Genomic DNA, 112,088 nt, shown 5'->3' on the forward strand with positions numbered 1-112,088 from the left:
ACATTGCTGCCGGGCGTGGCGATGAACAGCCGCAGCCCTCGCTTGCGCCACATGTGGCGCGCCACCGGCAGCAGTTCAAAGCGCACGCCATCGCCGTACCACAGTTCGAAGTCAGCTCCTGGCGCTCTGGCTCGGCGTTGCAGAAGCGCCAGCCTGCGCTGCGCTGCTTTTTTTCCCCCCCTCCTGCTGGAGATTGCGTGTGGTCAGCTTCGCCTTGCGCCACACGAAGCCTTGGGCCTTGAGTAACCCACGCACCCAGCGGGGGCTGATGTCGGTGCCCGTGCACTGCCGCAGGTACTCGGCCAACCGGGGTGCCGTCCACCTGGAGAAGGCATACCCCAGCTGGCGCGGGTCCGTCTGCACCGTCTCCTCCAGCAGTCGCTCATAGGCTTGGCCCACCCGGGAGGGCCTGCCTGAACGAGGCGCGTCCCTCAAACTCGCCAGCCCTCGCTGCCGCCAGCGGCTCCGGCATTGATGCACCGTTCGCTCTGCCAGCCCCAGGGTGTGGCCGATGTGAGCGGCACTGTGCCCTGCGGCACTCAGCAGCACGACCAGGGCACGCATTTGCTCGCGTCCTGGTCCGTGCTTCGCCACTTGCTGGAGGGCCTGCCGCTGACGGAGCGTCAGCCGAAGGTACCTCGCCTCTGCCTCCACTGCCCGCTCCCTTCAGTCACTTCGACTTCAGGGACGCGGTTTACCCCCTGCACGAACTTTCTTCCGATGGCTTAGCAGAATCGCGCCCTTACCTCGTAATCGCCCGGAATGATTCGGAGTCGTTATCCCCCCGCGTCCCGTGTGGTCCCGTTCTGTCCCATCCCATTCCGCAGGCTCCTGCGACATACGTGCAACATGAGCGGAGGCCGGATCCCACGCCCATGGGGGCACATGCGGCCCCTCCGTCCCGCGACTTCGGCAACAACCAGAAGGCGAGCACCTCGGACCCTTGCACGGCCTTTGCTCCAGTCCGCCCGAGCCCGTTTCGTGCGAGGGAGCAACCTACGGCCATGCAGTCACCTTGCTAGCCAGGGCTGCAACGGTCGCAGCAGCCCTGCCCGGTTCAGCAGTTCGTGGACGCGAGCGGCCAGCGCGACGTGCCCCGAGTTGGAAGCGGTGAACCGCTCGGGAGTCAGAATGACGAGGGTACCCTTGTCCTCCACCGGCTCGATGCGCACGGGGGCAGGCAGTGGAGGCACCGTGCCGCGCAGCCGTGAGAAGTACACCACCCAACTCACCGAGGTGCCTGCGGGGATGACCTTGTCTGAAAGCAGTTCTTCGTATTGGTGAGAGGTGACCACTCCCCACTCTGGGTCCCAGGCCAGGGCCATGGCGCGCAACACCTCGGTCATGACGGGAGCGGTCAGCACTCGCTCACCGACGGGGCCTTCAGCGTAAGGGTTGAGTACGCAGGAGGACGGAAGCCGCAGCGAGGATGAACCGCACCTTCCATCAACGGTGGAGGTCTCCTGAATGTTGTCGCCAGTCCACAGCCCGTAAGAGAAACGGTCACCGAAATGATTCTCCTTCCGTGCGAACAGCTTCTGGAAGCTCGCTGCGTTTGGCGTGAAGTGGAGTTTGCGAGCCTCCTCGAAGGAGTCTGCCGTCTCATACCAACGGGTCCACGCCGGGTCGCAGTGCCCGAGAAGGTGGAAGAAGTGCTCCGTGCGGCGTGCGCAAGCCTCGGCGGATTCATGCCGGGCGAGCCAATAGGAGCCAGCGTAATACGTTTCTACCATCGGATGGCTACTCCTTAAGGGAGAGGGGTCGGGGAACATGAACGACCTCAATATCGAGGCGCTCTGCCTTGAACATTTTCCTGAGTGCACCCGCGAGCTTCTCTTCAGCGACGATCCACCGGATGGGCGTTCCATTGGCGGCTTCTACCTGGCGTGTCGCCTGCTCGAGCATCTGGAGTCTCCCTTTAAAAATTCCGAAGAAGTTCAGATTCTTATCGACCCACTGCGCGTACCCAGTGCTCTTGGTTTCGAGCAGAACTCCCTCATCGAAGCCGTCGAACTTCACATACGTGTCACCCAGCTTGACGCGGTAGACGTAGTCTCCGGGGGCTCCTGTTACCTGCGCCTGATAGCGGCGTGAGTGTTCGGGCATGGCCTCGTTCGCCTTGCCCCATTCCCCCGGGCCACCGGAACTGGGCGGCGCAGCCTTCGCGCCCGCCTTGCCGCCTGAGCTGTCGCGCGCCGCCATGGCGACTGCGTTGGGGGTCAGTGCGATGGTGACGCCCTCGGCAGTGATGGCCACCGAGTCCACTTGAGCCAGCGCTGGGGCAGTGAAGCGAATGTTCATCTGCGTCTCAGCCACCACCGCCACCTGCCCGGCTCCCGGCAGCTTCGGCAGCGTCGTTGCCATGCCTGCCGCTGTGTTCCCCATCGCCACTGTGGCCAGCATCACGAAGGCTCGCGCCGCCTTCTCCCCCATCGTGTCCCCGAACTTCTCTCCGGAGGCGTAGATGCTGTCGAAGGTGGTGGCTTTATCCACTTCCTTCATCAGCACCAGCCACCCATCAATCAGCTTCCACACCGTGTCCCAGCCCAGGTAGGCCATGGCCCCCAGCGTCAGCAGCGCCGCCACGCCCTTACTCACCGGCTCGGGCAGCGCGAGCAAAATGGCGTACATGGTCAGCCCACCGACAACCGTGGCCATCACTGCCTGGGGGCTCACCATCCGGGCGAGCTCTTCCTTCATGGCGCCCAGCACCTTGCTCTGGGCAATGGCCATGGCCAACGCATACTTGGCGTCTCCATCCAGAAAGGGCTTGTCCACCAGAAGGAGCAAGCAGTCGCCGCCTCCCCACGTCTGCTCGCACCACTGCAGGTATTGGCGCTTCAGTTCCTCGTCCTCGGGTAGCAGGCGCAGGTTGCGGTAGCTGCCCGGTTCCGAGGCCATGAGCCGCTGGCTGCGGCCCTCGTACCAGAGCCATCCGCTGCGCTCGGGCACTCCGAATAGCCTCCCGGCGTACTCCAGGGGCCGCTTCACGGAGGGCACGGAGGGAGCATGTTGCGCGACGGCCTTCTTGAACTCCTCTTCGCTCACCTCCTCTGGCTCCACGTCGCGGCGCGGAGTGTAGACGAGGGGTTCGCCCTGGCCTGTGTTTAGGCGGACAACGGCCCTCGTGGAGGCGCTGCACCCTGAGAGGAACACGATCAGCAGCAGGAGCGTCGAGCGCGGCATGAGGAACCTCCTGGCCAAGGGCCCCGCACGCCGGGAGCACCACTCGAAACTACAGGAGTACCATGACAGGCCCGTCAATCACGGCGGCTCGCGGACACCTTTACGTCCGTGACGGCCCTCTGCTCTGGCGTGCGACATACGCGCGACACAGATGGAGCCAGCATCCAACCATCCGTCACTAGAGAGTAGAGAAGTGGAGGCGGCGGGTTTCGAACCCGCGAACAAGGCGGAAGCAAACCTCTCCGCAGGCCGTGACGTGCCAAGCCAATGGCCAGATTCCTCAGTTTCCCCAGGAGTCAGTGGATGGCCGCGCGCAGGCCCACGGCGGCCACCACCTGGGCCTCGCCGGCCAGGAGTGTTTCGAGCCGCGCTTTAACGGAGGCCTCGTCGCCGGAGGCCGTCACGGCCAGGCGGTAGAAGAGGGACTGGTGCCCGTCCTCGGACTGCGCCAGCTCCCCGTAGAAGCGGCGCAGGGCGGGGTCCTCCAGGCCTTCTGCGAGCAGGGACAGGCGCTCGCAGGAGCGCGCCTCGATGATGGCGGCCACCAGCAGCCGGTCCACCCGGCGCTCCGGGGACGGGGTGCGGATGAGCTTCTGGAGCCCCTGGGCATAGGGGTCTCCGCCATCGCGGTTGAGGGTGAGCCCCCGGGCGGCCATCAGGTCGAGCACCCGGGCCAGGTGGGCGCTCTCCTCGCGCGCCAGGCGGGCCATCTGCGCGGGCAGGCCCGGCAGGTCCGGGTAGGCCTGGAGCAGCGACAGGGCGTTGGCGGCGGCCTTCTTCTCGCAGTGGGCGTGGTCGACGAGCACCGCGTTGAAGTGCTTGAGCGCCAGCGGCAGCCAGCGCGGGTCCGTGGGCGAGTGCAGGAAGACAGGGCCCTCTCCAGAGAGGGGGCGGCGGGTGGGGGTCGGGCGGGACATGACTATTCCAGGAGAACGATGCGCTGGACGCGGCCGGACAGGTAGCCGACCTTGCGCGCGATGCGGGCCAGGCTCTCGTGCTTGTCGTCCAGGCGCAGGATGAGCCGGGGCAGCGAGGACAGCAGGTGACGGGAGATCTGCCCCAGGCACAGGGTGGCGTGGCCCTTGTTGCGCTCGTGGGGCACCGTGTACAGCCCCTCCAGCTCCGCGCCGTGCTGGGAGCGGCTGCCAATGTCCACCTTGAAGACCAGGGCGCCCTGTTCCTCCAGCACATAGGTGCGCCGGCCCCGGACCCGCTGGGTGACGCGCGCCTCGTAGCCGCTGGGGTCCTCGGCGAGCGGATCCCGCTCCAGGGTCTCCCGCACGGCGCCGAGCGCCAGCGGCATCAGCCGGGGGATGTCCTCCTCCCGGGCCAGCCGCAGCGTGGGGTTGGTGAAGGGCCCCAGGTCGTCGGCGGAGACGCTGAAGAGGCGCTGGGTGCGCGTCAGCCGCGTCTTGCCCGCGCCGCCCAGGTGCTTCACCAGCTCGTCCACCGAGGACTTCTCGCCCAGCGAGGCCTGGAGGCGCACCTGGGAGGGGAGCGCCTTGGCGATGTCGCAGATGAAGGTGCACTCGTTCGCCGAGGGCACCACCAGGCCGCCCTCGCCGCCCACGAAGAGCGCGGCGGTGAGGGTCTTGCTGGCGTCGAAGCGGCCGTAGAAGGCGAAGGGGGCCCGCCCCGCCCGGGGGACGATACCGAACTCCTCGAAGAGACCCAGCAGGTAGACGTTGTGCGGCGGGTCCTTCACCAGGAGCGAGCGCAGGGCGTCCGTGTGCTGGGGGCCGAGCTGTTCAATCGAGAGGGACATGGAGAGGGTGTCGGCCTCCGCCGGCCTGGGCCCACCTTATGGGAAAGGGGCCCTCAACGGCCAGCCTCCGGCGCGGGCTCGAAGCGGAACGGGTAAGCCACGGTCACCTTGCCCCCCCTCCGAGGGGGGGGAAATTGGACGTCCAGCAGCGAATCCACGAAGCAGGCCTGGAGCATGGGGTCCTGCAGGGTGGTCTCCACCACCTCGCCGCCCTGGAAGCGGCCCACCGCTCTATCCCCCGCCAGGGTGAACTTCAGCGTCACCGACTGGGGGCCGCGGTAGCGCCCCTGGGTGTCCTCGAAGCACTGGCGCATCAGGGGCACCACCTGCTGGATGGCGCCGCGAAGTTCCTCCCGGTCCACGGCGCCCTCCGAGGCCAGGATCTGGGGCTCTGCCTCCGGGATGCTGACGGGGAGGGCTTGGGGGGAGGGGGTCTGCTGGGCGGGGAGGGCCACTGCGGGGGGAGGAGGCCGGTCCGGTGGCGCGCGCGGGGGAGGGCTCGCCGAGGGGGGGGGCGCTGGAGCGGGCGAGGGGGCGCGGGAGACGGGAGGCGGGGAGGCGGGCCGCGTGAGCCAGAGCCCCACGGCACACAGGGCCACGAAGGGGAGGATGACCGCGAGAAAGAGACGGCCCGGCATGGCCGCACTATGCCACCGGGCCGGTGGAGGGCCCCGGGTCTTCCGGGGGCCTGCCGGGGGGCCTGCTTACTCCTCCTTCAGGGGCTCGCGCGCCGCGTTGCGCCCGGCGATGAAGCCAAACGTCATGGCGGGGCCGAGGGTGCCCCCCGCGCCCCAGTAGGCCTGGCCACTGGGCGAAGCGATGCAATTGCCTGCCCCGTAGAGCCCCGGGATGGCCGAGCCATCGGTGCGCAGGACCCGGGCATCCGGCCCGATGGCCGGTCCCCCACAGGTGTCCAGCGTCGCGGCGCCCAGCAGCGCGGCGTAATACGGCCCGGTCCGGGACATGGGGTACAGGGTGCGGTTGCCCGTGGTGCTGCGGGAGGGGCCTTGCCAGGCCTGCTCCAGGGCCGTCGCGCCCCGGTGGAAGTCCAGGTCCACGCCGGTGGCGGCGAAGGTGTTGAAGCGCTGGAGGGTCTCCTCCAGCCGGGAGACGAAGTCCGGCGCCAGCTTCAGGGAGGGGGGAATGGTGGCGCTCAGGAAGGGCCGCCCCCGGAGCCGCTCCAGGCGCTCCTCGATGCGCTGGGCCAGCTGCGCGAGCGTCTGGGCCTGAACGACGAGCGGGGACTCCTGTCCGGGCAGGGGGACGACGCCGCGCCAGGGCCAGAAGGTGGGCTCCTGGGCGACGCCCTGGTCCCAGATCATGAACTGCACCAGGTGGGGGTAGTCCTTGCCGCTCCAGTGGAAGTGGGTCTGGGCCCGCTCGTGGTAGGGGGCCTTCTCGTTGGCCACGCGCACGCCCTGCTTGTTCACCACGACGGTGCTGTCCCCATAGGGGAAGAAGACGTGGGCATCGTTCCGGGTCACCTCGCCGCCCCGGGCCGCCGCGTCCTCGATGGCCACCTGGTAGAAGAAGCCGTTGGCGAGGTTGTCGAGCCGCGCCCCCAGCCGCGAGGCGATGTCGATGAAGGCGCCCCGGCTGGTGGGAACGCTGCCGCTGCCAAAGAGGGGGCCTCGCAGGAAGACGCGGGCCTTCTGGGAATCATGGGCGAAGCCGCCCGAGGCGAACACCACGGCCTTCCGGGCGCGCACGGTCTTCCGGGTGCCTTCGTACTCGGCCTCCACGCCCATCACTTCGCCCCGGGCGTTGGTGAGCACCCCGGTCACCCGGTGCCTCGTGAGCACGGGCACGTCCTTGCTCCGGAGGTGGGCCAGCATCCCGTCCGCCAGGAAGACGCCGGGCCACTGCATGGACCCAGGGGGCGCGCGGGCGGTCAGCACGCGTCCGTAGGGCGCCCGGTTCTCGGGCAGCTCCGAGTGGTAGTCCGGATCCGAGAGGGGCTGGGGCGAGAAGCCGTAGGAGCCGAGGATGACCGGCTGGAGGGCCCCGAGCTGGGTGAGCCGGTCGATGGCGGGTGCCGCGTTGTCATAGAAGGCCGCGAGCAGCTCGTACTGGAGCGGGGGCAGGCCCAGGAAAGGGGCCTCCGGCGTGTAGAGCGTGGGGTAGGCCGTGCGGGCCATGAGCTGGAGCGCGCCGTCGCGCGGGTCCGCCAGCCCCTGGGCCCGCATGAGCGCGTTGTTGGGAATCCAGAAGGCGCCACCGGAGCGCCGGGTGGTTCCTCCGGGAGTCTCCGCCGCCTCCAGCAGGAGGGCGGAGGCGCCCTGGTCCACCACGGCCGCGGCGGCCGACAGCGCGGCCCCGCCCGAGCCCACGATGACCACGTCCGCTTGAAGATCCCACGTTGGCATGTTCCTGTTTCCCTTGTCCCGGAGCGTCTCTCTCTGGCCCGGCGGGACATTGTAGAAGCCCAGCGGCCCAGGAGCAGGAGGGGTGATGTCAGGCGCACCAGGCGACGAGCAGCCAGGCTCCGCAGGCCCGGAGACAACCCGGGAGGAGCTGCTCGAGTTCATCACCCAGCTGGCGACCAACGAGCCGCACGTTCGCTGCCGGGTGGGGCAGGGCGCCCTGGCGCCCGTGGCGGAAGCGCTCAATGGGCTGGCGGCCTTGCTGGAGGCCCGCCGGTTGGCCTCGGTGGAGAAGTTCGGCATCGGGGCGCTGGTCGAGCAGTCCCAGAACATGATGATGACCGCCGACACGGAAGAGCGGCTGCGCTTCGTCAACTTCACCATCCCGGGGCTGACCTACGAGCAGGTGGTGGGCCGCAGCGTCTATGACTTCGTGCTGCCCGCGGACCAGGAGCGGGTCCGCGCCGTCATCCGCAAGGTGCTGGCGACGGGAGAGCCCGACACGTACGACATCCAGTCCTACGCCGAGACGGGCCCCCAGTGGTACGTGGTGCGGGTCGGGCCCATCCGGGACGGTGGCCGCATCGTGGGCTGCACGATGATCACCACGGATGTCTCCAACCTCAAGCGGGCCCAGCAGAAGCTGGAGCAGTCCAACCGCGAGCTGGAGCAATCCAACCAGGAACTGGAAGGCTTCGCCTCCATCGCGTCGCATGACCTGCAAGAGCCGCTGCGGAAGATTCAATCCTTCGGCGAGCGCTTGGAGACCCTGGCGGGAGCGTCCCTGCCGCCCGAGGGCCGGGATTACCTGGCGCGCATGCGCAACGCCGCGTCCCGGATGCGCGGGTTGATCAACGACCTGCTGGCCTTCGCGCGGGTGACCTCCCAGGCCCAGCCCTTCGTGCGGGTGGACCTGTCGCGGATCGCCAGCGAGGTGCTGGGAGATCTTGAGGTGGCCATCGAGCAGTCGGGCGCGGCCGTCACCGTGGACCCGCTTCCCACCCTGGATGCCGACCCCACGCAGATGCGGCAACTGCTCCAGAACCTGCTGGGCAATGCGCTCAAGTTCCGCCAGGAGGGGACCTCCCCTCGCATCGCGCTCCGGAGCGCGGTGGACGCGGCCACGGGGCAGTGCGAGCTGCGGGTGGAGGACAACGGCATCGGCTTCGACGAGAAGTACCTCGACCGCATCTTCAACGTCTTCCAGCGCCTGCACGGACAGGGCAAGTACCCTGGCACCGGCATGGGGCTGGCGATCTGCCGCAAGATCGCGGGACGGCACGGGGGCTCCCTCTCCGCGCGGAGCGCCCCGGGCCAGGGGGCGACCTTCATCGTCACCTTGCCCCTCCAGCACATCCCCTCGTGACGGTTGCCCCCCGGGGGCTGGAGCCTTCCACCCAGCCCCCGGGAGTGTCCGCTACGGATAGACTTCCCGGGGGCCCATGGGAGCGATCGTGTGGGTGCCTGCGTAGATGCGCTGTTGCTTGCTCACGCCCAGCGTGGCGCCCAGCACCGATGAGACGAGCCCCAGCAGGAGCACGGCGAAGAGGCCCCAGAAGACGCGGCCCGTGGTGTCGGCGGCCTTGAGCGCCCCCTGTTGCACCTGCTGGCCCACCTGGCTCATCTTGCCCTGGGCCTGGTTCCACTGTGCTTCGATGCGGCTGGCGATATCCTGGGCATCCGCCTGGGACATCGATGTCTGCTGGGCGATGGAGCTCACCAGCATTTCCCGGTCCAGCCGGCCCTGGCGGAGCGACGTGTTGAGCACGTCGCGCGTCGCCGCCTGGAGCTGGTTGGCGGTGATGGCAGGCTTGCCCTCCTGCTGAAGCTTCTGGTTGATGGGCGTCAGCGCGTCATTCATGTCGAGCCCCAGCGAGCTGGCCAGGTTGCCAGCCTCATTGCCCTGCGAGACCGCTCCGGCCACCGCGGCTCCCGTGGCCCCCACCGCGGCCTTGCCCACGTTGAGCACCGTTCCCATCAGCGAGGAGATGAGCATCCCCATCACGATGATGCCCGCCAGTGTCGTGAGGCCCCACAGCACCGCGCCATGCAGGGCGCCACCGGCCTTGTCCATGATGCCCGAGGTGCGGGCCGCCACCATGCCTCCCACGAAGAGCGCGATGAGGGGGGCGATCAGCGACCAGATGCCAGTGCCGATGCCCGCCGAGCGCACGCTGCCCGGGTTCCCGGGATCCACCGAGGACAGGCCCAGGGCCAGCCCCAGCGCATAGAGGAGGATCCAGACGCCCAATGCGACGAAGGTGCCGCCCAGGATGGCTCCCCAGCTCAGCTTGAACGGAGCGGTGGGGACCATTTCCATCCGCGACTTCTCCACGATTTCTGCCATGTCAGCCTCGCGTTTGAAGAAAGACACCCATTGCAGGTGAGACACTTCAACTGGAGGCAAAGCTGTTCATCTGACGGGGACGTGAGAATGTATTGGCCACCGCATGGCCCCTCGAATGCCGCTGCGGCCGCTCACGGCAAGCCGAGTGCCTCGATGATCGTCTGCTCCCGTGTCATGACCGGCGTGCGCGGCAAGCGCTCGGGGTGGAAGCAGTGCACCAGCTCGTCCAGCCCCACGGGGCTCCCATCCCCCAGGCCACTCCATGCGGCGAGCAGGCCAAGAACCCGCTCGGCGGCCAGCCCTCGCTTGCGCAGCTCCGCGAGGGCGAAGGCCCCTTCGCGCTTGGCGAGCCGCTTGCCGTCTTCGCCCAGCACCAGCGGGACATGAAAAAACCCCGGCGCGGTGAGCCCCAGCGCCGCGTAGAGCTGGAGCTGCCGGGGAGTGGAGCTGAGCAGGTCCTCTCCGCGCAGCACGTGGGTGATGCCGGTGGCCGCATCGTCCACCACCACCGCGAGCTGGTAGCTGGCCACCCCATCGTTGCGGCGCACCACGAAGTCCCCGATGACCGTGGCCACGTCCTGGGTGTACGGCCCCTGCAGCCCATCCTCGAAGCGCACCTCGCCGGGCTGGGCCCGGAACCGGTACGCGGGGGGACGGGTCCGCGCACGTTCGGCCCGCTCGGCCGGGCTCAGCCGGGCGCAGGTGCCCGGGTAGCGGGGGCCCTCGTCGCTCAAGCCGTGGGGGGCGCTGGCCGCCCGGGAAATCTCCGCCCGCGTGCAGAAGCAGGGGTAGACGCGCTCCTCCCGCTCCAGCCGCTCCAGCGCCGCCCGGTACACCTCATCGCGTGCGCTCTGGAAGAGTGGAGGCTCGTCCCAGCCGAGCCCCAGCCACTCCAGGTCCTGCTTCATCTCATCGACGTACTCGGGGCGGCACCGGGCCCGGTCGAGGTCCTCCACGCGCAGCAGGAAGCGGCCCCCGGCGGCGCGGGCCTGGAGCCAGCCCAGCAGGGCGCTCCGGGCGTTGCCCAGGTGGAGCCGCCCCGTGGGACTGGGCGCGAACCGGCCTCGGAAGCTCATGGGCGGATGAGGGGCTTGCGAGGGGTGAGGGGCGCGCGGCTGGGGGCGGGCGCCGTGGGGGCTGCCGGGGCCGTGGGCGGCTCCACCACTGGGTAGGGGACCTGGAGCATCCGCGTGTCAGGGGCCTCCTGCGCCGCGGGGGCGGTGGGCAGGCGGACGGGCTCCCCGGAGGCGGCGCCCTGCGCGGCGAGGGCGCCCGTGAGGCCTCTCAGGCGGGGGCCTGCGTCCAGCAGCTCCGCATCCAGCGTGACCCGCGGCAACCGGCGTGGGGCGCGGGTGTCCGGCGCGAGCACGAAGCTGTCGAGCACGAGGTGCTCCTCCGTGCGCGACACGGTGCCAAACACGAGCAGGTCCACGCCCAGGCCTCGCCCAAGCTCCGCCGCCGCCTCCACCGCGGCGGTGTCCAGGCGGTTGCCCGCGAGCGCCGCGGCCAGCACCGCGCTGGGCCCTTCTCCCGGAGGACGGATGGCGACGGAGGCCTCCTGGCCGCTGGACACCTCGACGAGCCCTCCGGCCACTTCTCCCGAGGGCAGCTCCGCACGCCACAGGTGCAGGCCCGGGGGAACACCGGTGACGCGGACGGGGGCGGTCTCCAGGCGCTTTCCATCCAGCGTCACCGTGATACCGGTGGGCGCGGAGGTGAACCGGAGCGAACCCCGGGGCTGCCCCCGCAGGGCCGTCTGCACGCGGCTCACCGTGTGCGCGAACAATGGAGAAGTGGCCGCCAGCGGCAGCGCCCGGCCCGGCGCGAGGGCCAGGGCGGACGTCACGGCGCGCGTGGCCTCCTCGTCCTGGCCCTGGGCATAGCGGATCGCGGCCCGCAGGGCGTACGCATCCGCCAGCTCGTGTCCGTGGGGCAGGGAGGCCGCCAGGGCGGCGTAGCCCTCCAGGGCCTTGTTCAGCGCGGTGTCCGCACCGGCGAAGTCGCGCTGCTGCCGCCGGGCCTCCGCCTCCTTCACCTGCGCCCGGGCCTGGGCGAGCCGGTCCGGAGGCGGCTCCTCCGGGGGCGGGGTGACGAGGGTCAGCCCACCGGTGCCCCGGAGCTCGGACATCAGCCGTTCCGTGAGCCGGGGGCCCCCGCGGGATGCCATGTCCCCGGACAGCGCCTGGAGGGGCACCACGGCCACACGCCGGGCACTCCCCTGAGCGCCCGCGGTGGCGCCGAGGAGCAGAAGCAGGGAGAGCACGAGCCTCATCATGGTATGCGCACACTAGCCTGCCACGCGGTCCGCTTCCGAGAATCCCGATGCGCTTCGTCCACTGCTCCGACGTCCATGTCACCGGTGATTATTTCGCCCTTCCCCTGCGGCGGCTCGGGTGGAGACGGTGGCTGGCGCTGGCGGAGCTGACGGTGGGAGGCCGCGCCCGCGCCTACCGCCGCGCCCCGGAGACGCTCGCCCGCATCGCCCAGGAGGCGCGTGAGCACTCCGCGGATCATTTCATCCTCTCGGGGGACCTCACCGCGTATGCGCTCGACAGCGAGTTCCAGGGCGCCCGCAAGGCCATTGGCGCGTGGGCCGAGGACCGGCGGCGCTGCACCGTCATCCCCGGCAACCACGACGTCTTCACGCCCGGAAGCCACCGGAGCCGCCGCTTCGAGCGCCACTTCGGCCACCTGCTGGAGAGTGACTTGCCCGAGCACTGCCGCGAGGGCGCCTTCCCCTTCGTCCGCCTGGTCGGAGAGGAGGCCGCGGTGGTGGGGTTGCTCTCGGCCCGGGTTCCGGCCGTGCCGGGCATGGCGCAGGGCCGGGTGGGGCCCGCGCAGCTCGAGGGGCTCGCGGCGGTGGTGAAGGATCCCCGGCTGGCGGGCCGGGCCCTGCTCGTGGTGGTCCACCACGCCCCGCTGACGCCGCGGGGACGGGCCGACCATTGGTTTCATGGGCTGCGGGACGCGGAGGCGCTGTTCCGTCTACTGCCGGGGCCCCGGTACGCCATCCTGCACGGGCACATTCATCATCGCTATCACCACGAGGCCACCGCTGGACGGCCGCACCTCTTCGGCGCGGGCTCTTCCACGCTCGCGGGCCGCGAGGGGTACTGGGTCATCGACGTGGCCGGGGGACAGGTGCGGGGCGGGCGGATGCACACGCCGGGCACCCCCCCCGCCACTTACGCCTGAAGGTGGGCCCCGGTGTAGCGGCGCACGAAGTGAATCCAGCGGCGCTCGTCCACCTCCACCTGCCACTCGGAGTTGGGCGTCAGCGGCATGCGCGTGCGCAGGAAGGTCTCCAGGTGGTCGGCCGCCTTCACGGGCGTCAGCCCCGGCGCGCGGAATGCGACGCGCAGGGAGACATCCAGCGTGGCCGACACATCCACGCAGGCGCAGATGCGCAGGGGGCCCACCCGGCGCTGGTAGAGCGCGTTCTGGACGGCCCGCGCGGAGGGGTCCTCCGCCTGCCGTTCGAGGGGTAGCCAGTTGTCTGGTGCCAGGACGAAGCCGAGCAGATCGCCGCTCGCTTCTTCCACCGTCAAGTTCTCATGGATGGCCAGCATCGCCCCACCTCCTCCGCTGTTGCCACGCGAAGAATGTGCCCACGTGCCAAGTCCATGCAAGAGGTCAGAAAGCACTTTGATCGGGGCTGTCGAACAAAGTCCCTGGCGGGAAGGAGGGGGTGCGCCCTGCTTCCGCTACCACTGAACACCACCCTGGTTCTCAGGGGATGTGGGCGCGCGTAAGAGGTGCGTCACCCCGGCATGTTACGGCGAGGCCGCTCCACCGCCGCCTTGAGCTGGCCGCATCCCGCGTCGATGTCGATGCCCCGCCGCTGACGCACCGTGCTGGGCAGTCCATAGGAGGTGAGCACGTCCTGGAAGGCCCGCACGGCCTCGGGCGCGCTGGGCGCGCCGCCGAAGCCCACCGTGGGGTTGAGCGGGATGACGTTGACGTGGGCCTCCATGCCCTTCAGGAGCTGGCCCAGGGTGTGGGCCTGCTCGGGCGTGTCGTTCTTGCCGGCGATGAGCGTCCACTCGAAGAAGATGCGGCGCCCGCGCCTGGCGCTGTAGTAGCGGCACGCCTCCATCAGTTCGTCGAGCGGCCAACGCTTGCCCACCGGCACCAGCGCGGCGCGCTCCGCGTCGGTGGCGCCATGGAGGCTGACGGCGAGCTGGACCGGCCGCTCCTCGTCCGCGAGCCGGCGGATGCCCGGTACCACGCCCACGGTGCTCAGGGTGATGAAGCGCGGGCCGATGGCCAGCCCCTTGGGGTCCACGAGGATGTCCACCGCCTCCATCGTGGCGTCGTAGTTGTGCAGCGGCTCGCCCATGCCCATGAGGACGATGTTGCGCAGGGACTCGCCCGTCTGCCGCAGGAGGCCCACGGCGTGGAGCACCTGCGCGACGATTTCCCCGGGGCTCAGGTGGCGCGCCAGCCCCATCTGGCCGGTGGCGCAGAAGACGCACCCCATGGCGCACCCGGCCTGGGTGCTGATGCACACGGTGGCGCGCCCCTTGAACCGCATCAACACGGTTTCGATCGTCTGCCCGTCATGCTGGCGCAAGAGCAGCTTGTGCGTGAAGCCGTCGCGGCTGAAGGCCTCGTGGTGCACGGTGGGGGCGCGCAGGCAGGCGCGTTCCTTGAGACAGGCCACCAGCTCCGGGCGCAACAGTCCGTCGAGCTCCTCCAGCGACTTCACCTGCCGCCGGTAGAGGGCTTCCCACAGCGCGTCCCGGTGGAAGGCGCTGTAGCCCCACTGGGCCAACTGCTGGCCCAGGGCGGCCCGCGGCAAGTCATGGAGGGCAAGAAGGGGGCTGGAGGCGGCGGCGGACATGGCGCCGCCGAGCGATACCACACCGGCGGGGAAGAAGGGCATGGGGGCAGACGAGCGGCCGGACCCCGGCCGTCCCCAAGGCAGGCGGCCGAGGGAAGCGTGAGAGGGGCAGGCTGCTAGGAAGGGAGGGCATGGCCATGTCTCAAGAATGGGTTTGGCCATCGAACGCGAGGAGTTCAGCCCCGAGGACCACCAGCGCTTCGCCCGCCGGCTTTCCGAGTGTCTGGAGGCGCTGCGCCTGGTGCTGCGCCGCCCGGGCTTCGGCGAGGGGCCCCGCACCGTGGGCGCCGAGCTGGAGATGTTCCTGGTGGATGCGGCGGGCTTTCCATTGTCCGTGAACCAGCAGGTGCTGGACAGCACGGAAGACCCCCGGGTGACGCTGGAGATCAACCGCTACAACCTCGAGTGCAACCTGCGGCCCACGGCCCTGGTGGGGCGGCCCTTCACGGCGCTGCGCGCGGAGTTCGAGGATGTGCTCGCCGAGGTGCGCCGGGCGGCCGCCACCCAGGGCGCGCGCGTGGCGGTGATGGGCATCCTGCCCACCCTGCGGGAGGCGGACTTCGGCGGCTCGGCGCTGACGGACCAGCCCCGCTACCGCGCCCTGTCGGCGGTCCTGCGCCGCCGCAAGGAGGCGCCCTTCAAGGTCTCCATCTCGGGGGAAGAGTCCCTGACGCTCACCTGGGATGACGTGACGCTGCAGGGGGCGAACACCTCGCTGCAATTCCACCTGAGGGTGACGCCCGCGGAGTTCGCGCGCATGTACAATGCGGCGCAACTGGTGACGGGGCCCGTGCTGGCGGTGTCCGCGAACTCGCCCCACTTCCTGGGCCGCAAGCTGTGGGACGAGACGCGGGTGGCGCTCTTCCGGCAGGCGCTGGATGATCGCGGGGAGCCCCAAGACCGCGAGTTCGCCTCGCATGCCCGGGTGACGTTCGGCCACGGCTGGGCGCGAGAGGGCCTCTTCGAGCTGTTCGCGGAGTCGGTGGCGCTGCATGCGCCCCTGCTGCCCGTGCTGGGGCCCCAATCCCCGCTGGAGAGCGTGGCGCGGGGCCAGGTTCCAGGGCTGGATGAGCTGCGGCTGCACCATGGGACCGTGTGGAGCTGGAACCGCGCCATCTACGATCCGCACGACGGAGGGCACCTGCGCATCGAGTTCCGTGCCTTGCCCGCAGGGCCCTCGGTGGTGGACATGGTGGCCAACGGCGCGCTGCTGCTGGGGCTGACCCTGGGGCTTGCCGGTGAGATGGAGCGCCTCCTGCCCGCGATGCCCTTCACCCACGCGCGAGGCAACTTCCTCCGGGCGGCGAAGCAGGGCATGGACGCGGTGATGCTGTGGCCCACGGACAAGATGCCCTCGCCCCAGCCGGTTCCGGTGGTGGAGCTGGTGCGGCAGCTGCTGCCGGTGGCCCGGAAGGGCCTGGTGGAGGCGGGCGTGGAGGAGGCGGAGGCGGACGCGATGCTCGCCCTCATCAACGCCCGCCTGGAGGCGCGCATCACCGGGGCAGGCTGGCAGCGCCAGACGCTGGCCCGGCTGGAAGCGCAGATGCCCCGCGCGGATGCGCTGGCGGCGATGCTGGAGCGCTACCTCCAGCACGCCGCCTCGGGCCGCCCCATCCACGAGTGGCCCCTGGACTGAGGCCCGGTCAGTGGCAGCCCGCGCCGTCATCGGGCGGCGGGGGCGGGGGCAGGGACCGGCTGCCTGCCGGCTCATCCACGTCGAGCTGGAAGGACAACCCCGTCTCCTGGGCGTAGACCCTGTTGCCTTGGCGGCGCTCCACGGGGGGCACCTCGCCGGAGGCAGTGAGGACCCCTACCTTCACATGGCTGGAGGTGGCATTGACTTTCTGTGCCAGGAGCAGGAGCCAGGTGGCGGCCGGGGTGGCGTCTTCCAACTGGAGCGAGTGGGACTCGAGGTCCTTGCCCGTCTTGTCGAAGAGACGGAAGGTGACCTGGCTCTGGGCGGGCAGATCCCCCCGCGCAAGCACCTGCCCCAGCTCCCTCCAGCGGGTGGTGGTGGCCGCCGCCGGGGCCTCCGGGAAGCTCACGTCGCTGCACGAGTAGAAGGCCTCGGTGCTGTCGGAGCGCTGCCAGATGGCGTAGATGACATGCGCGCCGTGCTTGCCCTGGGGAAAGGGACAGCGCATGTGGTAGCGGTGGTCCACATCCGTGAGGCCCGTCGCGGTACAGAACGGCGTGTCCTCCAGGTCTGACCACTTCAGCGGCTGGGACGGATCATACCCCTCGCGCGTGACGAACAGCTGCATCGTCTTCGTGGCGTGCAGGGCCGTGGCGTGAAACACGAACTCGAAGTTGCCCTCCGCGTCCGGCAGCAGGAGCGTGCTGTCCCAGTCCGTGCGCGTCAGGTCCAGTCCCCGGTGGCTGGAGTTGCCACCGCTGCACAGCTGCCCATCGGGGATGAACTTGCGGTGATTGTCATTGGCCTTGGTCTGCCGGATGGCGTTCCACTCGTAGAGCTGCGGCTTGCCGCTGTGGGCAATCAAGGCCTTGCACGCGGTGGAGGTGGGAAACTCGGGGTTTCCCTTGTAGCAATTGTAGACGCGGCTGATGGGGACCTCCATCGAGCCGTGCGCAAGCGCCTGGGACGCCAGCAGGGAACCCAGCAACAGAAAGAGAGGCTTCAGCGGATTCTTGAGAGAGATTGTCATTTGGAGTGCGGTCTGTGTGTACGGCTACCGTCACTCCAGGGTTCTCACCGGGAGGTCCCCCCGCAATCAGACCGCCGGCCCTTGCGGCCCAGGGCGCTGGCAAGGTCCCGCGGTCCGATGCGCGCCGGCTCCCGTCCGTCTGGGCGGGCGGCCCCGGGGGGCCGCCTCTTTCCAACGGGGCCCCGGGGACGGCTAGAGCTGGCCGCTGTCCGCGATGGTGATGGTGCCGCGGGTCTGGCCCCCGGAGGAGCCGAGCGATTCGATCTTCTTCACCACGTCCATGCCCTCGACGACCTCGCCGAAGACGACGTGCTTGCCGTCGAGCCACGAGGTGACGACGGTGGTGATGAAGAACTGCGAGCCATTGGTGTTGGGGCCGGCGTTGGCCATGGAGAGCAGGCCCGGGCGCGTGTGGCGGTTGGTGAAGTTCTCGTCCGCGAACTTCTCACCGTAGATGGACTCGCCGCCGGTGCCGTTGCCCTTGGTGAAGTCGCCACCCTGGAGCATGAAATTGGGGATGACGCGGTGGAAGGACGAGCCCTTGAAGTGCAGCGGCTTGCCCTGCTTCCCGACGCCCTTCTCACCGGTGCACAGCGCCCGGAAGTTCTCGGCCGTCTTGGGGGTGGTGGTGGTGTCGAGCGAGAAGACGATGCGGCCCGCGGGGGCGCCGTCGATGGTGATGTCGAAGAAGACTTTGGTGGTGTTCGCCATGGGATCCTCCGGGATGCGGAAAGTGTCTGCGCGGACTGAGGTTCACGCGGACGGGCCCGGGATATCAGAGCCCGTCCCGGCGGGTCGAAAAAGGTGACGCTCAAGCGTACACCTCTCAATAATGCGATAATGCGGCCCACCGGGGGAAAGCCGTAGGGCTTGGCCCTCGTCACACCCAGGAGACGACATGAAGACACTGGTGATGCGTGCATTCTTCCTCGTGGCCGCCGTGATGGCCGTGGGACCGCTGGGGGCTGCTCAGGCCGCGGAGGAGACGCGCGAGCCCTCCACGAACCTCTGTCTGGCCGCGCCCGCTGGCCTGCCGGGGGCCCGGCAGGCCCAGGACTCCGGGGCCGCGCTGGGCTACTGCACGGTGGACTGTTCGCGCTGTGCGACGAGCCAGGAGTGCCGGAGCCGGGGCGCGGGCTCGTGCACGCCCATCAGTGCCTGCCGCGCTCCGTCCCAGGAGTAAGCCAGGGCCGGGAAGGGCCCTGGGCAGCCCCGGGGCCCTTCAGGGCGCGTAGCTGCGGGAGGGCAGCCGCGCGCGCACGAGCAGCGTCATCCCGGACAGCAGCAGCCAGGGCGCCACGTGGCCCAGCGCCAGGTGCGCGGCGCTGCCATCCGCGCAGTGCAGGTGTAGGACGAAGAGCCCCACGCCCGCGGCGGACAGCCCGGCCGCGAGGGCGCGCAGCGGCTGGAAGACCGACCGGCAGAGCAGCACGAGGGCCGCCACCAGGGGCGGGACGGTCAGCACCACCTCTGTCACCATGCACCCCAGCACCCCGGAGGCGAAGCCGCGCATCTCCGCGTAGCCCGAGCCCCCCAGCACCTGGAAGAGCGCCACCGCCGCGGCCCCCGCGCTGAGCAGCCCCCCCGCCGGGACGCGGCGGGCCGGCGCCACCGCGAGGAACGCCCCCCCGCCCACCAGCACGAGGATGAGCAGCCCCAGCCCCACGAGGGTGGCCGGGGAGGCAGCGTTGTTCACCAGCCCCTGGCGGCCCAGGAAGAACAGGCTCCCCGCCATGACGGCGGTGAAGACCGCCAGCAGCACCAGCAGCTCGCGCCACCACGGGGTGGCCTTGGGCTGGGCGGCCAGCTCCTGGAGGGCGGCCTGGGGGCTCACGGGGGCCGGGGGAGGGGCCGGGGGCGTCCGGGACAGGGGCTCGAGCGCCCCGAAGCCTTCGAGCAGGGCGCGGCAGTCCTCGCACGTGGCGGCATGCGCGGCCAGCTCGGGGGGGAGGGGCCCGCCCAGGGCATCCATCACGCGCGCGCACTCGGGCCTCATTCCTTCATCTCCTGTCGCTGGCGGGCCAGCAGCTCCCGGAGCCGGGCATACCCCCGGTGGGCGCGCACCTTCACCGCGGTCTCCGTCAACCCCAGGGCCTCGGCGATCTCCGCGAAGCTCATTCCCTCGAAGCGGTGCATGACAATGGGGATGCGCTGGCCTTCCGGGAGTTGTTCCAGGGCGCGCTGCACGGTGCGCTCCAGGCCCATGTCGCGTACGGCAGCCGTGTCATCGGCGGCATGGAGGGGCAGCTCCCCCTGCGCGGTGAGCTCCTCGGGCCGCTGGTTGCGCCGCTGCTGGTCCCGGGCCGCGTTGGTGGCGATGGCATACAGCCAGGGCTTCAGGCGGGCGCCTGGCAGGAAGCGTCCCCGGGCGCGCACCAGGGACAGAAAGGTGAGCTGGACCAGGTCCTCGGCCACGGTCCGGTTGCCCGTGAGCCGGGTGAGGTAGCCTTGGACGGGCCGGGCGTAGCGCTGGAAGATGGCGTTGAAGGCCGTGGCATCGCCCTGGCAGAACCGGGCCATCAGCACCTCATCGGATGCTTCGCCGCCCGGCGCGTCCGTCCAGGAGGTCTCCAGGCGGGGGAGGGCGGTCTGGGGTTTGAACGGTGCCAAGGACGCCGACAGTCTAGCCGATTCGGGCTTGCGTGCCTTTCAAGCCTCGGCTAACTCCTGGACCAGGTGCCGAGGGGCGCCTGGACCCGAAAAAGACGACGTCACCCTCGTTGTGCCCGCAGTCCGGTGTGTTCGCGATGAACTCCTTCCAGGGCCCCCAATCGGGTGAGGGCCGCCAACGAGGGACCCGTCATGGGAATTCATCCGCGCGCAGCCGCCCCTTTGTCCCTGCGCGAGTGCAAGGTCCGGGCTTCGCTCCTGCTCAAGGATCTGCTCGCCGCTGGAACCGTCCGCCCGGCCCGGGCCGCTGAGCGGCTCCGGGTGCTCCCGGCCTTCGCCTCGCTGACGCCCGCGGAGGTGCTCACCCGCAGGGAGGCCGTGCGCCGCAAGCATGCGCTGGCCGTCATCGCCCACGAGCAAGGCCACGCCTCCTGGGTGGAGTTGAAGCAGGCCCTGGGCGAGGAGGAGGCTCCCTCGCTCGACACCGAGGCCTTCTTCCGCAAGAACCGGGGGGCCTTCCTCAACCGGTGGTTCCGCACCTACCCGGAGGCGCTCGCCTCGCTCCAGGCGCAGGGGGGCTACCTCTTTCCGTTCCGCGAGCAGTTCTTCCTCTGTGAGGCGGAGTTCCTTCGCGCCCTGGGCATGGACCCCGCGGAGCCCGACTGGGCACGGATGGGGTTCAACTGGGTGGAGCCGAAGGAGCCCTCCGCCCAGCAGCGGCTCCTGCAGAAGCTCGCCGCGCTCGGTTACGTGGGCTGAGCGGTTCCCTTTCTCTTCCCCTCACCTGAAAGACACGCATGTCCTCGAATGATTCCCCCCCGCAGCAGGGTGGCAGGTCGCGGCGTTCCGAGCTGAAGCAGGCCTACAAGGAGAAGCCTCCTCCCATGGGGGTGTTCGCGGTGCGAAACCTCGCCAGTGGGAAGGTGCTGGTGGGCTCGAGCCTCAACCTGCCCGGGGCCCTGAACCGCATCCGCTTCGAGCTGGCCACGGGCATCCACCGCCTGTACCCCGCCCTGCAGGAGGACTGGGCCCGTCATGGCGCGGACCACTTCTCCTTCGAGACGCTCGATGTGCTGGCGCCCCCGGAGGAGCCGGGCGTGGATCCCAAGGAGGAGCTGCGGGTGCTGGAGGCGCTCTGGCTGGAGCGCCTCCGGCCCTACGGGGAGGCGGGCTACAACGCCCCTCCCGGCTGAGGCGGAGCGCTTACCGCTTGGCGCGCTCGTACTGCTGGGGCCACTTCACGTCCGCGCCCAGCTCCTTGGCGGCGTGCAGGGGCCAGTACGGGTCGCGCAGCAGCTGGCGCGCGAGGATGACGAGATCCGCCTGGCCGGAGCGCAGGATGTGCTCGGCCTGGTACGAGGAGTGGATGAGCCCCACGGCGCCGGTGGCGATGCCGGCCTCGCGGCGGACGCGCTCGGCCAGCGAGGTTTGATACCCCGGGCCCACGGGAATCTTCGCGTGGCCCACCACGCCGCCGGACGAGCAGTCCATCAGGTCCACGCCGTCCTCCTTGAGCAGCCGCGACAGGGCCACGGAGTCCTCCACCGTCCAGCCGCCCTCTACCCAGTCCGTGGCGGAGATGCGGACGATGAGGGGCAGCTCCTCGGGCCACTTGGCCCGCACCGCGCGCACGGCCTCCCGGACGATGCGGATGCGGTTCTCGAAGCTGCCGCCGTATTCGTCGGTGCGCTGGTTGGCCAGCGGCGAGAGGAACTCGTGGAACAGGTAGCCGTGCGCCGCGTGCACCTCCAGCAGGCGGAAGCCCGCGGTGTGCGCGCGCACCGCCGTGTCCGCGAAGGCGCGGATGACCTTCTCGATGCCCGCCTTGTCGAGCGCCTCGGGCACCGGATAGGTGGGGGAGAAGGCCTCCGTCGTGGGGCCCACGGGCGTCCAGCCCCCGGCCTCGGGGCGCACCGCGCCGTCGCCGTTCCAGGGCGCCGCGGTGGAGGCCTTGCGGCCCGCGTGCGCGATCTGGATGCCGGGCACCGCGCCCTGCTCGGAGATGAAGCGCGTGAGACGCGCGAGCGGCGCGATGTGCTCGTCCTTCCACAGGCCCAGGTCCTGCGGCGAGATGCGGCCCTCGGGCACGACGGCGGTGGCCTCCACGATGATCAGCCCCGCGCCGCCCACGGCGCGGCTGCCGAGGTGCACGAACTGCCAGTCATTGGAGAAGCCGTCCTCGTACGAGTACTGGCACATGGGGGAGACGGCGATGCGGTTGCGCAAGGTGACGCTGCGCAGGGACAGGGGCGAGAAGAGGAGGCTGCTCATGCGCATCCCATAAACGCATTGCGCCAGGGATGCACGGATTCTCGCACCCCGGGCCCGGTCAGCCGGGGCTGGAGAACTTCATCAGGACCAACCCCGTCACGATCAGGCAGGCCGCCACGGCCCGCATCACCGTCAGATGCTCTCCCAGGAGCACCACGCCGACGATGAACGAGCCCACCGCGCCGATGCCCGTCCAGATGGTATAGGCGGTTCCGAGCGGCAGGCTGCGCATCGCGAGCGACAGCAGGCCGAAGCTTCCGGCCATGACGCCGAGGGTGATGACCGAGGGCCACAAGCGGGTGAACCCCTGCGACTGTTTCATCGCATAGGCCCAGACGATCTCGAGAACGCCCGCGACGAGGAGATAAAGCCAAGCCATATCCAGCCCTCCCAGCATGACGCCGGGCCGTCCCGGACTTAGACCCAATGAGGGGGAGGACGTGGCCTCTCGGACCGCAATGTATTGAGCACCCGGTGTCACGGCAAGCGGGTTTTGCCAGCCTGCCTGGCGAAGCGGTGCTTATGGCTCGTCCGAGGTGGCCTCACACGCCGCGCGGCCCTGTATGAAGAATGCCTTCATGTCTGTCTTTCGGGAACACCCGGTCAGAGAGAAATTATCCGTTCTGGCTGTGTGCTCATGCCGTGACAATCGGGAAAAATTCCTGGCTGTTTGATTCCCTCTCTTCGGCTGGATGTGTTCGATACACTTGGCTGAGCCGTGTCTCACGCAAGCAGGGTGCTGTTTCTCCACACAGGCCTGGAGTTCATTCCATGATGGGTTTGTCTGCTTCCGGCGCTCGCCTCCGTGCGCTGCGCTCCCTGCTGATGATGCTGTGTGTGGGCGTCTGTGGCGCCGCCTGTGAGCCTCCGGCGGAGCCTCGGTCCGCTCCCCTCGCCGCCCGCGCGGACGGGCTGGTGGCGGGGAATGCGAACCTGCAGGTCTTGCTGCTCGATTCGGCGGATCCGATCGCCGAGGGCGCGAACTACCAGTACAAGGCCGAGGTTTTGAACCTGGGGCCCAACGTGGCCGAGCAGGTGTCCGTCACGGTGACCCTGGACACCCGGGCGTCCTTCCAGTCGTTCGATGCCCCGGGATGGGGCTGCACCCCCTCGGGAGGGGTGCACGTGTGGACCTGCACGGTGGCGACGCTCGCCGTGAACGTCTCGCAGAGCCTCACGTTCTCCATGCAGGCCCCGCTTCAGGACGACGTGCTGCTGACCGCGAGCGCCTCGATTACTTCGGCGGGAACCGACCCGGTTCCCGGCAACAACTCCGCATCGCAGGAGACGGTCGTGGGGGAGAACGACGCTCCGGTGAACATCGTTCCACCGCTCCAGACGATTCTCCAGAACACGGAGCGGGTCTTCTCGTCCGCGAACGACAATCGCGTCGCGACCTCGGATCCGGACATCTTCGGAAGGAACATGCGGGTCTTGTTGCAGGTGGCCGATGGCGCCTCTTGCGGCACACTGACGCTCAGCCAGAAGACGGGCCTCGCGTTCATCACCGGAGATGGAACCGCGGATGTGGCCATGTTGTTCACGGGGACGCTGACGAACGTGAATGCCGCGTTGGAGGGACTGAAGTTCACGACGAACCCTGCCTACTCCGGCTCCGCGTCCATCATCTTCTCCGTGCTGGACTTGGGGGGCAGCGGCCTGGGCGGGAACAAGAGTGACAGCGATGCGATCCTCATCAATGTCACGGCGGTGAACCACCCGCCGGTGGCCCAGGACGACAGCTTCTCGGTGCTCAAGGACAGCGGCGCCACGGAGTTGGACGTGCTGGCCAACGACACCACGGCGCCGGACGTGGGCGAGACGCTCTCCATCACGGCGGTCACCCAGCCGGCCGATGGCGCGGTGACCTTCACCGCCACGCGGGTGAGCTTCACGCCGGCGGCTGGCTTCGTGGGCCCCACGACGTTCACCTATACGGTGTCCGATGGGCGCGGGGGCACCGATACGGCCACGGTGACGGTGGCGGTGTCCGAGACGAACAACCCGCCGGTGGCCAATGATGACGCCTTCACGGTGGTGCAGGACAGCGGTGCCACGGAGATGGACGTGCTGGCCAACGACACAGGGGCGCCAGACGTGGGCGAGACGCTCTCCATCACGGCGGTCACCCAGCCCTCGAACGGCTCGGTGACCTTTACCGCCACGCGCGTGCGCTTCACGCCGGCGGCTGGCTTCGTGGGCACCACGGCGTTCACCTATACGGTGTCCGATGGACGTGGGGGCACCGACACGGCCACCGTCACGGTCACCGTCGCTGAGGCCAATCACCCGCCCGTGGCCAACGATGACGCCTTCACGGTGGCGCAGAACAGTGGTGCCACGGAACTGGACGTGCTGGCCAACGACACCACGGCGCCGGATACGGGCGAGACGCTGAGCATCACGGCGGCCACCCAGCCTGCGAATGGCGCGGTGACCTTCACCGCCACGCGCGTGAGCTTCACGCCGGCGGCTGGCTTCGCGGGCCCCACGACATTCACCTATACGGTGGCCGATGGGCGCGGGGGCACCGACACGGCCACCGTCACGGTCACCGTCACCGAAGTGAATTCCCCGCCCGTGGCCAATGACGACAGCTTCTCGGTGCTCAAGGACAGCGGTGCCACGGAGCTGGACGTGCTGGCCAATGACACCACGGCGCCGGACACGGGGGAGACGCTCTCCATCACGGCAGTCACCCAGCCTGCGAACGGCTCGGTGAGCTTCACCGCCACGCGCGCGAGGTTCACGCCGGCTGCTGGCTTCGTGGGCACCACGACGTTCACCTATACGGTGTCCGATGGACGCGGGGGGACCGACACGGCCACCGTGACGGTCACCGTGTCCGAAACGAACAACCCGCCGGTGGCCAATGATGATGCCTTCACGGTGTCCAAGGACAGCGGCGCCACGGAGCTGGACGTGCTGGCCAACGACACCACGGCGCCGGACGCGGGCGAGACGCTCTCCATCACGGCGGTCACCCAGCCTGCGAACGGCGCGGTGACCTTCACCGGCACGCGCGTGCGCTTCACGCCGGCCGCTGGCTTCGTGGGCCCCACGACGTTCACCTATACGGTGTCCGACGGAAAGGGGGGGACCGATACGGCCACCGTGACGGTGACGGTGTCCGAGACGAACAACCCTCCGGTGGCCAATGATGATGCCTTCACGGTGTCCAAGGACAGCGGCGCCACGGAGCTGGACGTGCTGGCCAACGACACCACGGCGCCGGACGCGGGCGAGACGCTCTCCATCACGGCGGTCACTCAGCCCGCGAACGGCGCGGTGACCTTTACCGCCACACGGGTGAGCTTCACGCCGGCCGCTGGCTTCGTGGGCACCACGACGTTCACCTATACGGTGTCCGATGGAAAGGGCGGCCTGGACACGGCCACCGTGACGGTGACGGTGTCCGAGACCAACCAGCCGCCCGTGGCCCGGGATGACGCCTTCACGGTGAAGGAGAACAGCGGCGCCACGGAGCTGGACGTGCTGGCCAATGACACGACGGCCCCGGACGTGGGCGAGACGCTCCGCATCATCGCGACGTCTCAGCCCGCCAACGGCTCGGTCCTCTTCACGGACACGCGGGTGAGCTTCGTGCCGGTGCCGGACTTCGTGGGCACCACGTCATTCACCTATACGGTGTCGGACGGGCGCGGCGGCACCAGCACGGCCACGGTGACCCTCACGGTGACCGAGGAGGACGAGGACGGAGAGGGAGACGGGGGCGCTGAGACCGGAGGCGGCTGCGACTGCAACTCGACGGGAGGCATGGGTTTCATGTCCTTGCTCCTGTTGGCCGGCCTGCCGCTGCTGCTCCGCCGTCGGCAGGAGGGGCAGGCCTGACCGGGGCTGCCGGGCCCTGGCCTCTCACCGGGAGGCCAGGGCATCTCCCAGCGCCGCCGCGTTGCGGATGCAGTCATTGAGCCCCACGCCTTTGTAGGCGTTGCCTGCCAGGTGCAGGCCCGGCAGCCGCGCCAGCGCCGTGTCGATGGCCGCCATCCGTTCAAGGTGTCCCACGGTGTACTGCGGGATGCCTCGCGGCCAGCGGATGACCTCCGTGAAGTCCGGGCTCGCCGCCACCCCGGCCAGCGCGCGCAGCTCCTCCCGGGCCACCTGCGCGAGGGCCTCCTCGTCCAGCCCCACCAGGTCCGGCCGGCGCGCGCCGCCCACCATGCACGTGTAGAGGACGCGCCCTCCCTCCGCGCGGAACGGGAACACCGTGGAGGCGTGGATGGCGCCCAGCAGCCGGCGCTGCTCCAGCGCCGGCACGAGGAAGCCGAAGCCATCCGGCGCGGGCGTCCGTCCGGGCGCGAAGCCCAGGTGCACCACGGCGATGGGCGCGTAGACAATGCCCTTCACCCGCTCGGCGAGCGGCGCATCCAGGGGCTGGAGCAGCTCCGCCGAGACCGGCGCCGGGGCGGTCAACACCACCTGGGAGGCCTCCAGCTCCGCCCGGGCTCCCCCCTCGCGCACCGAGACGCGCCAGCCCTCCGCGGTGCGGGTGAGCCCTTCCACCGCCGCGCCGGTGCGGGCCGCGGGCCCGAGCGCCTGGGCCAGGGCGTCCACCAGCGTGCCCAACCCGCCCTCGAACGTGCACATGGCCCCCTTCAGCTTCGGGCCCTCGGAGGCGGCCTGGCGCTTCGCGCGCTGGGTTCGCACCTGCCCGAGGATGAGGCTGCGGTGCTCGCGCTCCAGTTGCTTCAACACCGGGAAGGCCGCCTCCGCGCTCAGTGCCTCCATGTCCCCCGCGTAGGTGCCCGTCTGCATCGCGTCGATCAGCACCGAGGCCGCCCGCGTCCCCACGTGCCGGCGCCCAAAATCTCCGAGGGATTCATCCCGGCCCGCAGGCCCCCGGCCCGTGAAGAGCTCCGCGAGCACGCGCAGCCGCGCGCTCAGCGGCAGGAGATCCGACTTCAGGAACGCCGGGGGCGAGGCGGGCACGGGCCGCAAGGCGCCGCGTGAGTACACGTAGCGCGACTTCGCCGCCGGATCCGCCATGCGGATCCGCTCCTCCACCCCCAGGCTCGCGGCCAGCTCGCGGGTGGCCGGTTCCCTGTCAAGGAAGCTGTTGGGTCCTGCCTCCGTGGAGAACCCCTCACGGTGTCTGGTCTGGATGACGCCCCCCAGCCGGGGAGCGGCTTCCAGCACGACCGCATCCTTTCCACGTGAGCGGAGGCGATGCGCCAGCGCGAGCCCGGTGATGCCTCCTCCGACGACTGCAATGACGGCCATAACCGTTACTCCTGGGTCTGCGTGCCTTCCTACCTTCAAGGCCGGCCCGTGGGTCAAGCATCACATGTGTTGTGCCTACAGCGTGCGACGCGCGTTAATGCTCCCCATGCGCTACGCCATCTCCGGTGCCAGCCGTGGCATCGGTCTCGAATTCGTCCGGCAACTTCTCGAACGTGGCGACACCGTGGAGGCCGGCGTGCGTGCGCCGGCGGAGGCCAGGTTGCTCGCCCCGTTGGTATACAGCGTGGGGCCCCGGTTGCGGATCCACGAGCTCGATATCACCAACCAAGCCAGCGTGAAGGCGTTCGCCGCGGCCGTGAGTGATGGGCCGCTGGATGTGCTCATCAACAACGCGGGCGTCAGCGGCAAGTGGTGCTCGTTCATGGAGATGGACTACGAGGACATGACCAAGGTCATGGAGACCAACTCCGTGGGCCCCATGCGCCTGTCCGCCGCGCTGATGCCCGCGGTGCTCAAGGGCCCCACGCGGAAAATCATCCACCTGACGACGCGCATGGCCTCGCTCACCGAGAACACCCGTGGGGGCGTCTACGGCTTCGAGGGCGGCGCGTACGCCTACCGCATGTCCAAGGCCGCGCTGAACGTCTGCATGCGCACCATGGCGGTGGACTTCCGGGACCAGGGGCTCATCACCGCCGCCCTCAACCCGGGCTGGGTGCGCACGGAGATGGGCGGCAAGTTGGCCCCCATGCGCCCCGAGGATGCCGTGCGGGGCATGCTGCGCGTCATCGATGACATCACCAAGGAACAGAGCGGCATGTTCCTCGACTTCCAGGGCCGCGAGGTGCCCTGGTAGGCCCGGGGCCGCTCAGGGGTAGAGCATGCGGGTGCGCCAGGTGCCGCCGTCGCGCTCGTAGACGAGCCGCTCGTGCAGGCGGCTCGGGCGGGCGTGCCAGAACTCGATGCGGTCAGGCACCACGCGCAGGCCCGCCCAGTGGGCCGGCCGGGGCACCTGGCCCCCCTCGTACTGGTGCGTCACCGTCTCCACGCGCTCCTCCAGCAGCTCCCGGGACGGCAGGGGCTGGCTCTGGAGGCTGGCCCAGGCGCCCACCTGGCTGCCCCGGGCGCGGCTCTGGAAGTAGGCGTCGGATTCGGCCTCGGAGACGCGCTCCACGCGCCCCTCGATGCGGATCTGCCGCTCCAGCGGGGCCCAGTAGAAGACGAGCGCCGCGAAGGGCTGCCCGAGCAGCTCCTGGCCCTTGCGGCTCGTCAGGTTGGTGAAGAAGACGAAGCCCCGGGCATCGAACTCCTTGAGGAGCACCACGCGCGCGGAGGGGCGGCCGTCCGCACCCACCGAGGCGACGATCATCGCGTTCGGATCCACGGGAATGGCCTTCTTCGCCTGCTCGAACAGGGCGGCGAAGCGTTCGATGGGGTCCTGGGGCAGTTCCATGACGCGCACCCTAACAATCCCGTCCGCCGAGTGAAGGCCAGCGACACACACGTTTGATGGTTGACTCACGGGCGCTACACGGCATGGTGTCAATTCATGAGAATCCTGTTCATCGCCTCGGAAGTCACCCCGTTCTCCAAGACGGGTGGCCTGGGCGACGTGGCGGGGGCGCTGCCCGCGGCGCTTGCCGCACTGGGTCATGACGTCAAGGTGGTCAGCCCCCGCTACTCGGAAGTGACGGACGCCCGGCTCACCCCCACCGGGCACGCGCTGTCGCTGCGCTTTCCCTTTGGCACCCAGGGCGGGCCCATCCTGTCCGTGCGGCTCTCGGAGCGCCACGAGCTGCTGTTCCTGGAGAACGAGCACTTCTTCGGCCGCGCCGGCATCTACCGGGGGCCCTCCGGGGACTTCGATGACAACCACCGGCGCTTCGCCTACCTGAGCATCGGCGCGCTCCAGGCGGCCCAGCGGCTCCAGTTCGTCCCGGACATCATCCACCTCAACGACTGGCAGACGGGGCTGGCGGCGGTGGCGCTGAAGCGCGGCTTCCAGTCCACGCCGCTGTCGCGCGCCCGCACGGTGTTCACCATCCACAACCTGGCCTACCAGGGGCTGTTCGGCAAAGGGGTGATGGAGGATCTGGGGCTGCCCTGGGACTTGTTCACCGCCGAGGGCGGGATGGAGTTCCATGATCAGGTGAACCTGCTCAAGGCGGGCATCGTCTACTCGGACGCGGTGACGACGGTGTCGCCCACCTACGCCAAGGAGATCCAAACGCCCGAGGCGGGGTGCGAGCTGGATGGGCTGCTGCGCCGCTACCAGGGGCGGCTCCAGGGCATCGTCAACGGCATCGACGTGGAGGAGTGGAACCCGGAGACCGACCCGATGTTGCCGGCGCGCTACAGCCTGAAGAGCATGGGCGGCAAGGCCGAGTGCAAGCGGGAGCTGCTGCGGCGCTCGGGGCTGCCCGATGGGGACGCGCCCGTGTTCGGCATCGTCAGCCGGCTGGCGTGGCAGAAGGGCGTGGACCTGCTGCTGGAGGTGCTGCCCACGGCGCTCCAGGCGGACATCCGCTTCGTGGCCATTGGCAGCGGCGAGGCGCAGTACGAGTCGGCCTTCCAGGCGCTCCGGGACCGCTTCCCCGGGCAGGTGTCCGTCTACATGGGGTTCGATCAGGGGCTGTCGCACCTGGTGGAGGCCGGCGCGGACTTCTTCGTGATGCCCAGCCGGTACGAGCCGTGCGGCCTGAACCAGATGTACTCGCTGCGCTACGGCACGGTGCCCATCGTCCGGGCCACGGGCGGGCTGGTGGACACGGTGGAGGGCGGCGTCGAGGGCAACGGCGTGCTCTTCGAGGCGTTCCACCCCTCGGCCTTGCTGGGGGCCTTCCGCCGGGGGCTGGCGCTGTATGCGGATCCGCCCCGGCTGGAGGCCTTCCGCCGCCGGGGCATGGAGAAGGACTTTTCCTGGAAGAACTCCGCCCGGAAGTACGAGGGGCTCTTTGCCTCCCTGCTGAAGGAATAGTGGGGCGGGTGCCGGAAAGCGAAGTAGGCTGCGCGCGTGGCGGAAGCGGACCTTGGAGGATACGAAGTCGTCGGCCGGTTGGCCGTCGGGGGCATGGCCGAGGTGTACCAGGCCCGGGCGCTCGTCACGACGCAGCGTTCTCCTGGGGAGCCCGAAGAGGTGGTGCTCAAGCGGCTCCACCCCTCGTTCCGCAATGACGCCTCCTATGTGAAGGCCTTCGTCGACGAGGCGAAGCTCACCGTCCGCCTGCGCCACCCGAACATCGTGCGCACCTTCCGCCTGTTCAAGGCGGGGCCGGACTACCTGATGGTGCAGGAGCTGGTGAGCGGCCGCACCCTGAGCTTCATGCAGGGGCTGCTCATCAAGGTGGGCACCGCCATGCCCCCGGAGACGGCCTGCTACATCGCCTGGTGCGTGCTCAAGGCGCTGGACTACATCCACCGCGCGAAGGTGGGCGAGGGCGGCGCCACCATCGTCCACCGCGACGTGAACCCCACCAACATCCTCCTGGGGGTGACGGGGGACGTGAAGCTCACCGACTTCGGGGTGGCCGAGGTGGAGGGGATGATGGGCGGGGAGGCCGGCGCGCTGCGCGGCACGCTGGCGTACATGAGCCCGGAGCAGGTGCTGGGGCTGGCGGTGGATGCGCGCAGCGACTTGTACTCGGTGGGCGTCATCCTCTGGGAGCTGCTCGCCAACCGGAGGCTGTTCGCCGGAGAGGGGGGCGAGGCGGAGCTGATGCACCGGGTGCGGGATGCGCGCGTGCCGCTGCTGTCCTCGCTGGGCGTGGAGCTGCCGGACTACGCCGTCCAGGTGGTGCGCAAGGCGCTGTTCGCCGACAAGTCCCGCCGCTTCCAGACGGCCGCGGAGTTCATCAAGGCGCTCGAGGTGCTGGCCCAGCGGTCGGGCTGGCCCCTCACGGTGGATGCGCTGCGGCCCCTGCTGGGCGGGTGATGGGCGTGCGCGGGGCACTGCTGGCCTTGCTGCTGCTCGCCGGGTGCCGGGGCGTCTCCCTGAGCCCGGTGGCCTTCGACGAGGCGGCCCACGTGGAGGCCCTGGCGCTGAGCTTCCAGCCGGATGGCTCGGGGCTGCTCACCTTCCGGCTGGCGGTGCACAGCCCCACCTCGGAGTCCCCCCTGCTCACGGCGGTGGACTTCGAGCTGATGGTGGAGGGGCAGCGGCTGGCCACGGGGCTCCAGGGGGTGGAGGTGCCGCTGGAAGGCGGCGGGCCCGCGCGGACGGTGGAGGTGCGCTTTCCGCTCGTCAGCGGGGAGGCGCCGGGCTCGCCCAGCCCCGTGGCCCGCCAGGTTCAGCTCCGCGGCGGCGTGTCCCTGCGCTACGGGGGGCGCACCGTGCGCCGGGCCCCCTTCCGCGCCGAGCGCCTCCTGCCCCTGCCGTGGGTGCCGCTCGCGGCCCCGTCCCGGGAGTAGGGGGCTCACGCCTTGGCCGAAGGGGCCGCCGTCCCGGACCGCAGGTCGCCCGGCCCGTCTCCGGGGCCGTCTCCAGTGCCTTCCCTGTCCTTGCCGTCCCGGTCCTGCGAGTCCTTGTCCTTGGCGGCCGGGGTGCCCTTGAGCCGCACTAACCGGACGCGGTCGACGCGGGCGCCTTCCTTCGAGGCCACGGTGAACTGCCAGCCGCCGTAGGTGAAGCGCTCGCCCACGTCCGGCAGGTGCCCCGCCAGCGACGAGAGGAAGCCGCCCAGCGTGTCGAAGTCCCCCTCGGGCAGCTCGAAGCCGAACGCCTTGGTGAAGGACTCCACCTCCAGCGCCGCGTCCACCAGGAAGCTGCCGTCGGCCTGCTTCTCCACCAGCTTCTCCTCCACCTCGAACTCGTCGCCGATGTCGCCGACGATTTCGCGGAGGATGTCCTCCAGCGTCACCACGCCCATGAAGCCGCCGTACTCATCCACCACCATCGCCATGTGGATGCGCCGCTTCTGCATGTCCCGCAGCAAGTCGCCAATGGGCTTCATCCACGGCACGAAGTGCGCCGGGCGGATGACGTCTGGCAGGACGATGAGCTCCGGGTGCTGGAGCAGGGGAATCAAGTCCCGCGCGTGGAGGATGCCGACGATGCGGTCCACGTCGTCCCGGTAGACGGGGATGCGCGAGTGGTTCTCCTCCGCCAGCAGGCGCAGCACCTCGGTGGGCGGCGTGGACAGCTCCACCGTCACCACCTCCGTGCGCGACACCATCACGTCCCGGCAGCGCTTGTCGGACAGCTCGAAGATGGAGCGGATGAGCTGCGGGGCGCTCTTGTCCACCTCGTTGTTGGCCGCCTGGGCCGCCAGCAGCTTCTCCAGCTCCTCGAGCGGCGGCGGCGGGGCCTCGAAGCGCAGCGTGCGGCCGAAGGTGCGCACCACCAGGTTGAGCAGCGCCATCACCAGGCGCATGGGCGGGTAGAAGAAGAACACCAGCACGGAGACGAGCCCCGACAGCCGCAGCGCCCAGCGCTCCGCGCCGCCGTTGGCCAGCCCCCGCATCGTCACGTCCAGCAGCGTGGCCACCACGCCCACGAACAGCGCCCCGGCGGCCACCGTGGCCAGCGGCAGCCAGGCCTCGTCGCCCAGGCGGTTGAAGTCCAGCAGCCGCGGGGGCACGAAGGCGCCAATGGCCGCGGCCAGGAAGCCGCTGAGCACCATGCCCAGCCGCAGCGCGGTGGCGGTGGCCTCGCGCTCCGTCTTGTGCCGCAGCACCCGCTTGCCCGCGTTGCCCTGCGTCTCGGCGAGTTCCTGGGCGCGCAGGTCAGAGGTTCCGTAGAGCGCGGATTCGGCGGCGGCCACCAGCGACCGCAGAAAACAGAGGGCCAGGCAGGCGGCCCAGAGAGCCCAGGTTGGCATGGAGCGCCCTTCTTATCCTGTGATAGGGGGCCATACCACCTTGCCGGAGGCCCGATGTCCGCACCTGCGCCCTTTGCCGCCCGCCTCAGGGCAGGGTGGCTCGCCGCCCTCCTGTGCCTGCCGGTGCCCGCCCTGGCCTGGCCGGTGGACATGCGGTTTTCCCTGGAAAGCGGAGGAGACCGCTTCCACAAGCTCTCGGCCGTGGACTGGGTGGAGGTGGAGGACCCCGCCATCGCCACCGCCGAGGTGCTGTCCGGCAGCAACGAGCTGCTGCTGACGGGCAAGCGCCCCGGCCGCACGCTGCTGTTGCTCTACGCAGAGGGGAAGTTCGCCGTCTGGCAGCTCACGGTCTCCGAGCCCGGGGCGCGCCCGGCGGGCCCCGCCTCGCCGGAGCTGCTGGCCGCCGCGCGCAAGGCGTGCCCGGGGCTGGAGGCGAAGGAGGCCCCGGAGCGCCTCCTCACCGTCACCGTGAAGGATGCCGCGTGCCGCACGGCGCTCCTCCCGTTGTTCCAGGGCGACACGTGGTTGGCGCGCGAGCTGGAGCTCACCTTCGAGCTGCCGGTGCTCCAGGCGCAGCTGGCGGCCATGGGGCCCCGGCTGAAGGCGCTGGGGCTGGAGGCGCGCTACAGCGGCGCGGGGCTGGTGCTTCAGGGCACGGCCTCTGCCGAGGCCCACCGGCGCGCGCTCTGGGAGCTGTTCCGGCAGTCCGTGGGCCGCGTGGCCCTGGAGGACCGGGTGAAAGTGGAGCCCCCCGAAGCGCCTCCCGAGGGGCAGGACGCGGGGACGCCCGATGCGGGCCCCCGCGCCCGGTGAGCCCTACGTCCACGGGCCGCGGCGGGTGGGCACCTTGAGCGCCTCGGCGAGCGCCCCGAGGAAGCGCTTGCGCGGCCAAGGCTCGGCGCCGAAGCGGGCCAGGTGCTCGGTCTCCACCTGACAGTCGATGAAGTGGAAGCCCCACGCCTTCAGGCGCTCCACGGAGGCGGCGAAGGCCACCTTCGAGGCATCCGGCGCATGGGCGAACATGCTCTCGCCGAAGAAGGCCGCCCCCAGGGACACGCCGTACAGGCCGCCCTTCAGCTCCCCGTCCGCCCAGGCCTCCACGGAGTGCGCGAAGCCCAGCTGGTGCAGGGCGACGTAGGCCTCCCTCATCGCATCGGTGATCCACGTGCCGTTCTGGCCGGGCCGGGGCGCCTCGGAGCAGGCGGCGATGACGTCCTCGAAGGCCGTGTCCCAGCGCACCTCGTAGGTGCCCGCCTTCATCGTCTTGCGCAGGCTGCGCCCCACGTGGAGCTTGTCCGGCTCCAGCACGAAGCGGGGGTTGGGCGAGTGCCAGAGCAAGGGCTGGCCCTCGCTGTACCAGGGGAAGATGCCCTGGGAGTACGCGGTCAGCAGGCGCTCGGGGCTCAGGTCCCCGCCCACCGCCAGGAGGCCCGAGGCATCGGCGCGGTCGGGCGGGGGAAAGCTCTGCGGATCTTCCGGATCAAGCAGGTAGATGGGCACGGCGGGACGGTCAGCGGGAGGTGTTGATCTTCACGCTGCCCTCCAGGGCGTAGGGCACCTGGAGGTGAGGGCCCTTCAGCTCGCCCTGCATCCGGTAGGGCAGGGTGCCCGTGGCGATGAGCTTCTTCACCTCGGGCCCGAAGGACTCCTTCGTCACCGAGGCCTCCACCGGGTACACGCCCGTGGCGGACGGATCCACCGTGTCGCCCTTGGCCAGCGTGCCCTCGCCCAGCGATTTGCCGGCCACCTGGAGGCTGTAGGTGAGCGCGTCCACCCGCAGGGGGAAGGGGTTGGGGTTCTTCACGCCCACCCGGACGATGAGGTTCACCTCCTCGTCCGAGTAGCGCGCCCCATCCAGGCTCTCGATGACGAGGGTGGGCAGCCGCGGCACGCGCACCGCGCGCGAGGCGGCGAAGGGCACCGTCTCCACGGCCTCGCCCGAGCGCACCGTCAGCGTGCCCCGCAGGGCGAGGAGCAGCGTGCCGCCCCGCTCGCTCAGCGCCCGGAGGTCCTCCGGGCCCTTCACGTAGGAGGCCTGCTCCCGGAAGGAGAAGGCGGTGGGCTGGCCGGGCACCAGGCGCGCGTTGAGCGCCGCCGAGCCCGTCTTCACCACCACCCCGTCGGAGACGAGCTCGTAGTCGGCCTTCTCCAGCACGGCCTCGCCGGGCGTGGTGAGCTGGCCGGCGTACTGCACCGTGGCGTCGGTGAGCGTCTGCGCGGGCACGGTGGTTTCCTGGGCGGCGAGGGCCGCGGGGCCCGCGGGCCGGGGGGGCGCGGAGGCACAGCCGAGCCAGAGGCAGGCCAGAAGGAGGGGAGCACGGGGAACGGGCAGGCAGGAGGAGGGCTTCACAGGATGACATTGTGGGCCAGCCCCCCGGCCCCGCCCAGGGCTTTTCCGCTAGAGTGTCCACCACTCGTGGTCACCCGCCGCCCCAACTTCAACAAAGCGCTCCGAGCCCTCATCCGGGACATCGCCACCCGCATGCCGGAGTTCCACCATGTGAAGGCCCAGCGCATCGTGCTGGTGGCGGGCGAGGCGCGCCGGGCCTCTCGCGGCACGGTGAAGCCCCTGTGCTTCCGGGGCGGCAAGAGCGTGGACCGGGGCGGCCGGCGCAAGCCCATCGTGCGCATCAAGGGCCGGCGCATGCTCTACTGCATCACCCTGCGCCCGCTGTTCTTCCGGGGCTCCACCGCCCAGGCGCGCATCGAGACCATCATGCACGAGCTCTTCCACTGCTCGCGCCGCTTCGATGGCACGCTGCACGCCGGCCGGCGGCACGACGTGCTGGGCAAGGACTTCGCCCGGCGCCTGCGGCCGCTCGTGCGCCGCTACCTGAAGGGGTGCTCCCGGGAGCTCAAGGCCGCGTTCGCCCACAACGGCGAGGTGCGCGTGCTCCAGTGGCTGGAGCGCCCGGGGCCCGCCTACATCCCGGGCTACTCGCGCGTGCGCAAGGTGTACACCGAGGATCAGCTCTACTACGGCATCGCCCGCATGGTGACGCCCAAGCCCCGCGTGGCGCGCGCGGCCCCGGCCAGCCCCAAGGGGTACTGAGCCCCCGGGGCGCGCGGCCTCAGCGGCACGAGTAGAGGTACGAGCCGGGCGTGCTCCAGCGGCCGTCCGGGTGGAGCGTGCGCACCGTGAAGCCGCTGTCCGGGTAGGCCCCGTTCCAGCAGTCCCGGGCGCGCACGTCGTTCTGCACCGCGGAGGTCAGCTCCCAGTTGCCGCGCCGGCGCTGCTTCTCGTAGGTGGCCACCCGGTCGATGGCGTAGCGCCCCTCGGGGTCCGCGGCCAGGGTGTCCCGGCGCTGCTCGAGGAAGCCCTTGAGCCACGCGTCCTCGCTGGTGCCCTGGAGCCCCACCGCGGGCGAGGCCTGGCCCGAGAGGCCCAGCGAGGCGTGGGTGCGCTGGAGCATTCCGCGCACGCCCTCCTCGCCGTGCTGGAGGAAGGCGTCATACAGCGCCGCCTTCGACAGCGCCGTGGCGAGGCCCCACGTCTGGGCCTCGCGCATCGCGGCCTCGTAGGCCTGGGCGCTGGAGGCGGCGTGGGGGAACACGCCGGGCTCTGGGGTGTTGTGCTCCCAGATGCGCGAGAGCGCCTCCACGAGCGCCTTCTGGGAGGCGCTCAGGCCCTCCTTCCCGTCCACCGCGCCGGCGCAGCGGGCCGCGCGAACCTGCACCTGGCTGGCGGTGAACGAGGAGGAGGAATCCGTGAAGTAGGAGAAGGTGTAGGAGGCATCCACGCCGATCGTCAGGTGCGGGGCGCTGGTGTACTTGCAGGTGCCGCGGTCCTGGAGGCGCGTCCACCCGGGGGGGCCGTCGCCGCACGTCACCCCGTCCGGCACGCTGAAGGAGAGCTGCGGGCTCTGGATGTCGCTGGAGCCGGTGTTCTTGAAGGTGATGGAGCCCCAGGACTCCGAGCCCATGTGGGTGCTGGTGGTCAGCGCGTACGCGCAGGCCTCGAGCTCCCCCGCGCCCGCCTCCGGGCCCTCGCCCGCCGGGTCCATGCCCGCCCCGCAGGCGATGAGGGTGGTGGTCATCCCCAGCCGCGCCAGGCGGCGGCCCACGGTCCAGAGCGTCTCGTGCCGGCGGGTGTCCATGTTCCAAGGTCCTCCAGAGGGGCCCCCGGGGTGGGGGCAGCTTCAAGAAGAGGTATAAAATTAAATCTTCACTGAATCAAGGCAATTCCTCCCTTCCCCGCCATGACTGTAATGCGAGGTAGGTGTCATCCGTGTAGAGTGCGCGCGCGTGTCCGTTCCGACTTCTTCTGTGTCCGTCTCTCCCCGGCTTGGGTTGTGGCATTGGATGGCCTTCCTGGTGGGGGTGGTGCCGCTGGCGGTCTACGCCTTCTCGCCGCGAGCGGGCGATCTGCCGCTGTACTTCCGGACGGCCCACGCCTTCCTGCAAGGGGCGGTGCCGAACCAGGACTTCCGCTTCGAGTACCCGCCCTACGCGCTGCTGTGGTTCGTGCCGGCGGCGTGGCTGGGCCCCACGCTGCCCTCCTTCATCCCGCTGTTCGGGCTGCAGCTGGCGCTCTTCGACGCCTTCATCAAGTGGCTGCTGCTGTCCGAGGGCGTCAAACGCTGGGGCCACGGGTGGCGCTCGTATGTGCCCTGTGGCGTGTACGCGGTGGCCAGCTGGGTGCAGAGCATCCACTACCTGAAGCGGTACGATCTCATCCCCGCCGCCTTCGTGCTGGTGGCGCTGGTGGCGCTGGCGCGGCGGCGCGAGGGGCTGGCCGGGTGGGCGCTCTCGGTGGGGGTGGTGACGAAGCTCTACCCGGTGGTGCTGGTGCCGCTGGCGCTGGCGGTGTGCTGGCGCCGGGGCACCTGGCGGCGGCTGGTGGTGGGGCTGCTCGCCGGGGGGCTGCCGCTGGTGCCGCTGAGCGCCTTCTGGCCGTGGTGGAACTTCGCCTCGTTCCATGTGGAGCGGGGGCTCCAGGTGGAGTCCCTGGGGGCCTCGCTGCTGTGGGCCGCGCACCGGCTGGGCTTCGCCCCGGGGGTGGCGTGGGTCCATGCCCCGGCGGCCTACGAGCTGCACGGGGCCGCCGCCGAAGCGGTGAAAGTGGTCTCCCGGTGGGTCTGGGTGGCCGGCTCGCTGGCCGCCGCGGCGGTGGGGCTCGCGGCGGTGCGCCGGCGCCTCCCCGAGCGCACGGAGGACTGGGCGCGGCTGGCCCTGGGGCCGCTCATCGCCTTCGTGGCGCTCAACCCCGTGCTCAGCCCGCAGTACCTCGTCTGGCTGGTGGGCGCTGCGGGGCTCGCGCTGCTGTCCGGCTCGCGGTGGGCTCCGGCGACGCTCTTCGTGACGGTGCTGCTCACCCGGGCCCTCTTCTCGGGCAACGGCAACTACGGCAAGGGGCTCACCGGGCCGTACACGGTGCTGCTGCTCACGCGCAACGGCCTGCTGGTGGCCGTGGGCATCGCGCTGGTGTGGGAGGTGTGGCGGACGCGGGAGGCCCGGCCCGAGGGGGCGCTCAGCCGTTAGGGGGCAGGGCCCGCTGCTGGGCGATCCACTCCCGGGCTTCCTGCTCGGTCTCCACGAAGACCGTGCTCACGGTCGTGCGGCTCATGAGCACGTAGGCCCGGTTGAGCATGTTGAAGAGCGTTCGCATGGAGAAGCTGGCGCCGAAGAACACCATGGCCTTGTACGGCACGTGGGTGGGGGCATGGCCCAGCCGCTTGCGTGTCTCCGGCGACAAGCCCGTGCCCAGGCGGAGGTCTCCCAGCAGGTAGAGGAGGCCGTGGCGGGCATGGAGCTCCTCCACGAAGTCATGCATCCCCTGCTGATCCTTCGGCTCGATGTCGCCCCGGAAGACGAACCTCACGACGTCCGGTGCCTCGAACGCGATCGTATGCTGGCCGAATTGCCGTTCCATGAAGGGCTCCTTGCGCGTCACCGGGGGGCGGGCGCCGTGCCCAGGCGCTTGCGCAGGTAGAGGAAGCACGCGCGCAGGCCTTCCTTGAGGCTGCCGAGTGTCTGGACGTCCCGCAGGTCCACGCCAATCTGCACCAGCGTCTGGGCAATCATCGGGCTGATGCCCGTCACCACACAGTGGGCACCGAGCAGCCGCGCGGCCTTCACCATCTTGATGAAGTGGTTGGCCGTCATGGTGTCCACCACCTCCACTCCGGTGATGTCGATGATGACGCAGCGGGCCTTGTCCTGGACGATGCGGTGCAGCAGCCGCTCGGTCATCTCCACCGAGCGCTGCGTGTCCACCACGCCGACGATGGGCAGCGTGAGGATGTCCTCCCACAGCTCGATGATGGGGGTGGACAAATCTTGAATGGCCATGCGCTGCTGCTCGATGGTGGTGAGCTTCTCCTCCAGCTCCCGGTTGCTGGCGGCCAGGCGCGCCAGGGTCTCGTCGTTCTCCTGGCGCGTGCTGGCCAGCTCGCGCGCGAAGATGTTGAGCGTCTCCTCCAGGACGGCGAACTCATCCTGCGTGTCGATGGGCAGCGTGGTGAACTGGGGCTCGAGGCGCCCCACGGCAATCATCGACAGCACGTCGATGATGCGGCCGATGCGCTCGGGGCTGATGGTGAGGGGCTTGTCCAGGGGGAGCAGCGGAGGGTGGGCCATCGGTGCGCTCAGGGAAGGGGCTTGGACGGAAGGACAGGGGGCAGGCCAAGCATCTCGTCCGCCAGCCGTTGAATGGCCTCGCGCTCGGGGTTGTGGGCGGCCGGGCCGGCAATCTGGACGCCCAGCAGGCTGAGCCCTTCCTCAAGGCCCAGCGCCGTCTCCACGCCCTCGAGCTGGATGCCCATGCTCTGCAGCGTCAGGGCCACGTCGGCGCCCATGCCGGAGAGCACCGTGTGCGTGCCCATGAGCCGGGCCGCGGTGGACAGCCGGGCCAGCACCGCGCACAGGTGGCTGTCCACCAGCCACAGGCCGGAGATGTCCACCACCAGGCCCCGGGCCCCGGTGCGCTGGAGGGTGCGCAGCACGTCCGAGCAGAGCTGCGCCGCCTGGGCATCGGTGATGTCCCCTTGCAGGGGGACGATGAGCTGGCCCCACAGGGGGATGATGGGAATGCGTGACATCTCGGGCTGGGGCCGCGAGGCCGTCTTCTCGTCCGTGAAGCTCATTCTCCCTCCACATCCACCACGAGCACCGTCGCATCATCGGTGTGGCGCCCGTATCGCTCCATCAACAAAGCACAGGCGGCCTCAGGATCGCGCCCCTGGGTGAGGTGGGCCTCCAGCCGGGAGCTCAAGCCGTCGGTGAAGAAGACCAGCCGGTCGTGCGGCGCCAGGGGGGTCTCCAGGGAGTGAACCTTCCGGCACGGGTGGCCGAGGATTCCCGGGGTGGGGAACACCGGCACCCGCGTGCCCACGGTGCGCAGGTCCACGTTGCCCACCCCGCCACAGCGCAGCGTGCGCCCATCGAACAGGGCCACCAGCGCCGCGGCGCCCCGGGTGCCCTTGAGCACCCGGTGCAGCACCTCCACCAGCGCCTCCACGCTGGAGGGCAGGGGCGCGCTGGCCAGTCCCCGGAGGGCCTTGTCCGCCACGTCGGCGGCCACCGGGCCATGCCCCAGCGCGTCCACCACGGCGAGCAATGTGTGTCCCTGTTCGCTGCGCACCAGCACCGCGTCGCCGTTGGCCTGCTCCCCCTGACGGGGCCGCGAGCGCCAGGCGGTGGCGAGCTTCATAGGAAGACCTCGAATTCGACCTGGGTGCCCGTGGGGCCCGTGCGGACCTCGAACCGGTCCGACAGCCGCTTCACCCCGAGCAGCCCCATGCCCAGGCCCGTCTTGCTGCGGTAGGCGCCCGAGAGTACCAGGGCCACATCCGGGATGCCCGGCCCCTGGTCCTGGGCCAGCACGCGCATCAGGCGGCGGGGCGTGCGATGGGGTTGAAGCTGAAGCGTGCCCCCTCCGGCGTAGGAGAGCTGGTTGCGCACCACCTCGCTCACCGCCGTGGCCACCTTCTGGCACTCGAAGCCCTTGCCGCCCAGCTCCTCGCAGAGCGAGCGCGCGGCGAAGCGCGCGGTGGTGGCGTCCGCCTCGGTGCGGATGGCCAGCACCGTGGACCGGGCCATCATCGGCATGCCCGGGTGCGGCGAGGGAGACGGAGGGGGCGGGGGGGCCGGGGTGGGCAGGCTCGCGGGGCGCGGCGGCAGCCCCCGGAAGGGCCCGTTCAGCAGCTCCTTGAGCTCCAGGGTGAGCCGGGGGCGCTGCGCTGGGTGCATGAAGTGCCGGGTGGCAGGCTCCAGCGCGGCGATGAGGCACGGCAGCATCCCCACGGACAGCTCCTGGGCCGGCAGCTTCAAGGACTCCAGCGTGCCGCGAAGCACCAGCCGGGCTGCGGTCTCCGGCATGAAGCCCCGCAGGACATACAGCAGCCGGGAGTGAAGCTCGTCCGGACTCACCACCTGTCCTTCCGGGCCAGGGCCTGGCGCCGCTTGCGGGCCACGACCTCGAGCCCGCCCCCCTCGCGGTTGTGGGCGTGCACGGCATCCGTCAGGCGTTGGATCGCCGGGCCGCCCTCGCCCAGGCTCTCGCCCGGCAGTGGCCCAGGCCGCCCCTGCCGGCCCGCGAAGAGTTGCTCGGGATGATGCATCCCCGGCCCCCGGTCCTGCGCACGGATGATCAGCCAGTCGGCCTCCAGCCACAGCTCCACGGTGCCGCCGCTGCCCGCATGGCGCACCAGGTTGCTGGCCAGCTCGCTCACGACAACGGCCACCTCCGCGCTGGCCACCGTGGCCAGGCCCGCGCCCCGGGCGAAGTGACGTCCCATCGCGGCCGCGACCGCCGTGTCCGACTTGAGCCGGATGGGGACACACAGCCGGGCCGGGTGTGTGGAGATGCTCAGGGAATGGTTCGACAAATCGCGGGCCGTTTCAAAATTTATTGTAGCAAGGATGTATCTCCGGAGGCACCGGCAAATGCTCCTCATTTCCTCCGAGGAGCGTGCCCTTGGCGCCTCCCTGCCCAGGCAGAATCATGAATTCAATGTGTTGCGTTGTTTCACCGGGGCTCCCGGCCAGGCATGGATGTGATTGCCAAAAGGGTACAGGGAAACGAGCGCCCGGCCGTGTGAAGGCGCTCACAGCGTGTGCGGATCTTCTTGGGGTAAAGAGGTGATGAGACAGGAGTGACCCCTTGCGTCATACATTTCAGGTATCGGTGCTGTTGCTGCTCGGGGTGCTCCCCGCCTGTAGCGGTTGCCGCCCGACGGATGCCGAGCGCGCCGCGCGGGAGCGGGCGGAGATCGAAGAGCGGATCCGGGACTCCACCGCGCTGGTGCCCTATCGCGCGCTCAAGCTGACGGCGCGGGCGCAGGGCACGGGCCGCGAGCCGGAGGCCGTCACGGCGCTCTGGGGGATGGTCCAGGAGACGGCGGCCCTGCCCGCCAAGGCCGCCACGGTGGAGGAGGCCCAGCGCATGGCGGCGGTCTACCTGCGGCTGGCCGTGGCCTTCTACCGGGCGAAGCAGACGCTCCGGGAGCACGACGAGGACGACTTCCCCGTGTTCCTGGAGCAGGCGCGGCGGGCGGGGAGCCGGTGGGGAGCGCTGTCCGTGCCCGGTTACGACGCGGGCATGGAGCACCTGTTCGTGGGCATCGCGGTGACGGCGATGGAGACGCTCGACCAGAAGAACACCTTCCCCCTGGCCGAGCCGGCGCTCTACGAGTTCTCACGCGCGGTGCCGCGCCCGGAGTGGCCCGGCGCCCTGCGGGCCGTCTCGCGGGGGGGCCGGGGCATGACGTTCCTGAACGCGGGCTACCACTATGCCGCCGAGGAGGAGCTCACCGCGTACCTGGCGGAGGTGGAGCGGCTTCCCGCCACGCTGCCTCCCCTGGGGAACCTGAGCCAGGAGACCGCGCAGCTCGCCCGCGACCTGCTGGAGTCGCGCGAGTTCCTGCGGGCCACGGGGTACTTCCTGCGGGCCTGGAACCGGATGCAACTGAAGCGCGAGGAGCCCGCCGCGGACGACGTGGACGAGGCGCTGCAATCGCTGGCGCGGCTGGGCATCGAGAACGAGCTGACGTGGTGGGCCATGGCCTTCGTGCACCTGCAGCGCGAGCGCTATGCGGAGGCGGCGGAGAGCCTCGACCGGCTGGCGATCAGCCCCTATGTGGACGAGGCCACGCGCGCGGAGCTCCAGGCCAGCGCGCAGTCGCTGCGCACGCACGGCAAGCGCATTCCCCTGTTCCAGAAAGAGCGGGCGGTGATTCCCCTGGCGCGCGCGTTGGTGGCCCGGGCCGGAGGGGTGGACACGCTCCTCACCAGCGTGCTGGGCGAGGAGCGGGCCCTGCAAATGCTCGCGCCGTTCGCGTGGCTGGAGCAGACGCAGCAGGGGCTCGCGGCGGTGAAGCCCGAGGAGGTGGTGCGCGAGGCGGGCTCCCAGGGGTGGGATGCGCTGAAGGGGCGGCTCGGCGGAGGGACGCCCTCCGCCAGCCCGGCCACCCCGTAACTCAGGGCGCGGGAGCCGAGGCCGCGGCGCTGCTGCCCAGCCGCTGGAGGGCGGCCTGCGCATCGGCGTGGTTCGACTGGAGCTCCACGGCCCGGGCGTACGCCCTGCGGGCCTCGTCGAGCTTCCCCGCGGCCTCCAGGAGCTGGCCGAGGGCGTTGTGCGGCTCGGCGGCGTTCGGGTCCGCCTCGGCCGCGGCCCGGAAGGACTTCTCCGACTGCTTCGTCTTGCCCTGGGCGTAGAGGGTCTGGCCCAGGTAGAGCAGGCCCAGCGGGTGCCGGGGCTCCGTGGCCACCACGTCTCCCAGCACGCGCGCCGCCTTGGTCTTGTCGCCCCCGCGCAGGTAGAGCTGGCCCAGCTCCGCGCGCGCGTCGAGCTGCGCCGGGTCCCTCTCGGCCACCGGCTCCAGCAGCGCCAGGGCCTTGTCCGGCCGCTGGAGGCGCGAGTGCATGATGCCCAGCCGCGCCAGGGCCGCCGTGTCCGCCTCCTCGCCGTCGCGGGGCTGCAGGAGCTGCTCTACCTCCGCGTAGCGCCCCATGGCCAGGTACAGGTCCGCCAGCCCCAGCTTCGCCGCGCGGTGGCCCGCCTCCTCCTTCAACAGCGCCTCATAGAGGGGCTGGGCCTTGGCGCTCACGCGCTTGAGCGCATAGGCGTCCGCGAGCGCCAGGCGCGCCTCGGGGGTGGGGGACAGCGCCACGCTCTGCTCGTACTGGGCGAGGGCGCCGTCCAGGTCGCCCCGGGCCTTCAGCGCATCCCCGTAGGCCGCGCGCGCGCCCACGTCCTTGGGGAACTCCTCCACGGCCGTCTTCAATGCGGCCACCGCGTCGTCCACGCGGCCCTTGGCGAGGTAGGCCCGGGCCAGGCCCTGGTGCGCCTCCGTCGTCTTCTGCCCGTCCTCCCCGCTGGCCGCGAGCGCCTTCTGGAAGGCCTCGATGGCCCGGTCCTTCTTGCCCTGGAGCAGGTAGAGGTGGCCGAGCTGGGTGTACGGCCCGCTGGAGCGGCGCGGCTCCAGGAGGAGCGCCTTCTCGAAGGACTTGGTGGCCCGGGCGTTGTCCCCGAGCCGGAAGTAGGCGAGCCCCAGGTTGAAGTGCGCCTCCGCGTACTTCGGGTCCGCGGCGATGGCCTTCTTGAAGGCCTCCACCGCCAGGGCGTGCTGGCCCAGCTCGTCGTGCGCCACGCCCAGGTTGTTGTGCGCCGGCGCGTGGCGGGGCTGAAGCTCCAGGGCCTTGCGGTAGTCGCCCATGGCGCCCGCCAGGTCGTTCTCCCGCATGCGCAGCACGCCCAGGTTGTAGCGCGCCTCCGCGTCCGAGGGGGCCCGCTCGGTGGCGGCGGCCAGCGCCTCCTTGGCCTCCGCCAGGCGGCCCTTCTCGGCCAGGGCCTTGCCCAGGTTCACCCGGGCCACGGTGAGCCCCTCGTCCAGCTTGAGCGCCTCCCGGTAAGCCTCGATGGCGTCGTCCACCCGGGCGGCGCGCTGGAGCGTCTCCCCCAGGTTGAAGCGCAGCTCGGCGTCGGTTGGGGCCAGCTCACAGGCCACCGAGTACTGGGTGATGGCCACGTCCGTCTCGTCCAGCACCCGCGCCAGCAGGCCGCGCTCGGCGCGCAGCGTGGGCTCCTCGGGCGAGGCCGCGATGGCGCTGTCCAGCAGCGCGCGCGCCTTCTCCATGTCCCCGGACAGCCGCAGCGCCCGGGCCAGCGCCAGCCGCGCGGGCACCACCTCGGGCATCTGCTCCGAGAGCTTCGTCAGGGGCGCCACCGCCCGCTTGGGCTGTCCTTGCGCGAGGAAGGCCGTGCCCAGCTTGTAGAGGGACTCCGCCTCGGGCGGCAGCGCGGGGGCCTCCTCGGCCACGGCCGGGGCCGGGGCGGGAGGGGCCGGGGCGGGGGGCGCGGCGGTCAGCAACTGGAGAACGAGGACACCGGTTCGAGTCATCATCACAGGTTCTCCACGTAGGGGCTTGCCGCCGCGTCGAAGGTCTTCTTGGCCAGCGCCGCCTTGCGCGCCTCCCAGGCCTCACGCGCCTGGGTCTCGTCCGAGGTGTCCTTGCCGAGCTCCGCCCGCTCTTCCTTCACTTCCGCGTCGCACTCGGCCACCTGCTCCTCGAATTCCTTCGGCTCCAGGCGCTCGCTGCCTTCCACCTTGGCTTTGCGGGCCGCCGTCACCCGCGCCAGCTCGAAGCGCGCGAAGGCGCACCGCAGGGCGAGCTGCTCCACGTCCAGCAGCGCCACGTTCAGGTGCTGCTTGGCGCGCAGGTACTTCACGCGCGCCTCCGCCTCGTCGATGGTGAGCTGGGCGACTTCCTTCGACACGGCGTCCTCGGCCCGGTCCAGCTCCGCCTCGGCGGCCTGGGCCCGGGAGCGGGCGCGGCGGATGTTGTCGCGCGCGCGGACAATCTCGTTGCCCGCCTCGTCCACGCGGTCGATGGCGAGCGCCAGGTCATTCTCCGCCTCCAGCAGCTCGATGCGCGTCTCGTAGGGGAGCTTCTTCACCAAGCCGTCGGGCACGCGCATGCCGTAGCGCGGGCCACACGCGGCGAGCAGGGGGAGGGTGAGCAGGAGGATGCACTTCATGGAACGGTGGCCTCGAAGTGGCCGAAGAGGGTGCGGCCGGAATAGACGTCGGTGCCCTGGACGAAGGTGACGTGGAAGTCCCCGGACACCTTCGTGCCGGGCAGCAAGTCTTTCTGGAAGGTGAGCGTGCCCCGGGCGATGCGGGGAAAGCCGCGCACGGGCTCGTCCAGCACGCTGCGGCTCACCTCCCCGCGCTGCACCTCGGAGGGCGGGGTGCCGAGCGCCTCCGTCAAATCGATGGGGGTGCCCGGCGCGAAGGTGAGGTTCTCCCGCTTCGCCGTCACCTTGAGGATGGTGTTCTCCCCGGCGCCCTGGGGGGTGATGAAGCGCACGGAGACTTCCTCCGGGGTGCCCTGGGCCTCGGCGCGCTCGTAGCGCAAGTCCAGCAGCGGGCTGACGCTGCCCTCGACGCGGGGGCCCTCGCCGCACGCCCCCAGCAGGCCCGCGAGCAGGCCCGCGAGCAGGCCCGGAGTAGTGCGCGAGGACCTCACTTGCAGCCCTTCCAGGCGGCGTCCACGTCGGGGCCCGTGAGCGAGGCCAGGTCCTTGAGGACGGACAGCTCGCGCTTGGCGCCTGCCGCGTCGCCGAAGCGGCAGCGCAGGGCGGCGAGGTTCAGCCGGGCCTTGCCGTAGGTGGGGTCCGCCTCCAGCGCCCGCGCGTACGCCTCGCGCGCGCTCATGGCATCGCCCTGGTTGAGCAGCGCCCAGCCCAGCGCGTTGTGCGCCCCGGCGCGCGTGTCCTGAAGCTCCGTCACCCGGCCGAAGGTGAGCTGGGCCCGCGCGTACTGGTGGTTCTCCAGGTACGCCATGCCCAGGGCCTCCAGCGCATCGGCGGACAGCGTGGCCTCGGCCTTCTTGCGCAGCTCGTCCACCGCGGCGCTCCGCGCGGGCGCCCCGCTCGCGGGCACCGGCAGCGCCGCCGACTCGCTCCGCGAGCGGCAGCCCACCACCGCGGCGCTGAACACCTCCAGCTGCTCGGCGCGGGACAGACAGGCCTTGAAGGCATCCTCCGCGCGGGTGCGCAGCGGGGCCACCTGCTCCTTGAGCGCCGTCTGGAAGGTTTTGGCCTCCGCCGCGGACAGGCCCGCGGGCGGGGGCGTGGCGTCCACCACGTCCGCCAGGTGCCCATAGGCCAGGCCCAGCTTCCACAGCGAGGCCACCGCCCACTCCGGGTACCCGAGCGAGGCGGCCTGCGTGTAGATGCCCTCCATGCCCTGGAGCGAGGCGACCTTCTCCTCCACCTGGTCGGCGGGCAGGTCCTTGTAGCCGCGGTAGAGAATCTCTCCCAGGTACCACAGGCCCTTGGCGGCCTCCTCCGTCTGCCCGTTGGGGCCCTGCACGGCGGTGGTGAGGGTGGAGATGAGCTTGTCGGGCGGCTCCTTGGGCGCGGTGGTGGCCTGCACCTCGGCGAGGATGGCGGCGGCGCCCGTGCTCGTCTTGTCCAGCGCCAGGGCCAGCTCCGCCGACTGCTTCGCGCGCGCGGGGTCCTTCTGCTTCAGGCGCGTCTCGGCCAGCATCACCAGCACCTCGGCCTTGCGCGGGCCCGCCACCTCGGAGGCGGCCTCCAGGTTGCGCGCGGCCTCCTTGTACTCGCCCAGCGCCAGGCGCAGCCGGGCGGCGTTCAGCCAGCCGTCCACGCCCGTCACGTCCGCGCCGAGCTTCTGGCCCACCCTCTCGAACCACTCCGCCGCCTCGTCGAAGGCCGCGGCCTCCGCCGCGTGGCGGCCCAGCGTCAGCAGCACGTCGGGCAGGTACTGGCTCTTGGGGTAGTCGGCCAGCAGCTTCGCCCCCAGCTCGCGCTCGCTGCCCAAGTCCCGCTTCTCGCGCGCGGCGGTGAAGGCGCCATAGAGGGCCTTCTCGCCGATCTCCGTGTTCTTGTTCTGCTCGGCCACCTGGGTGAGGCCCTGGATGACGTCGCCCGTCTCCTGGGCGCTCTGGAGCGCCAGCTCGTCCAGCGCCTCGGCGCGGCTCTGCGTGAGGATGCGGCGCACGTCCTCCTGGAACTTCGCGGGCAGCGCGGTGCCGATGAACTTCTTGCCCGTCTCCTCCAGGCCCTTGAAGTCGTTGATCTGCCGCAGGCTGTCGAGCGCCAGGTTGCCGGCCGCGGGCGCGTCCTTGTGGTTGGGGTGCGCCAGGGCGAAGGCGGTGAAGAGCTCGGAGGCCTTCGGGTAGTCGCCGTCCTCGTAGTAGGCGCGCGCGATGTTGAAGCGCACCTCCATCACGTTGGGGCTCTGCGGGAAGCGGGTGATGTAGTTGCTGCCCAGCAGCTTGAGCGCCTGGCGCGCGTCGGCCACCTCGAAGGCGGTGCGCTTCTGCGCCTCCTCCGGCTTGAGCGTGGAGAAGTGCGAGAGCAGGGCCGCGTACACGGCCTCGCCCGCCGCCTTCTCGTCCTTCTGCTTGGCCTTGTCCTCGTAGCGGGCCAGTTCCTCGTACTGGCGCGCGGCCTCCGGGAAGGCGCCCGAGGCGAACAGCGCCTCGGCCCGGTTCTTCATGATGGGCCGCACGTACTGCTCCGGCCGGAACAGGCTCAGGTACTCCTGGTAGGCCGCCGCGGCGGTGACGTAGAGCGCCTTGTCGTCCTTCTTCTGCGCCGCCAGGTGGAGCTGCGTGGACAGGTCGCGCGCCATCTCCTCCAGCTCCGCGAGGTACTTCTTGCGCTCGGGCTCGGGCAGCTCGGGATCGGTCTTGCTCTGCACCGCCGAGCGCACCAGGAAGCGGATGTCCGTGGGCTCCGGCATCACCTTGCCCTTGGAGGCCTTGAGCGCGTCGTACAGCTTCTGGCCGCGCTCCAGGTCCAGCTCGGGGTCGAACTGGATCTCCATCAGCTTGCGCAGCGCGGGGATGGCGTACTCGTACTGTTGCTTGATGAAGTAGCGGTTGCCCAGCTTGTCCAGCGCCAGCGCGAACGTGGCGCGGCTCTCGCTGAGCTTCTCGAAGTAGTTGAGCGCGCCCTTGGCGGGCCGGGCCTCGGTGTAGCTGTAGACGAGGTCGAGCAGCGCCTCGCGCTTCACGTTGAGCGCCTTCTTGGCGTCCACGCCGGGCAGGGGCTCGCTGGCGGCGGCGGCCTCGAAGAAGACGACGGCGTCGGCGTGCCGGGCCTGGTTCACGCGGATCCAGCCCATCTTGTAGCGGGCCAGGTCATGCACCGGCGAGGGCGGCAGGGCGAGGATGGCCGCGTAGTGCTTCTCCGCCTCGGCGAGGTCCGCCTTGTCGAAGAAGTGGTCGCCGAGAATTTGTTCAGCCTCCAGGCGCAGGGGGCTGGAGGGGTACTTGCGCGTCAGCTCCCCCAGCGTCTTGAGCATCTCGTCGAACTGGCCCAGCTCGCGCTGCTCGTGCGCCAGGTAGAAGGTGACTTTGTCCCCGTCGTGGAAGTCCGGGTACTCGCGCAGCAGGCGGTAGTACATCTGCACCGCCTTGTTCTTCATCAGCCGCGTCTCCGGGGAGACGATGGCGCCGGTGGCCCCCTCCGGCCGGGACTCGGCCTGGAGGTAGTACACGTAGCGGCTCTTCTCCACGTACAGCTCCGCCAGGCGGAACTGGAGGTCCGGCAGGTACGGGGCGTTGCGGCTCTTGGCGATGAGGCGCTCCGTCTCGCCGATGGAGCGGTCCACCTTGAAGATGTCGCGCTTGAGCCGCGCGATCATCTCCTCGCGCTCCTTGGCCTTGGAGACGATGGGGTTGAAGGCGCGGTCTCCTCCGCGCGAGGAGGAGGCCGGGGCGGCGGTGAGCAGCGCCGCGGCGAGGAGGCTGCCGAGGGTGCCGCTCATGGCGTCTCCTCGATGCAGCGGCTCTCGATGCGCACGCGGTAGTCCCGGAGCTCGTCGTTCCAGTACTCCCCGCCGAAGCGGAAGGCCACCTGGGCGGGCGACAGCAGCTCTTCCTCGGGCGGCACCGGGGCCTTGGCGCCCCGCTTCACCCGCTCATACAACTTCAGTCCCACTTCGTACTCCATCAGGCGCACCTGCTCGGCGGCGCGCAAGAGTGTGTCGGCTTCCTGGCGCACGGCCTCGCCGAGCCGCGCCTGGTAGACGCGCTCGGACTCGGCCAGCGACAAGGCATAGAGCTTGGTGAGGTGTCCCTGGAGCCGCTCGCCGAAGCTGCCCGCGTAGCGGCCCAGCCGCTCGGACTCCAGCTCCAGCAGCTCCTTGAAGCGCGCGGCCCGCTGGGTGTTGCCGTGGGCGGCGGCGGCCCGGCGCAGGCGCACATCCTGCGTCAAGTCTTCGCGCGAGCGGATGGACTCCAGCGAGTCCGCGAAGCGGCGCGTCAGCTCCTTCGCCGCGCGCTTGGCGGGCAGGTAGTGGCACAGGTCGCGGTAGATGAGCGCGCGCAGCAGGTACTTGTCCGGCAGGAACTCGTCTCGGAACGAGGGCGCATCCAGCGTGGTGAGGATGCCCAGCGCGGCGCGCAGCTCTCCCAGCTTGTAGCGCGTCCACGCCTCCTCCAGGTAGAGCGTGGCCCGGCCAGGGTCCAACATGGGCAGCTTCACCCGCGCGTAGGCCTCCAGCGCGCCCGGGTAGTCGGTGCGCTCGTAGCGCAGCCGGGCCACCGCGAGCGCCGCCTCGTTGCGCGCCTCGCGCGTGAGCTTCTCGTCCTCGGACAGGGCGAGGAAGTCCTGGATGAGCTCCTCCGGGGGCTCCTTCACCGTGCGCAGGCGGGTGACGAGCAGGGCGAACTTCGCGCGGCTGGCCTCGGCGCTGGTGGGCTCCAGCTTGTCGAAGTGCGTGTGGGCCCAGCGCTCGTTGCCCACGCGCAGGTCCACCAGCCCCTGCTGGTAGTGCGCGTAGGCCCCGGCCTCCTGCTCCAGGAAGCCCAGGTCCATGGCGCCGAACACCTGCTCGTCGATCATCACCTCATCGTGCGGCCGGTCCGTCAGCTCGCGCAGGGCCTCCAGCGCGCGCGGCAGCACGTTGGGATTGGAGCGCTCGCGGGCGATGCGGCCCAGGTATGTGGCGCCCGCGTGGGTGAGCCCCAGGTCCACGAGGCTGCGCGCCAGGAAGTACTGCGCCCAGGCGTAGTTGTCGTCCGTGCGGGGCGCGGCCGACAGCCAGGCGAACAGGGGCCCCGCAGCGCCGCGCGGGTTGCCGTCGAAGTACTTCTTCAGGGCCTCATCGAAGAGGCGCGGGTCCACCTTCTCGGGGGCCGCCGCGGCCTCGGGTTCCTCCGGGGCGGCGGGAGCCTCGGCTGGGGCCGGGGCGGGCGTGGAGGCAGCCGCCTCCGGGGCCTGAGGGGCGGCCCGGGCGGTGACGGGGGGGAGCAGGAGCGCGGCGCCCGTGAGCGCGGCAAGCAGGGTGCGGGACATCATTCCGTGGCGCCGAAGTTGAAGGCGGTGGCGAGCTGGAAGGTGGGGACGTTGACGATGCGCGAGGCGCCGGCGAACAGGATGTTGTTTGTCACATCGAGCCGGAAGGAGATGTGCTGGGAGGTGAAGAGGCGCAGCCCCACGCCGATGTTGGCCGCGGGCCGGAAGCCATCATCCCGGTTGAGCTTGAAGACGGTGGCGCCCGCGAGCACGAACGCCTCGAAGTGCAGCACGCGCCGGTTGAGGAAGGCTGTCTTGCCGTAGAAGGGGCTCCACACCACGTCCGAGCCCACCATCCACTGCACCTCGTCCTCGAAGGCGTTGGCGGTGGGCGCCACGCCGAAGTCCCGCTCGAGCTGGCGGCGCAGGCTCGTCTCCACGTTGTAGCTGTAGGCGCCGCGGCCCACCTGCCACGCGAAGCTGTCGGAGAAGTGGTACGTGTAGCCCAGGGCCGCGAAGTAGCCCTTGTAGAAGGCGTCCGCGGGCAGCGCCCCCACCCCCAGTGTCAGCTCGTGGTTGAGCCGGTACAGGCGGTCCTGCACCGCCGAGACGGTACCGGGGTTCTCGAGCGCCTCGGCCTGCGCGAAGGCAAGGCCGGGCACCAGGGACAGGAGGACAAGCAGGGCGTATCGCACAGGGGATTCCAGACGGGGGCCGGCGGGGAGAGGCGGAAGGGGGTTCCGCGTCAGTAGCCGACCGAGTTGAAGAGGAAGGGGTAGGTGATGATGACGACGCCGCCCTTGGGGGAAGGGAAGGCCCACGTCTTCAGGTTGCTGAGGATGCAGGACTCGACGGCGCTGTTGCGCAGGGTGGAGGACTTGGTCTTCGCCGCGGCCACGCGGCCGTTGCCGCCGATGGTCCACTCGAGCACCACCTTGCCGGCGAGGCCCGGATCCTTGAGCAGGGCCCGCTCGTAGCAGGCGTGGACTTCCTGGAGGTGGCTGTTGATGACCTTGGCCACGGCCTCGCGGTCGATGCTGCCTTGGGCCGCGGACACGCTGCGGGCGGTGGCGCGCGTGACGGTGCCGCCCACCTTGCCCTTGCCCACGCCGCCCGCGCCCAGCGCGCCGATGCCGCCGCCGCCCTTGCCCCGCAGAATCTCCGCGCCCAGCGTGGCGCCGCCGCCCTTGCCGCCGCCCGCGAGGCCGAACGTGCCCAGGCCCGCGTTGGCGATGGGCGCCTTGCCAATCAGGCCCGCCAGCTTGTAGTTGGACGCCTTGGCGTTCTTGGCGCCGGGGCCGCTGCCCAGCTTGTCCACCGCCGCCAGCAAGTCGTTGGCCGCGGGCCCGGCGGCCGACAGCTTGGCCAGGGCCTTGAGGGCGCGGGACTCGGGCGGGGGCGGGGCCACGTCCTTCGGCTTGGCCACGGGCGCCTTCTCCACGGGCTTGGGCGTGGGCTTCTCGGCCACCTTCTGCGGCGTCTCCTTGGGCTTGGCCTTCTGCTTGATGGCCTCGAGCTTCTTCTTCGCCTCCTCCTTCTTCTTCGGCTCGGGCATCAGCAGGCGCAGCGCCACGGGCGGGAGGTTCTTCTGGGTGAAGTCCGGGGCCTCGGGCAGCGCGGGCTTCAGCGCGAGGAAGGCGCCCAGGGCCGTGGTGAAGAAGGCGAAGCTCGCCAGCGCCAGCCAGGGCAGGCCCTTGAGCGGGTTGACCCAGACGCGCTCGGGCACGGGCGCGGCGTAGGCCACCAGCGACATCTGCCCCTGCGTCAGGCGCACGGAGGCGCCCTCGCGCAGGGTGACGAAGCGGCGGTTGCCGTCGGACTCGAGCCCCGTGGCGTTGAGCGCCTGGAAGCGCCCATCCGCGCCGCCGCGCTCCACGCCGGTGCCAGGCGGCACGAAGAGGCGGTAGGCGCCGTTGAGCGACTCGGCGAGCGTGAAGGCCTCCTCGGGCAGGGCGAAGCCCCACAGGGGCATGCCGGCGCTCGCGTCGCTGGCGGCCTTCAGGGGCTTCTTGCCCGGACGGAAGCGGATGGCTTCCCGGCGGACGGTGCCCCAGTACAGCTCCAGGTAGAGCTGCGCGGGGCCCTTGCCCGGCGCCATGCGCGGCGCCCGGAGGGGACTGGCCGCCGGCTTCACCGCGGGCTTCGCCTCCGGCACGGGCGGCGTGTCCAGGTCGAGACCGTCCAGGAGGTCATCGGCCAGCATCAGCGAGGGCAGGGACTCCTCGGCCCGCGGGGCCTCTGGGGCGGCGCGGCGGCGCGCGGAGGGCATCGTGCTTGCGGGCACGGGGGCGGGCGCCGCCATGGGGACGGGCACCGGGCGGGGGGCCGCGGCCGGGCTGGCCTGGAGGGAGGCGCCGCGAGCGCCCCGGGAGGGCCCGGTGGGCGGCGTCTCGACGATGACCGGCGCCATCGCGGGGGGCGCCGGGGCGGCCGGCTTCGCGGGCGCGTAGGCGATGGGAACGGTGGAGACGGAGATCTCGGGCGGAGCCTCCGTGGTGCCCCACTGGGGCGCGGTGGTCACCCCGCCGGCGGGAGGCAGCGGCGCCCGGGGGGCCGGGGCGGGCCGGGCCGCGGGGGCGGGGGCCGCGCCGAGCAGGGCGGCCACCTCGGGCGGGGGCTGCGGCTTGGCGTCCGGGCGCTGCGAGAGCACGCGGGTCTTCAGGACGAAGGGGCCACAGAGCACCTCGTCCACGGGGCGGATCTCACACGCGGTGACGCGGTGGCCGTTGACGTAGACGCCCGAGACGGTGCCCGCGTCCTGGATGGCCGAGCGCCCGTTCTGGAAATACAGCACCGCATGGCGCGGTTCGATGGAGGCATCGTCCAGCACCAGGTCCGAGCCCGGATCCGAGCCGATGGCGTAAGAGCCAGGGACGAAGACCTCCGTGCCGATGAGAAGCCCATCGCGGAGGATGACGACCTGGAGGACAGAGGGTTGACCGCTCACGGAGACTCTCCCTTCGGGTGGCTGGGGCGGGACCCTAAGGGTCATAGACGGTGCTGAGGGTTTCGGAACGGAAGCTCTCCCGCTCACGGATCATCGACCGTGTCTTCAGCTCCTTGCGGTCATAGAGATACACCGCGCCGGACTTGTTCGTCTGGCCCTGGATGAGCCGGTCATCGAAATCGATGCGCGCGGGGCCCCGGCTGGGGGCGGCCGCGGCGCCGGCGGACTCCCCGGCGGAGGAGGCGGCCGGCGCTGTGCTCTCCAGCGGCTTCGCGTCGAGCCGGGGCACGGCCCGGGGGGCGCTCTTGGAAGAGGGTTTTTTGGAGGTGCGGCTCTTCGAGGTGCTCTTGGAGCGGCTGCGTTGTGCCCATGCCTCCGGACTGGCGAGGGGGAGGGGAGAGAAGCCAAGGAGGTTGGCGACGAGAAGGCCGAGAAGGAAGCGTCGCATTCGGACTTCCAGGTTAAGCGATGGTTGTACCGCCCTGTCAACGCACGCGCCTGGCTGCTCACCGAGGGGACGAGATTCGCTGTAGAGGGGTGTCCCCCCCAGTTGGGGAGAACACCCCACGGTGAGGAGGAAGGGGTTTTCCAGAAGGCTGGAAAGGGGGAGTCTCGCGCCGTGTTTGCGACGGTGTTCCCCACATGAGACGCGCTCTGGCGGTGTTCGCGGTGCTGGCCGTTCCACTGGCAGTGGGAGGCGTGCTCGCCGTGTCCCCGCGCGCGGCGCCGCCCCCGGTGCCCCGCGCGCGGCTGAGCGCGGTGGGGCCGTGGCTCACGAGCAACCAAACCTCCCAGCCGCTGGCGGTGTACGGCGAGGGGCTCGCGCCCGGGATGCGGCTGGCGCTGGGGCCTCCGCTGTCGCGCGAGCTGCCGCTGAAGGTGGTGGATGCACGGCACGCGTACGCGCGCCTCCCCGCGGGGCTGGCGCTGCCGGTGGACCAGCCCCAGGTGAACGTGACGGTGCGGCTGGTGGCGGACGGCGGGGCCGCGCCCGAGGGCGAGAAGCGCCTGGACCTGGTGAACGACGCGGCGTTCCCGGACCTGACGGAGCTGGCGCTGTCGCCGGATGGCCGGGTGGCCTTCATCGCCTCGGCGCCCACGGACACGGTGTTCGCGCTGGAGCTGGCCACCGGGCAGGTGACGCCGCTGGCGGTGGGGGACGGGCCCAGCGCGCTGGCCACATATAATGATGCGGGCGGGCACCCCTGGCTGGCGGTGGCGCACCGCTTCATCCCCGAGCTGCGGCTCTACGCCCTGGACGCCCTGGAGCGCGCGCCCCGCGTGCTGCCCGCGCCCGTGGGGACCGTGGGGTTGGTGGTGGAGTCCCCGGGGGAGGTGGCCTTCCTCGCCGAACAGGTGAAGGACACGGTGCGGGCGCTGTCCCTGAAGGACGGGCACGAGCGGTGGCGGGCGGCGGTGGACCCGAACCCGCGCGCGCTCGCGCCGTGGAACGGCCTGCTGGCGGTGGGGAGCCTCCAGACGGGGCAGGTGGAGCTGCTGCGCCAGGAGGATGGCGCGCCCGTGTCCACGCTGGTGCCGAAGCCCGGCATCCCCATCATCGGAGGGGAGACGGAGCGCTTCTCCGCGCAGGTGATGGGGGGCAAGGCGGCGCGAGGGCTCGTGGCGGGGACGCGGCTGGGCAGCCTGTTCCTGGCGAGCCTCGGGCCCAACGTGGGGCCGAACGCCGAGCGCATGGAGGTGAGCGCCAACGGCGGGGTGAGCGTGCTCTCGCCCACGCGCGGCGAGGTGGTGCGGCACCGGGGCTTCGGCGCGGGGGTGACGGAGGGGCTGGCGCTGGACGAGGCCGCGGGCGTGCTCTACGCGGCGGACATCGCCCTGGGGCTCGTGCGGGTGCTGGACGCGCGGCGGCTGGTGGCCAGCGACGCGGGCGCGCGCGGCGCGCTGCTCCAGGAGCTGCCCATGCCGCTGCCCGAGCGGACGCCCCTGGCGCGCCCGGCGGAGGACTACGGGACGAACGGGCGCGCGGGGGCCGAGCTGCACGCGGGCCCCCGGGCGCTGGCGCTGGCGCCCGGCGGGCGCACGCTCTACGTGCTCAACCGCTTCACCGGCACGCTGGCGGAGGTGGACGTGACGCGGGCGCGGGAGGGCCAGGCCCGCGTGGTGCGCCAGCTTCCGGTGACGCCGATGCATACGCAGGCCAAGCGCCGGTTGGGACAGGTCCTCTACTACGCGGACATGGGGCGCAAGGCGATGAGCTGTGACGCCTGCCACCTGGAGGGCCACACGGGCGGGGTCTTCTTCGAGAAGACGCACCCGATGCGCATCTACCGCTCCACCACGGTGCGGGGCAGCCGGGACACGCCGCCGTACTTCACCCCGGCGAGCACGCGCAGCCTGGCGGAGACGGTGCGGACGGTGGGCAACCGCAACCGCTACTTCAACCCGGAGCTCACCGGCGCGGAGGTCGAAGCCCTCACGCTCTTCACGGCGCTGATTCCCCTGCTGCCCAATCCCCACGTGGGCGAGGACGGGGCGCCGCCGGAGGCGCTGGAGCTGCCGGATGGGCGCACGGGGCGGCCCGCGGAGGGCCGGGCGCTGTTCGAGGGCAAGGCCGGGTGCGCGGCGTGCCACCCCGCGCCGCTCTTCACGCTGGACCAGGCACCCGAGACGCGGGGGGGCTACCCGGACGTGGGCACGCCCGTGGCGCTGCCCCTGCGCCTGGAGCAGCAGGAGCTCGTCCCGGGCGCGGCGCCTCCCGCGCTGGTGGGCACCTGGGATGTGTGGCCCCTGCTGACCAGCGCGGCGGCGGGCTACGCGGTGAGCGGAGACCGGCTGGTGGTGGAGACGCGCTTTCCGCTGCGCGCCCTCCTGGAGACGTCCGGGCCCGCGCACGGCAACGCGCGGGCGCTCACCCCGCGAGAGCAGGATGACCTGCTCGCGTTTCTCCTCACGCTTTGACCCAGGACTGGAGGGCGGCGGCGTAGTCCTTCATCGACCGGAAGAGCTCCGCGGAGAGGCGCTCGTTCTCCTCGCCATCGGCCTCGTTCAGGGGCAGGTCGTTCCAGGAGCCCATGCCGCCAAAGACGTCCGAGACCGACGCCGCGAGGAAGCCGAGGATCCGCTCCGCCGGCCAGCGCAGAATCCTCAGGTCCTCCGCGAAGGAGAAGACCTCCTGGAAGTTCTCCTGGGCCCGGTCCGAGAAGCCCTTCGCCTGGAGCGCCTCCACGGCGCGCTGGCCATGGGCCTCGTCAAAGTCTCCGCGAGGAAAGTCCTGCTCCAGCAGGGCGAGCCCCAGGCGGAACGCCTCGGCGAAGGGGAAGTCCAGGCGCGCCGCGAACGCCTCGATGGCCTGGAGCGCTTCCTGGAAGCGGGCCTTCGCCTGGGCGGCCTCCACGGGCGGCTCGGTGGGCGCGGCGCCGGGAACCTCCTCGAAGAAGACGAGCTGCCACGGCTGGGGGTTATCCTGGAGCTGCCACTGCTCGCCCCCGCTCAGCCGGCCCCGGGCCTTCGCCCGCTTCTTTTCGAGCTCATCCGGGCCGAAGCTGGCCTTCAAGGCCTCGGGAATGACGGGCTCCTTCTGCTGCTCCTCGCACAGGGTGCGGATGGCATCGCAGACCGCCTGGGGAACGCTGCGCTTCAGCGCGTCGCTCAGCCCGTCCAGCGCCGTGGGCCACGCCCCGGGGGAGGCGGGCAGCAGGGCCGGATCCGTGTACTCCCGGAGCCTCGCGTCGGCCCGGGCCCAGATGTCCGCGGGCGGGAAGGGCTGCGCCTGGATCAACGCGCGCACCTCCTGCGCGGAGACGTCCTGCTTCTCCGGATACAGGAAGACGGGGTCTCTCTCGGGCAGCCCGAACGAGAAATCCGGCTGGTAGAACGCGTCCTTCAGGTGCGGGGGAATCCGGAACGGCGTCTCCCTCACGAGGCACTCGAGCTGGACCTCCCGGCAGAGGTCCATGACGAGGAAGTCGTACACCTCGGCGCCCTCGGGGCTGAGCAGGTACGCCGCGGCCTGGCCGGGTGCGACGGCGGGCCGGCTGTTCAGCGCGTTGGACTCATGCACCAGCTCCCGCACCCGCTCCCACAGGAGCGCCTTCTGCTCTTGGGCGTCCATCAGCTCGACAAACTGCGCGGGGGGGAGGGCCACCTGGGGCGACTGCCGGGTTTGCAGCTCATAGGTCCGCGCCGCGGTGGCGGTCTCCACCTGGAAGAGCAGGATGCGCACCCCCGCGAAGGCCGCCGCCACGTGGGGGGGCAGGGACGGGTCTGCGGGCTTGGCGCCCCAGTAGAAGCGCACCCCCCGCAGCCCCTCCGTCCGGAGCGCCTGGAGCCATGCGGCGTAGCTCAGTTCGTCACCCCCCGGGCCCCGTCCTCCGAGGGAGACGGCCTGGGACTTCTTCAGCTCCTGGAACTCGAAGCGCTGCCCGAAGTGCGCCTGGGCCGTCGCGGCGGGCTCGCCGGACAGGGCCAGGAGGCCGGACGTGAACGCCTGAACAGAGTCATCTCGCTTCAAAAGGCTCCCTCCGGGAGAACGAGCGGTTGCTTCTTATACGCACTCATTGTATAAATCCAATAAGGCCATAATAAGTAGGCATTCATGTACGACACCGGCCCCCGACCTTTGTCCCAGCGCAGCTGCGGGAGCCGTGTGTATGTTCGCCCAGCCGAGTGTCGTGAAAGCCGTCCTGCGCCTGCTGCTGTTGGGCCTGCTCGCCGTGGGGGCCCCCAGCGCGGAAGCCTCCATCGCCGCGAAGCGGTGTGAGAGCCGGAGGCTGCCGGTGGCCCTCTACCCCGGCCTTCCCGTCACCGAGTGGGTGTTCGCCAAGCTGTGCCTTCCGCCGGGGCAGACGCCCTCCACGGTGCAGCTGCTGGTGCACGGCATCACCTACTCGCACCAGTACTGGGACTTTCCGGATCCCGCCGGCCCCAGCAACCGGTACTCCTACGTGAGCGCGGCGCTGAACGCGGGCTTCGCCACGCTGGCCATCGACCGCATCGGCAGCGGCGAGAGCTCCCGCCCGCTGGGGCTGCTCGTCACCATCGAGGCCAACGCCTATGTGGTTCACCAGGTGGTGCAGGCCCTGCGCAACGGCTGGCGCATGGGCGCCTCGGACACGGTGAGCTTCGCCAAGGTCCTGCTGGTGGGCCACTCCTACGGCTCCTTCACCGCCTGGTACGCGGCCTCTGACTACCAGGATGTGGATGGCGTGATTCTCAGCGGGGTCAGCCACTCCATCTCGCCCGAGACGTTGGCGCGGGTCCTCACCCCGCTGATGCCGGCGGCGCTGGATCCGGCCTTCTGGGGCCGGGGCTCTTACGATCTGGCCTACCTCACCACGCGCCCCAACACCCGCTACCGCACCTTCTACGAGCCGGGCGAGGTGACGCCCGAGGTGCTGGCGCAGGACGAGAAGACCAAGGGCACGGTGACGCTGAGCGAGTTCGACACCTTCCCGCTGATTCTTGCCCGGCCGCTGGACATCCGGGTGCCGGTGCTGCTGTTCAACGGCACCGAGGACCGGCTGTTCTGTGGGCCGTCGCTCCTGGGCGCGGACTGCACCAGCGCGGAGGCGCTGGTGGCCATGGAGGCGCCCCGGCTGGGGCCCAACGTGCCTTGTGTCGAGGGCCACGTGCTGCAGGGCGCCGGCCACGCCCTCAACACCCTCGTGAACGCCCAGGACTGGTTCGCGGTGGCCCAGGCCTGGGCGGTGCAGCGCATCGGCACCGGCCCGGGGCCCGCGCCCGGCTGCGGCACGTAAGCCCCTCCGCCTTGTTTAGGGCTGGGGTGCGTGCTCCTATGCGCCCCACTCAACAAGGGATGGGGAGGCTCATGATTCCGGAAAAAGCGCAAGAGATTGCGAGAAGCCCTAAGTATCAGAACCTGGTCAAGAAGCGGTCTGTCTTGGGGTGGAGCCTGACCGCCGTCATGATGGTTGTGTATTACGGATACATCTTCCTGGTGGCCTTCAACCGGGAGTTCCTGGCGCGCACGGTGGGCGAGGGCGTCACCACGCTGAGCATCCCGATTGGCCTGGGGGTCATCGTCTTCACGGTGCTCATCACGGGCGTGTACGTGCGCCATGCGAACTCCGAGTTCGACCGGATGAACGACGAGATCGTCCGGGAGGCCAAGTGATGGGCACGCGCGCGCTGCTCACGGGCCTGGCGCTCCTGCTCTCCTCGGCCCCGGCGTGGGCGGCGGGGGACCTGGGCACGCTGGAGAAGCAGCCCACCAACTGGACCGCCATCGTCATGTTCGCGGTGTTCGTGGCGGCGACGCTGTGGATCACCAAGTGGGCGTCCCAGCGGACGAAGTCCGCGGCGGACTTCTACACGGCCGGCGGCGGCATCACCGGGTTCCAGAACGGGCTGGCGATCGCCGGGGACTTCATGTCCGCCGCCTCGTTCCTGGGGATCTCGGCCGCGGTGATGACCAGCGGCTATGACGGTTTGATCTACTCCATCGGCTTTCTGGTGGGCTGGCCCATCCTGACGTTCCTCATGGCCGAGCGCCTGCGGAACCTGGGCAAGTTCACCTTCGCCGACGTGGTGGCGTACCGCTTCAAGCAGACCCCCACGCGGGCCCTGGCCGCCTCGGGCACGCTGGTGGTCGTCGCCTTCTACCTCATCGCGCAGATGGTGGGCGCGGGCCAGCTCATCAAGCTGCTCTTCGGACTCGAGTACTGGATCGCCGTGATCATCGTCGGCGTGTTGATGATGGTTTACGTGCTCTTTGGCGGCATGACGGCGACCACGTGGGTGCAGATCATCAAGGCCTGCCTGCTGCTGTCGGGCGCGTCCTTCATGGCCTTCATGGTGTTGTACAACTATGGCTTCTCGCCCGAGAAGCTCTTCTCCGAGGCGGTGCGCATCAAGACGGAACTGGCCACGGCGTCCGGCAAGCCGCTGGAGGAGGCCGCCCGGCGAGGGCAATCCATCATGTCGCCCGGAAACTTCGTCAGCAATCCCATCTCCACCATCTCGTTTGGCATGGCGCTGATGTTTGGCACGGCGGGGCTGCCGCACATCCTGATGCGGTTCTTCACGGTGCCGGACGCGAAGGAGGCCCGCAAGTCTGTCTTCTGGGCCACGACGTGGATTGGGTACTTCTACATCCTGACGTTCATCATTGGCTTTGGCGCCATCGTGCTGGTGTCCACCAACCCCGCCTTCCTGGATGAGAAGGGCGGCCTGCTGGGCGGCGGCAACATGGCGGCCGTGCACCTGGCCTCCGCGGTGGGCGGCAATGCCTTCCTCGGGTTCATCTCGGCGGTGGCCTTCGCGACGATTCTGGCGGTGGTCTCGGGCCTGACGCTGTCGGGCGCCTCCGCCGTGTCCCACGACATCTACTCGACCGTGTTGAAAAACGGGAAGCCCGCGCCGGGCTCGGAGCTCAAGGTGTCGCGCGTGACGACCATCCTGCTGGGCATCGTGGCGGTGCTGCTGGGCATCCTGTTCGAGAAGCAGAACATCGCCTTCATGGTCTCGCTGGCGTTCGCCATCGCGGCCTCGGCGAACTTCCCGGCGTTGATCATGTCCCTGCTCTGGAAGAACTGCACCACGCGCGGGGCGTTCATCGGCGGGTTCGCTGGGCTCATCAGCGCGTTCGCCCTGACGGTGCTGTCGCCCTCGGTGTGGGAGGCCACCTTCGGCAACCCGCCCGGCAGCGCGCTCTTCCCCTACACGTCGCCGGCGCTCTTCTCCATGCCGCTGGCGTTCGTCACCATCTGGGTGGTGTCGCTGCTGGACAAGAGCCCGCGCGCAGCAGAGGACCGGGCCGGTTACCTGGCCCAGGAAGTGCGCTCGGAGACGGGCATCGGCGCCGCCGGCGCGTCGGGGCACTGAGCCCATCCCTCAGCGGGCGCCGGGGCTCAGACAGGCCACCGGCGCCCGGTGCAGTTCGCCCGACTCCGGGGCAGGCAGGCTTGACAACCTGGGGTGCTGCCCGGAGTTGTAAGGGCATGCGATACGAGACACAGGACACCGACACCACCCCGGGCGCCCCCGAGGGTCTTGCCAGCGCCCCTGAGGTAGCACCGAAGTACGACACCGCGGCCATCATGGGCGGCCTCTATGGGGATGGCATCATCGGCCTGAAGGGCGCCTTTTCACGGGAGTGGGTGCAGCAGGTGGGGCAGGACATCCACACGCTGTTCCAGGAGGCGCTCGCGCGTCCAAACGGCGCGCTCGGCCGGGGGCCCAACCGCTACTACGTCGAGATTCAGCCGGAGCGGCTCCGGGGCTTCGTCGAGCTCGTCAGCCACCCCTGGGTGGTGGCGGTGTGCGAGGCCGTCCTGGGACCGGAGTACAAGATTGTCGAGCTGGGCTTCGATGTCCCGGGACCGGGAGCCCTGAACCAGCCCTGGCACCGCGACTTCCCCTCCCCCGAGGAGACCCGGGTGGGCCGGCGCTTGAACTCGCTGGCGTTCAACCTCACCACCGTCGATGTCACCGAGGACATGGGCCCCTTCGAAATCGCGGTGGGCACGCAGTGGGACCACAGCCCCAGCTTCGACAAGGGGATGTTCCCGCCCAAGTCGCTCTATCCCCGCTACGTGGAGCGGGCCCAGCGCAAGATGCCGAAGATGGGCGACATCTCGGCCCGCTCGGCCCTGACCGTCCACCGCGGAACAGCCAACCAGTCGGACAAGTCCCGGCCCGTCCTGGTGCTCGGGGCCGATGCGCCGGACGCGCGCAACGCGGAGCGCCACGACCTGCAACTCAGCCGGCGCTTCCACGACACCTTGCCGCCCGAGGTGCGCCGGCACCTGACGTACCGGGTGGTCGACTCGCTGGAGGACATCGTCCAGGCGCACACCATCGAGGGCCTCGTGAAGGCAGACGCCTGAGCCACGGTTTCTGCTTGGTTTCTTTGATTTACTAGTTTTCCTTAACTTGATAGCGCATGGGGGCCACCTCCCATGGGGTTACGGAAAATGAAAGAAACCAAGATTCTTCTCACCACGCTGCTGGCCTCCGTGGTGATGACCGGCTGCGAGGGCGCAAGCCCTGAGGACACCGCTGCGGCGAGCACGGTGTCTGCTCCCCTCCACAGCGCGACGGCTGCCGGTGAGCAGCCCGGCAAGGCGGCCCTGTCCTGGGTGCCAATGCGGCTGAACGTCTACCACGCGTTCGGTGTCACCACGGCGGGGCATACGAGCCGCGTCCTGCGGCACTACGACAGCCTGGCGCGCACGGACATCCTCGGGACGTCGCCGGCCGAGAAGGCGGACTCCAGCTTCCGCGTCGTGGCGGGGCTGGCCGACGGCGGGTGTTACTCGCTGGAGTCCCAGAACTTTCCGGGCAAGTTCCTGCGGCACGCCGCCTCGCGGATTCGCATCGACAGCCGCGACGGCACCCGGGCCTTCGATGAGGACGCCACGTGGTGCACGCGCCCGGGCCTGTCCGGGCAGGGCGTCAGCCTGGAGTCGTTCAACCTCCCGGGCCGCTACATGCGCCACTTCAACTCGGACGTGTGGCTCGCGCAGCGCGGCGGCACGCTGCCCAGCGACACGGCCACCAGCTTCAACGAGGACGCCTCCTGGAAGGACCTCGTCCAGGCCAACAGTGACTTCAAGGCCTGGGGCGAAGAGACCCTTGCGAAGATCGAACAGGACTTCCGCAGGCCGGGCAGCAACCTCTATTACGAGACCTCGGCCCGGCAGGCGACGGCCTTTCACTGGCCCGCCGGGGTGCAGCTCCACGCGCTGATCGCCGCCGGCAAGATTGCGCAGGCCGAGGCCTACGCGAACGAGCTGCACCAGGCCTACTGGTGCAACACCAAGAACCGGTGGGGCTACAACGCTTCCGCCTATGGCTGCGGCGACCGCTACTACGATGACAACGCCTGGGCGGCCAAGGGGCTGATGGAGCTGTACCAGAAGACCAACAACGCCACATACCTGAACCGGGCCAAGGAAGTGCTGGCCTTCAGCATGAGCGGCGAGAACACCGCGAGCAGTGATCCGAACGGAGGCATCCGCTGGCGCGAGGGCGATACCGGCGGCCAGTGCCTGTGCGCCACGGCACCCACCGCGGCGGCGAACCTCATGCTGCACCGGGCCACGGGCACGGCGCAGTACCTGACCGATGGCCTGCGGCTCTACAACTGGATGAAGGCCAACCGGTTCGGCTACGGCCCGGGGTACCGGGGCTACGAGAACGCGGTGATGGCTCAGGCGGCGCTCCTGCTGTTCCGCATCACCGGCAACTACACCTACCTGGACGACGCCCGCCACCAGGGGCTGGCCATGGAGTCGACGTACATCGACTGGCAGACCCACGCGCTGAAGGAGACGGGGCAGTGGGGCGGCCATGACATGACCAACGCCTACGTCGACCTCTACGAGGTGGATGGCGACATCAACTGGCTGAACATCGTCGCGGGGTACCTCCAGTTCCTGCGGGACAATGGCAAGGATGCCAACGGCCGGTACCCCGAGTGGTGGTCCGACGCGGGCAAGCCTGGCAAGGCGGAGCTGCTGTACCAGGCCTCCGCCGCGCGGGCCTTCGCCCGGGCAAGCAACGTCCGCACGGGCACCCCCAAGCCGAGGGATCCGGTGGCGGTGTTCAAGGACTGCAACTACACCGGCATCTGGGGCGCGGGTTTCTGGGTGGGCCGGTTCGCGCTGAAGGACCTCCAGTTCCACGGCATCTCGGGCAAGGACATCTCCTCGGTGCGCGTGCAGCCGGGCTACAAGGTGACGCTCTACGAGAACGCCGACTTCACCGGCGCCTCGCTCGTGCGGACCGCGGACGACGGGTGCCTCGTCAGCAGCGGCTGGAACGACCGGGCCAACGCCATGGTGGTGGAGCCGGTGACGCCCATCGCCGTCGTCTACAAGGACTGCAACTACACCGGCGCGGGCTTCCACCTGCCCGTGGGCAGCTATGACGAGGCGAAGCTGCGCGAGCTGGGGATGAGCCCGGACATCGTGTCCTCGATTCAGGTGGCCGACGGGTATGAGGCGGTGCTGTACGACGGCGGCTACTTCGATCAGACCTCCTACGCGACCGGCACCAACAGTTGCCTGGTCGGAGCGGGCTGGAACGACAAGGCCGCCTCGTTCGTCATCCGGAAGAAGTAACCCCGGAGGGGTTAGCGCAGCAGGCCTGGCCACCAGCGCCAAGCACACTGCTCTTTCTCGGTGGAGGGAGAGCAGGCGTCGTCCTCGTCACAGACCTCGGGCGGCACGATTGTCTCGACGTACTGGACGACGGTGCCGTCCACGCCCACGTTGAGCTGCCGGCCGTCGCAGGAGTCCTGCAAGGCGGGGAACTGAACCGCGCCACAGGCGGTGCCGTCCTGGGTGAACAGGAGCAGGGACGGCTGGCACCCGATGCCCTCGGCCATCGCCGGCGGAGGGATGAGGGCGTGGGCCTGCTGGCCCCGGATGAGTACGAGCTGGGTGCCGGGGTGGTTCGCCAGCCACGCTGGCGCGGGCTGGACCGCCGCCTGGCCGCTGGGGAACACCGCGGTCCATTGCCCAGCACCGTTTCGCAGCGCCAGCCCCCCGCCCGCCAGCGGCTGCAACGTCCCGTTGGCCACCGAGGGCAGCACGAACGGGAAGGGCTGTGTCACGGCGGAGCCATTCCACTCCACCCACTGCCCGTGCCACGTGTTGCCGTCGCCCGGGTTCTGCCACAGCAGCAGCCCGCGCCCCTGGGTGTCCACGCCCGTGAGCAGGGGCCGGCCGCCGCCGGGGACGGAAAGCGCCTCGGCGCGTGCCGCGCGGGCAACCCCCGTCGAATCGAGGAACTGGTACTCCAGCGCCTGGGTGTTCCCCTCGCGCGGCTCCCACACCGCGAACAGCGCGCCGCCCTGCGGATCCGGGGACAGGCGGGCCGTGAGCTCATAATCGGTGGTCAACCGGTGGATGCTCAGGGCCTGGCCCTGGGAGGTGTATGGCTTCAGCGCGAGGCCTGCGGGGGAAAACGCGGTGAGGGAGACGTGGAACCCGCTGGGTTGGGGCACGACGGTATTCGTCAAATCCCCTCCATAGATGAGCTGTCCGGTGGGGATTCCCTCGGAGGACACGACATCCCAGGCCGTGTAGCCCAGCCGCCCCGAATTCATGAGCGCCAGGAAGCCGGCGCCATCCGAGGTTCCGGGGCCGCAGGCCGCCTCGAGCCCCGCATGGCCGTCCAGGGCGATGCTCCGGCTCTCCCCGAGCTGCGCCGGCACGATGTCCTTGCACGACAGCGCCGGGGGAGGCTCTGGAGGAGCAAAGGGGCCCTCGGGGGTCAGCGGCTCTGGGGCCGCGGGCGCGTGGGGAACCTGGGCAGACGGGGCGGTCTCCGGGTCGAGGGGGGCGCCCGGAGACGGGCCCACCTCTGAGCACCCCCAGGCTTGCGCCAGGACCACCGTTGCCACCATCTTCTGCCAGCGTCCTCGGCCCCAAGGCATGCGCGTTTTCCCTCCGGGTGTGATGTGCCGCGAACATGGGCACCCCACTCCGGAAGCGCCAAGGGGGACGGGTGCGAAAAGCCCCACGGACTTCCTGCAAGTAAGGCACTGAAACAATCTGGGCAAGACGCGCTGGCCCTTGGCGAGTGCGTTTCCTGGCCCAGCAAGACGGAGTGGAGGCGGAGATCGTGAAATGCACAGACCCCAACCTCGGGCTCGTGGTCCAAGCCAAGCGCCGGAAGGTGGAGCGGACGCCGGGGGGGCTAGCGGCCCCACCCCCGATCTGACCTCAGCGGCGATTTCCATCTGGCGAGTCGCGAGAGTCCGCAGGAACGTAGGTCAACCTGAGCACATCTTCGCCAATCCGATCATGACTCATCAGGCGGAGCGGCGGCCGAGGTCCGGCGAAATACGGCTTGCCGTGACCCAGCACGACGGGGTGCAGGTAGAGTCGATACTCATCGATCAAGCCCAGCTCGGTGAGGCTTCGTGCCAGGTCCGGACCAGCAACTTCGATCTCTCCATCGCGCCCGGCCTTCAACTCGCGGATCGCGGCCTCCAGATCATCCCCAACAAGCCTGGCGTTGGGGCCGACAGACTTCAATGAGCGCGAGACGACCCATTTCGTCTGCTTCCGCCACGCCGCCGCGAAGGCCTGTTCGTCTGCATTCCATTCAGGATGCTCGTCGTCCCAGTAACGCATGATCTCATACATGTGGCGGCCGTACACACTGCCCGCCTGTCCCTGCGCCTCCTCGATGAAGTGGCGGAAGAGCGTGGGGCTGGGCCCGAACGCCATATGATCGACGTAGCCGTCCAGGGACAGGTTCATTCCGAATACGAGCTTGGCCATAACCGCTTCCTTTCCTAGAAGGGAACATCCGCGCGAAACTGATTGCGGTATGCAATCGGTTTGAAGCTAGCTCGACTGGTTTTGAACCACAACCGGTTTTTGGAGTGCGTACAGGCCCATCCGAGTCACGAACCAGCTGCCATTGCTGGTTGGCATTCCCGCTCCACGGCCACTGGATGACGGGCGCTCCCGCGTCGGACAGGCGCCACTTATCATGCCTTGCTTGAATCGAAGCTTTCGCTGGACCTTGAGCTTCAGCTCGGAGAGGCCGAAGGAGCCGCCGGACGGCGGGCCAGCCGGGCACGCAGCCAGTGCCGCGCGGGCTCCTCCAGCCAGAGGAAGACACCGAGGGAGGCGAGGACCGAGACGGCCGCATAGACCGCGAAGAAGACCCAGGGGGAGGAGGCCGCGAGCCCTGCTCCCGAGCGGTGGTCCCCCATTCGCAGGTAGAAGTAGAGCGGGTTGTGGAGGATGTAGAGCCCGTAGCTGGCCTCGCCGAGCCGCACCGCCCAGGGGTGTCCCAGCAGCCAGGCCATGGGGCCGTCTCCAAAGGCCAGGCTCCAGAGAAGCAGCGCGTAGCAGGGCATCAACGCCAGGTCCCGGAAGGCCAGCGCGGCCCCGTCCAGGGGCGCGGCGAGCAGCAGCACGCTGGCGCCAGCGGCCACCCACGCCTGGGTGGAGGCCGCGGGCCCCGCGCCCTGGCCGTGCTTCACGCGCAGCGAGAAGAGCCGGCCCAGCACGATGCCCAGGAGGAACTGCGGCAGCCGGAGCAGCGGGTTGTACGCCGCCACCTTGAGCCACGTGTCCGCCCCGAAGAGCCCCTCGCCCCACAGCCACAGCAGCACGAGGACGGCCGTGCCCGCGAGCGTGGCGGCGGCGGCACGCCACAGGCCCTGGGAGGCCGAGTGGACCACGGGCAGACACAGCACGGGGAAGAGCAGGTAGAAGAAGGCCTCGACGGACAGGGACCAGCCGGGGCAATTCCAGACACAGGCCAAGTCGGGGACCCAGGCCTGGGTGAGGGTGAGGGCGGCGAGCCCCACGGGGGCGATCTCCCCGAGCGCCTCGGGACGGAGGCCCCCGGCGGCGCGCCGCACGCCGTCGAGCCACGGGGGCGCCATCAACACCAGCCCCAGCAGGTAGACGGGGTACACGCGGGCGAAGCGGGCGGCCCAGAACGCCCGGGGCTCCACCTGCGGGGCCTCCTGGGCGCCCAGGTAGCTGTAGGCCAGGATGAAGCCAGACAGGATGAAGAAGAGCGTGACGCTGTGCGAGCCCGCGCTCAGGAAGCGATCGAGCCACGCCGGTAAGCCCTCGCGCGGGGCATAGTGAAAGGCCACCACGTGCAGGGCCGCCAGGAAGCGGACTCCGGTGAGGGCGCGCAGCGAGGGGCGGGGCGGGGAGGACATGCGCGCCGCACCTTACAGGTTTCCTCGCCCGCCGCTTGCTCGCCGGCTTGCGTCCCGTGCGTGGCCTGGGCTCTACAATGGGGGCTTGATGCGCACCTTTTCGACCTGGCTCCGGCTCCTGACGCCGCTGTTGCTCCTCACCTGCTCCGACGCGGGGCTGTACGCCCTGGATGGACGGGGGCCCAGCGGCAAGGACCGGGCGGACTTCACCGGAGAGACGTGCATCCCGCTGGCCAGCGGGGATGCCTTCCCGGTGAAGATCGTCTTCGCCGTGCAGGGCGGGCAGGGCGTCCCCTCGGAGGTGGTGGGCTACATCACCGACGCGCTCAGCACGGTCAGCAGCCGCTTCTCCGGCTCCTTCGCCAAGTTCGCCCTGGTGGGCTTCCACACGGTGGCCACGGGCTTCCAGGGGAGCTTCGCGGACGCGGCCACCTTCCAGGCGGCGCTGCCGCGCTACGCCAGCTACCAGGAGACGGGGCCGGTGAGCCTGCGCGCCCCGCTGCGGCTGGCCAAGAGCCTGCTCTCCGGCGACATGCAGACGGCCTGCCGGGGCGAGGTGGCCCGCACGCGCTACATCGTCGTCCTGGTGGCCACCAGCGAGGACCTGAGCTGCCAGAACCCCGCCTTCAACGTGGGCATCGACTCGCGCTGCGCCCAGCTCAAGCCCAACAACGAGGCGTGCAACCAGTGTGAGCTGACGGCCGTCACCGGCGAGCTCAAGGCGCTGGCCGCGCAGTTCGGCGCGGGCGAGGTGGTGGTGCAGCCCGTGTACGTGCGGCCGGGCGCCGCGGACCCCGCCACCCGGGACCAGATCGCCGCCATCGCCAACGCCGGGGGCACCGAGGCCATCGAGACCGAGCCGGTGGCCCTGCGCGACGTGATTGGCACCCTCAACTACTCCTCGCTCCAGACGTCGCTGGTGCTCAAGCGCTTCCTGGCCTTCAACCGCAACGTCCAGGTGCGCGCCGGCGAGGTGCTCGCCGACAGCGACGGGGATGGCGTGGCGGACCGGGACGAGGAGGGGCTGGGGTTGGACCCCGCCAACCCGGACTCGGATGGGGATGGGCTCATGGATGGCATCGAGGTGCGCATGGGCCTCAACCCGCAGCCGGGCAACGTGGACCTCATCCCCGGGTGCAGCGTGGCGCTGGATGACGATGGCGACCGGCTCAACACCTGCGAGGAGCGCGTGCTGGGCACCGACCCGTGCATGGGCGACAGCGACGGGGACGGGCTGCCGGACCTGGTCGAGGCGCTCTCGCGCACCAACCCGCTCGTGCCCGAGGACCTCCAGGACACCGACCGCGACGGCATTCCGAACATCCAGGAGGTGGAGGCGCGCGGAGACCCCCTCAGCGCGGACATCGCCTTCCACGTCGAGCGCGGCTACGGCTATTCGCTCACGCCCTCGGAGCCCACCCCGGACGGCCGGGCCTGCTACCAGGTGCGCGCCGAGAACATCACCGTGGTGCCCACGCTCGAGCGTCCCCACCCCTTCATCCCCGGGCGTTCCATCCCCCCGGGCACCAACGACATCTACCTCTACCTCCAGGTGGGCCGGGACAATGATCCGCGCGGCGCGGGCATCGGTGCGCTCTTCATCCAGTCCGTCGGCTACTCCGAGAAGGAGGGCCGCACCCCCGTCCTCCTCCCGCCCTTCACCCCGGCGGACTTCGTGCTCGGGAACTGAGGCCCCCGGGTGGGGGGTAGACCCCACAGAGCCCCTGGGGGTTTTCCCCCACAGACGTTGAGCGGTGAAAAGCCAGCGCCGTCCAACCCCTTGAAATGAGGGGGGCTTCCCGGAGACGGCGGGCGGATCGGCTCTTGCTATGAGCGCAGGTTGAAAAGGAGTCACCATGACATTCCAGCGCATCGCTTCGGTCCTGACCCTCGGGACCCTCTTCCTCCTGGCGCCCGGCGCGCAGGCCCAGACGAACTCCGTGGACAACCCGGAGTGCCTGGGCAGCCAGTGCGGCAAGCCCAAGGAGGAGGGCGGCGGCGGCTGTGGCTGTGGCTGCTCGGTGTGGGTGGCCTACACGGACGACGGCGTGACGCTGTCCTACACGGACGACGCGGACGGGGACGGCAAGGCGGATGACCGCGACAACTGCCCCTTCGCCTCCAACCGCGAGCAGACGGACACGGACGGCGACGGCGTGGGCGATGCGTGTGACAACTGCTCGGGGCTCGCCAACTACCAGCAGCGCGACGCGGACGGCGACGGCGTGGGCGACGACTGCGACAGCGACGCGGATGGCGACGGCGTGGCCAACGCGCAGGACAACTGCCCGCTGGTGCCCAACAAGGACCAGAGCGACCTGGACCGGGATACGGATACCCTGCAGAGCGACCCGGCGAACCGGGGCGGGGACGTGTGCGACCGGGACGATGACAACGACGGCCACGCCGATGGCGAGGACAACTGCCCGCGCGTGCCCAACGCCGACCAGAAGATGCCCGCAGATGCCTCCGCGTGCCGCGTGGACACGGACGGGGACAACATCTCCGACAACGGGGACAACTGCCCGGGCCTGGCCAACCCCAACCAGAAGGACACGGACCGCGACGGCCAGGGCGACGCGTGCGACCCGGACATCGACGATGACGGCGTGCTGAACAAGGGCCCGGACAACAAGCTGCTCGACAACTGCGCCGAGGTGGCCAACCGCGACCAGGCGGACGACGACGGCGACGGCGTGGGCGATGTGTGCGACACGCGCTACTGCGTGGTGGTGGACCGCAACAACCCGGACGACTGCTTGGATCCGCGCGGCCCCTTCACCGTCTCAGGCGGTGGCCAGCTCAGCCTGAAGAAGGGCGACAACGTGCGCCTGCCCCTGTTCGCCAACCGCAACGGGGCGGCCATCGAGTACACCTGGACGGTGAAGCAGCGCCCCTCGGGCTCCAAGGCCGTCATCGAGAACCCCACCGGCGCGGTGACCAACAGCCGCCACTGGCAGTACGCCTACGTGGACGGCCACCTGCCGTCCTTCACGGCGGACACGGATGGCGAGTACGACATCCAGGTGCAGGCCCGGCTGGCCTTCGCGGACCGGGCCTACCCGGACCAGCGCAGCTCCATCTCCAGCCTCAAGCTGTCGGTGGGCGGCGGCAACGCCAGCAGCTGCGCGGCCCTGCCGGGCGCCGCGGGGGGCGTGACGCTGGGCGCCACAGTGCTTGCCCTCTTGCTGCGCCGCCGCCGCCGCGAAGAGTAGGATTCCCCGCTGAACCCGATGGGCAGGAGGCCCGTTTCCATGCACCCCCTCAGCTGGATGCGGTTGGCCGTGGGCCTTCTGGCCACCGTGTGGCTGTCCTGTACGGACACGTTGGTCGAGCCGCTCACCCAGGAGCAGACCCAACTGGACGACCGGCTCACACTCACCGGCCGCGTCTGCACGGCGCCCGCCAACCCCAGCGGGTTTCCGGTGAAGGTGGTGCTGGTCATCGACCAGTCGGGCAGCATGTGCGTGTCGGATCCGCCGGGCTCGCAGGAGCAGACGGGCTTCTGCGAGCAGGTGGGGGGCATCCTCCTGCCGCCGGGGGTGACGGAGCCGGCGCGGGTGCGCGCGCTGAAGCGGCTGGTGAACCAGTTCCGCCAGCAGCCCAACGTGCAGATCTCCATTGTGCCGTTCGAGACCAACGTGAAGAACGTCTGGCCTCCGGTCACCACCGGCAACCGCTTCGCCCGGCCGGATGCCTCGCTGGACACCTACATCCGCGGGCTCCAGAGCCAGCTCGGCAAGGGCACCGACTACCAGGGGGCGGTGGGCTACGCCTACAGCCTCATCGCCAGCGACATCAACGCCGTGTCGGCGAACAACCCCGAGGTGCTGCCGCGCACGCGCTACGTGGTGGTGTTCCTCACGGACGGCACGCCGTACCCACGCTGCTCGGCCAACGACAACCTCTCCACCTATGCCACGCCGGACGCGCCGGACCTGACGTGGTCGGACTCCTCCAGCGCGGGGGACTTCTGCAACCTGCTGGACCCGGACTCGCTCGACAGCATCAACGAGTTCCAGCCCGGCACGGACCGCAACCAGAACTACCAGCTCTTCAGCTACGTGCGGCGGCTGATGGAGCTGAAGGACCAGTACAACGTGGGCGACATCCGCATGCACACGGTGCTGCTCTTCAACCAGCAGGCGGTGCGGCTGTGCGGCCCCATCTGCCAGGACATCTACGGCACCTACCCCGGCACGCCGCCCGCCGAGTACCCCCAGGCGGCGAAGAAGGTCGCCTCGTGGCTGCTCGCGCGCTTCGCGGAGATTGGCAACGGCGTGTACCAGGAGTTCAACGACACGGGGGAGATCAACAACATGGGGCTGGGGGCGCTGGACTACTCGTCCTTCGCGTCCCGCAACGTCGTCAAGACGCTGATGGTGCGCTCGCTCAGCGCGCTTCCCGGCGAGAAGGGGCGCGAGCTGGACACGGACGGCGACGGGCTCGGGGACCTGCTGGACAACACCTTCACGCTGCAGACCAACGCCTACACTCCGGACAGCGATGGGGACTGCCTGGATGACGGCTTCGAGTCGCGCCGGCAGGACCAGGGCTTCAAGCCCGGCAATGACCTGGATGCGCGCGGGTGTGACCCCAGCTCGCCGCTGACGCGCGGCTGTGCCTGCCGCGACACGGACGGGGATGGCCTGTCCCAGTTCGCCGAGGCCTACCTGAAGACGCGCGATGGCATCGTGGACAGCGACGGCGACGGGGTGCCGGATGGCATCGAGTCGCGCTACGGGTTGGATCCGCTCGCGGCGAACGTGTCCGGGCTCGACACGGACGGGGATGGCATTCCGGACGGGGACGAGCTGCGCGCGGACTCGGATCCGACGCGGCGGGACCGGGCCTTCTACGAGCGCTACGGCTACCAGTACGGGGTGAAGATCGCCGAGAAGCGGGACAACGGCAGCACCTGCTACGACTTCACCGTGTCCAACCTGCAACTGGTGACGCCGCCGAACCGCTCGGGGGTGCAGCAGGGCTACAACCTGTTCAAGGTGTGGTTCGCCGAGGCGCCGGAGAGCGGCGTGGCCACGGACTACGGGGTGTGGCGCACGGCGTGTGCCTGGGCGCAGTACGCCCCGCCGGGGCTGCGCGTGCCGCTGGGGCCCTCGCTGGCCCTGGAGGACGGGAACTTCCGCAGGCCGCAGGATCTCGACGAGATGAGCGAATACATGCAGCGGTGCGTGGGTGACCGGCCTGGGGAGGCGCCGTGAGGGGAAGGCTGGGCCTGGCGGTAGGAGGGGTGGGGCTGCTCCTGGCGGTGGTGGCCGCTTGCACCGACGCCTACCTCTATGACGAGCGGCGCGGCGAGCAGCTCCCGGTGGACCGGGCGGTGGCCTTCGAGGGCCGCTTCTGCACGGTGGGCACCAACGAGGTGTTGCGCCCCATCAAGGTCATCGTCGCCATGGACGCCAGCCAGTCCATGAACGTGAGCGATCCAGACGGCGCGCGCGCCACGGCGCTCATCAACCTGCTGGACGGCCTTCCGGACGACCCGGAGGTCTCCGTCGCGGTGGTGCTCTTCGCGGGCAGCACCACGGCCTACCTCACCCAGTCGGGCACGCCCCCGGTGGACGGCTTCGTGCAGGTGGCCAACCTCACGGACGCGCAGAAGCTCAACATGCGCCGCACGCTGCTCAACTTCCAGAACCCGGACAACTCGCCGAACCGGGACGCGACGGACTTCGTCAAGCCGCTGGCGGACATCTACTCGCTCATCAACACGGACATCGCCCTGAGCCGCGCCGACGCGGGGAGCTCCCAGGCGCTGGCCCAGGCGCGCTACTCGGTCATCTTCCTGTCGGACGGACGGCCCAGCAACGACCAGGACGACGAGCTGCTCCAGGGGGATGCGGTGGTGCGCATCCGCCAGCTGAAGGACCTGGTGGAGGACGTGCGCGTCAACACCGTGCACGTCTTCAACCCCACGCAGCCGGTCAGCTCGGTGTGTGATTTGACGGGGGATGGGGGCTGCCCGCTGCTGCTCATCAACCAGAACGCGGACCGCCTGGAGCGGATGGCGGCGCTGGGCGGCGGCAACTTCCGCGACTTCCGCAACAACGAGCCCATCAACTTCCTGAACTTCCAGTTCGGCCAGGCCCGGCGCGCCTTCCAGGTGAAGGAGCTGATCGCCTCCAACTTCACCGCCCCGCCGGGCAGTCCCCTGGGCGAGGCCGACACGGACGGCGATGGCCTCACCGACGCGGAGGAGGCGGAGGAGGGCACCAACCCCTTCAAGGTCGACACGGACGGGGACGGCTTCAGCGACGGGGTGGAGGTGCACTTCGCCCGCCAGGGCGTGGACTTCAACCCCATCCAGATCGCACTGCCGGACGGGGGCGGGCTGGATCCCGGCTGCCCGCCGCCGCTGCGGGCCATGGACTCGGACTGCGACGGGCTCCTGGACTGTGACGAGCAGTTCATCGGCACCAACGCGAACGTGATGGACAGCGACCGGGACGGCGTTCCGGACGGCATCGAGTGGCGCGGGGGCACGCAGGGCTCCAGCAACGACCTGGACGAAGACCCGGACAACGACGGGCTCTCCAGCCGGGCCGAGCTGCGGCTGCACACCGACCCGCTGGAGCCGGACACCGCGCACCTGTCCGTGGACGGCTACCGCTACCAGATGGAGGCGGACGGACCGCCCAACGAGCTGGGCAGCCAGTGCTACACCTTCCGGGTGGACAACGTGCTGCTGGCCCCCACCCAGGTGGAGTACCTCGACGGCGGCGTGGACGGCGGCGGGGAGCTGCTTCCGGACGGAGGCCGGCCGGTGGCGCGCGGCGCGGGCTACAACAGCCTCTTCCTCTCCGTGGCGATGGTGCCCGCGGATGACCCCACCGCCCGGACCCTCACCCGCGCGTTCCGCCATGACTCCGCGCGCTATCCCGTCGGGGGCATCAAGTCCCCGGTGGATGGCGTCATCCGCGTCAACCCAGAGAACTTCGTCGAGGGGTGCCCGGGCCGTCCTGAGTCCACCCCTTCGTCGCCGTGAGCCCCTTTCCGAGTGCCTTCATGACCCGTCTTCACCGGCTGCTGCTGCCCGCGCTGCTCCTGTTGTCTGCTTGCTCCTCGGGAGGGGACAACACCCCGGACGGGGGGGACCCCGGGCTCGCAGATGACTGCAACAGCCTGGAGGAGGCACTCTCCAAGCCCGAGTGCGAGCTGTCCCTGGAAGGGGAGGGCCAGGTGCGGGAGGCCTACCTGTCCACGGCGGGGGATGAGGACTGGTACAGCGTGCGGCTGCCCGCCACGGTGGGGCCGCGCACGTTGGTGCAGGTGACGGCGGGCTACGCGGTGCAGAGCACCGCGGTGAACCTCTCGGTGAACCTCCTTCGGGAGAACGGCACGGCCTCGCTGAGCAAGGGCGTGGACAAGCACGGCCAGGGCGCCCCCCGGCCGGTGGAGTTCATCGTCCCGTTCGGCGAGCCCAACGCGCGGCTGCTCCTCCTGCTGAAGGATGAGCCCAACGTGGTCAACCGGCCCAACTTCGACGCGCGCTCCCCGTACTTCGTGCGGGTGCGGGTGCTGGAGAACCCGGACCTCTTCGAGCCCAACGACACGCCGCCGCAGGCCACGCCCCTCACGCTCGTGCCCGAGGCGGGCAAGGAGTCCGGCAAGGCCGTGGGCTACCTGGGGACGAAGGGCGACGTGGACTACTTCTCCTTCACGGCCCCGGCGAAGAAGGTGGTGTACGTGCGCCTGTCCGCGCCGGAGCTGACGCCGCCGCCCGCCTACCGCCTCGCGTACGAGCTGGTGCGGCCCAACGGCACGGCCGAGGCCCAGGACCAGGTCCCCAACACCTCGATCGCGGCCGAGCTGGCCACTGCGCGCCGGGTGAAGGACGGGGGCACGTGGCTCGTGAAGGTGAAGGCCTACCAGGCCGCGACGGATCCGAACACGCCGCCCGGGGACGTGCGCCAGGCGTACACGCTGGACGTCCAGCTGATGGACGAGGCGGACGCGCAGGACACCAACGGGGACAACGACCTCCGGGAGCGGGCCACGGTGAAGGCCTTCACCTCCTCGCCCCAGACGCTCTCCTTCTCGGGCCGGATTGGCTCGGTGCCCGACGTGGACTGGTACGCGGTGGATGTGCCGCCCTCCGTGAAGAACGGCGTTCCCCAGCCAACCTTGCTGCACTACCGCTTCGTCCAGGGGGCAGGGGGAGGCCGCTTCGCCCCGCTGCCAGGCTTCCTGGACCGGCAGGTGCGCGTCTTCACCCAGGTGACGAAGGGGGCCACGCTCGCCGACCAGCGGGTGGCCTGCGCCACGGATGTGACGGTGTGCCCCAAGGGCTACACCGAGTTCGCCGAGGGGCGGGGGCTGGTGGAGACCTACTGCGGCACCGGCACCGCGGCGCTGTGCCTCCACTCCTCGCGCGAGGAGGCGCCGCAGGACTTCGCCACCCTGCGCAACTTCGAGGGGGCCCTTCCGGTGCCGCCCTCCACGTCGGCGGCGCGCTACTACTTCCTCATCGAGGACGCCTCGAACGACTGGGCGGATGACCGGGACTACACCCTGTCGGTGACGTGGCAGGAGGACGCGGACGAGGCGAACCGCTACGCGGGCGGCACCCAGGAAAAGCCTACCTCGCTGACGTTGGCCCAGGACACCACGGGCAATGACTTCCCCGCGCCGCCTGCCTCCGCCACGGTGATGAGCGGAGAGCTCAGCCATGGCTATGGCCGCTTGCAGCCGTCGGACCGGCTCAAGGGCCGGGGCGTGCGCGGGCCGGCGGACTACGATGCCGTCCCCACGGACGTGGACAGCTACACGCTGACCCTTCCCGGAGGACAGGCGCAGCCGCAGGACCGCACCTGGGAGGTGCAGTGGTCGGTGAAGAACCTGCCGGACGGGGGCATCCCGCCGCATGGGCTCGCGCTGGACCTGACCTTCTGTGACGGAGACCGCCTGGACGGGGGCGCCTGTACTCCGGTGAGCCGGGGCAGCCGCAACTCCCCGCTGACGCTGGCCTACCGGGGCGAGGCGCTGCGCGCCTGGCACTCGGCCAGCGGCACCACCACGAACCTGCAGCCGCTCTACTCGAAGACGGTGTCGGGCGACTCCACCGTCTTCACCGTGCTGCCCTACGCGTGCTCCTGCCTGGAGCCGCGCTTCGTCCGGGGCGGCACCCTGCGTGTGGACGTCTCCGCCACCGAGCGAGAGTCCTACGCGCGGCTGAACTACGCGGTGCGCACCGCGTACACGGACTACCCGAAGACGTACGCGGTGGACGGTGGCACGGGCACCTGCCCGGCGCCGCGGCAGGACGGGGGCACGCCGCTGCCGGATGGGGGCACCACGCCCATCACCTGGACGGGGGGCTGCCAGTTCACGCTGCAGCCCTGAGCCGGGGAGGGGACGCCTGCCTGGCTACGGGGGCGTCACGCCCTTGCCCGTCATGAGGATCTGCTTCTCGGGGGCGTTGGCGGCGTTGGAGCGCAGGGTGAAGGAGCCCTCGTAGGTCTTCGCCTGCTTGGGGCCGAACTCCACCTCGATGAGGGCCGTCTTCCGGCTCTCGACGGTCAGCGTCTGGCCTGCGGCGAGCGCCTCGGGGAGCCGGAGGACGAACTCGGCGGGGGCGTTCTTGACGACGGCGGTGATCTCCAGGGGCTGGTCACCCCGGTTCTCGATGTAGAGCGAGTTGCGGGTGATCGCCCCCACATAGGTGCCGCTGTTGAATTCCGTGTCGAAGGCCAGCGACTCCCGGTCCACGAGCAGGAAGGGCCCCTTCTCCAGGGTATAGGAGTCGTCGTCCCCGCCACAGGCGGCCAGGGCCAGGGCGATGAGGGGGAGCCACAGGAAGCGCAGGCGCATGTTCATTCACTCCTCGGATAAGGTTCGAAAGATGGAGAGGCTTGTAACAGTGTTCCGCCGGCGTCCCCAAACCGTTGCCCTCGTGGCGCTGGCCTGGGGGCTGGGGTGTGGAGGCTCCCGCTCGGACTTCATCGGGGGCCGGGCCCAGGACGTGTGCGATGCCCAGTGGCCGGTGTGCAGCCGGGTGGCGGGCTGCATCCTGGGCGAGGAGAGCTACACGGCGGGGCGCTTCCCGGGACAGGGGCGAATCATCGTCCAGCTGGCGGAGCCCTCCACGGTGCGGCTGCGCTTCTACCTGGAGGACGTGGTGGCGGCGGGGCAGGAGACGGTGGTGACGTTCCACGAGGAAGGGTGCCGGGACCGCATCCGCCAGGTGGTGAGCGGCCGGACCGCGGTGGAGTCGGTGGAGCGGCAGGGGGAGTTCAGCCGCGAGGCGGACCTGACGGGCGCCGGGGACCACATGGTGGAGTTCGAGTCCGACCTGCAAGCCCGCTATGTGATGAAGGTGGAAGTGGAGCCGCTGCGCAACCGCTGAGCCTTCCAGGGCCGCACCCGGGGAGGGAAAGGGAGGGGGCCGTGTACCTGGGCATCGATGTGGGGACGTCGTCCGTGAAGGCGGTGCTCGTGGATGGGAACGAGCGCATCCTCGGCAGCGCCAGCGAGGCGCTGGACGTCACGCGGCCCCAGCCCGGCTGGTCGGAGCAGGAGCCGGAGGCCTGGGTGCGCGCCTGCGAGCGCACCCTGGACGCGCTCACCGCCGCGCACCGCACGGAGATGGCGGCCGTGGAGGGAGTCGGGCTGTCCGGACAGATGCACGGGGCCACGCTGCTGGACGGGCAGGACCGGCCCCTGCGCCCGGCGATCCTCTGGAACGATGGCCGCTCGGAGGCCGAGTGCCGCGTCCTCGAGGAGCGCTGCCCCCGCTTGAGGGACATCGCGGGCAACATCGCCATGCCCGGCTTCACCGCGCCCAAGCTGCTCTGGCTCGCGAAGCACGAGCCGGACACCTTCGCGAAGGTGCGCAAGGTGCTGCTGCCCAAGGACTACCTGCGGCTGTTCCTGACCGGCGAGCACGTGTCGGACATGTCCGATGCGGCCGGAACGCTCTGGCTCGACGTGGCGAAGCGCGCCTGGTCGGACGAGCTGCTCGCGGCCACGGGGCTCACGCGGGAGCACATGCCGCGGCTCGTGGAGGGCTCCCAGGCTTCGGGGCGGCTGCGGCCGGAGCTGGCCCGCCGCTGGGGCATGGCAAGGCCGCCGGTGGTGGCCGGCGGAGGCGGGGACAACGCGGCCAGCGCGGTGGGGATTGGCGCCGTGCGGCCGGGCTCCGCCTTCGTCTCGCTGGGGACCTCCGGCGTGCTCTTCGTCTCCAATGCCCGCTTCTCGCCCAACACGGCGGGCGCGGTGCACGCCTTCTGCCATGCGGTGCCGGGCCTCTGGCACCAGATGGGCGTCATCCTGTCCGCCGCCGCCAGCATGGAATGGTTCTCGGCGCTCCTGGGCATTCCCGCGCCCGAGCTGACGGCGGAGCTGGGGGAGCGCGTGTCCGGCCCCTCCCCGGTGAAGTTCCTGCCCTACCTCTCCGGAGAGCGCACCCCGCACAACGACGCCTCGGCCCGGGGGGCCTTCGTGGGCCTGGCCCATGGGCACGGGCGGGCGGCGCTGACGCAGGCGGTGATGGAAGGGGTGGCCTTCGCCTTCGCCGACTGCCTGCGGGTGCTCTCCGATGCGGGAACGGAGGTGGCCCGGGCCTCGGCGGTGGGGGGAGGCTCCCGCTCACAGCTCTGGCTGAAGATCCTCGCGAGCGTGCTGAACCGGCCGCTGGATCTCCATGCGGAAGGGGATTTCGGCGGAGCCTTCGGGGCCGCCCGGCTGGGCCGGCTCGCCGCGACGGGTGAAGACCCACTGGCCCTCGCCGTGCCGCCCCCGGTCGCGCAGGTGGTGGAGCCCGATGCCGCGCTGGTGCCTCAGTACGCGCAGGCCTATGCGCGTTGGCGCGAGCTCTACGGTTTGGCGAGCCCCCACCTTTGGCAGAAAAAAAGGCGTCGGCGGGAAGAACGAAAACTCCCGGCGTAATGCCGGTGAAGCACGGAAGAGACGCCTATCGAACCGCCCCGGCACACGATGCCCGAGCGGATTCCACACACTTGCGGGCTTTTTGCCCGAAAAGAGTTCAGCCATGAAAAGCCTTCATTTTGTAGCGCTCGCGGTCTTCGGAACGGCGGCACTCACCGGGTGCGGCGTGGAGCCAGGGGAGGTGCAGGACGACGCCAGCGGTCTGGACGTGCCCGCCCAGGAGTTCACGAGTCCTTTCGAGGACACGGCCAAGGACTCCGTGCCTTCCGTCGCGCTCGACGGCAGGGCCGCCGCGGCCGCCGAGGGCGTCCAGGCCATGGCCTTGAATCCAAGCCTCAGGGGGCTCGTGACGTCGTGGTACTCGGGCTCGGTGCCGGCCGGTGCCACCCAGCACTGGTATTGGAACAACTCCAGCCTCACCAGCGCCTACAGCGTGGGCTTGTCCCCAACCGGAGCGAGCACCACGGGCGGGTGCCGGTTCGAAGTCACCCGGACCTGGGATGCCCAGCAATACAGCGGTGAGCGCGAGTTCCACTTCGCCCTGAAGAACACGGGCAGCATCGCCTGCGGGACGAACATCCTGCTCGCGTCGCGTGAGCGGACCAGTACCTGGGCGACGGGCGGGCTCGCCGTGGGCGAGTCGAAATCCTGGACCTGGAACAACGCCAACCCCCTCACCGCCACGTATGCCGTTGGCCTCTCGCCCTCCGGGTCGACCAGCACCAACCCTTGCGAACTCGAAGTGACCCGTGCCTGGTATGCCCAGCAGCCAGGCGGAGAGCGTAAGTTCAAGTTCACGGTGAAGAATGTCGGTGCGATCGCCTGCCAGGGCGACGTCCAGTTGGCGACGGTCACCAGCGCGAACGCGTCCTGGTCCACGGGCTCCCTCAGCCCGGGGGCATCTGGCTCTTGGGTGTGGAACAACGCCAACCCGATCGACCGCGTCTACTCGCTCGGCCTGTCTCCGGCGGGCGCATCCGGCATCACCCCCTGCCAGCTCGAAGTGACGCAGTCCGCCTATCAGCAGTTGATCAACGCGGACGGCACCACCGAACGGAAGTTCTACTTCACGGTCAGGAATATCGGCACCTTGACCTGCTCTGGGACGGTGCTGCTCAATTATCTCTAACGGCCACCTTCGCTTCTTCAGCTTCTCTTTGTTCCCGGACATCCGGTGCTCCTTCATCAGAGCCTGGGTGTCCGTCGCGCACGAGCGGTTGAGTGCCTCCTTGCGGCATCTTCTGGAGCGTCTGCACCGCACGTCACATTTTCGGACTGGCCCACTCTCTCGGATGAAAAGGAGAGGTCCATGACGCCAGAAGAAGCCAACAACTTAGTCCACGGAATCTTCGATGGGATTTTCGACTCGGTGACCCGGGCTGCGCCAGGCAGCAAGCCACTGATGTCGCCGTCGACCACCGTGCTGTCGCTCATGAAGCCTGGCATGGCGATCAAGTCGGCGGACTTCAGGAACCCGTGGACGCCAGGAAACAGCAGTGGCAGCCAGATCTCGGCGGTGAATACCGCGGCCTTGGTCGATGCCGCGCCCAAGCTGTCCACGCTGTACACCGACAGCGGCAACTCCATCTCGAAGGTCTATGGCGACATCATGGACGGCGTGCAAGTGCCTGCACAGCCTCCCAATCCCGCCATCGAAAAGCAGCTCCAAGATGCCTTTGACGTCCTGTACCGGACCGTCCAGGTGACGGATCCCGATACCGGCGAGGTCAGCTCCAAGACCCTGGAGACCACGCTCTATCGCGACTACATGGACAACCTCGCCGTCTACACCGCGCAGCAGCAGGCGTACAACAAGGCCTATCTCGAGGCACAGAAGACCCAGGACGGCCGGGCCAATTGGCCGATGCTCGCCCCGGCCCTGCAAGTACCGGTCAAGCTGGCCTATGACAAATGGCGCTCGAACTTCGCGGACAAGGTCGAGACCGCCATCGCCATTCAGAACACGAGCTCCCAGAACGCGCTGAGCAAGGCGTTCAACAAGGCGAAGACCCTGTTCGATGGGTATGGCGCGGTGCTGGAGGACACCGGGCTCGGCCAGTCCCAAGAGATTCACCGCGTCTCGCTGCTGCCTTCCGACTGGTACTCGGTCAACTCCTCCTCCAAGTGGACCATTGTCGACACGGCCTCCGGGAGCTTCTATCGCAACAACACCTCTGACTTCACCTCCGGCGGCGGCTCGGTGGGGTTCAGCCTGGGCATCTTCTCGATCGGGGGCGGCGGCGGACACTCGGTGACGCACCGCCACATGAGCTCCGAGACCACGAACGTCCGCATCTCCTTCGAGTACGCGCTGGTGACCATCCGCCGCCCGTGGATGGCATTCCACCTCCTGGGAACCCAGGGGTGGAATCTGCAAAACCTGTATCGCAAGGGACAGATCTCCAACGGCAGCCGGCTCAACCAGACCAACTCGGTGATGCCGCTGCTCCCGACCAGCTTCGTCGTGGTGCGCAAGGTCATCGTCACCGCGAACTGGTCGAGCGCTGATTACGATTTCGTCCAGAAGCAGACGCGCGCGGGCGGAGGATTCAGCATCGGTCCCTTCCGCATCGGCGGGTCTTACGCCCACTCCTCGACCAACGAGACCTTCAACTCCGCCTTCGCCAACGGCAGAATCGAAATCCCAGGGGTGCAGATCATCGGCTGGATCAGCCAGATCGTTCCCTACTGCCCGCCCGCGTAGGCTCGTCCCAAGGTGTCGAGAAATCCCAAACGCCCTCCGCGAAGCAGGCCCCGCCCCTGCTTCGCAGGGGGGCGCACATGCGAGGAGCCGCCATGGCCAATGTCACCGACTTGTTTGCCAGTGTGTATGACACGCTGGCCAGAACGTTCAATACCTCCTCCCTGCCCGGCAGCTACTTCCAGTTCGGCTGGCCTGGGATCAACCTGAGCCCCGCGGATTTCAAGCTCAGTGATGTGGCCGGCGCCCCCTATGACGCGAATGCCGCCGAGGAGACGTTCTCGCTGCTCTGCAATATCGCGCCGGCCTGCAGCCCGGTGAGATTCGACAACTCGGGGTTCGAGATCGACGATTTGTATCAAATCCTCCTGCTCGGGGCGGTGCCCTCGGGGGCCAATCCTCAGAACCTCCTGGCCTTTCCCGCCTACAAGCTCTTCAGTGATGCGCAGTACGAGCTGGCCCAGGCCCAGAAGGGCAGCAACCGCGACGCGAGCGTCATCTATTACCCCTGCCGGGCGACCCCGAACGATTGGTACACCGAAGCCAGCGCGCGGAACTGGCCCACGTTGTCGCTGAACGCCGGCCAGATCCCAAAGGCTGCCCCGGACTCCCCGTTCATCCGGCTCGGTGGGAAGCAGCTCATTGACCAAGGCGCCGTCAAACTCGTTCCCGCCGCCACGAATGTGGGGACGATCAAAGCCCAGTTGCAGACCCATGTGGCCAGGGACCTCCAGAAGCAAGACCTCAGGGGCCTTGAGCTCAGGAGCGGTCCCGTGGCCCCCGTGAAGCCGCTGGCGGGGCTCAGGGCACGGGCGCTCGACCGTGGCCTGGCGGTCCCGGGGCAGGTGGAGGAGGGCGCGGTGATGACGCGGCTCATCGCATCCGCCGCCAGCCCAGTGGCCAAGAAGAACTTGCGCCCCATCCCCGAGGTGGCCCGGCTGCCCCGTCTCGACGGGGTGGACATCGATCCGGGGCGATTCGATGTGGTGCCCGCCAAGAACATGACCCTCGACAAGACGCTGCTGCTGCGCCGGTATCTCGGCGAGCAGCTCGTCCCGGCCACGCTCAACACCACCGGCTTCAGCATCTCGTTCAAGTACTGCTTGGTGAACATCACGCGGAACTGGTTCAAGAACGCCTTGCTGAACATGCGCTCGTGGTACACGCTCAGCGTCCCGCAGGGGGATTACTCGAGGGGGACCATTGACAACAATCCGGGGATATTTCCCATGCTCCCCACGTCCATGCTGGCGATTCGCGACTTGCGGATCAGCGCCTCATGGTCGCAAGCGGATCGCATCACCCTTCGCCGGACCAAGTACCTGGGCCCCTTCGACGTCTCGGCGTCGGACTTCAATCAAGACACGCTTCGGGCCGATGGGCTGCAGATCATCGGATGGCTGTCCAGGCTCACGCCCGTCCTGCCACCGCTCTCTCCCCCTCCTTGAGCGAATCCGAATCCCTGAACTGCCCAGAGAGAGGACGGAAACCGTATGAGCCCGTACCTGCGAGCCCTTCCGGGGGTGCTTCTGATGGCCTGCTCGGGCCCTGAAGAGGAAGACATGGAACCCAAGGTGAACTGCACCGTCTCCGCCACCACGGTCTTCGAGCCGGCGGGCCGGATCGTCCGTGGGACGGGGACTCTCACGTGTGACGCCCCGGCGGCGCTCTCCGTGAAGGTCTGTCTGTACTCCCAAGGCATCGGCCAGACGCAGTGGGGCACCCCCCTTCAGTGTGTCTCGATGACCGGAAGCGCGCGGACCACGCTTTCGGCCGAGGCAGCGATCACCCTCGGTCCTGGCGCGGCGAAGCGCTATCGCACCACCGTGGAAGCCCAGGTGAACTCCGAGCCGCGGCCTGCGGAAGAATCCACCATCATTACCGCTCCCTGAGCTTGGCCCCGGGCCCCGGAAAGAGGCCCGGGTGCCCGTCAGGTGGAGGCCCCGGCGGGGCTCTCGAAGAAGATGAGCGTCTTGCCGCCCTTCTCTCCAATCTCCAGACACTCCAGAGCGCCGCTCGCCTCGTCCAACTCCGCGGAGATGCGCTCCGGATGGAGGATGCGGTGAGTGATCTCCGCGCCTTCCCGGCCCACGATGATCTGCACCGCGCCGGAGTCGCTGCCCTTGGTCTCCAGGGAAATCTCCTTCAGGGGCAAGCGGCCGGCCAGGGGCTGATCCCCTGTGTCGGTGTCAATGGACTCCATGTGGACCCAAGGGCTCGGTTCCTGCTGGCTGATGCCGACGAGGTAGCTTGCCCATTGGTCCCGGGGGATTTCCTGGTTGCTGTGCGCCATGTGGTGCCTCCACGTGGCTTGAAGTACCCATCCGCCCGGCGTTTGACAGGCAGGGGGGAAGGACTGGCTCGGCTGACCGCCGCGTTACCCGTTGAAATGGTCGACCGTGATGAGGTCGAACTTGGAGTAGGCGTTATCCAGGTGGTCCAGCAGGATGTTGGTGGCCTGCTTGGGGTCTTTCGTCTGGAACTCGCCCGTGTTGGGGTCCATGAACTTGTACTGGCCGTTCTGCTTCTGGAACGCCATGACGTGCCCATCTCCGCCGCTCGTCTTGTTCAGGTGGATGACGTGGAAGCCATCCTTCTGGAGCGAGTTGTGGAGCTTGCCGATCGAGTCATTGTCGATGGGCGCGCCTTCGAGCACATTCATGTGCGGCAACCCGGAGCCCAGCTTCGTCCGCTCCTCCATCCGCGCCTCCGTGATGTCGTCCGAGACCCGCTGGAAGGTGGCGGACTTCTTCTCGAACCTGCGCAGATCCCGGTTCAGGGCCTGCACCTCCGTGGGGTTCAGCTCTCCACGCTGGTATTTTTCGATCAGGGGCTCGAGCCGTGCCTGCTCCGCATCGAGCACGGTGCGCTGCTGTTTGAGATTTTGAAAGGCATCCTTGATGTCTTGCGCATCTGCCTGGTGCTGGAGCTGACCGGCCTTGAGCTGAGGCATGTTGTTGTCAAGCTTGTGCCCGAAAACCTTCGAGGCCTGGTCCATGGAAGGGCTCTGGGAGCCGAGCCGGATCCACTCCTTCGTGATGGCATTGCACGCTCCGCCGTTGCTCTGGAGATCCGGGTGCCCCTGCTGTCCCACATACTGCGTGAGCTTGGTTCCGGGATACTGGGTCTCGAGGTTCTGGCTGAACTGCTGGATGTTGGCAGGGGTCTGCCAGGGGCGTTGGATGGGACCTGCTGCCGGCGAGCGGGGGGCGGAGGGAGAGGTGGGGCTGCGCGGCAGGGAGCCCGGAGCGGTCCTCGGGCGCTGCGGCGTGAACTGATCCGTGTGCAGGCGGGGAGGCGCCGAAGAAGGCCGGGAGGGGGGACGCGGCGAGGAGGGGAGGCTGTCCGGCCGCTGGGCCGGACCCGGGCTGCGCGGCAGGTCTACGGAAGGGGAGCGAAGCGGGCGCGAGAAACCCTTGAGCTTGAACATGGGAGGAGCCTCCAAAAGAGCATTCCTGTCCCACATGGCAGTGCACCCGGGATGCCAGCGCCTGGAAGGGCCGGGCTCCCTCTGGGGGCGAGGCGGTTCCGGCCCCCCGGCTGATGACTCCGGTTACCAGTTTCCGGGCCAGGGGGAGAATGCAGTCACCACCCCCTTCGAAATTTTGCGACTGACGGGCGGGGAGGCCTGTCCATCCCGCGAGGCTCACAACGAGGGGCCTCGAACCCGAAAGACCTCCCCATGAACCCCATGAACAACACCCGAGAGAAGTCCTTCCAGCCGTGGTTCGGCATGAGCCTGGCCGCGGTCAGCGCGGCATGGCTCCTGGCCGGTTGCGGCCCAACGCCCAGACCCCCTGGAACCATGTCCTCACCATCACCCTGGGCCAGACCCTCAAGGTGGGCTCGTTCTACGATGGCACGGGCCTGCCCACGACCTGCTGCACCACCCTCACGGTGGTGGGGCCCAACGGCTACGTGGCCTACCTCGGCAACCTGACCCTCGTTACCCTGCCGGACGTGGGCATCTACACGGTGACCGCCGCATGCGGCGGCATCTCCGATACGGCCACCGTCACCGTCAAACCGAACTACACGGTCATCCCCCTCACCAACGCCAACCTGGAGACGCAGAGCACCCCTGCGTATGGCTTCATCGACGGCTGGGGCCCCAACGGCGCCTGGGCGTCGCACGCCGACCACCCGGCCAACGGCAGGGCGGGCCTGGGCACCCGCTTCGGCTACTACTCGGCCGGCACCCAGGAGACGGTGGGCCAGTTGCTCTCCACGCAGCGCTTCAAGGCCAACACGCGCTACACCTTCCGCAGCTATGCCCAGGGCGGAGGAGACAACAGCGGCGTGCTGCCCTATCAGCTCGGTTACGCCGCGATTGACGGCGACCTGAGCTCCTTCGTGCCGCTGGCGACGGCCCCCATCGCGGTGGGCGCGAACTGGGTGCTGACCAGTGGCGTGACCTACCTCACGCCCGCCTCGGGCACTCCGCTGGGCAAGCAGGTCATCGTTCGCTTCGGCCAGGGCAGCGACGGCGGCGTGAGCGACATCTGGTTCGACAACCTCGAGCTGCGCACCGTGCCCTGAGCCGCGAGCCCCGGAGCCGGTGGACAGGGTGGGCTGGTGCACCGGGGCTTCACCCGGCAGGATGCCGCTGACGGAGGACGCGAAGGATGAAACGGAAGGGACGCACGCCGTGGCCGCCGGAGCTGTCCGGCCAGCTCCGCGAGGTGGATCGCCTGCGGCGCGGGGGGCGGTATGCGCAGGCGCTCGTTCAGATCCGGCAGCTGGCAGAGACTCACCCGGACCAGCTGCGCGTGCTGCTGGAGATGGGGCTGACGCTCGGCATCTGGGGGCATGCTCCCGCCGAGGCACTCCCCTGGTTCGATCGCATCCTGACGATGGCGCCGGGGCACCTCACCACGCGGCTCCACCGGGCGCTCACCTTGGCCCGGTTGGGCCGTCACGCGGAGGCCGTGGCGGACTTCAACACGGTGGAGTCCGTGGGGCACCGCAAGCTGATTCTCTATGCCAAGCGCGCCGAGTCCCTGCGAGCGGCCGGCCAGAACGCCGAGGCCGAGCGCGATTGGACCCAGGCCCTGGCCGAGGACCCTGGCAATGCCTGGCTGCTTCAGCAGCGTGCCCAGACGCGGGCGCTGCTGGGCCGGCTGGCGGAGGCCATTCAGGATCTCACCGACGCGATCGCCTCGGACCAGGAGGACTCCGTGGACCCGGAGCTGCTCTACGAGCGGGGCGCGCTGCGCGGCCAGCTGGGAGACAGGGCTGGCGCGCGCGCGGACTTCGAGGCGGGACTCTCGGGTTTTCGTGAGGGAGATCCGCCCGGGCTCCTGGACTCGCTGCGCCTGGAACTCCAGCGCACCTCGCCGGCACGGTAGGACTCAGGCCAGCGTGGGCGCCACCAGCAGGGAGGTCGGAGCGGTCACGGCCAGGCTCGTCCCGAGCGCCGTCAGCTTTCCGGTCACGGGGTCCCGCCTGAAGGGCACGATCGTGTGGCTCTGCTGATTGGCCACCAGCAGGTAGGTGCCCGTCGGATCCAGGATGAAGTCCCGGGGCCACAGGCCCTGGGTGGACACGTGCTGCACGAGCGTCAGCTTGCCGAGTGAATCCACGGCGAAGACGGCGATGCTGTTGTGGCCGCGGTTGGAGCCGTAGACGAACTTGCCGTCCGGGCTCACCCGCACCTCGGCGCAGTAGCTGGTGCCCGTGTAGCCGGCGGGCAGCGTGGAGAGGCCCTGCACCTGTGTCAGCGTGCCCCGTGTGGCGTCGAAGGCGAGCGACAGCAGGGTCGAGTTGAGCTCGTTGATGACGAAGACGAACTTCCCACTCGGGTGGAAGGCGAAGTGGCGCGGGCCCGCCCCGGGCTGCGTGGAGAACGACGCCGGCGTGGTGGCGGTGAGCTTTCCGAGCGCGGCGTCGAAGCGGTAGATCATCACCCGGTCCGTTCCCAGGTCCGCGGCGAGCGCATACTGATTGGACGCGTTCGTCATGATCTGGTGGGCATGCGGACTTCTCTGGTTGGGATGGGGCCCCGAGCCCTGGAACTGCTTGAAGTCCGTGGCCGCGCCCAGGCCGCCATTGCTCTGGATAGGGAAGACGGAGATGTTGCCGCCGCCGTAGTTGGCGGCCATCACGAACTTGTCGTTCGCATCCACGCTCACGAAGCAGGGCGCGCTTCCCCGGGAGGCCTGCTGGTTGATGAGCGTCAGGGCCCGGGTCGAGGGATTGACGGCGAAGGCGCTCACTGCCCCGCTGGCCATGCCCTGGTACGAACCCAGCTCATTGACGGCGTAGAGGTAGCGGCCCTGGCGATCCATGGCCAGGAACGAGGGCTCGGACACGTTGCGCGTCACCGCCACCTTTTGCAGGCTGCCTGTCTGCATGGACAGACGGCACAGGGTGATGCCTTCCCCTCCCGCCGAGGTGTAGCTGCCCACGTAGAGGTAGTACTCCGAGGGCGTCGCGAAGGGCGTGACATCGAATCCCAGACCCTCCGGCAGCGCCACGGCCGCCATCCCCAGTCCGGACAGCCTCAGGAATCCACGTCGAGTCAGTTTGGTTTTGCTCATGAAAGAGCCCTATAGTCAGAAAAAACTGGATTCGCTAGGCCTTTGATTGAGCGAGAATGTATGAGAGCAAGGGCTCACGCTTGAGCCGGATATTGGTGTCTGCTATAGGACAGTCATGTCCATCCAGCACATCGACCACATCACTTACGTAGCTGCGGCTGCGGACGAGAACAACTTCATCGAACGGTGGGGCCTGCTTGGATTCAAGGAGTATGTCCGGGTCCACACCCCGCGATATCCTGCCGCGCATATCGCTTTGGCGAGTGGCGATGATCCGAACTTTCCCTGGGCAATGATGACAGGCCTCTCGGTCAGCGATGATCCGAAGTCGCCCATCAACCTGTTTGTCCAGCGTTACGGCGCAGGGCCGCAGCACGTGGCCTACAACATCGGTCCTGGCGAGGACATGGAAGAGCTCCACCGCAAGCTGGTGGCCCGAGGTTGGCGCTTCATGACCGAGGTTCTCACCTACCGTGACAGCACCGGTGCTGGGATTCGCCAGATGTTCGTGGCGCCTCAGGTTCCGTATGGTCCCTTCTCCGAGCTCGTCCAGCGGATTCACGGTCCGTCGGGTCAGCCCTTTGACGGGTTCGACACCACCAATATCGACAATCTGTATGAGGCCTATTCCGACTACAGCGCGCACCTGGAGAATCGGAAGTCCACGCCGCTCTGGACCGGAACGGTCACCCCTCCTGGCAACCGCATGCTCACCCTCGAGTAAGGACTAAAATGAACGGACGATTGCATGGACGCCGGGTGCTGGTGACCAGCGCGGACCGGTATGCCGGCCCGCCGGTCTGCGAGCTCTTCACCCAGGAAGGGGCCGAGGTCATCGCCGACACGAGCGACTACCTCGATCCCAAGGCCCCCCAGCGGGTCATCGACGCGGCGGGGCGGGTCGACGTGCTCGTGGCCAACTTCGCGGGTCCCCTGCGGATTACGCCCTACTCGAAGATGCTTGAAAAGGTCCAGGAGTTCGCCGACGAAGACTTCCAGGCCTACCTGGACGAGATCGTCTGGCCCATGGTCCGCTTCGTACGCGCGGTCCTTCCGCAGATGATCGAACGCCGCTCCGGAAAGATCGTGGCCTTCACCAGTGCCGTGGCCGTCCGGGCCATCCCCGGGCTGGCGGTCTACTCCGCGGCGCGGGGGGCCCAGAACGCCTTCGTGCTGGCCACCGGCGCGGAGGTTGCCCGTCACAACGTGCAATTCAACGCCATCGCCCCGTCATACCTGGAGAACGTCACCTACTTCACCCCGGCGATGCTCGCCGAGCCGGGAATGCGCGCTTCGCTCGTGGCCAACATTCCGGCCGGCCGGACCGGCGAAGGGTATGAAGCCGCCGAGCTGGCGCTCTCGCTCGCCACCAACGCCAGCAACTTCATGGCGGGACAGGTCATCTCGATGGCCGGAGGCTGGTGCACCTGAGCAGGGGCTGAGGCTCCTCAGGCGGGAAGGCGGCTTACTCGCCCAGCTCCGAGCGCCGGGGCGGATTGCAGCCCTCGTGCTCGCACGTCTTCGCGGCCACGCGGGCCGCGAAGGTGGCGCACCCCTTCAAGGTGGCGTCATCCAGGGCGGCCAGCTCCGCGCCCCGGCGGACACCCCGCTCGTAGAGCTGGGTGAGCAGTCCGGCCGTAAAGCTGTCTCCCGCGCCCACGGTGTCTCCGAACTTCGCGAGCTTCGCTGCGGGCACGTCGAGCCGCGTCCCACCCTGACGGAAGACGGAGGCGCCCTCTCCGCCGCGTGTCACCACCACGAGGGAGGGGCCCCGCTCCAGCCAGCGCTGGGCGATGTCATCCAGCCGGGCCCCCGGGAACAGCGCGGCGAGGTCCTCGTCACTGACCTTGACGAGGTGGAAGGCCGAGAGGGCCTCCGTGACGCGCTTCGCGTAGGCGGGCAGGTGGGCGGCGCCAATGACCGGAGGCCGGATGTTGGGATCGAAGGAGATCAGCCGCCGGTCCTTCTCCTGGCGGAACAGCGCCTCCAGGGTGTGGGCCACCGGGGCCCCGTCGAGCACCACGGCGCCCAGTCCCCAGTGGAGGATGGCCCCGTCCGGGAGCTTCGGCAAGTCGCCGGGCTGGAGCAGCCGGTCGGCGGTGCCCTGGGTGTAGAAGGCGTAGCTGGCCTGGCCCTCCACCTTCTTGACGAAGGCGAGCGTCGTCAGCTCTGGCCCCCGGACGGTCAGCCGGAGGTTGACCCCGTTGTCCTCCAGGACCTGGGCGAGCTGGTTGCCGAAGGCGTCCTGGGAGATGCGCCCCAGGAAGGCCGTGGGAGCCCCCAGCCGCGCCAGGGCGAGGGCGGTGTTGAACGGCGAGCCCCCCGGCACGGCCCGGAAGAGGTTCCCGTCTTCCGGGTTGGGAATCAGGTCGATGAGTGCTTCGCCGCAGCTGATGATCATGGTCAGGCTCGGGTTCTCAGGAGGCCGCGTCCGCGGGGAGCTGGTCGCCCGCGGCGACGATTTCCTTCAGCGTGGCCACCACGCCTTGCGTGTCGAGCTTCTTGCGCAGCTGGAGGTACAGGGCGACGAAGCCCGGGTGCGCGGGGATCTGGGTCCCGACGACGTCGGTCAGCTCGAGCAGGGTCCGGGGCGAGTCACTCTGGATGACCGGCTCCAGCAGGTGGCGGGCGTTGGGCTCGACGATGGGGTAGGCCTCGCCGCGCTCGTCCTTGCCCTTGAGGTAGCGCTCGTAGCTTGCCAGGAAGAACGCGATGCGGTGGTAGGGGCGCCCGTTCTTCAGGATCTCGTGCAGGGTGGGCAGCACGAAGCCGGAGATCTTCGAGCCGCCATCCATGCACAGCCGGGCCACCTGGTCGCCCACGGCGCGGTTGCCGAAGCGCTGGAGCAGCTTGGCCTTGTAGGCGGTGAGGTCCAGCCCGGGCAGGGACTTCAGCCAGTACCCCGCGTCGAGGTCGAGGAAGTCCTTCAGGTACTGGGCGAAGAGCCCGTCGTGCAGGACGTCATCCACCTTGCGGAACCCGGCGAGGTAGGCCGGGTAGGACAGCAGGGTGTGGGTCGCGTTGAGGAGGCGGATCTTCGCGTCCTCGTACGGCGTCACATCCGGGGTGAGCATGACGCCCACGGCGTCCCACTCCGGGCGGCCATCGCGGAAGTCGTCCTCCAGCACCCACTGGATGAAGTCCTCGCAGATGACGGGGGCGGCATCGTCCACGCCGGTCAGCTCCCGCAGCTTCTGCCGGGTGGCGTTGTCCGTGGCGGGGGTGATGCGGTCCACCATGGCGTTGGGGAAGCCCACCTCGCGCTCGATCCAGGCGGCGAGCTGGGGGTCCTTCGCCTTGGCGAAGGCCACGCACGCCCGGCGGGCCTGCACGCCGTTGTGGCGCAGGTTGTCGCAAGACATCACCGTGAAGGGCTTGTGGCCTGCCTTGCGGCGGCGGTCCAGCGCCTCGACGATGAAGCCGAACGCGCTGCGCGGCTCGCCCGGGTGCTCCAGGTCGTACACGACGGAGGGGTGCTTCAGGTTGAACTGGCCGTGCTCATCGATGAGGTAGCCGCCCTCGGTGATGGTCAGTGACACGATGCGGATGTCCGGCTGGCTGAGCCGGTCCAGCACGGCGCGGGGGTTGTCCTGGGCGTACAGGTACTCGACCATGGCCTCGACGACGCGCGAGGTGTGCGTGCCATCCGGCGCCATCTCGCTCACGGTGTAGAGCCCATCCTGGCGCTTCATCGCCGCGGCCATGGGGGCGTCCTGCGGCAGCAGGTTGATGCCGCACAGCCCCCACTGCTGCTGGCCGGGACGGGCCAGGCAGCGGTCGAGGTAGATGGCCAGGTGCGCGCGGTGGAACCCGCCCACGCCGATGTGCGCGATGCCGGCCTTCACCTGGCCGCGGTCGTATCCCGGGCGAATGACCGAGGCGGGAAGCGTGGAGAGGTGGGCCTGATCAAGTGGGTGCATGGCGGAGGTCAGGAGTGCTGGGGGTGGTAGATGGCCACGCCGTCAGCGTCGAAGACATGGAAGCCGTTGGGCTGGATCTGCACGGCGGCGGCGGCACCCTGCGTGGCGGCGAGATCGCCAGGGCCACGGACCGTGAGCCGGCCCAGGTTGGGGGTGTTGAGGTAGACGTAGGCATCGCTGCCCAGCCGCTCGATGACGTCGATGCGGCCATCCAGCGTGCCCTGGCCGGCAGGCGCCAGCGAGAGCTGCTCGGGGCGCACGCCAATCGTCACGCGGCGGCCCTGCTGCGCGCCCGGGAGCGCCGCGGGCGCGGGGATGGACTGCCCACTGGCCAGCACCAGCGTGTTGCCCTGCTGGGTGGCCTCCATGAAGGCCATCTGCGGGGTGCCGAGGAACGCGGCCACGAAGCGGTTGACGGGCCGGTGGTACAGCTCCTGCGGCGAGCCCTGCTGCTCGATGTTGCCCCCGTTGAAGAGGACCACCTTGTTGGCCAGCGTCATCGCCTCGACCTGGTCGTGGGTGACGTAGATCATCGTCGCCTTGAACTCCTGGTGCAGGCGGGCGATCTCCAGCCGCATCTGCGCGCGCAGCGAGGCATCCAGGTTGGACAGCGGCTCGTCGAACAGGAAGATGCGCGGCTCGCGCACGATGGCGCGGCCAATGGCCACACGCTGCCGCTGGCCGCCGGAGAGCGCGGCGGGCTTGCGGTCGAGCAGGGGCTCCAGCTCCAGGATGCGCGCGGTGCGCTGCACCTTCTCGTCGATGACGCTGCGCTCGACCTTGGCCAGGTCCAGCGCGAAGGACATGTTCTGCCGCACGGTCATGTGCGGATAGAGCGCGTAGGACTGAAACACCATCGCCAGGTTGCGCCGGGCGGGGGGCAGGTCCGTGATGGGCTTGCCATCGAGGAGAATCTCCCCGGTGGTGGCGTCCTCCAGGCCGGCGATGAGCCGCAGCAGCGTGGACTTGCCGCAGCCGGAGGGCCCCAGGAAGACGCAGAACTCATGATCCTCGACGCGCAGGTCCACGCCTTTGATGACGCGGGTGTCTCCGAAGGATTTGGTCAGGGAACGGATGTCGAGAGTTGCCATGGAAGACCCCCAAGAATTACTTAACGGCGCCGAAGGTGAGGCCGCGGACGAGCTGTTTCTGTGAGCCCCAACCGAGCACGAGAATCGGCGCGCAGGCGAGGGTGGAGACGGCGGAGAGCTTGGCCCAGAAAAGACCTTCCGGGCTGGCGAAGGAGGCGACCAGCGCGCTCAGGGGCGCGGCGTTCGTGGTGGTGAGGTTCAGCGACCAGAAGGCCTCGTTCCAGCTCAGGATGAGCGCCAGCAGCGCGGTGGACGCGAGCCCCCCGCGGCTGACGGGCAGCAGCACCCGGCGGATCTCCTGGAACGTGGTGGCGCCGTCCATGCGCGCCGCCTCGAGGATGTCGCGCGGGATGTCGCGGAAGTAGGTGTAGATCATCCACACCATGATGGGCAGGTTGATGAGCGCGAAGATGACGATGAGCAGGATGCGCGAGTCGAGCAGCCCCAGGCTCCGGGCGATGAGGTAGATGGGCACCAGCACGCCCACCCCGGGCAGCATCTTGGTGGAGAGCATCCACATCAGGGTGCCGCGGGTGCGCAGCGAGGGGTGGAAGGCGAAGCCGTAGGCGGCCGGTACCGCCACCAGCATGCCCAGAATGGTGGAGCCGCCGCTGGTCAGCAGTGAGTTCCAGGCGAAGTGCATGTAGTCGCTGCGCTCCATGATCTCCCGGTAGTTCTCCAGCGTGGGCGCGAAGAGGAACTCCGGGGGCATGGAGAAGGCGCCCAGCTCGGTCTTGAAGCTGGTGAGCACCATCCACAGGATGGGGAAGAAGATGATCAGCGCGACGAGCCAGGAGGCCACCGCGCGCAAGGTGTCGAGGGTCCGGCGGCGTTGTTTCTGCTTGGACATGGCGGGTCCTCCTAGGCTTCGGTGAGCGACTTGCCGATGAGGCGGATCAGGAAGTAGGCGACGACGTTGGCCAGCACCACGGCGACCAGGCCGCCCGCGGAGGCCGCGCCCACGTCGAACTCGAGCAGCGCCTGGGTGAAGATGAGGAAGGGCAGGTTGGTCGTCGCATCCCCGGGGCCGCCGCTCGTGGTGGTGAAAATCTCCGCGAAGATGTTGAGCAGGAAGATGGACTCCACCATCACCACCACCGCGATGGGGCGGGCCAGGTGGGGCAGGGTGAGGTAGCGGAAGACGGCGAAGGCGTTGGCGCCATCCATCTGCGCGGCATCCTTCTGCTCCTGGTTCATCGATTGAAGGGCGGTGATGAAGATGAGCACCGCGAACGGCAGCCACTCCCAGGCGACGATGAGGATGATGGACAGCAGGGGCCAGTCGGAGAACCAGTTGACCGGCGTCATCCCCAGCGAGACCGACAGCCAGGCGAAGAAGCCCGACACGGGGTTCATCAGGAGGTTCTTCCAGACCAGGGCGCTGACCGTGGGCATGATGAAGAACGGGGAGATGAGCAGCATGCGCACGATGCCCTGCCCGGGGAACGGCGCATCCACCAGCACGCTGATGAGCACCCCGAGCACGACGGTGATGGCCAGCACGCTGCCCACGAGCAACAGCGTGTTGAGCACGCTGGTGAGGAAGCTCGGGTAGGTGAAGAAGTAGGCGAAGTTCTCCAGCCCGACGAAGGACGTCTTACCGGGGTAGAGGAGGTTGTAGTACTGCGTGGAGAAGTACACCGTCATGGCCAGCGGGACGATCATCCAGACGAACAGCATCAGGACGGCCGGCGAGACCATGAGGCGTCCGGTACGTGAGGTGGGGCGAGAGGCGCGCATCGCGGAACTCCGGAGCGGGGAAGGGGATCAGCGCAAGGGGAAGGGACGGGCCTACTTCGCGTCGTAGTAGCCGGCGCGCTTCATGGTGCGGCGCACTGCGCCCTGGGAGGTGTGGAGGATCTTGTCGACGCGGGTGTTGCCCGCCAGGGCTCCGGAGATCTGCCGTCCCACGAGGCTCGCGACGGCCTGGAACTCGGGGATGGTGGCGAACTGCACGCCGACGTACGGCACCGGCTTGATGGACGGCGAGGTCGGGTCCGCGGTGAGGATGGCCTCCTGGGTCACCTTCGCGAAGGGGGTGGCCTCCAGGTAGGCTGGGTTGGCGTAGGTGGACAGCCGCGTGCCGGGGGGCATGGCGGAGATGCCGTAGCGCTGGGCGACGAGCTCGCCGTACTCCTTGGAAGTGGCCCAGAGGATGAAGTCGAGCGCGGCCTGCTGCTTGCGGGAGCTCGCGGGGATGGCGAGCGCCCAGGTCCACAGCCACGAGCTGCCCTTGGCGGTGATTTGCCGGGGCGCCTTGGCGAAGCCGGCCTTGTCGGGCACCTGGCTCTGGGTGCGGTCGGTGACGAAGGCGCCGGCCACGCTGGCATCCACCCACATGCCACACTTGCCGGCGTTGAACAGGGCAAGGTTCTCGTTGAAGCCGTTGCTGCTGGGACCGGGCGGGCCGAACGCCGAGAGCATATCGACGTAGAAGTTCACCGCCTTGTGCCACTCGGGGCTGTCGATCTCCGGCTCCCAGCGCTCATCGAACCAGCGCCCGCCGAAGGCATTCACCATGGTGGTGACCAGGGCCATGTTCTCGCCCCAGCCGGCCTTGCCGCGCAGGCAGATGCCGTAGATGCCGCGCGCGGGCTCATGCAGCTTCTCCGCGAAGCCGCGGATCTGCTCCCACGTGGGCTCCTCGGGCATGGTGAGCCCCTTCGCGGCGAACAGGTCGGTGCGGTAGTAGGTGATGGAGCCCTCGGAGTAGAAGGGCACGGCGTACAGGCGCCCGTCGACGCTGAGCTGCTTGCGCACGTTGGGCATCAGGTCTTCGACGCCGTAGGAGGCGGGCAGGTTCTTCAGCTCGGTGAGCCAGTTCTGCCGGCCCCACATGGGGGCCTCGTAGGCTCCGATGGTGATGACGTCGAACTGGCCACCGTTGGTGGTGATGTCGGTCGTCAGCCGCTGGCGGAGGGTGTTCTCGTCGAGCACCACCCAGTTGAGGCGCACGTCCGGGTGCTTGGCCTCGTATTCCTTGGCGAGCAGCTGCATGCGGACCATATCGCCGTTGTTGACGGTGCCGATGGTCAGGAAGGTCTGGGCCTGGGCGGGGAATGTTCCCAGCAGCAGACCGAGTCCCAGGGCAGTGATGAGAGCGTGGCCGAGCTTTGTCATGCGGCGACTCCGGTCGAGGGTCCCGGCACGCTGCATGCGGTGCGAGGGCGGGCCGTTTTATAAGGTCCCCTCACAGGGGCCAACAAAGTTGTTCGGCTGGAAGGCATTGCCCACGCCCCTTCTTGGACTGGAGGACAGTGGGGAGGGGACTGCACAGGACACAGACCTGTAGGAGCAGGGCCAGACCCCCGGTATCCCGCCGCCCGTTGGCCCCGGAGCGCTCCGACATGCCTTCCTTCCCGAAGCCGCCCTTTCCCAAGCAACCGCAATCCGAGCCTGGCGCCACCGGCTCGATGCAGCCCAAGCCGGACCACGGCGAGACGAGCTACAAGGGAAGCGGCAAGCTGACGGGCAAGGCCGCCATCATCACCGGCGGGGACAGCGGCATCGGCCGTGCGGTCGCCATCGCCTTCGCGCGCGAGGGTGCCGATGTCCTCATCTCCTATCTGAACGAGGAGCAGGACGCCCGCGACACGGCGAAGCTGGTGAAGGAAGCGGGACGCAAGGCGGTGCTCGTTCCGGGGGACATCCAGGATGCGGCGCACTGCCGCGCCATCGTCGCGCGCGCCGTGGAGGCCTTCGGCCGGCTCGACATCCTCGTCAACAACGCGGCGTTTCAGATGACGCGGGACTCCCTGGACGAAATCTCCGACGAGGAGTGGAAGCGCACCTTCGACACGAACATCCACGCGATGTTCTATCTCACCAAGGCGGCCGTGCCGCACATGAAGCATGGCGCGTCCATCATCAACACCGCCTCGGTCAACTCCGACACGCCCAAGCCGAAGCTGATGCCCTACTCGGCCACGAAGGCGGCCATCGTCAACTTCACGGGAAGCCTCGCGCAGATGCTCGCGGAGAAGGGTATCCGGGCCAACAGCGTGGCGCCGGGCCCCATCTGGACGCCACTCATTCCGGCCACCATGCCCACCGAGCAGGTGGAGAGCTTCGGGTCGGAGGTGCCGCTCAAGCGCCCGGGCCAGCCCGCGGAGCTCGCCCCCATCTACGTCCTGCTGGCCTCCGACGCGGGCAGCTACGTGTCTGGCGCGCGCATCGCCGTCACCGGCGGCGTGCCCATCATCTGAGCTTGAGCTTGCGCACGAGGTGGTGGGCCACGCGGAAGCTGTTGGCCACGATGGTGAGCGTGGAGGGCACGCTGCCGGCGCTGGGCATGAAGCTTCCGTCCACCACGTAGAGGTTGGGCACCTCGTGGGCCCGGCAATCCTTGTCGAGCACGGAGGTGGCCGGGTCGTTGCCGAACCGGCAGGTGCCATGCTGAAGGATGGTGGTCTCTCCGGACAGCGTTCCGCGCTGGAGGCTGTCCGGCTCCATCCTCAGGAGCAGCTCCTCTCCCCGCTCGACGAGGAAACGGGTGGCGGCGAAGTCCATGGGGTGCCGGTCCAGCGTGATGGCGGCGACGGGCAGGCCATGCTTGTCCTTCACCCCCGGCTCCACCGTCACATATGTGCCAGGGGTGGCGAGGAACTCGCCGTAGACCTCGAACTGGAGGATGCGCGAGTCCCGGTACTCCCGGAGTTTGTCTTTCAGGGCCTTGCCGAAAACACCCCTCGTTCCCTGGCCCGCGAGCCCCACGGCCGCGAAGATGGGGTTGGGATGGGCCCACATGAAGCCCAGCGTCCCGCCCTTGCGGAAGCCGAACCGCTCGTCCGGCATCAGGTAGAAGTCCTGGACGCTCCGGTTGATGAAGGGGCCCGGAGCCGCCAGCCACGGGCGGGAGGTTTGGCTCCGGGAGACGCGGAAGACGGCGCTGGACTCGCCGAATGAGCTGAACATCAGGTTGCGGCCCACCTGGCCGCTCCCATTCGCCAGCCCCTTTGGAAAGCGGGACGAGGTGGAGTTGAGCAGCAGCCGCGCGCTCTCCACCGCCGTGCACGAGACCACGATGAGCTTCGCGGGCTGCTCCTGCTCCACGCCGTCCGGATCCCGGTACACGACGCTCCGGGCCCGCCCCGCCTTGTCCACCTCGATGGAGCGGGCCATGCACCCGGGGCGCAGCTCCACGTTGCCGGTGGCGAGGGCCGCGGGGATGAGGCTGGCATCGGTCCCGCTCTTGGCCCCCACCTCGCAGCCATAGCTTCCGCACAGCGCGCAGTACGCGCACGCCGTCCGGCCCCGGTAGGGCTGGCTGATGATGCCGCGGGCGGTGGGCAGCGAGTGCCAGTGCATCTCGCGGCACACCCGGTCGAGCTCCTGCGCGATGGGGTGCACGTCCAGGGGCGGAAGCGGGTAGGGCTTGCTCCGGGGCTCGGCGAAGGGGTGGGGGATGGACGTGCCGGAGACGCCCAGCTCCGCCTCGGCCTGGTCATAGAAGGGCGCCAGCTCCTCGTAGGAGATGGGCCAGTCCGCGAGGTTCGCCCCTGGGAGCTTGCCCAGCGTGGAGCGCAGCCGGAAGTCCACCGGTTTGAGCCGGTAGAAGTAGCCGCTCATGTGCACGGTGCCACCGCCCACGCAGTTGGCGGTCCAGGCGGCGTTGGAGCGCTCGTAGCGGGCCTGCTCGCCCTGGCGGACCAGGTGCGGCTCCTCCCACGGCAGGGGCATGAAGAAGTTGCGGCGGCTGTTGAGGATCTCGTCGTGGACGAAGTCCTTGGGCCGGTAGTGCGCGCCCTTCTCCAGCACCACCACCTTCAGCCCGGCGCGCCCCAGCTCCAGCGCCATGGGGGCTCCCCCCGCGCCGCTGCCAATGATGCAGACGTCCACCGGCGCCTTCGTCATCGGTGCTCACCGCACTCGCGCAGGCACTTCGGTCCGTCGTAGCCCTCGGGGGGCGCCATGGCCACGGTGCCCACCGTGTCGAAGCCCACCAGCTTCCAGCCCACCCGGTCCTTGTTGCCGCCGTAGGAGGGGTCTCCCAGGAAGCCCTCCAGCGTCAGCAGCAGGAGCAGCTCATAGAAGTGCGCCTCGCCGCTGCCGGACCGGCTGTCCTTGAAGATGGCCAGCAGCTCATCCTGCTGGGAGGGCGTGGCCTCGCTGAAGCCCTTCTGGAACATGCTCCGCGAGCGGCGCTCCAGGGCGGCGAGCCCCTGGAGGAAATCGCTCTTCATCTGCTTCAGCTCCGGCGTCTGGAGGATCCGGTCGATGTAGGCGGGCACCTGGGCGTCCTGCGCACCGGGGTCTTCGTCCTTGGGGAGGATGCGCTCGCAGGCGGCGGCCATGGTGACGAACTCCCGGCCGGTGAAGGTGCCATGCGGCGAATCCGAGAGGGGGGCCGCCGGGGCGGCCGGGGCCTCGTCCGAGGCCGAGCGCTTGCAGGCCGTGGGGCCCAGCAGCACCACGCCCCCGCCGAAGAAGGTCAGCCGCTGGATGAAGGAGCGCCGGGACAGGCGCCTCGAAGAAGGGCGTTTGCGGGCCATGCGGGGGCCAGCCTAGGCCGGTCCTCGGGCTTTGGAAACCGGGCCGGTAGCGTAGGATGGCGGCCTTCAACTCGGCCGACACCGGAGGAGACGTGATGAGACGGCATGCATGGGGACTGTGCCTGATGCTCGCGCTGGCAGGCTGCAAGGGCGACGACGGCGGCGGTGGCGGCGGGGGCAACAACGACGCGGGGCCCAACCCCGTGGATCCGAACAAGGACTCGCCCTACCAGCGCTTCACGCTGGATGCGGCGAGCACCGACCTGCAACCCCTGTCACTCGCGGTGGGGCCAGGGGACACGGTCGGCGTGGCGTACTTCTTCCGGGTGAGTGATGCCCAGTACGAGATTCGCTACGTCCAGACGGGCAGTGACGGCCGGGTCTCCACGCCCGAGACGATCACCACCGTGAAGATGGTGTACGGCCTGTCGCTGGCGTTCGACGGGAACGGCCGCCCGGCGGTGGCCTACCTCGGGGGCGCGGAGGATCCCGCCGCGGCCTTCTGGTTCCTGAATGACCAGGAGGTGGCCTACCGGAACGCCTCGGGCCAGTGGATGAAGAAGGTGGCCGTGCGCGAGAGCAACGAGGCGAAGGCCGGCAACCCGGTGAGCGACAGCGGCAACGTCGTGGGCATCAACCCCGCGCTCGTCTTCAATGGGACGCAGGCGATCGTCGCTTACCGCGACGTCCACCAGGGCCAGTTTGACAAGCAGGACTATGAAGCGAGCGATCTGGAAGTGGCCGTGGGAGGCCCGGACACCTGGACGCACGCCGTTGTGTCCGCGGGGGGGAACGACAAGCGCGCCTACGGTGGCCACATCGAGATGGTGATGGCGGACGGGCAGCCGGTGCTGGTGCATGACCAGGTGTCCGGGAGCGCGGAGGGCACAGGCTCGAATGTCCTGTTCCAGCGGCGCAACGCGAACGGCACCTGGACGAAGGATGTACAGGTGCAGGCGGTGTCCAACACGCAGCGGGGCGCCTCGCTGGCGTGGGACCCGGTGTTGGGCTTCGGCGTCGCCGTGGTGGAGCGCTCCGCCAACCGGCTCACGTTCACGTCCTGCGAGGGAACGTCGGCCTCGCGGTGCGCCGCCGAGGGGGACTGGACCGAGCCGGATCCCGTCTACGCGTCGGGCACGGGCGGCTGGTACCCGTCGCTGGCCATCGACCCCACGACGCATGAGCCGTCCATCGCCTTCTACATCTGCTCGAACGCGTCGGGGATCAACGAGGGCAGCTGCAACCCGAACGACGACGAACTGCGGGTGACCACGCGCATCGCAGGCAACTGGCGCGAGGCGCTGGTGGACGCGGACGGCGGCTGGTCTCCGAAGATGGCGTACCTCTCCACGGGGCAGCGGGTCATCGCCTACCGGGCGCCAGGAAGCGGCGCCCTCAAGCTCGCGGTGGAGCGATGAGCCAGGCGGGCCCGGGGCTGAGAAGAGGGCTCGTGGGCCTGCTGGCGGCAGGGGGGCTGCTGGGCTGCGGCGGCCCCAACTCGCTGTCGGGCAGCGTGGAGGAACTCTTCTCGCTGGAGGTCTCGCGCGTGGAGGTGTTGCGCAACGCCGAGGCGCTTCAGGTCAGCTACTACCGGAACGCGGGGCAGGATGTGGACCTGGTGGTGCGGCTCACGCTGGCCACCGAGGGGCTGGACCTGCGGCCCGGCAGGAAGGTGAACCTGGCGGGCACCACGGCGTCCGGAATGGCCCGGACGACGGTGGTCCACCTCTCGGCCGGAGAGCCCGCCCGGCTCTTCGGTCCGGTGGACAAGGGAGACCTCTCCCTGGACGAGGGCGGCGGCATTGGTGAGCCCACGAGCGGAGATTTCTCCCTCTCCTTCCAGCGGGGAGACAGCTACGGCGCGGGCCGCAGCCTGGAGGGCCGCTTCTCCGCCGTGGCGCAGGATGCGGGCTTTGGTCCGGAGCCCTCGCCGCCGGAGGACATCGTTCCCTCTCCCTGAGTCCAGGCGAAGACGGGTAACCCAACGGGGAGGGCTGACAGGCGGTGACTCGGGGAGTAGGGTGGGGGCCGGTGAAGGCAACCGGCCGCCCCTGCGAGGCTCCCATGGACACGGCATCTCCCGAGAAGCTCCCCCCTGGCACCATCATCGGTTCCTGGCAGATCGTCAGCGGCGCGGGCCGTGGAGCGTACGGCGCCGTCTACCGCGCCGTGCTGGAGGGGCAGGAGGCGGCGGGGTGGGTGGCCCTCAAGGTGGCCCTGCGCTCCCGGGAGGAGCGCTTCGAGCGCGAAGCGGAGGTGCTGTCCCGGATTCTCCACCCGGGAATTCCCCGCCTGCTCGCCCGGGGGGAATGGACGGGAGGCCGCTGGCGGGTGCCTCATCCCTATCTCGTCATGGAGTGGGTGGAGGGGCTTCCCCTGTACCAATGGGCCTGGGAGTGCTCGCCCAGCTCGCGCCAGGTTCTCTGGCTGCTCGCGCAGCTGTGCCGTGCCCTTCAGGCAACCCACGCGGCCCAATGCCTGCACCGGGATGTGAAGGGCGCCAATGTCCTCGTGGGGGCCAATGGAAAGGCGTCCTTGGTGGATTTCGGTTCCGGAACGTACCCGGAGGCACCACCGCTCACGGAGGCTCCGCTCGCTCCGGGAACACGGCCCTACCGGAGTCCCCAGGCCCTGCGCCACACAGCGGCCCATGCGTGGGATGGCGCGCGTTACCAAGCCGGGCCCGAGGACGATGTGTATGCCTTGGGGGTTACCGCCTACCGGATGGTGACTGGAGTCTATCCTTCACAGGAAGAAGACCCGGCGGTGGGGCAGGGCGCGCGCCAGGAGGCGCGGCCTGTCCGGCAGCCACCCCATTTGCGCGTTCGCTGGATCATCCCGGAACTCTCGGCGCTCATCGAGCAGATGCTGGCGGAGAGCCCCTCGGAGCGGGGCAGCGCACGCGAGCTGGCGGACGCGCTGGAGGCGGCGGCGGTCCGGGCGGGCCCTGAGGCGGACTGCTCTCTGGAGACCTCGGCAGGTTTTCGGCCCGTGGTGGCAGTGGTTCCGGAGCCCCTCGGCTGGAGGACTCCGCTCCGGGCTGGGCTGATCGGGGCTGTACTGGCATGCCTTGTGATTGGCCTGTCCACACAGCGCGTGTCCGAGCACTCCTGGCCGGCGCCCCCGGAAGCGGAGCAACCGGATGCGGGAACGGTGGGCCTGGCCGATGCCTCCGTGACACCGGAAGCGCTGGCCGCAGCAGCGAGCTTCGAGAATGCCACGCTGCCAGGTGAGTTCGTGGCGTTGGAGATGCCCAAACGTCCGTTCGCTGGACAGAAGCGGCCGCCCTGCAAACCCCAGCGGGAGACGGAAATCCGGGGCGGGTGCTGGGTCAATGTACAAGCCCCTTGTGAAGACGATGGGTACGTGTGGGCCGGGAAGTGCTTTCTACCTGTAGCAGCCCAACCCCGGCCCGACACGTCGAACTACCCGTAGGTCTCTTCCTGTTGGACGTGGATCTACGGGATAATGCAGAAATTGACCCTTGAGGATTTGTCGGCTCGGTTGGCGGATGTCAAATGAGGAGAGCAGCCGTGCCCGGAGCCGTCTCAAGGCTGTGGAAACTCTTGTCCGAGTTCGGAGCGCTCCTGTTACTGGCAGGTTGTGCTCCCGGGCCTGCGATCGTCTCGGGGCGCATCACGCCTGGGCACTTCCGCTTCAAGACGGTCGTCGCGGTGGATTCCAGAGAGTCACATCCCGATGGATGGCGTGCGGTTTGTATCCATGCCCGCATCACAGAGGGGGATTCGAAGGCGACCGATCTCTGCAAGTTTGAAGTAGGGGTGCCCATTCGCAATATTCAGAGAAAAGAAATTCCTCTGTGGATGGCTCAACAGACAGCTGCAGTGGTAGCGAATGAAGCCGCTCATTCGGTGTTATCCGAAGCCCAGCGCGGCGAAATGATCGCCATTCTGTGCCGTCGCTTCAAGCTTCGATACCAACGGTTGCTGTCCGACGAGATAAACGGGGCACGCGTGTCTCAATGCGAAATCCAGGGGCTGGAGATCGTGTACTTTGATATCCCTGGCAACCCAAGGTCCCATGAGTGAACTGACACAAGATGCACTGGTCCAATTGGTTCACCAGTACTACGCCAAGGGTTTCCCGGCCGAAGAGGACGACTACAGCCAACCTCTCCTGGCCTATCAGCGTACACCGGAGCACCATCGGTGGCGCGCATGCTGGGAAAAAGCCTTGGCCTGGAACGAGTGGCGAACCTTGCTCAAGGAACTGCCACGCGCATTCCCGGGGGATGGCGTAGGCGCCGGTACGCAGCCGTTTGCTTCCGCCTGCCTCCGTTGCTTTGTTTATCGCAAGGAAGTTCAGCCCAGGGGAGAGACCTTCGTTACTCGCATTGCCGCTGCCGTGAGCGTTCTTGCTCCGCTCTATGTCGTTTACGGTACGGCTCAGAAATATGGAGAAGAGGGGGAGAGCGAAGAACAGCGCCAGTATCGTCCCTCCCGCCCTGCGCTTTCCTTCGAATTCCCGGGCGCTCTGAAAGCTGAAGCTGATGCGCTCTCCCGTCTTGTCGAGCAAAGCCTGGGCTGCCGTCCATTTCCCCTGGCTTTGGCGCAAGTGCCTTTGCCTGGGATTCGAGTCGGATTCTTCAATGGGGAGCAGGCGCCGACGCTGCTAGATGCGCTCTTCTCTGACGATTTGGAGAACCTTCCGTAACGATGGAGGTTTCTGTTGGATGCAACCGGACGGACGGAAGCCTACGGGGTGGCCACCACCTCGAACACCTCGGCCTCCGGAAGCGTCAGCACCTCGCTGCCCGCGTCCGCCAGGTGCTCGCGCGGGACATTGAGATAGCGCTCGAAGAAGCGCGCGGCGGGCTTCAGCGTGACGGACTGGCCCGTGGCCCGGTTGCGGAAAGCCGTGGCGGTGCCATCGGGACGGGCTACCTCCGCGAGGGACAAGTTGAGCTTGCCGAGGCTGGCGCCCGTCGCGGCCGCCGCACCATCCGCGATGCAGGCGAACTGCACCTGTGGGGGGCTGTGGTGCAGGACCTCCAGCTCGAAGCTGCCCGCCGGGAGCCCCAGGTGCTGAAGCGCGTACTGGCCCATGCGGTAGCCCGCGACGGCCCAGGGGCCCGCGCCCCCATGAACGGCGGCCACCCGGCTCAGTGCCTCCGGGCGGAGGGCGGGAGCGTGCGGGGAGCCTGCGCACCCCAGCGCAGAGAGGAGGACCAGGGCAGGAAGCAAGCGGGGCGAGGCAGACATGGACGGCTCCAGGACAGAAGCGGGCGGCTTTCTGTACCTGGAAGTCCGGAGGTTGGCACGCGCCAGGCGCTTGTTTCAGGCGGCAACGGCCTCGGTGATGCTGAGGGCCGTTGGCGTGGAGATGATGCGCGACAGCCGGAGACCCGCCAGGGCGAAGAGCTTCCGGAAGTCCTCCTCGGTGCGCTCGCGGCCCGGAAGCGAGGCCATCATCATGACGTCCAGCACCTTGCCTCCATGGGGCCCGTTGCCCGGGGGAATGACCGTATCGATGACCAGGATGCGCCCTCCGGGCTTCATGGCGCTCCGGCAGTTGCGCAGGATGTTGACGCACACCTCGTCGCCCCAGTCGTGGAGGATGCGCTTCAGGACATACACATCCGCGTCTGCGGGAACCGTCTGGAAGAAATCCCCCACGGCCTGTTCGCAGCGGTCCGAGAGTCCGGCGCTGGCGATCCGGGAGCCGCTCAGGACGTGGGCATGGTCGAAGAGCACTCCGCGGAGCGAGGGCGTGGCGCGGAGCGCCTCGATGAGGAACCCTCCGTGTCCACCGCCGACATCCACCACCCGCTCGAAGGGGCTGAAGTCATAGCTGTGCGCGATGGGGCCGTTCTCCAGGTCCGAGAGGCTGGACATTCCCTGGTGGAAGGTGGCCGCCTCCGCCGCATCGCCCGCGAGGTAATCGAAGAAGGGCTTGCCGAAGATGCGATCGAACGGCGTCTGTCCTGTCCGCACCGTCTCCGCCAGCTCTCCCGCCGGAAGCCAGAAGACTTTCTGGGTGAGCATCAGCACCGCATCCCGCAGCGAGCCGGGGACCTGCGAGCGCAGCAGGTGGGCGGCGGGGGTCAGGCCAAAACGGCCTTCGGCGTCTTCAACGAACACGTTCACGCTCGCCAGCAGGCGCAGCAGCCGGAAGAGCGAGCGTGCATCGGCCCCCAGCTCTTTCGCGAGCACCTCGGGATGCTTGGGCCCCTCGGCCAGACGGTCCGCGACGCCGAGCTGGGTGACCGCCGCGAGGGCGCCGGAGAGGATGAATCCAAAGCCGAGATCGACGAGGAGCTGAGCCGGGGGGGGAGGGGACGGGTTCATGGGCACGCTCTCCATGGGGTGAGGGGAGACGCACCGACAGTACTCATTTGCGGGCGCAACCGGAGGGGTATGCTCGCGCGCCATGAATTTCGTCTTCGTCTCCCCCCAGTTCCCGCCGCATTTCTATCTCTTCGTTCAGGCGCTACGGGAGCAAGGGTTCAAGGTGCTCGGCATTGGGGATGCCCCCTACGACAGCCTGCGTCCGGAGTTGCGTGACGCGCTGCAGGAGTATTTCTACACGCCCAACCTCACCGACACGGATGCGGTGCTGCGCGCGGTGGGCTACTTCACCTGGAAGCACGGCCTCGTGCACCGCATCGAGTCGCTCAACGAGAGCTGGCTCGCGGTGGAGGCCACCCTGCGCGAGCACTTCAACGTTCCCGGCTTGCGTCCCCCGGACATTGCCCGCTTGCGCACCAAGTTCGGCATGGCCCAGGTCTTCCGCTCGGCGAACATCCCGCATCCGCTGTGCGAGCGCGCGGTGGATGGTCCGCAGGTGAAGGCCTTTGCCCAACGCGCGGGCTACCCCGTCGTTATCAAGCCGGACGTGGGCGTGGGGGCGGTGCGAACCTTCAAGCTGTCGTCTGACGCGGAGGTGGACGCCACGATCATCCAGCCGCTCGCGGATGCCGTGGTGCAGAACTTCGTGAGGGGGCAGATCTTCACCTACGACGGCTTCGTGGATCCCCAGGGCCGCGTGGTCTTCGCCATCAGCCACCAGTACCTCGACGGCATCATGGAGGTGGTCAACGAGGTGCGGGACTCGGCGTTCTGGACGCTGCGCGAGATGCCGCAGGAACTGGAGGCCATCGGGCGCAAGACGCTGGCGGCGCTGGGACTGCGCGAGCGCTGGTTCCACCTGGAGTTCTTCCGGGGCGAGGATGGCCGCTTCCTGGTGCTGGAGGCGAACCTGCGGCCGCCCGGGGCCACGATGACGGACACCATGAACTACGCCTGCGACGTGGACGTGTACCGGCTCTGGGCGAGGATGCTCACCGGAGAGACGATGGACGGGGTGCGCATCGAGGCGCACTACCACGCGGGCCACATCACCCGCCGCCACGCCAACCGCCACTACCGCCTGTCACGAGAGGAGCTCATCTCCCGGCTTGGAGAGAACCTCATCCTCTTCGGGGAGACGCCGCCCGCCTACCGGGTCAACCTGGGGGATGAGATGTACCTGGTGCGCTACAAGAGCCTGGAGCAACTGCGCGAGGCCATCTCCTGGGCGCATGCTCAGGTGGACTGACCCCAGCCGGTTGGGGCCGGGCGAACGAGGCCTCATAGTCCGGCGCCAGCGTGCCGAAGAGCCGGTCCCACACCACGGTGTAGAAGCCGTAGTGGTGCGCCAGGTCCAGGTGGTGCCGGGCATGGAACGTGGTGGTGGCCACGGCCCGGGCGCCGGGCCAGCGCACCCAGCCGTCCGGAAAGGGCTCCACCCCGAGGTGGCCCAGCGCACCCCAGACGGTGTTGAAGACCAGGTAGAGCATCATGGCGAGCCAGGAGGCCTCGTACGCCACGCACAGGGCCAGCCACAGGGCGCCGAAGCCCAGCACTTCCAGGGGATTCATCACGAAGAGCGTGAGCGGCCGGGCCCGCGTGTAGCGGTGATGGGCCGCGTGCAGCCAGCCGTAGAGCCACCGCGAGTGGGCCACGCGGTGCATCCAGTACATGGCCAGGTCCATCACCCCCACGAGCACCACCAGGTCCACGAGCACGCGCGGGCCCGTATCGAGCCGGAAGCGGATCCAGCCCTGCCGCCACAGCAGGAGGCCCACGAAGGTGACGGCGCTGTTGAGCAGCACGCACACCCCCGCGAGCACGAGCTCCTGGGGTTGGAGGGCCAGCGCCTCGGGGGCCACGCGGCGGTGGGCGAAGCGCTGCACCAGCCCCTCGCCCAGCACGACCGCCAGGGCGCATATGCCCACGTTCAGGAGGAGAAAGAGCCCTGCGGCGTGCCCCAGGGGCACGGTGTGTAGCGCGTCGATGGCCCACTCCATGGCGAGGCTCCTTCTTCGTCAGGCTTGCCGCTCAGCGCGTGTAGCGCTCCGCGCCGGGTTGGCCGCCAGGCATGAAGAGCACCTGGCCCGTGTAGAGCAGGACCGCAGGCCTCAAAAAATAGGAAGAAGGGGAGGAGGAGGGCTCCAACCGCCAGGCATTCTGGGAGGGCGAGTACAGCGCCGCCTGACCACTGTTGTTCGTGACCAGCACTTCGTTGGTGGTGAGCAGCGTCGCGCTGGACGGCTGCGCGAAGGGAAGGGCGGGGCCCGCGTACCAGCGCTGATTGTACGGATCGTAGATGTCCACGGCGGTCTGGGTGGAGTTGTCCTGACCGCTCAAGACCATCACGTGGCCCGAACCGAGCCGGATCGCCTGATGACGGCCCCGGGGGTGTGACAGCGTACCTGCCGCCGTCCAGGTTCCCGTGGAAGGATCGTACAGCTCGGCCGAGGCGATGGGCTGAAAGTCCGACGTGTAGCCCCCGGTGACCAGGACCTTGCCCGAGTAGAGCACCGTCGCGCTATGAGAACTCCGGGCCGTCACCATCTGTCCTGGCAGCAGGGTCCACGTCTCCGTGACGGGATCGAACTCCTCCATGCTCGACAGGGCTGTGGCCTCCGGCGGGATGCTCGAGTAGTTATAGCCCCCCGTCGCGAGGGCCCGGCCCGAGGGGAGCAACGTGATGGCCGGATCCATGCGGTAGACCTTGAAGCCTTGCGTCAGGTAGGCCCACTGATCCGTCTCTGGGTTGTAGGTGCTCAGTCTCACCTCCCCACCCATCCGGCCAGGGGCCCTCGAGATGGCAAGCACCTTCCCTGAGGGAAACTCGGTGAGCATGGGGATGTTGCACATTCCGGGAGAACACATGGGACTCGTGATTCGCCACGTGTCCGTGTAGGGATTGTAGCGCTGCACGAATCCCGCCCAGATGGTCATGGCCTCCCCCGTGCCACTGAGCCGCAGGATGGCCTCGGCTGCATAGGGCATGGGTGCTGGCGACGTGGGGGACCACGTTCCAGCTTGGGCGTTGAGGGAAAGCAATCCTGCCAATGCCAGAGCTGACCTGCTGAGCTGCATGACGAAAACCCCCATGAACCTGCAATGACTTGCAGGAGCGTGCCCGCGCTCAGAGGCCAAAAGCAATCCCCTTCCAGGCCCAGTGACAGGCCGCGGACCTTGCCGCAGCCTGCCACCGGCGCGTGCGCTACTTGGGAACCGGGAAGCCGCGCTTGCGCATCAGCGCTTGGATGCCCGCGTCCTTGCCCCGGAAGGCCCGGTAGGCCTCCGCCGGATCCACGGTGTTTCCGGCCGAGAAGACGTTCTTCCGCAGCCGCGCGGCCACGTCCGAATCATACGGCCCCTTGCCCTGCGTGAAGGCCTCGTACGCGTCGGCCGTGAGGGTGTCGGACCAGAGGTAGCTGTAGTAGCCGGCCGAGTACCCGTCGCCCGAGAAGATGTGGCCGAACTGGGGCGTGCGGTGCCGCATGACGATTTCCTCGGGCATGCCGAGCTTCTTCAGTGTGTCGCGCTCGAATGCGTCGGGATCGATCTTCTGGTCACCGGCCGTGTGCAGCTTCATGTCCACCAGCGCGCTCGACAGGTACTCCACCGTGGCGAAGCCCTGGTTGAAGGTGGAGGCCTTGTCGATCTTCGCCACCAGCTCGGGCGGGATGGGCTTGCCCGTCTGGTAGTGCAGGGCGTAGCGGTTGAGCACCTCGGGCGTGGACAGCCAGTGCTCCAGGAGCTGGGAGGGGAACTCCACGTAGTCGCGCGCCACGGACGTGCCGGACAGCGACGGGTAGGTGACGTTGGAGCTCAGCCCGTGCAGCGCGTGGCCAAACTCGTGGAACAGGGTGGAGGCATCTTCCCAGCTGATGAGGACAGGCTCGCCGGGGTTGCCCTTCAGGAAGTTGGAGTTGTTCGAGACGATGGTGGTGATATCGCCCTTGAACCGCTCCTGGTTGCGGTAGGCGTTCATCCACGCCCCCGAGCGCTTCCCGGCGCGGGCGTAGGGATCGAAGTACCAGAGCCCCACGTGCTTGCCGCTGGCCTTGTCCTTCACCTCCCAGACGCGCACGTCCGGGTGGTAGACGGGCACATCGCTTACGGGCGAGAAGGTGAAGCCAAACAACTCCCCGGCCACCCAGAACATGCCCTCGCGCAGCTTCTCCAACTGGAGGTAGGGCTTCACCTCGTTCTCGTCGAGGTCGTACTTCGCCTTGCGGACCTTCTCCGCGTAGAAGCGGTAGTCCCAGGGGGCGATCTTCAGCT

General features: G+C 69.3%; 102 protein-coding genes (1 of these 102 running past the window's edge). 43 read left to right on the plus strand and 59 right to left on the minus strand.

Going from position 1 to position 112,088, the window contains the following annotated elements; translation table 11 throughout:
• Window positions 1–111 precede the first annotated feature (111 nt).
• The 7 genes from KY661_RS08950 to KY661_RS08980 all read right to left on the minus strand — a co-directional run bounded on the left by KY661_RS08950 (window position 112) and on the right by KY661_RS08980 (window position 7,317).
• Window positions 112–564 (minus strand): helix-turn-helix domain-containing protein, encoded by a 453-nt coding sequence (locus tag KY661_RS08950; protein ID WP_225409807.1) that lies wholly within the window; start codon window positions 562–564, stop codon window positions 112–114.
• A 446-nt stretch (window positions 565–1,010) separates the two neighbouring features.
• Window positions 1,011–1,733 (minus strand): immunity 52 family protein, encoded by a 723-nt coding sequence (locus KY661_RS08955; RefSeq protein WP_225409808.1) that lies wholly within the window; start codon window positions 1,731–1,733, stop codon window positions 1,011–1,013.
• Between the two features lie 7 nt (window positions 1,734–1,740).
• Complete coding sequence (sitA5, locus tag KY661_RS08960) at window positions 1,741–3,186, minus strand: SitA5 family polymorphic toxin (RefSeq protein WP_225409809.1); 1,446 nt, start codon at window positions 3,184–3,186, stop codon at window positions 1,741–1,743.
• Between the two features lie 296 nt (window positions 3,187–3,482).
• Window positions 3,483–4,103, minus strand: coding sequence for a tRNA-(ms[2]io[6]A)-hydroxylase (miaE, locus tag KY661_RS08965; RefSeq protein ID WP_225409810.1), 621 nt, complete (start codon window positions 4,101–4,103; stop codon window positions 3,483–3,485).
• 2 nt (window positions 4,104–4,105) lie between these two features.
• On the minus strand, window positions 4,106–4,951 hold the full coding sequence (locus KY661_RS08970; RefSeq protein WP_225409811.1) for a GNAT family N-acetyltransferase: 846 nt from the start codon (window positions 4,949–4,951) through the stop codon (window positions 4,106–4,108).
• 53 nt (window positions 4,952–5,004) lie between these two features.
• Window positions 5,005–5,589 carry an AgmX/PglI C-terminal domain-containing protein gene (locus tag KY661_RS37215; protein ID WP_263436855.1) on the minus strand — a complete coding sequence of 195 codons (585 nt, stop codon included), beginning with the start codon at window positions 5,587–5,589 and terminating at the stop codon, window positions 5,005–5,007.
• 66 nt (window positions 5,590–5,655) lie between these two features.
• Window positions 5,656–7,317 (minus strand): FAD-dependent oxidoreductase, encoded by a 1,662-nt coding sequence (locus KY661_RS08980; protein WP_225409812.1) that lies wholly within the window; start codon window positions 7,315–7,317, stop codon window positions 5,656–5,658.
• An 85-nt stretch (window positions 7,318–7,402) separates the two neighbouring features.
• On the opposite strand from KY661_RS08980, the gene KY661_RS08985 reads away from it, so the two are divergent.
• Window positions 7,403–8,680 carry a sensor histidine kinase gene (locus KY661_RS08985; protein WP_225409813.1) on the plus strand — a complete coding sequence of 426 codons (1,278 nt, stop codon included), beginning with the start codon at window positions 7,403–7,405 and terminating at the stop codon, window positions 8,678–8,680.
• Window positions 8,681–8,731: 51 nt separating this feature from the next.
• Here the strand turns inward: KY661_RS08985 and KY661_RS08990 are convergent, their stop codons facing one another.
• The 3 genes from KY661_RS08990 to KY661_RS09000 all read right to left on the minus strand — a co-directional run bounded on the left by KY661_RS08990 (window position 8,732) and on the right by KY661_RS09000 (window position 11,924).
• Window positions 8,732–9,661: a hypothetical protein gene (locus KY661_RS08990; protein ID WP_225409814.1), complete on the minus strand. Its 930-nt coding sequence runs from the start codon at window positions 9,659–9,661 to the stop codon at window positions 8,732–8,734.
• Window positions 9,662–9,792: 131 nt separating this feature from the next.
• Window positions 9,793–10,737 (minus strand): tRNA glutamyl-Q(34) synthetase GluQRS, encoded by a 945-nt coding sequence (gene gluQRS, locus KY661_RS08995; RefSeq protein WP_225409815.1) that lies wholly within the window; start codon window positions 10,735–10,737, stop codon window positions 9,793–9,795.
• Window positions 10,734–11,924 (minus strand): peptidase associated/transthyretin-like domain-containing protein, encoded by a 1,191-nt coding sequence (locus KY661_RS09000; protein ID WP_225409816.1) that lies wholly within the window; start codon window positions 11,922–11,924, stop codon window positions 10,734–10,736. Before KY661_RS09000 ends, gluQRS begins: the two co-directional genes overlap by 4 nt.
• A gap of 59 nt (window positions 11,925–11,983) precedes the next feature.
• Here KY661_RS09000 and KY661_RS09005 point away from each other — a divergent pair, with 59 nt between their 5' ends.
• Window positions 11,984–12,856 carry a metallophosphoesterase family protein gene (locus tag KY661_RS09005; RefSeq protein ID WP_225409817.1) on the plus strand — a complete coding sequence of 291 codons (873 nt, stop codon included), beginning with the start codon at window positions 11,984–11,986 and terminating at the stop codon, window positions 12,854–12,856.
• Here the strand turns inward: KY661_RS09005 and KY661_RS09010 are convergent.
• The gene (locus KY661_RS09010) at window positions 12,847–13,230 is read right to left on the minus strand and encodes a hypothetical protein (protein WP_093525855.1); all 384 of its coding nucleotides are present in this window, start codon (window positions 13,228–13,230) and stop codon (window positions 12,847–12,849) included. The genes KY661_RS09005 and KY661_RS09010 overlap by 10 nt on opposite strands.
• Window positions 13,231–13,421: 191 nt before the next feature.
• Window positions 13,422–14,504, minus strand: coding sequence for a 23S rRNA (adenine(2503)-C(2))-methyltransferase RlmN (gene rlmN, locus KY661_RS09015; protein ID WP_225409818.1), 1,083 nt, complete (start codon window positions 14,502–14,504; stop codon window positions 13,422–13,424).
• A gap of 148 nt (window positions 14,505–14,652) precedes the next feature.
• Here rlmN and KY661_RS09020 point away from each other — a divergent pair, with 148 nt between their 5' ends.
• Window positions 14,653–16,140 carry a glutamate--cysteine ligase family protein gene (locus tag KY661_RS09020; protein WP_225409819.1) on the plus strand — a complete coding sequence of 496 codons (1,488 nt, stop codon included), beginning with the start codon at window positions 14,653–14,655 and terminating at the stop codon, window positions 16,138–16,140.
• Between the two features lie 7 nt (window positions 16,141–16,147).
• On the opposite strand, the gene KY661_RS09025 is transcribed toward KY661_RS09020, so the two are convergent.
• Both KY661_RS09025 and KY661_RS09030 read right to left on the minus strand, forming a co-directional pair.
• On the minus strand, window positions 16,148–17,128 hold the full coding sequence (locus KY661_RS09025; protein WP_225409820.1) for a lytic polysaccharide monooxygenase: 981 nt from the start codon (window positions 17,126–17,128) through the stop codon (window positions 16,148–16,150).
• 234 nt (window positions 17,129–17,362) lie between these two features.
• Window positions 17,363–17,881, minus strand: a complete 519-nt coding sequence (locus KY661_RS09030) for a peptidylprolyl isomerase (RefSeq protein WP_075004360.1) — start codon at window positions 17,879–17,881, stop codon at window positions 17,363–17,365.
• Between the two features lie 187 nt (window positions 17,882–18,068).
• Between KY661_RS09030 and KY661_RS09035 the strand changes: the two genes are divergently transcribed.
• Entirely contained in the window at window positions 18,069–18,353 is a 285-nt protein-coding gene (locus KY661_RS09035; protein ID WP_225409821.1) for a hypothetical protein, read from the plus strand.
• A gap of 39 nt (window positions 18,354–18,392) precedes the next feature.
• Here the strand turns inward: KY661_RS09035 and KY661_RS09040 are convergent, their stop codons facing one another.
• Together KY661_RS09040 and KY661_RS09045 are read right to left on the minus strand one after the other, a co-directional pair.
• Window positions 18,393–19,166 carry an NrsF family protein gene (locus KY661_RS09040; protein WP_225409822.1) on the minus strand — a complete coding sequence of 258 codons (774 nt, stop codon included), beginning with the start codon at window positions 19,164–19,166 and terminating at the stop codon, window positions 18,393–18,395.
• Window positions 19,163–19,780, minus strand: coding sequence for an RNA polymerase sigma factor (locus tag KY661_RS09045; RefSeq protein WP_225409823.1), 618 nt, complete (start codon window positions 19,778–19,780; stop codon window positions 19,163–19,165). The genes KY661_RS09040 and KY661_RS09045 overlap by 4 nt, the downstream gene beginning before the upstream one ends.
• Window positions 19,781–19,972: 192 nt before the next feature.
• On the opposite strand from KY661_RS09045, the gene KY661_RS09050 reads away from it, so the two are divergent.
• On the plus strand, window positions 19,973–20,539 hold the full coding sequence (locus KY661_RS09050) for a hypothetical protein (protein ID WP_225409824.1): 567 nt from the start codon (window positions 19,973–19,975) through the stop codon (window positions 20,537–20,539).
• Between the two features lie 38 nt (window positions 20,540–20,577).
• A complete protein-coding gene (locus KY661_RS09055) occupies window positions 20,578–20,973 on the plus strand; it encodes a GIY-YIG nuclease family protein (RefSeq protein WP_225409825.1) in 396 nt (131 codons plus the stop codon).
• A gap of 10 nt (window positions 20,974–20,983) precedes the next feature.
• Here the strand turns inward: KY661_RS09055 and KY661_RS09060 are convergent, their stop codons facing one another.
• Entirely contained in the window at window positions 20,984–22,051 is a 1,068-nt protein-coding gene (locus KY661_RS09060) for an NADH:flavin oxidoreductase/NADH oxidase (protein WP_225409826.1), read from the minus strand.
• A 58-nt stretch (window positions 22,052–22,109) separates the two neighbouring features.
• On the minus strand, window positions 22,110–22,430 hold the full coding sequence (locus KY661_RS09065; protein WP_225409827.1) for a DMT family transporter: 321 nt from the start codon (window positions 22,428–22,430) through the stop codon (window positions 22,110–22,112).
• 392 nt (window positions 22,431–22,822) lie between these two features.
• On the opposite strand from KY661_RS09065, the gene KY661_RS09070 reads away from it, so the two are divergent.
• Window positions 22,823–25,903: an Ig-like domain-containing protein gene (locus KY661_RS09070; protein ID WP_225409828.1), complete on the plus strand. Its 3,081-nt coding sequence runs from the start codon at window positions 22,823–22,825 to the stop codon at window positions 25,901–25,903.
• Between the two features lie 24 nt (window positions 25,904–25,927).
• Here the strand turns inward: KY661_RS09070 and hemG are convergent, their stop codons facing one another.
• Entirely contained in the window at window positions 25,928–27,292 is a 1,365-nt protein-coding gene (gene hemG / locus KY661_RS09075) for a protoporphyrinogen oxidase (RefSeq protein ID WP_225409829.1), read from the minus strand.
• A gap of 82 nt (window positions 27,293–27,374) precedes the next feature.
• Here hemG and KY661_RS09080 point away from each other — a divergent pair, with 82 nt between their 5' ends.
• Window positions 27,375–28,109 carry an SDR family oxidoreductase gene (locus KY661_RS09080; RefSeq protein WP_225409830.1) on the plus strand — a complete coding sequence of 245 codons (735 nt, stop codon included), beginning with the start codon at window positions 27,375–27,377 and terminating at the stop codon, window positions 28,107–28,109.
• 12 nt (window positions 28,110–28,121) lie between these two features.
• Here KY661_RS09080 and pdxH read toward each other — a convergent pair whose 3' ends face one another.
• Window positions 28,122–28,706: a pyridoxamine 5'-phosphate oxidase gene (gene pdxH, locus KY661_RS09085; protein ID WP_225409831.1), complete on the minus strand. Its 585-nt coding sequence runs from the start codon at window positions 28,704–28,706 to the stop codon at window positions 28,122–28,124.
• 96 nt (window positions 28,707–28,802) lie between these two features.
• Between pdxH and glgA the strand changes: the two genes are divergently transcribed.
• Genes glgA through KY661_RS09100 form a run of 3 tightly spaced genes read left to right on the plus strand, consistent with a single transcriptional unit; the run spans window position 28,803 to window position 31,660 of the window.
• On the plus strand, window positions 28,803–30,230 hold the full coding sequence (gene glgA, locus KY661_RS09090) for a glycogen synthase GlgA (RefSeq protein WP_225409832.1): 1,428 nt from the start codon (window positions 28,803–28,805) through the stop codon (window positions 30,228–30,230).
• Window positions 30,231–30,266: 36 nt separating this feature from the next.
• The gene (locus KY661_RS09095; protein WP_075004370.1) at window positions 30,267–31,184 is read left to right on the plus strand and encodes a serine/threonine protein kinase; all 918 of its coding nucleotides are present in this window, start codon (window positions 30,267–30,269) and stop codon (window positions 31,182–31,184) included.
• Window positions 31,184–31,660, plus strand: coding sequence for a hypothetical protein (locus tag KY661_RS09100; RefSeq protein WP_225409833.1), 477 nt, complete (start codon window positions 31,184–31,186; stop codon window positions 31,658–31,660). Before KY661_RS09095 ends, KY661_RS09100 begins: the two co-directional genes overlap by 1 nt.
• A gap of 5 nt (window positions 31,661–31,665) precedes the next feature.
• On the opposite strand, the gene KY661_RS09105 is transcribed toward KY661_RS09100, so the two are convergent.
• Window positions 31,666–33,069: a hemolysin family protein gene (locus KY661_RS09105; protein ID WP_225409834.1), complete on the minus strand. Its 1,404-nt coding sequence runs from the start codon at window positions 33,067–33,069 to the stop codon at window positions 31,666–31,668.
• A gap of 54 nt (window positions 33,070–33,123) precedes the next feature.
• Between KY661_RS09105 and KY661_RS09110 the strand changes: the two genes are divergently transcribed.
• A complete protein-coding gene (locus KY661_RS09110; protein WP_225409835.1) occupies window positions 33,124–33,882 on the plus strand; it encodes a pilus assembly protein N-terminal domain-containing protein in 759 nt (252 codons plus the stop codon).
• 3 nt (window positions 33,883–33,885) lie between these two features.
• Here KY661_RS09110 and aat read toward each other — a convergent pair whose 3' ends face one another.
• Window positions 33,886–34,569, minus strand: a complete 684-nt coding sequence (gene aat, locus KY661_RS09115) for a leucyl/phenylalanyl-tRNA--protein transferase (protein WP_225409836.1) — start codon at window positions 34,567–34,569, stop codon at window positions 33,886–33,888.
• A 10-nt stretch (window positions 34,570–34,579) separates the two neighbouring features.
• Window positions 34,580–35,401 (minus strand): LEA type 2 family protein, encoded by an 822-nt coding sequence (locus KY661_RS09120; RefSeq protein WP_263436874.1) that lies wholly within the window; start codon window positions 35,399–35,401, stop codon window positions 34,580–34,582.
• Between the two features lie 84 nt (window positions 35,402–35,485).
• On the opposite strand from KY661_RS09120, the gene KY661_RS09125 reads away from it, so the two are divergent.
• Entirely contained in the window at window positions 35,486–36,121 is a 636-nt protein-coding gene (locus KY661_RS09125; RefSeq protein WP_225409838.1) for a putative metallopeptidase, read from the plus strand.
• Between the two features lie 19 nt (window positions 36,122–36,140).
• On the opposite strand, the gene KY661_RS09130 is transcribed toward KY661_RS09125, so the two are convergent.
• On the minus strand, window positions 36,141–37,166 hold the full coding sequence (locus KY661_RS09130; RefSeq protein WP_225409839.1) for a chitosanase: 1,026 nt from the start codon (window positions 37,164–37,166) through the stop codon (window positions 36,141–36,143).
• A gap of 205 nt (window positions 37,167–37,371) precedes the next feature.
• Here KY661_RS09130 and KY661_RS09135 point away from each other — a divergent pair, with 205 nt between their 5' ends.
• Entirely contained in the window at window positions 37,372–38,550 is a 1,179-nt protein-coding gene (locus KY661_RS09135) for a glycosyltransferase 87 family protein (protein ID WP_225409840.1), read from the plus strand.
• On the opposite strand, the gene KY661_RS09140 is transcribed toward KY661_RS09135, so the two are convergent.
• Genes KY661_RS09140 through KY661_RS09165 form a run of 6 tightly spaced genes read right to left on the minus strand, consistent with a single transcriptional unit; the run spans window position 38,540 to window position 41,897 of the window.
• On the minus strand, window positions 38,540–38,941 hold the full coding sequence (locus KY661_RS09140; RefSeq protein WP_225409841.1) for an STAS/SEC14 domain-containing protein: 402 nt from the start codon (window positions 38,939–38,941) through the stop codon (window positions 38,540–38,542). The two genes, KY661_RS09135 and KY661_RS09140, sit on opposite strands and share 11 nt — an antisense overlap.
• A gap of 17 nt (window positions 38,942–38,958) precedes the next feature.
• A complete protein-coding gene (locus KY661_RS09145; protein ID WP_075004377.1) occupies window positions 38,959–39,648 on the minus strand; it encodes an STAS domain-containing protein in 690 nt (229 codons plus the stop codon).
• Between the two features lie 8 nt (window positions 39,649–39,656).
• On the minus strand, window positions 39,657–40,154 hold the full coding sequence (locus tag KY661_RS09150; RefSeq protein ID WP_225409842.1) for an STAS domain-containing protein: 498 nt from the start codon (window positions 40,152–40,154) through the stop codon (window positions 39,657–39,659).
• Complete coding sequence (locus KY661_RS09155; protein WP_225409843.1) at window positions 40,151–40,720, minus strand: SpoIIE family protein phosphatase; 570 nt, start codon at window positions 40,718–40,720, stop codon at window positions 40,151–40,153. The genes KY661_RS09150 and KY661_RS09155 overlap by 4 nt, the downstream gene beginning before the upstream one ends.
• A complete protein-coding gene (locus KY661_RS09160) occupies window positions 40,717–41,439 on the minus strand; it encodes an ATP-binding protein (RefSeq protein ID WP_225409844.1) in 723 nt (240 codons plus the stop codon). Before KY661_RS09160 ends, KY661_RS09155 begins: the two co-directional genes overlap by 4 nt.
• Window positions 41,436–41,897, minus strand: a complete 462-nt coding sequence (locus KY661_RS09165; RefSeq protein ID WP_225409845.1) for an ATP-binding protein — start codon at window positions 41,895–41,897, stop codon at window positions 41,436–41,438. Before KY661_RS09165 ends, KY661_RS09160 begins: the two co-directional genes overlap by 4 nt.
• Window positions 41,898–42,172: 275 nt before the next feature.
• Here KY661_RS09165 and KY661_RS09170 point away from each other — a divergent pair, with 275 nt between their 5' ends.
• Window positions 42,173–43,486, plus strand: coding sequence for a hypothetical protein (locus KY661_RS09170; RefSeq protein ID WP_225409846.1), 1,314 nt, complete (start codon window positions 42,173–42,175; stop codon window positions 43,484–43,486).
• 1 nt (window position 43,487) lies between these two features.
• Here KY661_RS09170 and KY661_RS09175 read toward each other — a convergent pair whose 3' ends face one another.
• The 8 genes from KY661_RS09175 to KY661_RS09210 are packed head-to-tail and all read right to left on the minus strand — an operon-like array spanning window position 43,488 to window position 54,681.
• Window positions 43,488–45,410, minus strand: coding sequence for a tetratricopeptide repeat protein (locus tag KY661_RS09175; RefSeq protein WP_317987246.1), 1,923 nt, complete (start codon window positions 45,408–45,410; stop codon window positions 43,488–43,490).
• 2 nt (window positions 45,411–45,412) lie between these two features.
• Window positions 45,413–46,048: a hypothetical protein gene (locus tag KY661_RS09180; protein ID WP_225409848.1), complete on the minus strand. Its 636-nt coding sequence runs from the start codon at window positions 46,046–46,048 to the stop codon at window positions 45,413–45,415.
• Entirely contained in the window at window positions 46,045–46,539 is a 495-nt protein-coding gene (locus tag KY661_RS09185; protein WP_225409849.1) for a hypothetical protein, read from the minus strand. Before KY661_RS09185 ends, KY661_RS09180 begins: the two co-directional genes overlap by 4 nt.
• Window positions 46,536–49,814, minus strand: coding sequence for a tetratricopeptide repeat protein (locus KY661_RS09190; protein WP_225409850.1), 3,279 nt, complete (start codon window positions 49,812–49,814; stop codon window positions 46,536–46,538). Before KY661_RS09190 ends, KY661_RS09185 begins: the two co-directional genes overlap by 4 nt.
• Window positions 49,811–51,349 (minus strand): hypothetical protein, encoded by a 1,539-nt coding sequence (locus KY661_RS09195; protein WP_225409851.1) that lies wholly within the window; start codon window positions 51,347–51,349, stop codon window positions 49,811–49,813. Before KY661_RS09195 ends, KY661_RS09190 begins: the two co-directional genes overlap by 4 nt.
• The gene (locus tag KY661_RS09200) at window positions 51,346–51,981 is read right to left on the minus strand and encodes an outer membrane beta-barrel domain-containing protein (RefSeq protein WP_075004384.1); all 636 of its coding nucleotides are present in this window, start codon (window positions 51,979–51,981) and stop codon (window positions 51,346–51,348) included. Before KY661_RS09200 ends, KY661_RS09195 begins: the two co-directional genes overlap by 4 nt.
• Window positions 51,982–52,031: 50 nt before the next feature.
• Window positions 52,032–54,233 (minus strand): AgmX/PglI C-terminal domain-containing protein, encoded by a 2,202-nt coding sequence (locus KY661_RS09205; RefSeq protein ID WP_225409852.1) that lies wholly within the window; start codon window positions 54,231–54,233, stop codon window positions 52,032–52,034.
• 34 nt (window positions 54,234–54,267) lie between these two features.
• On the minus strand, window positions 54,268–54,681 hold the full coding sequence (locus KY661_RS09210) for a hypothetical protein (protein ID WP_225409853.1): 414 nt from the start codon (window positions 54,679–54,681) through the stop codon (window positions 54,268–54,270).
• Window positions 54,682–54,875: 194 nt separating this feature from the next.
• Here KY661_RS09210 and KY661_RS09215 point away from each other — a divergent pair, with 194 nt between their 5' ends.
• Window positions 54,876–57,152, plus strand: coding sequence for an NHL repeat-containing protein (locus KY661_RS09215; RefSeq protein ID WP_225409854.1), 2,277 nt, complete (start codon window positions 54,876–54,878; stop codon window positions 57,150–57,152).
• Here KY661_RS09215 and KY661_RS09220 read toward each other — a convergent pair.
• Window positions 57,142–58,704 (minus strand): hypothetical protein, encoded by a 1,563-nt coding sequence (locus KY661_RS09220; protein ID WP_225409855.1) that lies wholly within the window; start codon window positions 58,702–58,704, stop codon window positions 57,142–57,144. The genes KY661_RS09215 and KY661_RS09220 overlap by 11 nt on opposite strands.
• A gap of 139 nt (window positions 58,705–58,843) precedes the next feature.
• Here KY661_RS09220 and KY661_RS09225 point away from each other — a divergent pair, with 139 nt between their 5' ends.
• From KY661_RS09225 to KY661_RS09245, 5 genes are all read left to right on the plus strand, one after another.
• The gene (locus KY661_RS09225; RefSeq protein WP_225409856.1) at window positions 58,844–59,950 is read left to right on the plus strand and encodes an alpha/beta hydrolase; all 1,107 of its coding nucleotides are present in this window, start codon (window positions 58,844–58,846) and stop codon (window positions 59,948–59,950) included.
• Between the two features lie 71 nt (window positions 59,951–60,021).
• Window positions 60,022–60,327: a DUF485 domain-containing protein gene (locus tag KY661_RS09230; protein ID WP_225409857.1), complete on the plus strand. Its 306-nt coding sequence runs from the start codon at window positions 60,022–60,024 to the stop codon at window positions 60,325–60,327.
• On the plus strand, window positions 60,327–62,036 hold the full coding sequence (locus tag KY661_RS09235; RefSeq protein ID WP_225409858.1) for a cation acetate symporter: 1,710 nt from the start codon (window positions 60,327–60,329) through the stop codon (window positions 62,034–62,036). The genes KY661_RS09230 and KY661_RS09235 overlap by 1 nt, the downstream gene beginning before the upstream one ends.
• Window positions 62,037–62,152: 116 nt before the next feature.
• A complete protein-coding gene (locus KY661_RS09240) occupies window positions 62,153–63,040 on the plus strand; it encodes a phytanoyl-CoA dioxygenase family protein (protein WP_225409859.1) in 888 nt (295 codons plus the stop codon).
• Between the two features lie 87 nt (window positions 63,041–63,127).
• Window positions 63,128–65,278: an AbfB domain-containing protein gene (locus KY661_RS09245; protein WP_225409860.1), complete on the plus strand. Its 2,151-nt coding sequence runs from the start codon at window positions 63,128–63,130 to the stop codon at window positions 65,276–65,278.
• An 11-nt stretch (window positions 65,279–65,289) separates the two neighbouring features.
• On the opposite strand, the gene KY661_RS09250 is transcribed toward KY661_RS09245, so the two are convergent.
• The 3 genes from KY661_RS09250 to KY661_RS09260 all read right to left on the minus strand — a co-directional run bounded on the left by KY661_RS09250 (window position 65,290) and on the right by KY661_RS09260 (window position 68,859).
• Entirely contained in the window at window positions 65,290–66,597 is a 1,308-nt protein-coding gene (locus KY661_RS09250) for a hypothetical protein (RefSeq protein ID WP_225409861.1), read from the minus strand.
• A gap of 289 nt (window positions 66,598–66,886) precedes the next feature.
• Complete coding sequence (locus KY661_RS09255; protein WP_225409862.1) at window positions 66,887–67,450, minus strand: dihydrofolate reductase family protein; 564 nt, start codon at window positions 67,448–67,450, stop codon at window positions 66,887–66,889.
• Window positions 67,451–67,704: 254 nt separating this feature from the next.
• Window positions 67,705–68,859, minus strand: a complete 1,155-nt coding sequence (locus KY661_RS09260) for an acyltransferase family protein (protein ID WP_225409863.1) — start codon at window positions 68,857–68,859, stop codon at window positions 67,705–67,707.
• Between the two features lie 88 nt (window positions 68,860–68,947).
• Between KY661_RS09260 and KY661_RS09265 the strand changes: the two genes are divergently transcribed.
• From KY661_RS09265 to KY661_RS09285, 5 genes are all read left to right on the plus strand, one after another.
• Complete coding sequence (locus tag KY661_RS09265) at window positions 68,948–70,549, plus strand: calcium-binding protein (protein ID WP_225409864.1); 1,602 nt, start codon at window positions 68,948–68,950, stop codon at window positions 70,547–70,549.
• Between the two features lie 166 nt (window positions 70,550–70,715).
• Window positions 70,716–72,074, plus strand: coding sequence for a cell-cell cohesion MYXO-CTERM protein MtsC (gene mtsC, locus KY661_RS09270; protein ID WP_225409865.1), 1,359 nt, complete (start codon window positions 70,716–70,718; stop codon window positions 72,072–72,074).
• A gap of 39 nt (window positions 72,075–72,113) precedes the next feature.
• Window positions 72,114–74,081: a cell-cell cohesion protein MtsD gene (gene mtsD / locus KY661_RS09275; protein ID WP_225409866.1), complete on the plus strand. Its 1,968-nt coding sequence runs from the start codon at window positions 72,114–72,116 to the stop codon at window positions 74,079–74,081.
• On the plus strand, window positions 74,078–75,865 hold the full coding sequence (locus tag KY661_RS09280; protein WP_225409867.1) for a vWA domain-containing protein: 1,788 nt from the start codon (window positions 74,078–74,080) through the stop codon (window positions 75,863–75,865). Before mtsD ends, KY661_RS09280 begins: the two co-directional genes overlap by 4 nt.
• Before the next feature lie 20 nt (window positions 75,866–75,885).
• Window positions 75,886–78,222 carry a cell-cell cohesion protein MtsF gene (locus tag KY661_RS09285; RefSeq protein WP_225409868.1) on the plus strand — a complete coding sequence of 779 codons (2,337 nt, stop codon included), beginning with the start codon at window positions 75,886–75,888 and terminating at the stop codon, window positions 78,220–78,222.
• Between the two features lie 24 nt (window positions 78,223–78,246).
• Here KY661_RS09285 and KY661_RS09290 read toward each other — a convergent pair whose 3' ends face one another.
• Window positions 78,247–78,690 (minus strand): hypothetical protein, encoded by a 444-nt coding sequence (locus KY661_RS09290; protein WP_075005080.1) that lies wholly within the window; start codon window positions 78,688–78,690, stop codon window positions 78,247–78,249.
• A gap of 49 nt (window positions 78,691–78,739) precedes the next feature.
• Here KY661_RS09290 and KY661_RS09295 point away from each other — a divergent pair, with 49 nt between their 5' ends.
• The 6 genes from KY661_RS09295 (at window position 78,740) to KY661_RS09320 (ending at window position 85,359) form a co-directional block, all read left to right on the plus strand.
• Window positions 78,740–79,225 carry a hypothetical protein gene (locus tag KY661_RS09295; protein WP_225409869.1) on the plus strand — a complete coding sequence of 162 codons (486 nt, stop codon included), beginning with the start codon at window positions 78,740–78,742 and terminating at the stop codon, window positions 79,223–79,225.
• Window positions 79,226–79,266: 41 nt separating this feature from the next.
• On the plus strand, window positions 79,267–80,766 hold the full coding sequence (gene xylB, locus KY661_RS09300) for a xylulokinase (RefSeq protein WP_225409870.1): 1,500 nt from the start codon (window positions 79,267–79,269) through the stop codon (window positions 80,764–80,766).
• A gap of 103 nt (window positions 80,767–80,869) precedes the next feature.
• The gene (locus tag KY661_RS09305) at window positions 80,870–81,895 is read left to right on the plus strand and encodes a hypothetical protein (RefSeq protein WP_225409871.1); all 1,026 of its coding nucleotides are present in this window, start codon (window positions 80,870–80,872) and stop codon (window positions 81,893–81,895) included.
• Between the two features lie 180 nt (window positions 81,896–82,075).
• Entirely contained in the window at window positions 82,076–83,470 is a 1,395-nt protein-coding gene (locus KY661_RS09310) for a hypothetical protein (RefSeq protein WP_225409872.1), read from the plus strand.
• Between the two features lie 92 nt (window positions 83,471–83,562).
• Window positions 83,563–84,915, plus strand: a complete 1,353-nt coding sequence (locus tag KY661_RS09315; protein WP_225409873.1) for a hypothetical protein — start codon at window positions 83,563–83,565, stop codon at window positions 84,913–84,915.
• Between the two features lie 114 nt (window positions 84,916–85,029).
• Window positions 85,030–85,359, plus strand: a complete 330-nt coding sequence (locus KY661_RS09320) for a hypothetical protein (protein ID WP_225409874.1) — start codon at window positions 85,030–85,032, stop codon at window positions 85,357–85,359.
• 38 nt (window positions 85,360–85,397) lie between these two features.
• Here KY661_RS09320 and KY661_RS09325 read toward each other — a convergent pair whose 3' ends face one another.
• Together KY661_RS09325 and KY661_RS09330 are read right to left on the minus strand one after the other, a co-directional pair.
• The gene (locus KY661_RS09325) at window positions 85,398–85,760 is read right to left on the minus strand and encodes a DUF5335 family protein (RefSeq protein WP_225409875.1); all 363 of its coding nucleotides are present in this window, start codon (window positions 85,758–85,760) and stop codon (window positions 85,398–85,400) included.
• An 84-nt stretch (window positions 85,761–85,844) separates the two neighbouring features.
• Window positions 85,845–86,897: a YopT-type cysteine protease domain-containing protein gene (locus KY661_RS09330; RefSeq protein WP_225409876.1), complete on the minus strand. Its 1,053-nt coding sequence runs from the start codon at window positions 86,895–86,897 to the stop codon at window positions 85,845–85,847.
• A gap of 329 nt (window positions 86,898–87,226) precedes the next feature.
• On the opposite strand from KY661_RS09330, the gene KY661_RS09335 reads away from it, so the two are divergent.
• On the plus strand, window positions 87,227–88,006 hold the full coding sequence (locus tag KY661_RS09335; RefSeq protein WP_225409877.1) for a hypothetical protein: 780 nt from the start codon (window positions 87,227–87,229) through the stop codon (window positions 88,004–88,006).
• 86 nt (window positions 88,007–88,092) lie between these two features.
• Window positions 88,093–88,815, plus strand: coding sequence for a tetratricopeptide repeat protein (locus tag KY661_RS09340; RefSeq protein WP_225409878.1), 723 nt, complete (start codon window positions 88,093–88,095; stop codon window positions 88,813–88,815).
• Between the two features lie 3 nt (window positions 88,816–88,818).
• Here the strand turns inward: KY661_RS09340 and KY661_RS09345 are convergent, their stop codons facing one another.
• The gene (locus KY661_RS09345) at window positions 88,819–90,006 is read right to left on the minus strand and encodes a lactonase family protein (RefSeq protein ID WP_225409879.1); all 1,188 of its coding nucleotides are present in this window, start codon (window positions 90,004–90,006) and stop codon (window positions 88,819–88,821) included.
• A gap of 115 nt (window positions 90,007–90,121) precedes the next feature.
• Between KY661_RS09345 and KY661_RS09350 the strand changes: the two genes are divergently transcribed.
• On the plus strand, window positions 90,122–90,730 hold the full coding sequence (locus tag KY661_RS09350) for a hypothetical protein (protein WP_225409880.1): 609 nt from the start codon (window positions 90,122–90,124) through the stop codon (window positions 90,728–90,730).
• 8 nt (window positions 90,731–90,738) lie between these two features.
• On the plus strand, window positions 90,739–91,437 hold the full coding sequence (locus KY661_RS09355; RefSeq protein ID WP_075004411.1) for an SDR family NAD(P)-dependent oxidoreductase: 699 nt from the start codon (window positions 90,739–90,741) through the stop codon (window positions 91,435–91,437).
• A 34-nt stretch (window positions 91,438–91,471) separates the two neighbouring features.
• On the opposite strand, the gene KY661_RS09360 is transcribed toward KY661_RS09355, so the two are convergent.
• The 6 genes from KY661_RS09360 to KY661_RS09385 are packed head-to-tail and all read right to left on the minus strand — an operon-like array spanning window position 91,472 to window position 98,137.
• Window positions 91,472–92,407 (minus strand): carbohydrate kinase family protein, encoded by a 936-nt coding sequence (locus KY661_RS09360; protein ID WP_225409881.1) that lies wholly within the window; start codon window positions 92,405–92,407, stop codon window positions 91,472–91,474.
• A 16-nt stretch (window positions 92,408–92,423) separates the two neighbouring features.
• Window positions 92,424–93,926 carry a mannitol dehydrogenase family protein gene (locus KY661_RS09365; RefSeq protein ID WP_225409882.1) on the minus strand — a complete coding sequence of 501 codons (1,503 nt, stop codon included), beginning with the start codon at window positions 93,924–93,926 and terminating at the stop codon, window positions 92,424–92,426.
• Window positions 93,927–93,934: 8 nt separating this feature from the next.
• Window positions 93,935–95,017, minus strand: coding sequence for an ABC transporter ATP-binding protein (locus KY661_RS09370; RefSeq protein WP_225409883.1), 1,083 nt, complete (start codon window positions 95,015–95,017; stop codon window positions 93,935–93,937).
• Between the two features lie 16 nt (window positions 95,018–95,033).
• Window positions 95,034–95,867 carry a carbohydrate ABC transporter permease gene (locus KY661_RS09375; protein ID WP_225409884.1) on the minus strand — a complete coding sequence of 278 codons (834 nt, stop codon included), beginning with the start codon at window positions 95,865–95,867 and terminating at the stop codon, window positions 95,034–95,036.
• A gap of 11 nt (window positions 95,868–95,878) precedes the next feature.
• Window positions 95,879–96,757, minus strand: a complete 879-nt coding sequence (locus KY661_RS09380; protein ID WP_225409885.1) for a carbohydrate ABC transporter permease — start codon at window positions 96,755–96,757, stop codon at window positions 95,879–95,881.
• A 51-nt stretch (window positions 96,758–96,808) separates the two neighbouring features.
• The gene (locus tag KY661_RS09385) at window positions 96,809–98,137 is read right to left on the minus strand and encodes an ABC transporter substrate-binding protein (protein ID WP_225409886.1); all 1,329 of its coding nucleotides are present in this window, start codon (window positions 98,135–98,137) and stop codon (window positions 96,809–96,811) included.
• A gap of 227 nt (window positions 98,138–98,364) precedes the next feature.
• On the opposite strand from KY661_RS09385, the gene KY661_RS09390 reads away from it, so the two are divergent.
• Window positions 98,365–99,222, plus strand: coding sequence for a glucose 1-dehydrogenase (locus KY661_RS09390; protein WP_225409887.1), 858 nt, complete (start codon window positions 98,365–98,367; stop codon window positions 99,220–99,222).
• Here KY661_RS09390 and KY661_RS09395 read toward each other — a convergent pair.
• Both KY661_RS09395 and KY661_RS09400 read right to left on the minus strand, forming a co-directional pair.
• On the minus strand, window positions 99,215–100,870 hold the full coding sequence (locus KY661_RS09395; protein ID WP_225409888.1) for a GMC family oxidoreductase: 1,656 nt from the start codon (window positions 100,868–100,870) through the stop codon (window positions 99,215–99,217). The genes KY661_RS09390 and KY661_RS09395 overlap by 8 nt on opposite strands.
• Window positions 100,867–101,508: a gluconate 2-dehydrogenase subunit 3 family protein gene (locus tag KY661_RS09400; RefSeq protein ID WP_225409889.1), complete on the minus strand. Its 642-nt coding sequence runs from the start codon at window positions 101,506–101,508 to the stop codon at window positions 100,867–100,869. Before KY661_RS09400 ends, KY661_RS09395 begins: the two co-directional genes overlap by 4 nt.
• A gap of 95 nt (window positions 101,509–101,603) precedes the next feature.
• On the opposite strand from KY661_RS09400, the gene KY661_RS09405 reads away from it, so the two are divergent.
• The 5 genes from KY661_RS09405 to KY661_RS09425 all read left to right on the plus strand — a co-directional run bounded on the left by KY661_RS09405 (window position 101,604) and on the right by KY661_RS09425 (window position 106,182).
• The gene (locus KY661_RS09405; RefSeq protein WP_225409890.1) at window positions 101,604–102,926 is read left to right on the plus strand and encodes a hypothetical protein; all 1,323 of its coding nucleotides are present in this window, start codon (window positions 101,604–101,606) and stop codon (window positions 102,924–102,926) included.
• Complete coding sequence (locus KY661_RS09410; RefSeq protein ID WP_225409891.1) at window positions 102,923–103,468, plus strand: hypothetical protein; 546 nt, start codon at window positions 102,923–102,925, stop codon at window positions 103,466–103,468. The genes KY661_RS09405 and KY661_RS09410 overlap by 4 nt, the downstream gene beginning before the upstream one ends.
• A 104-nt stretch (window positions 103,469–103,572) precedes the next feature.
• A complete protein-coding gene (locus tag KY661_RS09415; RefSeq protein WP_225409892.1) occupies window positions 103,573–104,943 on the plus strand; it encodes a serine/threonine protein kinase in 1,371 nt (456 codons plus the stop codon).
• A gap of 98 nt (window positions 104,944–105,041) precedes the next feature.
• Window positions 105,042–105,557: a hypothetical protein gene (locus tag KY661_RS09420; protein WP_225409893.1), complete on the plus strand. Its 516-nt coding sequence runs from the start codon at window positions 105,042–105,044 to the stop codon at window positions 105,555–105,557.
• Entirely contained in the window at window positions 105,550–106,182 is a 633-nt protein-coding gene (locus KY661_RS09425; protein WP_225409894.1) for a hypothetical protein, read from the plus strand. Before KY661_RS09420 ends, KY661_RS09425 begins: the two co-directional genes overlap by 8 nt.
• Window positions 106,183–106,223: 41 nt before the next feature.
• Here KY661_RS09425 and KY661_RS09430 read toward each other — a convergent pair whose 3' ends face one another.
• Both KY661_RS09430 and KY661_RS09435 read right to left on the minus strand, forming a co-directional pair.
• Window positions 106,224–106,730 carry an FmdE family protein gene (locus KY661_RS09430; protein ID WP_225409895.1) on the minus strand — a complete coding sequence of 169 codons (507 nt, stop codon included), beginning with the start codon at window positions 106,728–106,730 and terminating at the stop codon, window positions 106,224–106,226.
• A gap of 75 nt (window positions 106,731–106,805) precedes the next feature.
• A complete protein-coding gene (locus KY661_RS09435) occupies window positions 106,806–107,816 on the minus strand; it encodes an acetylserotonin O-methyltransferase (RefSeq protein WP_225409896.1) in 1,011 nt (336 codons plus the stop codon).
• 82 nt (window positions 107,817–107,898) lie between these two features.
• Between KY661_RS09435 and KY661_RS09440 the strand changes: the two genes are divergently transcribed.
• Window positions 107,899–109,065 carry an ATP-grasp domain-containing protein gene (locus tag KY661_RS09440; RefSeq protein ID WP_225409897.1) on the plus strand — a complete coding sequence of 389 codons (1,167 nt, stop codon included), beginning with the start codon at window positions 107,899–107,901 and terminating at the stop codon, window positions 109,063–109,065.
• Here the strand turns inward: KY661_RS09440 and KY661_RS09445 are convergent.
• The 3 genes from KY661_RS09445 to KY661_RS09455 form a co-directional block, all read right to left on the minus strand.
• Window positions 108,974–109,816 (minus strand): sterol desaturase family protein, encoded by an 843-nt coding sequence (locus KY661_RS09445; RefSeq protein ID WP_225409898.1) that lies wholly within the window; start codon window positions 109,814–109,816, stop codon window positions 108,974–108,976. The two genes, KY661_RS09440 and KY661_RS09445, sit on opposite strands and share 92 nt — an antisense overlap.
• 31 nt (window positions 109,817–109,847) lie before the next feature.
• A complete protein-coding gene (locus tag KY661_RS09450) occupies window positions 109,848–110,585 on the minus strand; it encodes a Kelch repeat-containing protein (RefSeq protein WP_225409899.1) in 738 nt (245 codons plus the stop codon).
• A 436-nt stretch (window positions 110,586–111,021) separates the two neighbouring features.
• A protein-coding gene (locus tag KY661_RS09455) for a M3 family metallopeptidase (RefSeq protein ID WP_225410120.1) crosses the window boundary here: on the minus strand, window positions 111,022–112,088 show its 3' portion. 1,015 nt of this gene lie beyond the right edge of the window; only the last 1,067 of its 2,082 coding nucleotides appear in the window; the start codon falls outside the window, past its right edge; the stop codon is at window positions 111,022–111,024.

This window comes from Allostigmatella hybrida (genome assembly GCF_020103775.1).
GTDB lineage: Bacteria > Myxococcota > Myxococcia > Myxococcales > Myxococcaceae > Hyalangium > Hyalangium aurantiaca.

Bases quoted from the DNA above. Each gene is read 5' to 3' on its own strand.
- KY661_RS09435 (WP_225409896.1), bottom strand. From the start codon at position 107,816: ATGAACCCGTCCCCTCCCCCCCCGGCTCAGCTCCTCGTCGATCTCGGC.
- KY661_RS09105 (WP_225409834.1), bottom strand. From the start codon at position 33,069: ATGCCAACCTGGGCTCTCTGGGCCGCCTGCCTGGCCCTCTGTTTTCTG.
- KY661_RS09335 (WP_225409877.1), top strand. From the start codon at position 87,227: ATGGCTCCTGGCCGGTTGCGGCCCAACGCCCAGACCCCCTGGAACCAT.
- KY661_RS09155 (WP_225409843.1), bottom strand. From the start codon at position 40,720: ATGAAGCTCGCCACCGCCTGGCGCTCGCGGCCCCGTCAGGGGGAGCAG.
- KY661_RS09110 (WP_225409835.1), top strand. From the start codon at position 33,124: ATGTCCGCACCTGCGCCCTTTGCCGCCCGCCTCAGGGCAGGGTGGCTC.
- mtsD (WP_225409866.1), top strand. From the start codon at position 72,114: ATGCACCCCCTCAGCTGGATGCGGTTGGCCGTGGGCCTTCTGGCCACC.
- KY661_RS09330 (WP_225409876.1), bottom strand. From the start codon at position 86,897: ATGTTCAAGCTCAAGGGTTTCTCGCGCCCGCTTCGCTCCCCTTCCGTA.
- KY661_RS09240 (WP_225409859.1), top strand. From the start codon at position 62,153: ATGCGATACGAGACACAGGACACCGACACCACCCCGGGCGCCCCCGAG.
- KY661_RS09265 (WP_225409864.1), top strand. From the start codon at position 68,948: ATGCGCACCTTTTCGACCTGGCTCCGGCTCCTGACGCCGCTGTTGCTC.
- KY661_RS08970 (WP_225409811.1), bottom strand. From the start codon at position 4,951: ATGTCCCTCTCGATTGAACAGCTCGGCCCCCAGCACACGGACGCCCTG.
- glgA (WP_225409832.1), top strand. From the start codon at position 28,803: ATGAGAATCCTGTTCATCGCCTCGGAAGTCACCCCGTTCTCCAAGACG.
- KY661_RS09140 (WP_225409841.1), bottom strand. From the start codon at position 38,941: ATGGAACGGCAATTCGGCCAGCATACGATCGCGTTCGAGGCACCGGAC.
- KY661_RS09100 (WP_225409833.1), top strand. From the start codon at position 31,184: ATGGGCGTGCGCGGGGCACTGCTGGCCTTGCTGCTGCTCGCCGGGTGC.
- KY661_RS08955 (WP_225409808.1), bottom strand. From the start codon at position 1,733: ATGGTAGAAACGTATTACGCTGGCTCCTATTGGCTCGCCCGGCATGAA.
- KY661_RS09400 (WP_225409889.1), bottom strand. From the start codon at position 101,508: ATGGCCCGCAAACGCCCTTCTTCGAGGCGCCTGTCCCGGCGCTCCTTC.
- KY661_RS09130 (WP_225409839.1), bottom strand. From the start codon at position 37,166: ATGGACACCCGCCGGCACGAGACGCTCTGGACCGTGGGCCGCCGCCTG.
- gluQRS (WP_225409815.1), bottom strand. From the start codon at position 10,737: ATGAGCTTCCGAGGCCGGTTCGCGCCCAGTCCCACGGGGCGGCTCCAC.
- KY661_RS09315 (WP_225409873.1), top strand. From the start codon at position 83,563: ATGGCCAATGTCACCGACTTGTTTGCCAGTGTGTATGACACGCTGGCC.
- KY661_RS09305 (WP_225409871.1), top strand. From the start codon at position 80,870: ATGAAAAGCCTTCATTTTGTAGCGCTCGCGGTCTTCGGAACGGCGGCA.
- hemG (WP_225409829.1), bottom strand. From the start codon at position 27,292: ATGGCCGTCATTGCAGTCGTCGGAGGAGGCATCACCGGGCTCGCGCTG.
- KY661_RS09345 (WP_225409879.1), bottom strand. From the start codon at position 90,006: ATGAGCAAAACCAAACTGACTCGACGTGGATTCCTGAGGCTGTCCGGA.
- KY661_RS09030 (WP_075004360.1), bottom strand. From the start codon at position 17,881: ATGGCGAACACCACCAAAGTCTTCTTCGACATCACCATCGACGGCGCC.
- KY661_RS09375 (WP_225409884.1), bottom strand. From the start codon at position 95,867: ATGTCCAAGCAGAAACAACGCCGCCGGACCCTCGACACCTTGCGCGCG.
- KY661_RS09020 (WP_225409819.1), top strand. From the start codon at position 14,653: ATGGGTTTGGCCATCGAACGCGAGGAGTTCAGCCCCGAGGACCACCAG.
- KY661_RS09395 (WP_225409888.1), bottom strand. From the start codon at position 100,870: ATGACGAAGGCGCCGGTGGACGTCTGCATCATTGGCAGCGGCGCGGGG.
- KY661_RS09065 (WP_225409827.1), bottom strand. From the start codon at position 22,430: ATGGCTTGGCTTTATCTCCTCGTCGCGGGCGTTCTCGAGATCGTCTGG.
- KY661_RS09145 (WP_075004377.1), bottom strand. From the start codon at position 39,648: ATGGCCCACCCTCCGCTGCTCCCCCTGGACAAGCCCCTCACCATCAGC.
- KY661_RS09055 (WP_225409825.1), top strand. From the start codon at position 20,578: ATGTCCTCGAATGATTCCCCCCCGCAGCAGGGTGGCAGGTCGCGGCGT.
- KY661_RS09290 (WP_075005080.1), bottom strand. From the start codon at position 78,690: ATGCGCCTGCGCTTCCTGTGGCTCCCCCTCATCGCCCTGGCCCTGGCC.
- KY661_RS37215 (WP_263436855.1), bottom strand. From the start codon at position 5,589: ATGCCGGGCCGTCTCTTTCTCGCGGTCATCCTCCCCTTCGTGGCCCTG.
- KY661_RS09405 (WP_225409890.1), top strand. From the start codon at position 101,604: ATGAGACGGCATGCATGGGGACTGTGCCTGATGCTCGCGCTGGCAGGC.
- KY661_RS08950 (WP_225409807.1), bottom strand. From the start codon at position 564: ATGCGTGCCCTGGTCGTGCTGCTGAGTGCCGCAGGGCACAGTGCCGCT.
- KY661_RS09320 (WP_225409874.1), top strand. From the start codon at position 85,030: ATGGAACCCAAGGTGAACTGCACCGTCTCCGCCACCACGGTCTTCGAG.
- miaE (WP_225409810.1), bottom strand. From the start codon at position 4,103: ATGTCCCGCCCGACCCCCACCCGCCGCCCCCTCTCTGGAGAGGGCCCT.
- KY661_RS09215 (WP_225409854.1), top strand. From the start codon at position 54,876: ATGAGACGCGCTCTGGCGGTGTTCGCGGTGCTGGCCGTTCCACTGGCA.
- sitA5 (WP_225409809.1), bottom strand. From the start codon at position 3,186: ATGCCGCGCTCGACGCTCCTGCTGCTGATCGTGTTCCTCTCAGGGTGC.
- KY661_RS09235 (WP_225409858.1), top strand. From the start codon at position 60,327: ATGGGCACGCGCGCGCTGCTCACGGGCCTGGCGCTCCTGCTCTCCTCG.
- KY661_RS08990 (WP_225409814.1), bottom strand. From the start codon at position 9,661: ATGGCAGAAATCGTGGAGAAGTCGCGGATGGAAATGGTCCCCACCGCT.
- KY661_RS09430 (WP_225409895.1), bottom strand. From the start codon at position 106,730: ATGTCTGCCTCGCCCCGCTTGCTTCCTGCCCTGGTCCTCCTCTCTGCG.
- KY661_RS09415 (WP_225409892.1), top strand. From the start codon at position 103,573: ATGGACACGGCATCTCCCGAGAAGCTCCCCCCTGGCACCATCATCGGT.
- KY661_RS09425 (WP_225409894.1), top strand. From the start codon at position 105,550: ATGAGTGAACTGACACAAGATGCACTGGTCCAATTGGTTCACCAGTAC.
- KY661_RS09070 (WP_225409828.1), top strand. From the start codon at position 22,823: ATGATGGGTTTGTCTGCTTCCGGCGCTCGCCTCCGTGCGCTGCGCTCC.
- KY661_RS08985 (WP_225409813.1), top strand. From the start codon at position 7,403: ATGTCAGGCGCACCAGGCGACGAGCAGCCAGGCTCCGCAGGCCCGGAG.
- KY661_RS09035 (WP_225409821.1), top strand. From the start codon at position 18,069: ATGAAGACACTGGTGATGCGTGCATTCTTCCTCGTGGCCGCCGTGATG.
- KY661_RS09135 (WP_225409840.1), top strand. From the start codon at position 37,372: ATGGCCTTCCTGGTGGGGGTGGTGCCGCTGGCGGTCTACGCCTTCTCG.
- KY661_RS09380 (WP_225409885.1), bottom strand. From the start codon at position 96,757: ATGCGCGCCTCTCGCCCCACCTCACGTACCGGACGCCTCATGGTCTCG.
- KY661_RS09245 (WP_225409860.1), top strand. From the start codon at position 63,128: ATGAAAGAAACCAAGATTCTTCTCACCACGCTGCTGGCCTCCGTGGTG.
- KY661_RS09050 (WP_225409824.1), top strand. From the start codon at position 19,973: ATGGGAATTCATCCGCGCGCAGCCGCCCCTTTGTCCCTGCGCGAGTGC.
- KY661_RS09285 (WP_225409868.1), top strand. From the start codon at position 75,886: ATGACCCGTCTTCACCGGCTGCTGCTGCCCGCGCTGCTCCTGTTGTCT.
- KY661_RS09250 (WP_225409861.1), bottom strand. From the start codon at position 66,597: ATGCCTTGGGGCCGAGGACGCTGGCAGAAGATGGTGGCAACGGTGGTC.
- KY661_RS09360 (WP_225409881.1), bottom strand. From the start codon at position 92,407: ATGATCATCAGCTGCGGCGAAGCACTCATCGACCTGATTCCCAACCCG.
- KY661_RS09230 (WP_225409857.1), top strand. From the start codon at position 60,022: ATGATTCCGGAAAAAGCGCAAGAGATTGCGAGAAGCCCTAAGTATCAG.
- KY661_RS09040 (WP_225409822.1), bottom strand. From the start codon at position 19,166: ATGAGGCCCGAGTGCGCGCGCGTGATGGATGCCCTGGGCGGGCCCCTC.
- KY661_RS09370 (WP_225409883.1), bottom strand. From the start codon at position 95,017: ATGGCAACTCTCGACATCCGTTCCCTGACCAAATCCTTCGGAGACACC.
- KY661_RS09180 (WP_225409848.1), bottom strand. From the start codon at position 46,048: ATGAAGTGCATCCTCCTGCTCACCCTCCCCCTGCTCGCCGCGTGTGGC.
- KY661_RS09410 (WP_225409891.1), top strand. From the start codon at position 102,923: ATGAGCCAGGCGGGCCCGGGGCTGAGAAGAGGGCTCGTGGGCCTGCTG.
- KY661_RS09010 (WP_093525855.1), bottom strand. From the start codon at position 13,230: ATGCTGGCCATCCATGAGAACTTGACGGTGGAAGAAGCGAGCGGCGAT.
- KY661_RS09390 (WP_225409887.1), top strand. From the start codon at position 98,365: ATGCCTTCCTTCCCGAAGCCGCCCTTTCCCAAGCAACCGCAATCCGAG.
- KY661_RS09325 (WP_225409875.1), bottom strand. From the start codon at position 85,760: ATGGCGCACAGCAACCAGGAAATCCCCCGGGACCAATGGGCAAGCTAC.
- KY661_RS09440 (WP_225409897.1), top strand. From the start codon at position 107,899: ATGAATTTCGTCTTCGTCTCCCCCCAGTTCCCGCCGCATTTCTATCTC.
- KY661_RS08980 (WP_225409812.1), bottom strand. From the start codon at position 7,317: ATGCCAACGTGGGATCTTCAAGCGGACGTGGTCATCGTGGGCTCGGGC.
- mtsC (WP_225409865.1), top strand. From the start codon at position 70,716: ATGACATTCCAGCGCATCGCTTCGGTCCTGACCCTCGGGACCCTCTTC.
- rlmN (WP_225409818.1), bottom strand. From the start codon at position 14,504: ATGTCCGCCGCCGCCTCCAGCCCCCTTCTTGCCCTCCATGACTTGCCG.
- KY661_RS09355 (WP_075004411.1), top strand. From the start codon at position 90,739: ATGAACGGACGATTGCATGGACGCCGGGTGCTGGTGACCAGCGCGGAC.
- KY661_RS09385 (WP_225409886.1), bottom strand. From the start codon at position 98,137: ATGACAAAGCTCGGCCACGCTCTCATCACTGCCCTGGGACTCGGTCTG.
- KY661_RS09350 (WP_225409880.1), top strand. From the start codon at position 90,122: ATGTCCATCCAGCACATCGACCACATCACTTACGTAGCTGCGGCTGCG.
- KY661_RS09255 (WP_225409862.1), bottom strand. From the start codon at position 67,450: ATGGCCAAGCTCGTATTCGGAATGAACCTGTCCCTGGACGGCTACGTC.
- KY661_RS09195 (WP_225409851.1), bottom strand. From the start codon at position 51,349: ATGATGTCCCGCACCCTGCTTGCCGCGCTCACGGGCGCCGCGCTCCTG.
- KY661_RS09005 (WP_225409817.1), top strand. From the start codon at position 11,984: ATGCGCTTCGTCCACTGCTCCGACGTCCATGTCACCGGTGATTATTTC.
- KY661_RS09060 (WP_225409826.1), bottom strand. From the start codon at position 22,051: ATGAGCAGCCTCCTCTTCTCGCCCCTGTCCCTGCGCAGCGTCACCTTG.
- KY661_RS09445 (WP_225409898.1), bottom strand. From the start codon at position 109,816: ATGGAGTGGGCCATCGACGCGCTACACACCGTGCCCCTGGGGCACGCC.
- KY661_RS09210 (WP_225409853.1), bottom strand. From the start codon at position 54,681: ATGCGACGCTTCCTTCTCGGCCTTCTCGTCGCCAACCTCCTTGGCTTC.
- KY661_RS09190 (WP_225409850.1), bottom strand. From the start codon at position 49,814: ATGAGCGGCACCCTCGGCAGCCTCCTCGCCGCGGCGCTGCTCACCGCC.
- KY661_RS09150 (WP_225409842.1), bottom strand. From the start codon at position 40,154: ATGAGCTTCACGGACGAGAAGACGGCCTCGCGGCCCCAGCCCGAGATG.
- KY661_RS09340 (WP_225409878.1), top strand. From the start codon at position 88,093: ATGAAACGGAAGGGACGCACGCCGTGGCCGCCGGAGCTGTCCGGCCAG.
- KY661_RS09365 (WP_225409882.1), bottom strand. From the start codon at position 93,926: ATGCACCCACTTGATCAGGCCCACCTCTCCACGCTTCCCGCCTCGGTC.
- KY661_RS09175 (WP_317987246.1), bottom strand. From the start codon at position 45,410: ATGACTCGAACCGGTGTCCTCGTTCTCCAGTTGCTGACCGCCGCGCCC.
- KY661_RS09310 (WP_225409872.1), top strand. From the start codon at position 82,076: ATGACGCCAGAAGAAGCCAACAACTTAGTCCACGGAATCTTCGATGGG.
- pdxH (WP_225409831.1), bottom strand. From the start codon at position 28,706: ATGGAACTGCCCCAGGACCCCATCGAACGCTTCGCCGCCCTGTTCGAG.
- KY661_RS09225 (WP_225409856.1), top strand. From the start codon at position 58,844: ATGTTCGCCCAGCCGAGTGTCGTGAAAGCCGTCCTGCGCCTGCTGCTG.
- KY661_RS09260 (WP_225409863.1), bottom strand. From the start codon at position 68,859: ATGTCCTCCCCGCCCCGCCCCTCGCTGCGCGCCCTCACCGGAGTCCGC.